The organism is Streptomyces sp. NPDC046887 (genome assembly GCF_040644755.1).
Classification (GTDB): domain Bacteria; phylum Actinomycetota; class Actinomycetes; order Streptomycetales; family Streptomycetaceae; genus Streptomyces; species Streptomyces lichenis.
The window spans coordinates 1-107,993 of record NZ_JBEYXH010000023.1 but is presented as its reverse complement, the minus strand read 5'-3'; the positions used below and the strand labels follow the sequence as shown (position 1 = coordinate 107,993).

Annotated in this window: 93 protein-coding genes and 1 pseudogene; 37 read left to right on the top strand and 57 right to left on the bottom strand. The window is 74.7% G+C overall.

The window, feature by feature from the left end; genetic code table 11:
- Window positions 1-299 precede the first annotated feature (299 nt).
- The gene (locus ABZ945_RS21500; protein ID WP_361271781.1) at window positions 300-1,604 is read left to right on the top strand and encodes an aldolase/citrate lyase family protein; all 1,305 of its coding nucleotides are present in this window, start codon (window positions 300-302) and stop codon (window positions 1,602-1,604) included.
- Window positions 1,605-1,811: 207 nt separating this feature from the next.
- Here ABZ945_RS21500 and ABZ945_RS21495 read toward each other — a convergent pair whose 3' ends face one another.
- Window positions 1,812-2,846, bottom strand: a complete 1,035-nt coding sequence (locus ABZ945_RS21495) for a LacI family DNA-binding transcriptional regulator (RefSeq protein WP_361271779.1) — start codon at window positions 2,844-2,846, stop codon at window positions 1,812-1,814.
- Window positions 2,847-3,029: 183 nt separating this feature from the next.
- Here ABZ945_RS21495 and ABZ945_RS21490 point away from each other — a divergent pair, with 183 nt between their 5' ends.
- Window positions 3,030-4,007 carry an ROK family protein gene (locus ABZ945_RS21490; RefSeq protein WP_361271777.1) on the top strand — a complete coding sequence of 326 codons (978 nt, stop codon included), beginning with the start codon at window positions 3,030-3,032 and terminating at the stop codon, window positions 4,005-4,007.
- A gap of 134 nt (window positions 4,008-4,141) precedes the next feature.
- Here the strand turns inward: ABZ945_RS21490 and ABZ945_RS21485 are convergent, their stop codons facing one another.
- Entirely contained in the window at window positions 4,142-4,324 is a 183-nt protein-coding gene (locus tag ABZ945_RS21485; protein ID WP_248637327.1) for a hypothetical protein, read from the bottom strand.
- A 194-nt stretch (window positions 4,325-4,518) separates the two neighbouring features.
- Between ABZ945_RS21485 and ABZ945_RS21480 the strand changes: the two genes are divergently transcribed.
- Window positions 4,519-5,586 carry an NUDIX domain-containing protein gene (locus tag ABZ945_RS21480; RefSeq protein ID WP_361271774.1) on the top strand — a complete coding sequence of 356 codons (1,068 nt, stop codon included), beginning with the start codon at window positions 4,519-4,521 and terminating at the stop codon, window positions 5,584-5,586.
- Window positions 5,587-5,756: 170 nt separating this feature from the next.
- Here ABZ945_RS21480 and ABZ945_RS21475 read toward each other — a convergent pair whose 3' ends face one another.
- Together ABZ945_RS21475 and ABZ945_RS21470 are read right to left on the bottom strand one after the other, a co-directional pair.
- Entirely contained in the window at window positions 5,757-6,419 is a 663-nt protein-coding gene (locus tag ABZ945_RS21475; protein ID WP_361271800.1) for an MBL fold metallo-hydrolase, read from the bottom strand.
- 281 nt (window positions 6,420-6,700) lie between these two features.
- Window positions 6,701-8,068 carry a dipeptidase gene (locus ABZ945_RS21470; protein WP_361271772.1) on the bottom strand — a complete coding sequence of 456 codons (1,368 nt, stop codon included), beginning with the start codon at window positions 8,066-8,068 and terminating at the stop codon, window positions 6,701-6,703.
- 107 nt (window positions 8,069-8,175) lie between these two features.
- On the opposite strand from ABZ945_RS21470, the gene ABZ945_RS21465 reads away from it, so the two are divergent.
- On the top strand, window positions 8,176-9,477 hold the full coding sequence (locus ABZ945_RS21465; RefSeq protein WP_361271769.1) for a geranylgeranyl reductase family protein: 1,302 nt from the start codon (window positions 8,176-8,178) through the stop codon (window positions 9,475-9,477).
- 43 nt (window positions 9,478-9,520) lie between these two features.
- Here the strand turns inward: ABZ945_RS21465 and ABZ945_RS21460 are convergent, their stop codons facing one another.
- Window positions 9,521-9,790, bottom strand: a complete 270-nt coding sequence (locus ABZ945_RS21460) for a DUF6332 family protein (protein WP_361271766.1) — start codon at window positions 9,788-9,790, stop codon at window positions 9,521-9,523.
- 202 nt (window positions 9,791-9,992) lie between these two features.
- Window positions 9,993-11,630 (bottom strand): MFS transporter, encoded by a 1,638-nt coding sequence (locus ABZ945_RS21455; RefSeq protein ID WP_361271762.1) that lies wholly within the window; start codon window positions 11,628-11,630, stop codon window positions 9,993-9,995.
- A gap of 86 nt (window positions 11,631-11,716) precedes the next feature.
- Here ABZ945_RS21455 and ABZ945_RS21450 point away from each other — a divergent pair, with 86 nt between their 5' ends.
- The gene (locus ABZ945_RS21450; protein ID WP_361271759.1) at window positions 11,717-12,163 is read left to right on the top strand and encodes a MarR family transcriptional regulator; all 447 of its coding nucleotides are present in this window, start codon (window positions 11,717-11,719) and stop codon (window positions 12,161-12,163) included.
- A 161-nt stretch (window positions 12,164-12,324) separates the two neighbouring features.
- On the opposite strand, the gene ABZ945_RS21445 is transcribed toward ABZ945_RS21450, so the two are convergent.
- Window positions 12,325-13,569 (bottom strand): MFS transporter, encoded by a 1,245-nt coding sequence (locus tag ABZ945_RS21445; RefSeq protein WP_361271756.1) that lies wholly within the window; start codon window positions 13,567-13,569, stop codon window positions 12,325-12,327.
- 253 nt (window positions 13,570-13,822) lie between these two features.
- Here ABZ945_RS21445 and ABZ945_RS21440 point away from each other — a divergent pair, with 253 nt between their 5' ends.
- Window positions 13,823-14,506: a DsbA family oxidoreductase gene (locus ABZ945_RS21440; RefSeq protein ID WP_361271753.1), complete on the top strand. Its 684-nt coding sequence runs from the start codon at window positions 13,823-13,825 to the stop codon at window positions 14,504-14,506.
- Between the two features lie 126 nt (window positions 14,507-14,632).
- On the opposite strand, the gene ABZ945_RS21435 is transcribed toward ABZ945_RS21440, so the two are convergent.
- A complete protein-coding gene (locus ABZ945_RS21435) occupies window positions 14,633-14,833 on the bottom strand; it encodes a hypothetical protein (RefSeq protein ID WP_248636606.1) in 201 nt (66 codons plus the stop codon).
- Complete coding sequence (locus ABZ945_RS21430; protein ID WP_361271750.1) at window positions 14,830-15,513, bottom strand: endonuclease; 684 nt, start codon at window positions 15,511-15,513, stop codon at window positions 14,830-14,832. Before ABZ945_RS21430 ends, ABZ945_RS21435 begins: the two co-directional genes overlap by 4 nt.
- A 216-nt stretch (window positions 15,514-15,729) precedes the next feature.
- On the opposite strand from ABZ945_RS21430, the gene ABZ945_RS21425 reads away from it, so the two are divergent.
- Window positions 15,730-16,956, top strand: a complete 1,227-nt coding sequence (locus ABZ945_RS21425; protein ID WP_361271748.1) for an ROK family protein — start codon at window positions 15,730-15,732, stop codon at window positions 16,954-16,956.
- A gap of 67 nt (window positions 16,957-17,023) precedes the next feature.
- Here the strand turns inward: ABZ945_RS21425 and ABZ945_RS21420 are convergent, their stop codons facing one another.
- The 4 genes and pseudogenes from ABZ945_RS21420 to ABZ945_RS21405 all read right to left on the bottom strand — a co-directional run bounded on the left by ABZ945_RS21420 (window position 17,024) and on the right by ABZ945_RS21405 (window position 19,929).
- Window positions 17,024-17,605: a DUF4865 family protein gene (locus tag ABZ945_RS21420; protein ID WP_361271747.1), complete on the bottom strand. Its 582-nt coding sequence runs from the start codon at window positions 17,603-17,605 to the stop codon at window positions 17,024-17,026.
- Window positions 17,606-17,637: 32 nt separating this feature from the next.
- The gene (locus ABZ945_RS21415; protein ID WP_361271745.1) at window positions 17,638-18,243 is read right to left on the bottom strand and encodes a TetR/AcrR family transcriptional regulator; all 606 of its coding nucleotides are present in this window, start codon (window positions 18,241-18,243) and stop codon (window positions 17,638-17,640) included.
- A gap of 597 nt (window positions 18,244-18,840) precedes the next feature.
- Window positions 18,841-19,302 (bottom strand): annotated as a pseudogene (locus tag ABZ945_RS21410) (ATP-binding protein); the annotation flags it as partial.
- A gap of 297 nt (window positions 19,303-19,599) precedes the next feature.
- On the bottom strand, window positions 19,600-19,929 hold the full coding sequence (locus ABZ945_RS21405; RefSeq protein ID WP_361271742.1) for a hypothetical protein: 330 nt from the start codon (window positions 19,927-19,929) through the stop codon (window positions 19,600-19,602).
- A 392-nt stretch (window positions 19,930-20,321) separates the two neighbouring features.
- On the opposite strand from ABZ945_RS21405, the gene ABZ945_RS21400 reads away from it, so the two are divergent.
- Window positions 20,322-21,419: a PLP-dependent cysteine synthase family protein gene (locus ABZ945_RS21400; RefSeq protein WP_361271797.1), complete on the top strand. Its 1,098-nt coding sequence runs from the start codon at window positions 20,322-20,324 to the stop codon at window positions 21,417-21,419.
- Between the two features lie 12 nt (window positions 21,420-21,431).
- On the opposite strand, the gene ABZ945_RS21395 is transcribed toward ABZ945_RS21400, so the two are convergent.
- Both ABZ945_RS21395 and ABZ945_RS21390 read right to left on the bottom strand, forming a co-directional pair.
- The gene (locus ABZ945_RS21395; protein ID WP_361271739.1) at window positions 21,432-21,884 is read right to left on the bottom strand and encodes an SRPBCC family protein; all 453 of its coding nucleotides are present in this window, start codon (window positions 21,882-21,884) and stop codon (window positions 21,432-21,434) included.
- 111 nt (window positions 21,885-21,995) lie between these two features.
- Window positions 21,996-22,829 (bottom strand): DeoR/GlpR family DNA-binding transcription regulator, encoded by an 834-nt coding sequence (locus ABZ945_RS21390; RefSeq protein ID WP_361271736.1) that lies wholly within the window; start codon window positions 22,827-22,829, stop codon window positions 21,996-21,998.
- Window positions 22,830-23,089: 260 nt separating this feature from the next.
- On the opposite strand from ABZ945_RS21390, the gene ABZ945_RS21385 reads away from it, so the two are divergent.
- Entirely contained in the window at window positions 23,090-25,525 is a 2,436-nt protein-coding gene (locus ABZ945_RS21385) for a hypothetical protein (RefSeq protein WP_361271734.1), read from the top strand.
- Here the strand turns inward: ABZ945_RS21385 and ABZ945_RS21380 are convergent.
- The 4 genes from ABZ945_RS21380 to ABZ945_RS21365 form a co-directional block, all read right to left on the bottom strand.
- Window positions 25,477-27,924: a right-handed parallel beta-helix repeat-containing protein gene (locus ABZ945_RS21380; RefSeq protein WP_361271731.1), complete on the bottom strand. Its 2,448-nt coding sequence runs from the start codon at window positions 27,922-27,924 to the stop codon at window positions 25,477-25,479. The genes ABZ945_RS21385 and ABZ945_RS21380 overlap by 49 nt on opposite strands.
- A 157-nt stretch (window positions 27,925-28,081) precedes the next feature.
- Window positions 28,082-28,681 (bottom strand): hypothetical protein, encoded by a 600-nt coding sequence (locus ABZ945_RS21375; protein ID WP_361271794.1) that lies wholly within the window; start codon window positions 28,679-28,681, stop codon window positions 28,082-28,084.
- Between the two features lie 270 nt (window positions 28,682-28,951).
- Window positions 28,952-29,431, bottom strand: coding sequence for a DUF6643 family protein (locus ABZ945_RS21370; RefSeq protein ID WP_361271728.1), 480 nt, complete (start codon window positions 29,429-29,431; stop codon window positions 28,952-28,954).
- Window positions 29,432-30,035: 604 nt separating this feature from the next.
- A complete protein-coding gene (locus tag ABZ945_RS21365) occupies window positions 30,036-31,238 on the bottom strand; it encodes a glycosyltransferase (protein WP_361271725.1) in 1,203 nt (400 codons plus the stop codon).
- Between the two features lie 58 nt (window positions 31,239-31,296).
- On the opposite strand from ABZ945_RS21365, the gene ABZ945_RS21360 reads away from it, so the two are divergent.
- Window positions 31,297-32,094, top strand: coding sequence for an aspartate/glutamate racemase family protein (locus ABZ945_RS21360; RefSeq protein ID WP_361271723.1), 798 nt, complete (start codon window positions 31,297-31,299; stop codon window positions 32,092-32,094).
- A gap of 94 nt (window positions 32,095-32,188) precedes the next feature.
- Complete coding sequence (lnt, locus tag ABZ945_RS21355; RefSeq protein ID WP_361271721.1) at window positions 32,189-33,793, top strand: apolipoprotein N-acyltransferase; 1,605 nt, start codon at window positions 32,189-32,191, stop codon at window positions 33,791-33,793.
- Here lnt and ABZ945_RS21350 read toward each other — a convergent pair.
- The 4 genes from ABZ945_RS21350 to ABZ945_RS21335 form a co-directional block, all read right to left on the bottom strand.
- Window positions 33,762-34,793 (bottom strand): hypothetical protein, encoded by a 1,032-nt coding sequence (locus tag ABZ945_RS21350; protein WP_361271719.1) that lies wholly within the window; start codon window positions 34,791-34,793, stop codon window positions 33,762-33,764. The two genes, lnt and ABZ945_RS21350, sit on opposite strands and share 32 nt — an antisense overlap.
- Complete coding sequence (locus tag ABZ945_RS21345; RefSeq protein WP_361271717.1) at window positions 34,790-36,076, bottom strand: MFS transporter; 1,287 nt, start codon at window positions 36,074-36,076, stop codon at window positions 34,790-34,792. Before ABZ945_RS21345 ends, ABZ945_RS21350 begins: the two co-directional genes overlap by 4 nt.
- A 28-nt stretch (window positions 36,077-36,104) precedes the next feature.
- The gene (locus tag ABZ945_RS21340; RefSeq protein ID WP_361271715.1) at window positions 36,105-37,904 is read right to left on the bottom strand and encodes an RICIN domain-containing protein; all 1,800 of its coding nucleotides are present in this window, start codon (window positions 37,902-37,904) and stop codon (window positions 36,105-36,107) included.
- Between the two features lie 503 nt (window positions 37,905-38,407).
- Window positions 38,408-39,394 carry a hypothetical protein gene (locus tag ABZ945_RS21335; protein WP_361271713.1) on the bottom strand — a complete coding sequence of 329 codons (987 nt, stop codon included), beginning with the start codon at window positions 39,392-39,394 and terminating at the stop codon, window positions 38,408-38,410.
- 102 nt (window positions 39,395-39,496) lie between these two features.
- On the opposite strand from ABZ945_RS21335, the gene ABZ945_RS21330 reads away from it, so the two are divergent.
- The gene (locus tag ABZ945_RS21330) at window positions 39,497-39,970 is read left to right on the top strand and encodes an NUDIX domain-containing protein (protein ID WP_361271710.1); all 474 of its coding nucleotides are present in this window, start codon (window positions 39,497-39,499) and stop codon (window positions 39,968-39,970) included.
- A gap of 27 nt (window positions 39,971-39,997) precedes the next feature.
- On the opposite strand, the gene ABZ945_RS21325 is transcribed toward ABZ945_RS21330, so the two are convergent.
- Window positions 39,998-40,591 carry an XRE family transcriptional regulator gene (locus tag ABZ945_RS21325; protein WP_361271708.1) on the bottom strand — a complete coding sequence of 198 codons (594 nt, stop codon included), beginning with the start codon at window positions 40,589-40,591 and terminating at the stop codon, window positions 39,998-40,000.
- 78 nt (window positions 40,592-40,669) lie between these two features.
- Between ABZ945_RS21325 and ABZ945_RS21320 the strand changes: the two genes are divergently transcribed.
- Entirely contained in the window at window positions 40,670-41,647 is a 978-nt protein-coding gene (locus ABZ945_RS21320; protein ID WP_361271705.1) for an NAD(P)/FAD-dependent oxidoreductase, read from the top strand.
- A gap of 36 nt (window positions 41,648-41,683) precedes the next feature.
- On the opposite strand, the gene ABZ945_RS21315 is transcribed toward ABZ945_RS21320, so the two are convergent.
- On the bottom strand, window positions 41,684-42,082 hold the full coding sequence (locus ABZ945_RS21315) for an SRPBCC family protein (protein WP_361271702.1): 399 nt from the start codon (window positions 42,080-42,082) through the stop codon (window positions 41,684-41,686).
- A gap of 25 nt (window positions 42,083-42,107) precedes the next feature.
- The gene (locus tag ABZ945_RS21310; RefSeq protein ID WP_361271700.1) at window positions 42,108-42,365 is read right to left on the bottom strand and encodes a hypothetical protein; all 258 of its coding nucleotides are present in this window, start codon (window positions 42,363-42,365) and stop codon (window positions 42,108-42,110) included.
- Window positions 42,366-42,592: 227 nt separating this feature from the next.
- Here ABZ945_RS21310 and ABZ945_RS21305 point away from each other — a divergent pair, with 227 nt between their 5' ends.
- Window positions 42,593-43,420, top strand: a complete 828-nt coding sequence (locus tag ABZ945_RS21305) for an alpha/beta hydrolase (protein ID WP_361271697.1) — start codon at window positions 42,593-42,595, stop codon at window positions 43,418-43,420.
- 84 nt (window positions 43,421-43,504) lie between these two features.
- Here the strand turns inward: ABZ945_RS21305 and ABZ945_RS21300 are convergent, their stop codons facing one another.
- Window positions 43,505-44,434 (bottom strand): NAD(P)-binding domain-containing protein, encoded by a 930-nt coding sequence (locus tag ABZ945_RS21300; RefSeq protein WP_361271694.1) that lies wholly within the window; start codon window positions 44,432-44,434, stop codon window positions 43,505-43,507.
- 61 nt (window positions 44,435-44,495) lie between these two features.
- Between ABZ945_RS21300 and ABZ945_RS21295 the strand changes: the two genes are divergently transcribed.
- On the top strand, window positions 44,496-44,846 hold the full coding sequence (locus ABZ945_RS21295) for a helix-turn-helix domain-containing protein (protein ID WP_361271691.1): 351 nt from the start codon (window positions 44,496-44,498) through the stop codon (window positions 44,844-44,846).
- Between the two features lie 138 nt (window positions 44,847-44,984).
- On the opposite strand, the gene ABZ945_RS21290 is transcribed toward ABZ945_RS21295, so the two are convergent.
- From ABZ945_RS21290 to tsaD, 3 genes are all read right to left on the bottom strand, one after another.
- Window positions 44,985-45,323, bottom strand: a complete 339-nt coding sequence (locus tag ABZ945_RS21290; RefSeq protein WP_361271688.1) for an antibiotic biosynthesis monooxygenase family protein — start codon at window positions 45,321-45,323, stop codon at window positions 44,985-44,987.
- 171 nt (window positions 45,324-45,494) lie between these two features.
- Complete coding sequence (gene alaS / locus ABZ945_RS21285) at window positions 45,495-48,137, bottom strand: alanine--tRNA ligase (RefSeq protein ID WP_361271685.1); 2,643 nt, start codon at window positions 48,135-48,137, stop codon at window positions 45,495-45,497.
- A 108-nt stretch (window positions 48,138-48,245) separates the two neighbouring features.
- The gene (tsaD, locus tag ABZ945_RS21280; protein ID WP_361271683.1) at window positions 48,246-49,325 is read right to left on the bottom strand and encodes a tRNA (adenosine(37)-N6)-threonylcarbamoyltransferase complex transferase subunit TsaD; all 1,080 of its coding nucleotides are present in this window, start codon (window positions 49,323-49,325) and stop codon (window positions 48,246-48,248) included.
- Between the two features lie 127 nt (window positions 49,326-49,452).
- Here tsaD and ABZ945_RS21275 point away from each other — a divergent pair, with 127 nt between their 5' ends.
- On the top strand, window positions 49,453-49,734 hold the full coding sequence (locus ABZ945_RS21275; RefSeq protein WP_361271680.1) for a DUF3253 domain-containing protein: 282 nt from the start codon (window positions 49,453-49,455) through the stop codon (window positions 49,732-49,734).
- A gap of 7 nt (window positions 49,735-49,741) precedes the next feature.
- On the opposite strand, the gene ABZ945_RS21270 is transcribed toward ABZ945_RS21275, so the two are convergent.
- The 11 genes from ABZ945_RS21270 to ABZ945_RS21220 form a co-directional block, all read right to left on the bottom strand.
- A complete protein-coding gene (locus ABZ945_RS21270) occupies window positions 49,742-50,686 on the bottom strand; it encodes an endo alpha-1,4 polygalactosaminidase (protein WP_361271678.1) in 945 nt (314 codons plus the stop codon).
- Window positions 50,683-51,606: an NAD(P)-dependent oxidoreductase gene (locus ABZ945_RS21265; RefSeq protein ID WP_361271675.1), complete on the bottom strand. Its 924-nt coding sequence runs from the start codon at window positions 51,604-51,606 to the stop codon at window positions 50,683-50,685. Before ABZ945_RS21265 ends, ABZ945_RS21270 begins: the two co-directional genes overlap by 4 nt.
- A gap of 7 nt (window positions 51,607-51,613) precedes the next feature.
- Window positions 51,614-52,327 carry a sugar phosphate nucleotidyltransferase gene (locus ABZ945_RS21260; protein WP_361271672.1) on the bottom strand — a complete coding sequence of 238 codons (714 nt, stop codon included), beginning with the start codon at window positions 52,325-52,327 and terminating at the stop codon, window positions 51,614-51,616.
- Window positions 52,328-52,402: 75 nt separating this feature from the next.
- Window positions 52,403-53,404: an SDR family NAD(P)-dependent oxidoreductase gene (locus ABZ945_RS21255; RefSeq protein ID WP_361271669.1), complete on the bottom strand. Its 1,002-nt coding sequence runs from the start codon at window positions 53,402-53,404 to the stop codon at window positions 52,403-52,405.
- 58 nt (window positions 53,405-53,462) lie between these two features.
- The gene (locus ABZ945_RS21250; protein WP_361271667.1) at window positions 53,463-54,818 is read right to left on the bottom strand and encodes a hypothetical protein; all 1,356 of its coding nucleotides are present in this window, start codon (window positions 54,816-54,818) and stop codon (window positions 53,463-53,465) included.
- Window positions 54,815-56,416, bottom strand: coding sequence for a GT4 family glycosyltransferase PelF (pelF, locus tag ABZ945_RS21245; RefSeq protein ID WP_361271665.1), 1,602 nt, complete (start codon window positions 56,414-56,416; stop codon window positions 54,815-54,817). Before pelF ends, ABZ945_RS21250 begins: the two co-directional genes overlap by 4 nt.
- 93 nt (window positions 56,417-56,509) lie before the next feature.
- Window positions 56,510-58,657, bottom strand: a complete 2,148-nt coding sequence (locus tag ABZ945_RS21240) for a hypothetical protein (protein ID WP_361271662.1) — start codon at window positions 58,655-58,657, stop codon at window positions 56,510-56,512.
- A gap of 469 nt (window positions 58,658-59,126) precedes the next feature.
- Complete coding sequence (locus ABZ945_RS21235; RefSeq protein WP_361271659.1) at window positions 59,127-59,678, bottom strand: hypothetical protein; 552 nt, start codon at window positions 59,676-59,678, stop codon at window positions 59,127-59,129.
- A 226-nt stretch (window positions 59,679-59,904) separates the two neighbouring features.
- Entirely contained in the window at window positions 59,905-61,134 is a 1,230-nt protein-coding gene (locus ABZ945_RS21230; RefSeq protein WP_361271656.1) for an MFS transporter, read from the bottom strand.
- A gap of 436 nt (window positions 61,135-61,570) precedes the next feature.
- Complete coding sequence (locus tag ABZ945_RS21225) at window positions 61,571-62,011, bottom strand: hypothetical protein (protein WP_361271653.1); 441 nt, start codon at window positions 62,009-62,011, stop codon at window positions 61,571-61,573.
- A 102-nt stretch (window positions 62,012-62,113) separates the two neighbouring features.
- A complete protein-coding gene (locus tag ABZ945_RS21220) occupies window positions 62,114-63,376 on the bottom strand; it encodes a serine hydrolase domain-containing protein (RefSeq protein ID WP_361271650.1) in 1,263 nt (420 codons plus the stop codon).
- Between the two features lie 333 nt (window positions 63,377-63,709).
- Between ABZ945_RS21220 and ABZ945_RS21215 the strand changes: the two genes are divergently transcribed.
- Window positions 63,710-64,204: a cupin domain-containing protein gene (locus ABZ945_RS21215; RefSeq protein ID WP_361271648.1), complete on the top strand. Its 495-nt coding sequence runs from the start codon at window positions 63,710-63,712 to the stop codon at window positions 64,202-64,204.
- Between the two features lie 10 nt (window positions 64,205-64,214).
- On the opposite strand, the gene ABZ945_RS21210 is transcribed toward ABZ945_RS21215, so the two are convergent.
- Window positions 64,215-65,783, bottom strand: a complete 1,569-nt coding sequence (locus tag ABZ945_RS21210; RefSeq protein WP_361271645.1) for an MFS transporter — start codon at window positions 65,781-65,783, stop codon at window positions 64,215-64,217.
- 212 nt (window positions 65,784-65,995) lie between these two features.
- Here ABZ945_RS21210 and ABZ945_RS21205 point away from each other — a divergent pair, with 212 nt between their 5' ends.
- A complete protein-coding gene (locus ABZ945_RS21205) occupies window positions 65,996-66,937 on the top strand; it encodes a GNAT family N-acetyltransferase (RefSeq protein ID WP_361271642.1) in 942 nt (313 codons plus the stop codon).
- A 28-nt stretch (window positions 66,938-66,965) separates the two neighbouring features.
- Here the strand turns inward: ABZ945_RS21205 and ABZ945_RS21200 are convergent, their stop codons facing one another.
- From ABZ945_RS21200 to ABZ945_RS21190, 3 genes are all read right to left on the bottom strand, one after another.
- On the bottom strand, window positions 66,966-69,248 hold the full coding sequence (locus ABZ945_RS21200; RefSeq protein ID WP_361271640.1) for a glycosyltransferase family 4 protein: 2,283 nt from the start codon (window positions 69,246-69,248) through the stop codon (window positions 66,966-66,968).
- Complete coding sequence (locus ABZ945_RS21195; RefSeq protein ID WP_361271637.1) at window positions 69,245-73,294, bottom strand: NACHT domain-containing protein; 4,050 nt, start codon at window positions 73,292-73,294, stop codon at window positions 69,245-69,247. Before ABZ945_RS21195 ends, ABZ945_RS21200 begins: the two co-directional genes overlap by 4 nt.
- Before the next feature lie 221 nt (window positions 73,295-73,515).
- On the bottom strand, window positions 73,516-74,760 hold the full coding sequence (locus ABZ945_RS21190; RefSeq protein ID WP_361271634.1) for an AI-2E family transporter: 1,245 nt from the start codon (window positions 74,758-74,760) through the stop codon (window positions 73,516-73,518).
- A 295-nt stretch (window positions 74,761-75,055) separates the two neighbouring features.
- Here ABZ945_RS21190 and ABZ945_RS21185 point away from each other — a divergent pair, with 295 nt between their 5' ends.
- A complete protein-coding gene (locus ABZ945_RS21185; protein WP_361271632.1) occupies window positions 75,056-76,330 on the top strand; it encodes a family 16 glycosylhydrolase in 1,275 nt (424 codons plus the stop codon).
- A gap of 202 nt (window positions 76,331-76,532) precedes the next feature.
- Window positions 76,533-77,747 (top strand): cation:proton antiporter, encoded by a 1,215-nt coding sequence (locus tag ABZ945_RS21180; RefSeq protein ID WP_361271629.1) that lies wholly within the window; start codon window positions 76,533-76,535, stop codon window positions 77,745-77,747.
- Between the two features lie 16 nt (window positions 77,748-77,763).
- Here the strand turns inward: ABZ945_RS21180 and ABZ945_RS21175 are convergent, their stop codons facing one another.
- Window positions 77,764-77,937, bottom strand: a complete 174-nt coding sequence (locus ABZ945_RS21175; protein ID WP_361271627.1) for a hypothetical protein — start codon at window positions 77,935-77,937, stop codon at window positions 77,764-77,766.
- 367 nt (window positions 77,938-78,304) lie between these two features.
- Between ABZ945_RS21175 and ABZ945_RS21170 the strand changes: the two genes are divergently transcribed.
- The 4 genes from ABZ945_RS21170 to ABZ945_RS21155 all read left to right on the top strand — a co-directional run bounded on the left by ABZ945_RS21170 (window position 78,305) and on the right by ABZ945_RS21155 (window position 82,195).
- On the top strand, window positions 78,305-79,465 hold the full coding sequence (locus ABZ945_RS21170; RefSeq protein WP_361271624.1) for a sensor histidine kinase: 1,161 nt from the start codon (window positions 78,305-78,307) through the stop codon (window positions 79,463-79,465).
- Between the two features lie 7 nt (window positions 79,466-79,472).
- Complete coding sequence (locus ABZ945_RS21165) at window positions 79,473-80,138, top strand: response regulator transcription factor (protein ID WP_361271622.1); 666 nt, start codon at window positions 79,473-79,475, stop codon at window positions 80,136-80,138.
- Between the two features lie 432 nt (window positions 80,139-80,570).
- Window positions 80,571-81,821 (top strand): cation:proton antiporter, encoded by a 1,251-nt coding sequence (locus tag ABZ945_RS21160; protein WP_361271621.1) that lies wholly within the window; start codon window positions 80,571-80,573, stop codon window positions 81,819-81,821.
- Window positions 81,822-81,895: 74 nt separating this feature from the next.
- On the top strand, window positions 81,896-82,195 hold the full coding sequence (locus tag ABZ945_RS21155; RefSeq protein WP_361271619.1) for a hypothetical protein: 300 nt from the start codon (window positions 81,896-81,898) through the stop codon (window positions 82,193-82,195).
- Between the two features lie 72 nt (window positions 82,196-82,267).
- Here ABZ945_RS21155 and ABZ945_RS21150 read toward each other — a convergent pair whose 3' ends face one another.
- From ABZ945_RS21150 to ABZ945_RS21135, 4 genes are read right to left on the bottom strand one after another with little or no spacing between them, the layout of a single operon-like run.
- Window positions 82,268-83,635: a GH1 family beta-glucosidase gene (locus tag ABZ945_RS21150; protein WP_361271616.1), complete on the bottom strand. Its 1,368-nt coding sequence runs from the start codon at window positions 83,633-83,635 to the stop codon at window positions 82,268-82,270.
- Between the two features lie 33 nt (window positions 83,636-83,668).
- Entirely contained in the window at window positions 83,669-84,508 is an 840-nt protein-coding gene (locus tag ABZ945_RS21145) for a carbohydrate ABC transporter permease (RefSeq protein WP_361271792.1), read from the bottom strand.
- A gap of 52 nt (window positions 84,509-84,560) precedes the next feature.
- The gene (locus ABZ945_RS21140) at window positions 84,561-85,553 is read right to left on the bottom strand and encodes a sugar ABC transporter permease (protein ID WP_361271613.1); all 993 of its coding nucleotides are present in this window, start codon (window positions 85,551-85,553) and stop codon (window positions 84,561-84,563) included.
- Between the two features lie 10 nt (window positions 85,554-85,563).
- Entirely contained in the window at window positions 85,564-86,892 is a 1,329-nt protein-coding gene (locus ABZ945_RS21135) for a sugar ABC transporter substrate-binding protein (protein WP_361271611.1), read from the bottom strand.
- A 236-nt stretch (window positions 86,893-87,128) separates the two neighbouring features.
- Between ABZ945_RS21135 and ABZ945_RS21130 the strand changes: the two genes are divergently transcribed.
- Entirely contained in the window at window positions 87,129-88,430 is a 1,302-nt protein-coding gene (locus tag ABZ945_RS21130; RefSeq protein WP_361271608.1) for an ROK family transcriptional regulator, read from the top strand.
- 88 nt (window positions 88,431-88,518) lie between these two features.
- Here ABZ945_RS21130 and ABZ945_RS21125 read toward each other — a convergent pair whose 3' ends face one another.
- The 5 genes from ABZ945_RS21125 to ABZ945_RS21105 all read right to left on the bottom strand — a co-directional run bounded on the left by ABZ945_RS21125 (window position 88,519) and on the right by ABZ945_RS21105 (window position 95,284).
- A complete protein-coding gene (locus ABZ945_RS21125) occupies window positions 88,519-89,451 on the bottom strand; it encodes a carbohydrate ABC transporter permease (protein ID WP_361271605.1) in 933 nt (310 codons plus the stop codon).
- Complete coding sequence (locus ABZ945_RS21120; RefSeq protein ID WP_361271603.1) at window positions 89,448-90,782, bottom strand: ABC transporter permease subunit; 1,335 nt, start codon at window positions 90,780-90,782, stop codon at window positions 89,448-89,450. Before ABZ945_RS21120 ends, ABZ945_RS21125 begins: the two co-directional genes overlap by 4 nt.
- A 5-nt stretch (window positions 90,783-90,787) precedes the next feature.
- Window positions 90,788-92,107 (bottom strand): ABC transporter substrate-binding protein, encoded by a 1,320-nt coding sequence (locus tag ABZ945_RS21115; protein WP_361271790.1) that lies wholly within the window; start codon window positions 92,105-92,107, stop codon window positions 90,788-90,790.
- 2 nt (window positions 92,108-92,109) lie between these two features.
- Window positions 92,110-93,801, bottom strand: coding sequence for a glycoside hydrolase family 13 protein (locus tag ABZ945_RS21110; RefSeq protein ID WP_361271600.1), 1,692 nt, complete (start codon window positions 93,799-93,801; stop codon window positions 92,110-92,112).
- A gap of 208 nt (window positions 93,802-94,009) precedes the next feature.
- On the bottom strand, window positions 94,010-95,284 hold the full coding sequence (locus ABZ945_RS21105) for an ABC transporter substrate-binding protein (protein WP_361271597.1): 1,275 nt from the start codon (window positions 95,282-95,284) through the stop codon (window positions 94,010-94,012).
- 125 nt (window positions 95,285-95,409) lie between these two features.
- Here ABZ945_RS21105 and ABZ945_RS21100 point away from each other — a divergent pair, with 125 nt between their 5' ends.
- The 11 genes from ABZ945_RS21100 (at window position 95,410) to ABZ945_RS21050 (ending at window position 104,118) form a co-directional block, all read left to right on the top strand.
- Window positions 95,410-95,925 (top strand): PadR family transcriptional regulator, encoded by a 516-nt coding sequence (locus tag ABZ945_RS21100; protein ID WP_361271594.1) that lies wholly within the window; start codon window positions 95,410-95,412, stop codon window positions 95,923-95,925.
- Window positions 95,922-96,686 (top strand): ABC transporter ATP-binding protein, encoded by a 765-nt coding sequence (locus ABZ945_RS21095; protein ID WP_361271592.1) that lies wholly within the window; start codon window positions 95,922-95,924, stop codon window positions 96,684-96,686. The genes ABZ945_RS21100 and ABZ945_RS21095 overlap by 4 nt, the downstream gene beginning before the upstream one ends.
- Window positions 96,687-96,691: 5 nt before the next feature.
- Window positions 96,692-98,980: an FtsX-like permease family protein gene (locus ABZ945_RS21090; protein ID WP_361271590.1), complete on the top strand. Its 2,289-nt coding sequence runs from the start codon at window positions 96,692-96,694 to the stop codon at window positions 98,978-98,980.
- A 22-nt stretch (window positions 98,981-99,002) separates the two neighbouring features.
- Window positions 99,003-100,163, top strand: a complete 1,161-nt coding sequence (locus ABZ945_RS21085; protein ID WP_361271587.1) for an NAD(P)/FAD-dependent oxidoreductase — start codon at window positions 99,003-99,005, stop codon at window positions 100,161-100,163.
- 153 nt (window positions 100,164-100,316) lie between these two features.
- Window positions 100,317-100,742, top strand: coding sequence for an RICIN domain-containing protein (locus ABZ945_RS21080; RefSeq protein ID WP_361271584.1), 426 nt, complete (start codon window positions 100,317-100,319; stop codon window positions 100,740-100,742).
- A 191-nt stretch (window positions 100,743-100,933) separates the two neighbouring features.
- The gene (locus ABZ945_RS21075; RefSeq protein WP_361271581.1) at window positions 100,934-101,560 is read left to right on the top strand and encodes a class I SAM-dependent methyltransferase; all 627 of its coding nucleotides are present in this window, start codon (window positions 100,934-100,936) and stop codon (window positions 101,558-101,560) included.
- A gap of 96 nt (window positions 101,561-101,656) precedes the next feature.
- Window positions 101,657-102,166, top strand: coding sequence for a DUF664 domain-containing protein (locus tag ABZ945_RS21070; RefSeq protein WP_361271578.1), 510 nt, complete (start codon window positions 101,657-101,659; stop codon window positions 102,164-102,166).
- A 164-nt stretch (window positions 102,167-102,330) separates the two neighbouring features.
- Complete coding sequence (locus tag ABZ945_RS21065; RefSeq protein WP_361271575.1) at window positions 102,331-102,816, top strand: ATP-binding protein; 486 nt, start codon at window positions 102,331-102,333, stop codon at window positions 102,814-102,816.
- A gap of 198 nt (window positions 102,817-103,014) precedes the next feature.
- Complete coding sequence (locus tag ABZ945_RS21060; RefSeq protein ID WP_361271573.1) at window positions 103,015-103,242, top strand: DUF5133 domain-containing protein; 228 nt, start codon at window positions 103,015-103,017, stop codon at window positions 103,240-103,242.
- 125 nt (window positions 103,243-103,367) lie between these two features.
- Window positions 103,368-103,559 carry a DUF6381 family protein gene (locus tag ABZ945_RS21055; RefSeq protein ID WP_361271570.1) on the top strand — a complete coding sequence of 64 codons (192 nt, stop codon included), beginning with the start codon at window positions 103,368-103,370 and terminating at the stop codon, window positions 103,557-103,559.
- 187 nt (window positions 103,560-103,746) lie between these two features.
- The gene (locus tag ABZ945_RS21050) at window positions 103,747-104,118 is read left to right on the top strand and encodes a hypothetical protein (RefSeq protein WP_361271567.1); all 372 of its coding nucleotides are present in this window, start codon (window positions 103,747-103,749) and stop codon (window positions 104,116-104,118) included.
- A gap of 22 nt (window positions 104,119-104,140) precedes the next feature.
- Here the strand turns inward: ABZ945_RS21050 and ABZ945_RS21045 are convergent, their stop codons facing one another.
- Together ABZ945_RS21045 and ABZ945_RS21040 are read right to left on the bottom strand one after the other, a co-directional pair.
- Complete coding sequence (locus ABZ945_RS21045) at window positions 104,141-104,809, bottom strand: nitroreductase family protein (protein WP_361271786.1); 669 nt, start codon at window positions 104,807-104,809, stop codon at window positions 104,141-104,143.
- Between the two features lie 136 nt (window positions 104,810-104,945).
- Window positions 104,946-106,076: a BadF/BadG/BcrA/BcrD ATPase family protein gene (locus ABZ945_RS21040; RefSeq protein ID WP_361271564.1), complete on the bottom strand. Its 1,131-nt coding sequence runs from the start codon at window positions 106,074-106,076 to the stop codon at window positions 104,946-104,948.
- Between the two features lie 189 nt (window positions 106,077-106,265).
- Between ABZ945_RS21040 and ABZ945_RS21035 the strand changes: the two genes are divergently transcribed.
- Window positions 106,266-107,825: a molybdopterin-dependent oxidoreductase gene (locus ABZ945_RS21035; protein WP_361271783.1), complete on the top strand. Its 1,560-nt coding sequence runs from the start codon at window positions 106,266-106,268 to the stop codon at window positions 107,823-107,825.
- Window positions 107,826-107,993 lie beyond the last annotated feature (168 nt).

Sequence of the window (107,993 nt, the reverse complement as noted above, 5' to 3'; positions counted from 1 at the left end):
GCCCGCGTGACCGAGGATCACCCGCAGCCCCGGACGGGCTTCGACCAGCTCGGGCAGCAGGGTGACCTCCTCGCCCCAGGTGTGCAGCAGCAGCGCCACGCGGCCCCCGGCCGTTTCCCCCATTCCGCCGCCGTCTCCAGCGGTTACCCGAGACACCCATTGACGCAGCTCACGGCGAATACTAACTTCACCATACGGATGAGTGATTCCGCCCAGCGGAAAGCATGCAACCGACAGGTACAGCGAGCACGGCCCCCGCGAGGACAATGAGCAGCAGCGGCGGCGGCACGGAGAAGGGTGTGGGAATGGGTCAGCAGGAGAAGCCGGCGACGAGCCTGACCGGAGCGGTCAGCGAGGAGATCAGCGCCTCCCTCGCCCCGGTGGACGAGGAGCTCGCCCGCCGCTACCCCGGCGACCCCGGCACCCGCCAGCCGGTCCACACCGTCTACGTCCCCGGCGACGTCTTCGACGCGCACACCATCCGCTCCTGGGGCGACGCCGCCCTCGCCGCCCTGGACGAGCACGCCCCCGACGCCGGCACCCTCGCCGCCGTCCTCGGCCTGCCCGACGCACTCGCCGACGACATCCACACCCGGGTCCGCGCCAAACTGGAACGCGAACCCGTCGAAGACCTGCGCGTCGACTTCGAGGACGGCTACACCCCCGCATCCCCCGACGACGAGGACGGCCACGCCGCCCGCGCCGCCCACCTGATCGCCGAGGCCCACGCCGCCGGCACCGCCGCCCCGTACATGGGCATCCGCATGAAGTGCATGGAGGCCGCCGTACGCGACCGCGGCATCCGCACCCTGGACATCTTCCTCACCGGCCTGATGGAGGCCGGCGGCCTGCCCGAGGGACTGGTCCTCACCCTGCCCAAGGTCACCTACCCCCAGCAGGTCACCGCGATGGTCCGGCTGCTGGAGCAGTTCGAGAAGGCCCGCGGCCTCGCACCCGGCCGGATCGGCTTCGAGATCCAGATCGAGACCAGCCAGTCCATCCTGGCCGCCGACGGCACCGCCGCCGTCGCCCGCATGATCGACGCCGCCGAGGGCCGCGCCACCGGACTCCACTACGGCACCTTCGACTACAGCGCCTGCCTCGGCGTCTCCGCCGCGTACCAGGCCAGCGACCACCCCGCCGCCGACCACGCCAAGGCGATCATGCAGGTCGCCGCCGCCGGCACCGGCGTACGCGTCTCCGACGGCTCCACCAACGTGCTGCCCGTCGGCACCACCGAGAAGGTCCACGACGCCTGGCGGCTCCACTACGGCCTCACCCGCCGCGCCCTGGCCCGCGCCTACTACCAGGGCTGGGACATGCACCCGGGCCACCTGCCCACCCGGTACGCCGCCGTCTTCGCCTTCTACCGCGAGGGCTTCGAGCAGGCCGCCGCCCGCCTCGCCGCCTACGCCAACCGGGCCGGCGGCGACGTCATGGACGAGCCCGCCACCGCCAAGGCCCTCAGCTCCTACCTGCTGCGCGGCATCGACTGCGGCGCCCTCGACACCGCCGAGGTCGCCCGGCACACCGGCCTCACCCGCGCCGACCTCGACGGCTTCGCCGCCCCCCGCCGCGCCGAACTGACCACCCACACCCGCTGACCGCGCCGCCCAGGAGCCCCTCCCACCCGCCGGGGGAGGGGCACGCCGCCCGTCCGGCACCCACGGGCGCCGTCAGCCGGCGTCCGCCAGCCGCCGGCCGAAGGCTGTCAGACGGGGGAGCCGTCCACCGACGTCCGCAACAGCGCCAACCGACGTCCGCGACAACCGTCAGCCGCGGCCTCCGCAGCCCGGCATCCCCGGTGGCCGTCAGTCCTCCGCCGGCGGCACCTCGCCCGAGCCTCGCGCATACAGCACCGTGGGCAGCTCCGTACGCGACGGGGCGTCATCGAAGCCCTCCAGCCGCCGGAACAGCCGCTCCGCCGCCGTACGGCCCAGGGCCGCCGCGTCCTGCGCCACCACGGTGATCCCGAGCAGATCCGCCAGCTCGATGTCGTCGAACCCCACCAGGGCCACCGGGCGCTCCCACCCCGCCAGCAGCCGCACCACGGTCACCGTCACCCGGTTGTTCCCCGCGAACAGCGCCGTCACCGGCTCCGGACCGGAGAGCATCGCCGCGGCCGCCTCCCGCACCCGCTCCGGATCGGTCGGGCCCAGCGACACCCAGCCGTCCGCCACCGGCAGCTCCGCGTCCTCCATCGCCGCCCGGTAGCCGCGCAGCCGCTCCACCGCCGTATGGATCCGCGGCAGGTCGCCGATGAAACCGATCCGCCGGTGGCCGCCCGCGATCAGATGCGCCACCCCCTGCCGGGCGCCGCCGAAGCTGTCGCTGAGCACCGCGTCCGCCTCGATCCGCCCCGCCGGGCGGTCCACGAAGACCGTGGCCACCCCGGCCCGTATCTCCGGCTCCAGATAGCGGTGGTCCGACCCGGCCGGAATCACGATCAGCCCGTCCACCCGGCGCGCGCACAGGGCCAGCGCCAACTCCCGCTCCCGCTCCGGGTCCTCGGCGCTGGAACCGTTGATCAGCAGCGCCCCGTGCGCCCGGGCCACCTCCTCCACGGCCCGGCTGAGCGGCCCGTAGAACGGGTCGGCCAGGTCCTCCAGCACCAGCCCCACCGTGGCGGTGCGGCCCTTGCGCAGTACCCGGGCGCTGTCGTTGCGCCGGAAGCCCAGCGCCTCGATGGCCTCCTGCACCCGGCGCTCGGTGTCCTGGGTGACCCCCGCCTCGCCGTTGACCACCCGGGACACCGTCTTGAGCCCGACGCCCGCGCGCGCGGCCACGTCCTTCATGGTCGGTCGGCTGCCGTAGCGGGAGGTGGAGCGGCGGACGGTCTCGGCCACGGTGCGCTGTCCTGTCGTGTCGTCGGCGGTGTGGCTCGAAGCATAGGCCCTGGACAACGTTGTCAGGAGAAGCGAGACTGGCGGTACCGTTCTCCATTGATCACCGCAGGCTCCTCGGGGCGAACCGGACCACCGCCCTCCGGCGCCCTCGCACCGACTCCACCCATCGGGGGACCCGACATCATGCATTCCGAGCTCGTCGCCGCGCTGGACATCGGCGGCACCAAGATCGCCGGCGCGCTGGTGGACGGCGCCGGTGGGATCCTCGTCCGGGCGCAGCGGCCGACCCCGGCCCGGGAGAGCGGCGAGACGGTCGCCCGCGCGGTCGAGGCGGTGCTCGCCGAGCTCACCGCCTCCCCGCTCTGGCCGGACGTCCGGGCGGTCGGAATCGGCAGCGCGGGCCCGGTGGACGCCTCCGCCGGCACGGTCAGCCCGGTCAACGTGCCCGCCTGGCGGAACTTCCCCCTGGTGGAGCGGGTCCACCGGGCGGCCGGTGGCCGGCTGCCGGTGCGGCTGGTCGGCGACGGGGTGGCGATCGCCGCGGCCGAGCACTGGCTGGGCGCCGCACGCGGCCATGACAACGCGCTCTGCATGGTGGTGTCCACCGGCGTGGGCGGCGGACTGGTCCTGGACGGCCGCCTCCACCCCGGGCCCACGGGCAACGCCGGGCACATCGGCCACATCAGCGTCGACCTCGACGGCGACCCCTGCCCTTGCGGCGGCCGGGGCTGCGTCGAGCGGATCGCCAGCGGCCCGCACATCGCCCGCCGCGCCCTGGAGAACGGCTGGCGCCCCGGCCCGGACGGCGACACCACCGCCGCCGGGGTGGCCGCCGCCGCCCGCGCCGGCGACCCGGTGGCCGTGGCCTCCTTCGAACGCGCCGCGCAGGCCCTGGCCGCCGGTATCGCCGCGACGGCCACCCTGGTCGAGATCGACATCGCGGTGGTCGGCGGGGGAGTCGCGGGCGCCGGGGACGTGCTCTTCGCCCCGCTGCGGCGCTCCCTGCGCGAGTACGCCACTCTCTCCTTCGTCCGCGACCTGACCGTCGCCCCCGCCCGCACCGGCACCGACGCCGGCCTCCTCGGCGCCGCGGCCGCCGCCACCGCGCACAGAGACCCTCATCCCGGCCTCCCCGCCGGCGTAGGCGGCCTCACCGGCTGACCCTTGCCGCCCTGCCGCTTCCTTCTCTCTCGGGCAACGAATCGAGGGGCGCTCGGAGTGCCCGATCGACGAAGATGGCGAGAGGTCGCCAAAGCGGAAGGGCGGCCGCCGGGTGGGGCGCGGGTGACGTGGGGTCAGCCCACGGCCGCGGCCGGTACCGCTTCCCGTTCGACGACGACCAGGAAGGCGTCGTTCTCCAGGTCCATGACGACCTTGGCGGCCATTCCCTCGTCCCGGCAGGCCCGGGCCATCTCCTCCGCGGGCCAGCTGCCCCTCGGGCCTCCAGCCGGGAACTTCTCCATCACCGTACGCAGCATCCCGCACCCCCTGTGGTGCTCGATCCACTCCTTGGGCCGTGCCTAACGACGCTTGTTCCCCCGGCGTTACGGCTCACGCCGGCATCTCGTCATACCGTCGCAGTCTTTTGGCGGGCGACCGGCGCGTGACGGCGCGGGTTTCCGTGGCAGGGTGTTGCGGGCAAGCCTCTGGGGGCTACCGAAGAGGGGGAACCGTGATCATCTGGATCAACGGTGCGTTTGGTGCCGGGAAGACCAGTGCCGCTCGTGAGCTGGTCGAGTTGATCCCGGACAGCACCCTGTACGACCCCGAGGTCATCGGCGGAGCACTGCGCCGGCTGCTGCCGCCCAAGCGGCTCGCCGAGGTGATGGACTACCAGGACCTGCCGATGTGGCGGCGGATGGTGGTGGACGCGGCCGCGGCCATGCTCGCCGAAGTGGGCGGCGTGCTCGTGGTGCCCATGACCCTGCTGCGCCAGGAGTACCGCGACGAGGTCTTCGGCGGGCTCGCCGCCCGGCGGATCCCGGTGCACCATGTGCTGCTCACCCCGGATGAAACGATCCTTCGCGCCCGGATCGCCGACCGCGAGGTCCCACCCGGCGATTCCGAGGTCGAGGAGCGGGTGCGCCAGTGGTCGTCCGACCACATCGAGCCCTACCGGGCGGCTCGGGACGGCTGGCTCGCGAGGGACGCCTACCCGGTGGACAACGGGCGGCTCACTCCCGCCGAGACCGCGCGTACCATCGCCGACGCGGTGCGCGGGGGACAGGCGGGCGCGTGCAGCATCGTGCAGACACCCGAGCCGACCGGCGAGACCCTGGCGGCCGGGGTGCTTCTCTTCGACGAACGGGATCGGGTGCTGCTGGTCGACCCGACCTACAAGCCGGGCTGGGAGTTCCCCGGGGGAGTGGTCGAGGCGGGCGAGCCCCCGGCGCGCGCCGGCATGCGGGAGGTCACCGAGGAGATCGGGCTGCGCCTGGACACCGTACCCCGGCTGCTGGTGGTCGACTGGGAGCGGCCGCGCCCTCCCGGATACGGGGGGCTGCGGCTGCTCTTCGACGGCGGCAGGATCGCCGCCGACCGCGCCGCACGGCTGCTGCTGCCGGGCGCGGAGTTGCGTGGCTGGCGGTTCGCCACCGAGAGCGAGGCGGCCGGCATGCTGCCGCCGGTCCGCTTCGAGCGGCTCCGCTGGGCCCTGCGGGCCCGGGAGAGCGGCACGGTGCTCAACCTGGAGGCGGGCGTCCCGGTGGGCGTGGGGGAGCTGGTCCGCGATCCGGAGTGAGGCCCGGGGCGCGGATGGGAGCGATCCGGAGTGAGGCGTGCGGATTCCCCGGAGGTGCCTGCCCGGCGGGCAACGGGCAGGCGCCATGGCCGAGACCCATCGGTTCGGTGCGCGAGGGCGCGTACGGATCCGCCCGCCGGCCGGCGGCCGTGGCAGGCACCGTTGCGGTACTAGGCCGCGTCGCGCTCGGCGGCCTCGCGCAGGACGGCGGCGGCGTCCGTGGTGAGGGGGTCGCCGTGGCCGAAGCACACGGTGGTGGGGGCCAGTTGGGCGAAGTGCCGCATCGAGGCCTTGGCCCGCTCGCGGTCCACATGGAAGACACCGAGCCCCACCCGGCCCACCGAGGCCACCGTGTCACCGGTGAACAGCACGCCGTGGCGCGGCAGATGGACGGCGATCGACCCCTCGGTGTGGCCCGGGCCGTGCACCACCCGCGCCCCGTCGCCGAACCCGAGCTCCTCCCCGTCCACCACCTCGCGGTCGACCCGGGTCGGCGGCGCCTCGGGGACGGTGAGCCCGTGCGCGTACAGCGGCACCTCCCAGTCCAGCAGGACCGGTTCGGGTACGGGAGCCTCGCCCCGTACCACCGGGGCGTCCGCCGGGTGGGCCAGCACCTCGGCGCCGTACCGGGCGGCCAGCTCCCCGGCCGCCCCCACATGGTCGCGGTGGCAGTGGGTCAGCACGATCCGGCGCAGCGCCTCGGGGCGCAGTCCCCGGCCGCGTATCGCCGCCTCGATCGCCGGGGCCGCACCGGCCCAGCCGGCGTCGATCAGCGTGAGGTCGTCGTCGGAGTCCCGCCACAGATAGGCCTGTCCGATGGGGAAGCGGAGCATCAGGAGTCGGGGGAGGACCTCGACGCAGTCCGGGGCGGGGGAGGGGCCGGTTCCGGCGGTGGAGGGGGCCTCGGCGGTGGGGAGGGCGTCGTCAGGGGTCATGGGAGGGACGTTAGGAGCGGCGGGGGGCGGGGGGAACGCGGGTCAGCCGTCAGCGGATCCGCTGACGGCTGATCGTTTACGGGAACCGGGCCGGGGCCACCGGTGTCGGGGCCACCGGCCGGCCGGCCGGCCGCCGTCCATCCCACCGGTGCCGGTGCCGGTGGCCGGTCCGCCGGGGGCTACGCCTGGGCGGCGTACTCGGCGAGGAAGAGGGCCTCGGCCACGGACATCCGCTCCAGTTCCTCGGGCGACACGCTCTCGTTCACCGCGTGGATCTGCGCTTCCGGCTCGCTCAGCCCGATGAGCAGGATCTCCGCCTCCGGGTAGAGCGCGGCGAGGGTGTTGCAGAGCGGGATGGAGCCGCCCATGCCGGCCACCTGCATCTCCTGGCCGGGGTAGGCCTCGGCGAGGGCCGCGGCCATCGAGGTGTACGCGGGGCTGGTGGTGTCCGCCTGGAAGGGCTGGCCCTGCCCGACCGGCTCCACCGACACCCGCGCGCCCCAGGGGGTGTGCGCCTCCAGGTGCGCGGTCAGCAGCTTGGTCGCCTCGGCGGTGTCCTGGCCGGGCGGCACCCGCAGGCTGACCTGGGCCCGGGCCGAGGACTGCACCGAGGGGGTCGCTCCGACCACCGGCGGGCAGTCGATGCCGACCACCGTGACGGCCGGGCGGGCCCACAGCCGGTCGCCGACCACCCCGTCACCGATCAGCTCGACCCCGTCCAGTACCCGGGCGTCCTTGCGGAAGTCGTCCTCCGGGTAGCGCAGCCCGGCCCACTCACCGTCCGCCGCCAGCCCGTCCACCCGGGTCGAGCCGTCCTCGGCCCGCAGCGAGTCCAGGACGCGGATCAGTGCGGCCAGCGCGTCCGGCGCGGCCCCGCCGAACAGCCCGGAGTGCAGGTTGCCCTCCAGGGTGTCCACCCGCACCCGCACGGTGGTCATCCCGCGCAGGCAGGAGGTGACCGTGGGCAGGCCCACCCGGAAGTTCCCGGCGTCGCCGATCACGATGGTGTCCGCCGCCAGCAGCTCGGGGTGCGCCTCCGCGTACCGCTCCAGACCGCCGGTGCCCTGCTCCTCGGAGCCCTCCACGATCACCTTCACGCCCACCGGCACGCCGCCGTTGGCCTTGAGGGCGCGCAGTGCGAGCAGGTGCATGATGACCCCGCCCTTGCAGTCGGCGGCGCCCCGCCCGTACCAGCGGCCGTTCCGCTCGGTCAGCTCGAACGGCGGAGTGTGCCACCCGGCCGGGTCCAACGGCGGCTGCACGTCGTAGTGCGCGTACAGCAGCACCGTCGGCGCGCCCTCGGGGCCGGGCAGATAGCCGTACACCGACTGGCTGCCGTCGGGGGTGTCGAGCACGGCGACGTCGTGGAAGTCCTCCGCGCGCAGGGCGTCCGCCACCCAGGCCGCCGCCGCCTCGCAGGCGCTGGGCGGGTACTGCGCCGGATCGGCCACGGACGGGAACGCCACCAGCTCGGCCAGCTCCGCCTTGGCGCGGGGCATCAGGGAGGCGACGGTCTCGGCGATCGGCCGGGTGGCACGGGCGGTCATGGGCACGCTCCTGGTGGGTGCGACGTTGAGACGGGTGCCACCGTGATCGGTACGGCGAACACGAGTCCGATACTCCCACAGGGGGTGGAGCGGGCCCGCGCCGTAGGATGCGGTCCAGAGCAAGGGCCAAAGGTCGGGATCAGGAGCGGAAACAGATCGTGAGCAGCGAGAACGCAGACGCCGGTAACACCCACCCGGATGACGCCCCCTCCGGTGACGGTCCCTCCGCGCCGGTCTGGGACGTCGTGGTGGTGGGCGCCGGGCCCGCCGGAGCGTCCGCGGCCTATGCCGCGGCCGTCACCGGGCGCCGGGTGCTGCTGCTGGAGAAGGCGGAGCTGCCCCGGTACAAGACCTGCGGCGGCGGCATCATCGGCCCGTCCCGGGACGCCCTGCCGCCCGGTTTCGAACTGCCGCTCCAGGACCGGGTGCACGCCGTGACGTTCTCGCTGAACGGCCGCTTCGCCCGCACCCGCCGCGCCAAGCGCATGATGTTCGGCCTGGTCAACCGGCCCGAGTTCGACGCCGGCCTGGTGGAGCAGGCGCAGAAGGCGGGCGCCGAGCTGCGTACCGGGGTCACCGTGTCCCGGGTGGAGCAGCACGGGACGACGGTGCCGGACCGGCGCACCGCGGCGGTGGTGCTCGCCGACGGCGAGGTGGTGCTCGCCCGCGCGGTCGTCGGCGCCGACGGCAGCGCCGGGCGGATAGGGGCGCATGTCGGCGTCAAGCTCGACCAGGTCGATCTGGGCCTGGAGGCGGAGATCCCGGTGCCGGAGACGGTCGCCGAGGACTGGGCGGGCCGGGTGCTCATCGACTGGGGCCCGATGCCGGGCAGTTACGGCTGGGTCTTCCCCAAGGGCGACACCCTCACGGTGGGCGTGATCTCGGCGCGCGGCGAGGGCGCCGCGACCAAGCGCTATCTGGAGGACTTCATCGCCCGGCTGGGTCTGGCCGGCTTCGAACCCGCCGTCTCCTCCGGCCATCTGACCCGCTGCCGCACCGACGACTCCCCGCTGTCCCGGGGCCGGGTGCTGGTCTGCGGCGACGCGGCCGGACTGCTGGAGCCGTGGACCCGGGAGGGCATCTCCTTCGCGCTGCGCTCGGGTCGGCTGGCGGGGGAGTGGGCGGTGCGGATCGCCGAGGCGGGCGACGCGGTGGACGCCCGCCGCCAGGCGCTGAACTACGCCTTCGCCATCAAGGCGGGCCTCGGGGTGGAGATGGCGGTCGGCAAGCGCATGCTGGCGCTGTTCGCCAAGCGCCCCGGGCTGCTGCACGCCACCCTGACCGGCTTCCGTCCGGCGTGGCAGGCGTTTGTGGACATCACCCGCGGCAAGACCACCCTGGGCGGCCTGGTACGCGGCTCCTCCGTCGCCCGGCGCGCCCTGGACGCCCTGGACCGGCGCGGCCGGTAGGCCGACGGGGCGGGAGGGGCGGGCTGCCCGGTGGTGCGCTCGGTCAGTGCTCCGGGGCGCCGGGGTCCGGACGGCCCGGAGTGGCGGCGTTGAACCGCCACAGCACCCGGGCGGTGCGGAAGGCGAAGCCGAGGCCCGCGACCGCGCCGGCCGCGATGAGCGTCCCGCGCGCCGCCGAGCCCTCCAGGTCGAAGACCAGCACCGGGGCGGCGGCCAGGCAGAACAGCACCCCGGCGAGAAAGACGGCGGTGACCAGCGCGTAGCCGATCTCCACGGTGATCGCGTCCCGCTGCGCCTGGCTCCTGGTCCCCATGACGGACAGTCTGACCCGGCGCGCGGCCGGGAGACAAGGCGATCGCCTCCCGGCCGCGCACCGGGCCTACTCGGTCGTGGCGCGGCACCGTGGGCAGGGCGCCGCACCCCCGTGGCGGTGCCCTGCCCTCGGCCGGTGCCGGCCGCGACCTGTCTCGGCTGCGACGGATTCCAGCGGCGATCCGTATGAGCGGCGGCCCGGATCAGTCGCGGGCGGCGACCGGTGCCGCGGCACCCACCGGCTCGGCGGTCTCCGGCTGGGCGGTCACCGGCTCGGCGCCCACCGGCTGGGCGGTCACCGGCTCGGCGGTCTCCGGCTGGGCGGAGGCCGGGGACGCGGGGGACGGGGCGGGGACGGTGGACTTGGTGGTCAGCGGGATGCTCTCGGAGGAGGCCACCACCAGGGACGGGGCCGAGCGGCGGGCGCGGACCCCGGTGAGGGTGACCAGCAGGCCGACCACGGCTATCGCGGTCACCACCGCGAGACCCGGCCGGAAGCTGTCCAGCACCGCCTGCGGCGACTCGCCCTCGCCCCCGCCGGCGGTGATCACCGCGGTGACCACCGCGAGGAAGATCGCGCCGCCGACCTGCACCGAGGTGTTGAGCAGCCCGGAGACCATGCCCTGCTCGTCGTCGTCCACGCCGTTGGTGGCCTGGATGTTGAGCGAGGGGAAGGTCAGTGCGCAGGCCGCGCCCAGCAGCAGCATCGCCGGCAGGATCACGGCCGCGTACCGGGGCGTCAGATCGACCTGGAGGAAGATCGCGTACGAGGCGACCAGCAGGGTGAAGCCCAGGGCGATCACCCGTGGGGTGCCGAAGCGGTCGACCACATCGCCGATCTTGGTGGAGGAGATCGCCACCAGTGCGCCGGCCGGCAGGAAGGCGAGGGCGGTCTGCAGCGCGGACCAGCCCAGCAGGGACTGCATGTACTGGGTGGCGATGAACTGGAAGGCCACATAGGAACCGAAGAAGGCGGCCGCGCCGAGCTGGGCCCGGATCTGCGAACCGGAGCGGAGCACGCCCAGCCGGAGCAGCGGGCTGGCGCTGCGGCGCTCGATCGCCACGAAGAGGGCGAGCAGCGCGGCCGCCGCGGCGAAGGAGAGCAGCGTACGGGCGGAGGCCCAGCCGGCCTCGGGGGCCTGCACCACGGTGAACACCAGCAGCAGCATGGCGGCGGTGCCGGTGACGGCGCCGGGCACGTCGTAACCGCCGCGGGTGTTCTCACGGGCGCTGTGCGGGATCAGCCGGGCGCCGATCACCAGGGCGATCAGGGCGATGGGCGCGGGGAGCAGCATGGTCAGCCGCCAGCTCACCTCGGTGAGCAGCCCGGACAGCACCAGGCCCATGGAGAAACCGGTGGCCGCGCAGGTGGTGTAGATCGACAGGGCGCGGTTGCGCTGCGGGCCCTCCTTGAAGGTGGTGGTGATGATGGACAGTCCGGCGGGTGCGGTGAACGCGGCGCTGAGCCCCTTGATGAAGCGGCTGGCGATCAGCAGCGGTCCGGAGTCCACCAGCCCGCCGAGCAGCGAGGCGAGGGCGAAGACGGCGAGCGCCACCAGGAACACCCGGCGCCGGCCGAGCAGGTCGGCGGCCCGGCCGCCGAGCAGCAGCAGTCCGCCGTAACCGAGGATGTATCCGCTCACGATCCACTGGAGCGTGGCGGTGGACAGACCGAGGTCGCCGGCGATCGACGGGAGGGCGACACCGACCATCGACACGTCGAGCGCGTCGAGGAACATCGCGGCGCAGAGCACGAGCAGGGTGCCCCACAACCGGGGGCTCCAGCGGTCCTCCGCCGGTGAGGCCCCGGCAGGGGAGGGGACGTTGAGCGCAGAAGTCATGGTCAGCACAGTACATGCACGTACATCGAATGCAAGCGCATTTAATTCCGGTGCAACGAACGGCCGGAGTGGGGTAATGTGACTCCATGGCAGTGACGAAGATCGAACGTGCGCTCGTGGAGCGGTGGCGTGACGTCCTCTCGCTGCACGCGCGCACCACCTGCGAGCTCGACCGCGCCCTCCATCCGTACGGGATCGGCGCCAGCGACTTCGAGGTGCTGGACGTCCTCGTGGAGGCGGCCGGGCACGAGTCCTGCGACACCTACCGGGTGCAGGAGCTGGCCTCCCGGGTGCACCTCAGTCAGAGCGCGCTGTCCCGGCTGGTCGCCCGGCTGGAGAAGGACGGACTGGTCGCGCGCGGGATGTGCAGCGAGGACCGGCGCGGAGTGCGCGTGGTGCTCACCGAGAAGGGGCGCGCCCGGCATGCCGAGGCGCAGCCCGTCCAGCGCTCCGTGCTCAGCCGGATGCTCAGCGGGCAGGCGGCGCCGGAGCGGCCGACGACCGCCGGAGAGTCGGGCGCGGCACAGGGATAGGCGACGATCCGGGCGGGCGGTCGGCCGGTGCGAAGGGCAGGGTCCGGGCGGCCGGTGCGAAAGGCGGGGTCCGGGCGGCCGACGGTCAGTCGGTACGAGGGGCAGGGTCCGGGCGGCCCGAGGTCAGCCGGTGCGAGGGACAGGGCTTGGGCGGTCGGCGGTCAGCCGGTACGAGGGGTCGCGGAGGCGTTCCGTACCGCGTAGCCGGTGAGCGCCGCCGCACTCGCCAGCAGGGCCACCGTGGTCAGGGCCAGCGGCAGGGAGAACCACTCGGCCAGGAAGCCGATGGCGGGCGGTCCGAGCAGCATCCCGCCGTAGCCCAGGGTGGAGGCGGCGGCCACCCCGTCGGGTCCGGCCAGCGCCCCGGCCCGGTCGATGGCGACCGGGAAGAGGTTGGCCAGTCCCAGGCCGGTGATCGCGAAGCCCAGCAGGGCGAAGCCCACCGACGGCGCCAGTGCGCCGAGCAGCATCCCGGCCGCCGCCGTGGCGCCGCCGGCCACCAGGGTCCGGGTCTGGCCGAGCCGTTCGAGCAGGGCCGTTCCGCTGAGCCGCCCCACGGTCATCGCCAGCGCGAACGCCGAGTACCCGGCCGCCGCGATCCCCGGGTGGGCGTGCAGGTCCTGCTCCAGGTGGAGCGCTCCCCAGTCCGCCAGCGCCCCCTCGCCGTACGCGGTGCACAGGGCGATCAGCCCGAAGACGGTGACCAGCCGCCGGGACCGCCGGTCCATCCGCCCGGGCTTCCGGAACGGCGGGGACTCCGGGGCGGGGGAGGGGCTCGGCGGTACGGGGGCGGGGTGGCGCAGCAGGGTGGGCGCGGCCGCCGCGGTGAGCAGCAGGCCCACCCCGGTCAGCGCCGCCAGATGGGCCGCCGGGGAGAGCCCGCCCGCGACCAGTCCGCCGAGCCCGGCCCCGAGCATCCCGCCCAGGCTGAACGCGGCGTGGAAACCGGGCATCACGGGGCGGCGCAGGGCCGCGACCAGATCGACCGCGGCGCTGTTCATCGCCACGTTGATCCCGCCGTAGCCGACGCCGAAGACCAGCAGCACCAGACCGAGCGCCAGGGCGGAGTGGGTGAGCGCGGGCAGGGCGATGCTCAGACTGAGCAGCACGGCGGCGGCGACCGTCACCCGGTGGCTGCCGTACCGCCGGCACAGCCGGCCGGTCAGGGTCATGGTCACCACCGCCCCGGCCGAGACCCCGAGCAGGGCGAGCCCCAGGCTGCCGGCCGAGGCGCCGGTCTGCGCCTTGATGGCGGGGATGCGGACGACCCACCCGGCGAAGAGGAAGCCGTCCAGGGCGAAGAACACGGTCAGGGCGGTGCGGAGGCGGGACAGGGAGGAGGCGGCGGCGGGGTGCCGTCCGGTGCTCCCCCGTGTGGCGCTCCGGAGTTTGTTCAAGTTCGGCACAAAAGGAGGATAGGGGTGGTGGGGGAGAGTCTTCAAGCCCGGGAGGAGGTGGTGCGGCGGGTGCCGATGGACCGCCGGTGCGGAATGCGAGGGTGCCGCCGGGTGTTCGATCACGGCGGAGAGGTCTGGTGGGCCCCGCCCCTGCCATGGGCGGCGGTCGCCCGCTGAGGAGCGCCGCCGGACCCCCACCACCCGACCGACCCGGCAAGACCCTGGAGTGATCAGCGACATGCGTGTGGAGATCTAGAGCGATGTGGCCTGTCCCTGGTGCTACATCGGCAAGGCCCGCTTCGAGCAGGGCCTCGCCGCCTTCGCCCACGCGGACGAGGTGGAGGTCGTCCACCGCTCCTTCGAGCTCGACCCGGACCGGGCGCCCGGGGACACCATCCCCGTGCTCGACCTGCTGGCCCGGCGGTACGGCCGCACCCAGGACGAGGCCAGGGGGATGGAGGAGCACGTCGCGGCCAACGCCCGCGCCGAAGGGCTCGGCTACCGCACCGAGGGCCGCGACCACGGCAGCACCTTCGACATCCACCGGGTGCTGCACCTCGCCAGGGCGCGGGGCCGCCAGTCCGAACTGCTCGACCTCGCCTACCGGGCCAACTTCGCCGAGGAGCGCTCGGTGTTCGACGCGGAGGTGCTGGCCGCCCTCGGTGTCGAAGCCGGGCTGGACGAGGCGGAGGTGCGCGAGGTGATCGAGGACCGTACGCGCTACGCGGAGGAGGTCCGGGCCGACGAGGCGGAGGCCGCCGCGCTGGGCGCGACCGGGGTGCCCTTCTTCGTACTGGACCGGCGCTACGGGGTCTCGGGCGGCCAGCCCGCGGAGGTCTTCACCCAGGCCCTCGAACAGGCCTGGCAGGGCCGGGACACGGCCACCCCCACCTCCGGTGAGGCCGCCGCCTGCGGTCCGGAGGGCGCCTGCGAGGTCGGGGCGTAGGCCGGGTCCGGGTCCGAGGGGGCGCGGGCCACGACGGGCCCGTGCCCCCTCGGGAACCCGCGACCCCCAGGAGACCGGGGCGGCGCCTTCGCCGGCACGCGCTCCGGCCGGTGCGCGTGCCGGGTATCAGCCGCCCTCCTCGTCGATCTGGTGCTTCCGGGCGGCGAGGACCTGCACGACCATCGCGCGGTCCCCGTGGGTGTGCTCGTAGTGCAGCAGCTTCTCGACGTCGGCGGCGCCGAGCCCCCGGATACGGTGCTCCAACGTGCCGACGGTCAGCTCGTCGTAGTCGGGCAGCGGTAGCCCGGCACGGTCTGCGGTGGTCATCGGGAACCTCCTTGAGGCTCGTCGGCTGTCTCCTCGTGGTCGTGCACCGCCTCGGCGACATCGCGGTCGAGCGCCGCCCTGACCAGAGCGGCGGCGAGGGCCGGCAGCTCGTCCGCACGGACCAGGCCGGCCAGCTCGCCGGGGTCCGTGGGCAGCCCCAGCCGCTCGGCCCCGTCCAGCGCCTTGCGGTCCAGATAGGGGGCGAATTCCGGCCACACCCCCTGGGCCTCCCGCAGGAAGATGTCCGAACCGGCCGGCCCGACGCCCGGCACCTCCTGGAGCAGCGAGCGCGCCTGGTCGACGTCGCCGCCGGCCTTCTCGCGCAGTGTGCGCAGATCGCCGCCGTAGCGGTCCAGGACCAGTCCGGCGGCATCGCCCAGCTGGGTCGAGGTCCGCTCGTCATAGCGTCGGTAGCCGCCCTCGCCCAGCGCGTCCACCCGCTGCTGCCAGTCCGCGTCCCGCATCCGGCGGGCGTCCCGCAGTCCCGCGTCGAACAGGGCGCGCGCCGCCGCGACCGCCACCCCGGCCCTGATCCGGGCGCTCAGCAGCTGGGCCAGGACCAGCAGCTCGTACAGGGGCTGCGGGGTGTCCTTCAGCCGGATGCCCGCCTCCTCGGCGTAGGTGCGGCCCTGCTCGTCCAGCAGCGCCCGTACCGTCGCCCCATCTCCGTGGTGTGCCATGGAAACCGCACCTCCGGTTGGCTTGTGCGTCCGTCCCGCGCCGTCCCGCCTCCTCCCGCGGCCCGCACCGGGTCCGCGTACCGCCGTGCCGCCCGCAGTACCCGTCCACGGGCGGACGAAACGGCACCGGGCGGGTACCGCGGGTACCCGGAGGATGGCTGGGGTACTGCCGCCACGAGGAAAGGGCGAGGAGCGGATCATGGGAGACTCGCCGTCATGAACGGCAAGGCGACGACGACCCGATCACGGCTGGACCGAGGGCGCGGCGCGCTCGGGCCCGCGCTGGAGCTGGTGCACACCGGCCGCGCCCCGACCCGGGCCGTCCTCACCGCCGAGCTGGGCGTCACCCGGGCCACCGCGGGCGCGGTCGCCGCCGAACTGGAGGCGCTCGGCCTGATCCGGGTGGACTCGCGCCCCGCCGCCGCGGCCGGCTCCCAGGGCCGCCCCTCGCACCGCCTGCTCGTCGCCGAGGACGGCCCGGTCGCCCTCGCCGCCCAGGTGCACGCCGACGGGTTCCGGGCCGCCCTGGTCGGCCTCGGCGGGCGCATCGTGGCGACCGCGCCCGGCTGTGTGACGGTGGACGAGGACCCGGCCCAGGTGCTGGCCGCCGTCGTGGACGCCGGTGCGGCGCTGCTGGCGGCCGGCGGGCGGCGCTGCGTCGGCGCCGGACTCGCGGTGCCGTCCGCCGTCGCCGAACCCGAGGGCACCGCGCTCAACCCGCTGCATCTCGCCTGGCCCGCCGGGGCGCCGGTACGGGACATCTTCGCCGCCCTGGTCCGGCAGGCCGGCATCGACGGCCCCGCCTTCACCGGCAACGACGTCAATCTGGCCGCCCTCGCCGAGCACCGCCACGGCGCCGGACGGGGGGCGCGGGACCTGCTCTGCGTCGCCACCGGCCACCGCGGAGTGGGCGGGGCCCTGGTGCTCGACGGCCGTCTGCACACCGGCAGTTCGGGTCTGGCCCTGGAGGTCGGCCATCTCACCGTCAACCCGGCCGGCCGCCCCTGCTACTGCGGCAGCCGGGGTTGCCTGGACGTCGAGGCCGACCCGCTGGCCTTCCTCACCGCGGCCGGCCGCCAGCCCGGGCCCGAGGTCTCCCTGCTCCAGCAGTGCCGCGACCTGCTGCGCACCGAGGCCGACGACCCCGGGGTGCGGGCCGCGACCGCCGAGCTGATCGACCGGCTGGGGCTCGGGCTCGCCGGGCTGGTGAACATCCTCAACCCGGACCGGATCATCCTCGGCGGCCTCCACGGCGAACTCCTGGCCGCCGACCCCGAGCGGCTGCGCGCGGTGGTCGCCGACCGCAGCCTCTGGGGCCGCAGCGGCTCCCTGCCCATCGTCGGCTGCGCCCTTGACCACAACAGCCTCGCGGGCGCCGCCGAGTTGGCCTGGCAGCCGGTCCTGGACGACCCGCTGGCGGCGCTGGGCCACCTGGTCGGCTGACTGGAGCCGGGGTCGGTCCCGGGGCCCGTGCGGTGCGTGCGGTGCGCTGCCGGGGCCGCGCCGTCGCTCAGCGCAGCCGTCCCTGGGGCAGCCGGGACCGTTCGGGCTCCGACAGATGGAGCACCCGGTACACCTCGTCCTCGTCCCCGGGTACCTCGCCCGCCCAGAGCGCGAGGTGCAGCACCTCCCAGCGGCTCGCGTCCACGGCCGTGACGGCCGCGACCACGCCCTGCCGCCGGGCCTGCCGTTCGTGCTCCCCCTCCGCGGCCGCGACCGCCCGGGCGGGGGAGGCGCCCCGGTCGATCCGGAGCAGCCGCCGGGTGGCCCAGCGCGGAACGGCCGCGGTCGCCGGCCCCTCCCGGTAGGCCAGCCCCGGCCACTGCCGCACCCGCGGCCGGCCGAAGTCGTCCACGATGCCCTGGAACCCGGGGCCCCAGAGGAAGGCGTTCATCCCCTCGGGCGCCCGCCAGAGGTAGAACGGGGCGTACGCGTTGACCGGTGCGCCGTCGGCCCGGTCCCGGATCAGATACGCCTTGAAGCCGAGACCGGGGAAGGCGTCGAGCAGATGGCCCCGGGTGGCGACCCGGTGGCGGATGACGTCCATGTCGTAGTCGGCGGGCAGGCCGATCTCGTACTGCATGGCGAGCATGGGTGCTCAGCTCCTTCAGGGGGCGGGCTGCTTCAGTGCGCGGTCTCCGGGGCGGCGGGATCGTCCCGGTCGGGGCCGAGCAGGGCCAGGGCGCCCCGTACCGCGGTGTCGAAGGCCGCGGGCGAGCCTGAGGCGCGGGCCAGCACATAGCCGCCCTGCACCACCGCGACCAGTGCCGCCGCGGTGGCCTCCGGGTCCAGCGCCCGGTCGAACTCGCCGTCCGCCACGCCCTGCCCGACCACCGCGGCCAGCCGGTCGCGCAGCCAGCCGAGGGTCTCCTCGACCGGGGCGCGCAGGGCGTCGTCCGCGACGACCTCGGGGTCCATGGCCAGCCGCCCGACCGGGCAGCCGCGCAGCACGTCCCGCTCCCGCAGCAGATAGCCCCGCACCCGCTGGTACGCCGTGCCCGGCCCGCCCAGCACCGCCTCCGCGGCGGCCCGCAACTCCTCGGCGGAGCGCCCGACGGCCGCGAGGGCGAGCCCGTGCTTGCCCGCGAAGTGGTGGTACATGCTGCCCTGGCCTGCCCCGGCCCGGGCCTGGATGGCGCGCGGGCTGGTGCCCGTGTAGCCGCGTTCCCAGAGCAGTTCACGGGTGGCGGCGACCAGCCGCTCGGAGGTGTTCACGCATCGACTGTACATACTAGTAGGTACAGCGGCAATGGCCGCCCTCTTGAGGCCTGTTGGCCGCCCGCGCCCGGCCCCTTGTGCTACGCCACCGCCCCCGCCGCGCAGTGCGGCGGGGGCGGTGGCGAGGCCGTGCCGACCTCGGGGCTCTCAGGGCAGTCGTGGGGCCGTCGGCGTCAACGGTGACGCGGAGGGGACGGGCGCCACCGGGGCGGCCGGAGCCACCGGGGTGACCGGGAGCGGGGCCGGGGTGGCGGCGGGGCGGACAGGCCGGTCGGGCCGGTCGGGCCGACCGGTAGGCAGAGGCGGGATCGGCTCCCGCGACCCGGGCGGTACGAGGACGGGTTGGTCCGGCCCGGGCGGTACGGCGCCGGGCTGGCCCGACCTCACCGGCACCGGCACAGGCGAGTCCGACCCGGGCGGCACCGGAACGGTCGGTCCCGGCCCCACCGGCACCGGGACAGGCGAGTCCGAGCCCGACGGCACCGGCACAGACGGGCCTGACCCCACCGGCACCGACCCCGACGGGTCCGCGTGCGCGGCGACCACCGCCAGGGCGCCCGTTCGGTCGCCGGCCCGGGTGGCCAGGGCGGGGTCGCCGAACGGTACGGTCGCGGTGAACGGGCCGGTCGTGGCCGCCCCGTAGACCGGGAGCGGCGGGACCGGCGGCATGGTCGGTGCGGGCGCCGGGAGGGTGAACCACACCACCTTGCCCGACTCGCCGTCCGGTCGGGCGCCCCAGCTCTCGCTGAACGCCTCGATCAGGGCCAGTCCGCGCCCCGAAGTGGACAGCGGGTCGGAGGAGTTGGCCGACGGCAGGCGCGGATCGCGGTCATGGACCGAGACCGTCAGCCGGCCGAGCAGCAGCTCCATCTCGACGGTGCACACCTTGTCGGGCCCGGCATGCTGGTGGACGTTGGTCAGCAGCTCGGTGACACCGAGCGCCGCCTTCTCGATGAGGCAATCGAGGTTCCAGTAGCGCAACTGCGCAGAAACGATTCTGCGGACCTGTCCGATCCGCGACGGCAGGGCTTGGAGCTCTACCGTGCACTGCCTGCTTACCTGGCTGATCACGGCTGCGACTCCCCGAAATGAGGTCCGGAAGAAGACGAAGAAGGCGGAGATCGGGTCCAGTGGGTGGCTGGCTGCGGGTTCCCGGCGTTCACGGCGGTTCACGCCGCAGTGTGACCGTCAATGCACCCTGGGTAGTGATGTCCGTCCAGCGTGACGTAGCGGACCGCCCGGCGCAACTCGCGCGCCCCACGCCCCGCCGGGCGGCACCGGTGTCGGACACGGCACCACCAGACCCGCCCGCACCGGGCGCCGCGTACGGCGCCCCGCGCGGGTGTACCGGGTGGGATCCGGGCCGCTCTAGTCGCCTTCGCCGCCACCGCGGCGGACGACGTCCCGCAGCCGGCCGGTCAGCGCCCGGGCCGCGGCCGCCCCGCGCGCGGGGTCGCGCTGGCCCAGGGTGAGGCGGTAGCGGTTGCCGTTGAGCGTGGCCACCATGGCGTCGCCCCGGTCGGAGAACCAGGGTTTGCCCGTCCGTACCGCCCGTACCGGGGCGCTGTCGATCACCCGCCCGTAACTCGTCAGCAGCGCCAGCCGACCGTCCTTGACCAGCACCTCGCCGGCCCGGGTCAGCGACCGCGGCCACCGTTCGATCCGTACGCCTGTCGCGCTGAAATCAGCCTCGGCCATGCGTACCCAGCCCCCTTCGTCCAGGTTCTGGCGGTCAGTCTGCTCCAAGGAGCGGCCTCGGCACCAGGGTGCGGGGCGGAAGACTCCACGCGCCCCCCTGCGATCCCGTACGCCCGGTCCTCGCGCCCTTCACTCCTTCGCGCCCCACCGCCACGGCGCCCCCGCGGCGCCTTCCACAAGTGTTCCCTATGGAACGTCCAAGTCATCATGTGCGCAGGTGGGGAAGGTATGTTCAGGGCCGCGGGCGGCGGCCGGACGTCGGCCGAGTACGTATTCGAAGATGCGTAGACCAGCGCGAAGACAGGTACGAGGAGTGGCGCGTGAGCACCGTTGAGCAGCCCGAGGGGCACCAGGGACCCGGTATCGCGCCGACCGCCGCGGCCGGGGCGCCCATGGCGACCGTGGACGTGGACCGCAGCGACGCGTCCTACCGGACCTGGCTGAAGGAGGCCGTGCGCAAGGTGCAGGCGGACGCCAACCGGTCCGCCGACACCCATCTGCTGCGCTTTCCGCTGCCTGAGTCCTGGGGCATCGACCTCTATCTGAAGGACGAGTCGACCCACCCCACCGGCAGCCTCAAGCACCGGCTGGCCCGCTCGCTCTTCCTCTACGGCCTGTGCAACGGCTGGATCCGCCCCGGCCGGCCGGTCATCGAGGCGTCCAGCGGGTCGACCGCGGTCTCCGAGGCGTACTTCGCCGGCCTGATCGGCGTCCCCTTCGTGGCCGTGATGCCCCGCACCACCAGCCCGGAGAAGATCCGCCTGATCGAGTTCCAGGGCGGCCGCTGCCACTTCGTGGACGATCCGCGCACCATGTACGACGAGGCCGCCGCGCTCGCCCGGACCACCGGCGGGCACTATCTGGACCAGTTCACCTACGCCGAACGGGCCACCGACTGGCGGGGCAACAACAACATCGCCGAGTCGATCTACCAGCAGCTGAGGCTGGAGCGCTACCCCGAGCCGGCCTGGATCGTCGCCACCGCCGGCACCGGCGGTACCTCGGCCACCATCGCGCGCTATGTGCACTACATGCAGTACGACACCATGATCTGCGTCCCCGACCCGGAGAACTCCTGCTTCTTCGAGGGCTGGACCACCGGCGACCCGGGGGCCTCCAGCGACTGCGGTTCCCGGATCGAGGGCATCGGCCGCCCCCGGATGGAGCCGAGCTTCGTGCCCGGCGCCGTCGATCGGATGATGAAGGTGCCCGACGCGGCGAGCATCGCGGCGGTCCGCGCGCTGGAGGACGCCATCGGGCGCAAGGCGGGCGGCTCCACCGGCACGGGACTCTGGAGCGCGTGGAAGATCGTCGCCGAGATGGTGGCCGCCGGGCGGACCGGCAGCGTGGTCACCCTGCTCTGCGACCCGGGCGACCGCTATCTGGACCGCTACTACTCCGACGCCTGGCTGGCCGAACAGGGCCTGGACATCGCCCCGTACCGCGCGACCATCGACACCTTCCTCGGCGGGGGCGGCTGGCCGCACTGAGGTCCGGCCGGGTCACCGGGGGCGGTGCGCCAGCAGCTTGTCCAGGGCGCGCCCGAAGACCAGCTTCCCCGCCCCGCCGAGCAGCGGGTCGGCTGCCCGGGGCACTCCCCGTACACCGATCCGCTCGGTCCACCACACCCGGGTGGAGCCGTCCGGCTCGGCGCGGAGCTCGAACTCCGCCCAGCCGGTGACCAGGCGGCCGCGCTTCTCCAGCCGGCAGATCCCGGACGCCCCGGGCCCCTCGCCGGGCGGCTCCCAGCGCACCACCTCCATCGGGTCGTCGAAGCCCACCGGGCCGATACCGGTACGGGCGGTGAACCGGGTGCCCGGGCCGGACGGCCCCGGCGTCAGCACCCGGGTCCGGGTCAGCGGCACCTGCGCCCCGTGCGCGGGCCAGTCGGTCAGCCGCCGCCAGACCTCGGCGGGCGGCAGCGGTGTCGTACGGGAGATGCGGAAGAGGCTCACCCGGCGATCGTAGGCAGGGATCGTAGGCAGGGGACCGCACCACGGCCCATGGGAGCCACGGCCCACGGGACCGGACGGGCGGCCCCCGGACCCCGACCGCCCCCGGATCCGTCAGACCGGCTCCGGGCCGCCCGCCACCACCAGGCCCGGCAGATGCTCGGCCATCTGGGCGCGGGCCGCCGCCGAGAGCCCGGCGTCGGTCACCAGGGTGTCCACCTCGTCCAACCGGGCGAAGGAACTCAGGCCCACCGTGCCCCACTTGGTGTGGTCGGCGACCACCACCACCCGGCGGGCGGCGCTCACCAGCCGGCGGTTGGTCTCCGCCTCGGCCAGGTTCGGTGTGGACAGCCCCGCCTCCACCGAGACCCCGTGCACCCCGAGGAACAGCACATCGAAGTGGAGCGAGCGGATCGCCTGGTCGGCGACCGGGCCGACCAGCGAGTCCGACGGAGTGCGCACCCCGCCGGTCAGGACGACGGTCGCCGCGCCCGGGCGGGCCGGTCCACCACCGCCACCGGCGCGCTGGGCGGTGTGGAACACCTCCGCCACCCGCACCGAGTTGGTCACCACCGTCAGCTCCGGCACCTCCAGCAGCCGGTGGGCCAGCGCGAAGGTGGTGGTCCCACCGGACAGGGCGACCGCGCTGCCCGGCACCGCCAGCTCCGCGGCCGCCCGGGCGATGTCCTCCTTGGCGTCCCGCTCCAGCGAGGACTTGGCCTCGAACCCGGGCTCATGGCTGCTCGCCTCGGCGGCCGGCACCGCCCCGCCGTGCACCTTCTCCACCGCGCCCTGCCGAGCCAGCGCGTCCAGGTCGCGGCGGACCGTCATATCCGAGACGCCCAGCCGGCGGGTGAGCTCGTTCACCCGCACCCCGCCGCGCCGCCGCACCTCGTCCAGGATCAGGGCGCGCCGCTGCTCCGCCAGCAGGTTCTGGTTGTCGCTCACCGCCGGGGCCGGTCCTTCCACATCGTCCGCCTCGCCCACCACGGGTCCCACCCGCGCCCCGCCACCACGGTGGCGGGGCCCTCATCCTGCCACGAGCCCCGAGTACGGGCCCGGGTGAAATCGGGTAAGAACCCTGCGGGCGGGCCGGTGAACGGTGATGCTGGGGTCCCCGCCGCCCCCATCTCCCCGCCCCACCACCCGGGTTCCGACCACCGCCGCTTCCCGCGTCGGGCCCCGCACCCTCGAAAGCGAGGCCCGCAGTGCCCCCTGCCCCCTCGGAGCCCGCCCGCCGCGGCGCCGCCCTGGAACTGCTCGTCCACGGCGTCGGCGGCACCACCCCGGAAGCCATGCTGGACGACCCGCGCACCGTCCGGGTCACCGGGGACGAGACCGCCGCGATCTACCGCCGGGCCGCGGACCGCGACGCCGAGCGCGAGCCCGAGCGGTTCGCCGACGGCCCCGTCCCGGAGGCGTACTGCTGGTCCGGCCTCACCTCCGGCAACGGCTCGCGCGCCCTGTGGCTGCTGCTGCTCCCGTTCATGGTGGCCAACCTCGCCCACTGGATGCGCCCGCCCGCCCGGCGGCAGGCCACCGCCGTCCGGCTGTACGGCGTGCTGGTGCGGCTGGTGGCGCTCAGCCTCACCGTGCTGCTCACCGCCGCCGCCTGCGAGGTCGCCCTGGACCTGGTCGCCTGGCAGTGCGCCGGGTCGGCCGCCTGCGCCGGGAGCCGGGCCTGGCTGGGCTTCCTGGCGGCCGACGGCGGCGGCTGGTGGTCCCAGCCGGGGCGCCGACTGGCGCTCGCCGCCGTACTGCCCACCGCGCTGGTGGTACTGCTCTGGTACCTGTCGAACCGCACCTGGAGCGCCTACGAGGCCCAGCGCCCACCGCGCGGCGGCCCGGAGGCCCACGGCATCCGGCCGGACGGCACCGTGCCGGACGGCACCGTGCCGGACGGCACCGGCGCCGAGCCGGTGGAGATCCGGCCGCCGCTGGGCCGCCCCGGGTTCTGGTACGGGCGCCGGCTGGTCGCCCGGCTGCGCGCCGCGCACACCGCGGCCGGGCTGCTCACCGTGGCCGCCGCGCTCACCGGCGCCGCCGCCCGGGAGGACCGGGCCGAAGACGGCGGACTCCTCACCGTGCTCGGCTGGGTGCTGGAGGCGGGCATCGGGCTGGCCGGGGCGCTCGCCGTGTGGACGGTCTGCCGCCGGGGCCGCGGCGAACGCCGCCTGGACACCCGGCTCGACCACGCCCAGGTGACCTGGCTGCCGACCGCCGCCACCGCCCTGCTGCTGCTCTCCGCCGGCTACGCGGCCTGGTCCCGCCCCGGCTGGCGCTCCTGGGGCACCCTGCCCGGGGACGTCACCTTCAGTGTGCTCACCACCGCCCAGGGCGCCCTGGTGCTGGCGATGGCCGCGGTGGCGCTGCGGCTGCACCGCCGCAGCCCCGGGGGCCGCACGGTGCTGTACGGGCTGGGCGGCCCCGCCGTCGCCATGCTGGCCTGCGCCCTGGGCGGGGTGATGACCGGCGGGGTGTCCCAGCGGGTCGCCGACTGGCTGGACGGACCCGCCACCCCCGGCACCGGCCAGGGCCCCATCACCGGGCCGCCGGTGCTGCTCAGCTGGCAGGCCTCGGTCATCCCGGTGCTGCTGGTGCTGCTCCTGGTACCGATGCTGTGGCTGGCCGCCCGTACCGCCGTCCGGGCCCGCCGGCTCGGTCCGGTGGTGGAGGCCGAGTACGAGGGCGAACGGCCCGACCCGGTCCGTACCCGCCGGATCGCCGCCACCCGCGCCCGGGCCCGGCTCACCGACGCCGCGCCCGCCCTGGTCGGCACCGTCTCCGGCGCCACCCTGCTGCTGGGCACCGGGGCGGTCGCCGGGGCCTGGGCCGAAGGGGCCGTACCGGGGCAGGCGTTCGCCGGGGCGCACCCCTTCGTCCGGGCCGCCGCCGAGACCGCGCAGGCCCTCGGCTCCTGGCTGGTCGGCCTCGGCTTCGTCTTGCTGGTCACCTGGGGCCGCCGCGCCTACAAGGACGCCTCCGCCCGGCGCACCATCGGCATCCTCTGGGACGTCGGCACCTTCTGGCCGCGCGCCGCCCATCCGTTCGCCCCGCCCTGCTACGCCGAGCGGGCCGTCCCCGACCTGGCCTGGCGGATGTCCTCGTGGACCGGGCGCACCGGCGGCCGGCTGGTCATCTCCGGCCACTCCCAGGGCAGTGTGCTGGCCGCCGCCGCGGTCTGGCAGCTGCCGGCCGGCACCCGCCGCCGGGTCGCGCTGCTCACCTACGGCTCACCGCTGGAGCGGCTGTACGGGCGGTGGTTCCCCGCCTACTTCGGGCCGGAGCCGCTGGGCGCGCTCCACCGGGAGCTGCACTGCTGGCGCAATCTGTGGCGGCGCACCGACCCGATCGGCGGCCCGGTGAACCTGCCGGCCGAGGGCGGGAAGCCGGAGGTGGACCACCGGGCGCTGCGCGACCCCGTGGTCTACGGCCGCACCCCCGAGCATCCGCTGCCGGAGCCGATCCTGGGCCATGGCGACTACCAGGCCGACCCGGTCTTCGCCAAGGAGCGCACCGTACTGCTCGACCGGCTGCCGCCCGCCCTGCCGCTGCCCGCCCCGCGCACCCCGGACGGCTACGAGGGTCCCGGGGGCTATGCGGAGGAGGGGGAGGCAGGGAGCGCGGGCAGGTCCTCCGGGTAGAGCAGGGTCAGGTCGTCGGTGCTCATCTCGGTGAGCCCGGCGACCCGGCCCGCGTGCCGCTCCACCATGGACTCGAAGGTCTGGCGGGCGGTGCGGCCGTTGCCGAAGGCCGGGCCCTTGGGCAGCTCGGTGAAGTACTTGGCCAGCGCCTCGCCCGTGCCGTCGGCGAGCTCGTACTCGTGCTCCTCGGCCTGCTGCTGCACGATCCGCACCAGCTCCTCGGGGAGGTAGTCGGTGAAGGTGATGGTCCGGGAGAAGCGGGACGCCACCCCGGGGTTGACGGTGAGGAACCGCTCCATCTCGGCGGTGTACCCGGCGACGATCACCACCACCGCCTCCCGGTGGTCCTCCATCAGCTTCACCAGGGTGTCGATGGCCTCCCGGCCGAAGTCCCGGCCCGAGTCCTCCGGGGAGAGCGCGTAGGCCTCGTCGATGAACAGCACCCCGCCGCGCGCCCGGTCGAAGGCCTGCTGGGTGCGGATGGCGGTGGAGCCGATGTGCTCGCCGACCAGGTCGACCCGGGACACCTCCACCAGATGGCCCCGCTCCAGCACCCCGAGCGCGGCCAGGATCTCCCCGTACAGCCGGGCCACCGTGGTCTTGCCGGTGCCGGGGGAGCCGGTGAAGACCAGATGGCGGCGGACCGAGGCGGCCTTCAGCCCGGCTTCCTGCCGCAGCCGGCCCACCTCGATCATGTTGGTGAGGGTGCGCACCTCGCGCTTGACGCTGTCCAGGCCCACCAGGGCGTCCAGTTCGGCCAGCACGTCCTGGGCGGCGCGGACCTCGGCCGGCTCCGGCTCCGCGTCGGTGGTGATGCCCGGGGCGGGGGCGGCCGGCTGGGCGGGGACCCGGGCCGGGGCCACCTCGCCGAGGACTCCGCCCTGGGACGGTACGGCGGCGGGGACCGGCTGGGGGGTGCGGGCGGCGCGGGTGCCGCTCTCGTCCCCGGTGCACTCCTCGGCCATCGGCCCGTCCGCCCCCAGCTCGTAGCCGCCGCGTGCGCAGCGCTCGGTGCGGCAGCGGCGCAGTACCGTGCGGCAGCCGTCCATCACATGGAAGCCGTAGCCGCCACTGCCGGTGACCCGGCAGCCGGTGAAGGTGCCGCGCCCCTCGGCCGAGACGTAGAACCCCGCCTCGGCGGGGGAGCTGACGGTGCACCGCTCGATCGACGGGTCGGCGCCCTTGGTGACGATCACCCCGGTCTGCACCCCGTCGAAGGAGCAGCCGGCCAGGGTGCCGCCGCTGCCGTGGTCGCGGAACCAGGCCCCGGTGGAGGCCTCCCGCACCCTGCAGTCGTCCAGCTCGGCGGTGGCCCCGTCGCTGACCGACACGGCCGTGTTGCGCACCTGGAAGAGGTCGCTGTCCACCACGTCCACGCGGGAGCCGCGGTCCAGTACGAAGAGCGCGTCCGGTACGTCGTGCACCCGGCAGGACTCCAGCACCGCGGTCGCCCCGTCGCTCACCCAGACCGCCGGATAGTCGCCGGAACTGTCGTGGATCTCGCACCGGTTGGCGTCCACCCGGGTCCCCGGGTCCCAGACCGACAGCCCGTTGCGGCCGAACCGGCGGACCGTGGAGCGGGTCAGCGTCAGCACCGAGCGGGAGCGCAGGTCCACCGCGTTCTCCGGCACGTCGTGGATGTCGCAGTCGGAGAGGGTCAGCACCGCGTCGGTGTCCAGCACCACCCCGTCCCCGGTGGTGCGGTGCACCTGGCAGTCGGTCAGATGGGCGGTCGCCCGGGCCGCGATCCGCACCCCGCCGCCCTGGATCTCGTAGATCTCGCAGCCGACCGCCTCAAGGCCGCTGCCCTCGCCGGTCACCGCCAGCCCGGCGCCGGAGGCGTGGTGGATCCGGCAGCGCTCCAGCCGCGGATGCGCCCCGCCGCCCACCACCACCCCGGACTGCCCGGCCGCGACCACCTCGCACTCCTCGAACACCCCGCCCGCGCCGTCCAGTACGCCGATGCCTACGCCCGCCGGGTTGTCCACGGTGCACCGCCGCAGGGTGGGCCGGGCGGCGCCGCGCACCTCCACCCCGGCCGCCGAGCGGGTGGTGATCCGCAGGCCCGTCAGCTCCGGGGTGCCGTCCTCCACCAGCACCGCGGGCGCCGAGCTGTCCTGCCCCTCCACCTGGAGGTCCAGTACGGCGGCGGAGGCGCGGACGGTCAGCGGCACCCCGTCGGCCGGGGCGAGCCGCACCGAGCCGGCCGAGCCGTCGGCGCCCCGCACGGTGACCGCCCGGTCCAGGACCAGGTTCTCCCGGTAGGTGCCGGGGGAGAGGGTGAGCACATCGCCGTCGCCGGCCGCCTCCAGGGCCGCGGCCAGGGAGGCGTACTCGCCCGTGCGGCGCCGCCACCGCGATGCTCCGGTGTGCGTCACCTGGACCGTGCCCTGTGCCATGGTGCTGCTCTGCCCCCACCTCGTCGTGCGTGCGGCCGAAGGGCCGCCTGTGGAACGGTCGGCCCCACCGTAGCGTGCGGGGCGGTCCGGGCGGGCCCGGTCAGCCGTGCGGGCCCCCGCACCGGGGACGGGGGGCGCGATACGGGGACGGGCCCGGTCAACTGCCCGCGCCGGCCCGGCCCCAGTCCGGGCCGGTACCGGCCCACTCGCGGTCCAGCCAGGCGTACCGCCGCCGCACCATCCGCCAGACGACCAGCCGGCGCGCGCCCTCGACCAGTCCGGCCGCCACCAGGGCGGTGCCGATCCCGGCCAGCACGGCCTGCTCCCGTACCCCGTCGGCGTCCAGCGCCCTCGCCACCGGACGCCCCTCGCGGTCGGTCCACAGCGGGAAGGTGTCGCCCTCGTCGCGGGCGTCCGGGCGGGGGGCGGGCAGGGTGCCGGTGATCCTGTCCCCGTCCGGGGCCTTCCAGTACGCCTTCACCGACAGCCGCGGCTGCCGGGCGAGCGGTGCGTCGGGGTCCCCGGCCGAGGCCTCGCCGGGGCCGGAGCCCAGGACATGGGCGGTGGTGAGATGGTGGTGCTGGTGCTGGAGCCGCGCCGTCTCGGCGAGCGAGGCACCGGTGAGGGTCCCGGCCGCCCATCCGGCGGCGGGGGCGGCGAAGACGATCAGCAGCAGGGCGGCCAGCGCCACCCACGCCTCGGCGAGATCCGTCGGCCGGCGCAGGGGATTGTGCCGCCAGCGCCGTAGTCCGACCATCGCACGCACAGGCCCGCACCCCCTTCCCTGTACGCCGTACCCGCGGGCCGGGCCCGGGTTCCCGGGAGCGCCCGGACCATGCGGCGATCCCGGCGGCCGGGCCGCCCGAAGCGATGATCGTATCCCGGGGCGGTCGGGGCCGTGGGGCCGGGACGGTCAGGGGGAGGGGTGCGGCCGGGGGTTTGACTCGGGCCCGGGAGGTACGGCGGCGCGGTGCGGCCCCGCTGCCGGGCCGTACCGCGCCGCCGGTGCCTCGCGCTCCGTGTCCGATCAGTACCCGCCGGCCTGCTGCGGCCGCTGGTACGGGTCGTAGTAGCCGCCCTGCGCCGGTGCCGCCATCGGGCGGGCGGTCGCCGCCGGGCGCATCGCCTCGTAGCCGGTCGGCGCCGGCCGGGACTGCTGGGGCGCCTGCGGATAGCCGTAGCCGCGCGGGGCGGTCTGCTGCTGCGGGATGTACGGCGCCGGCATCTGGCTCAGCGGCGCGGGCTGCGGGGCGGACATCGGCTGGGGATAGCCGTACGAACCGCCGTAGGAGCCCTGCCCGGAGTAGCCGGCCGCCGAGGGGAGGGCGGGCAGCGCGGAGGGCAGTGCCGGCAGATGGGACGCCGCGGTGTCATAGGCGGCGGGCACTCGGATCGGGGCGATCTGAGGCGTGCCCCGCTCCGCGACCAGGGAGTCGTAGATCGGGGTGTCCGGGAACGGCGGCGCGCTGTAGTACGCGCCACCGTAGGAGGCACGGGGGGAGGTCATGGCTCATAAGGTAAGCCCACCGCGCGCCGGTTGGGGAGGCCGGTTTGCGGGTTCTTTTCGGCGGATCCGGTGAGGGCGGTCCGCCAATGCGAGCGAACACGGGAAAAACGGTCACCGTCCGTGTAAAGGCCAGGCGGCGCAGGGGTTACCGGTGGGTCCTCCGGTGGGATCGGGCCGGTACCGGATCCTTCGGCGGAGCACCGGAAACGGAAATGGCGGCCCGCCCGTACGCCTCGGTGAGCGGCGTAAGCGCACGATAAGGAACCGGCGGGGAACCGGGAAGATCGGAAACAGTGCCGATGATCTTCTCGGGTTCGGGCGGGGAAGTCATGGCGGGAATTGGCGTGGACTTAGCGCGCCGCCGTCCGCCCCGGTCGCGGCGGGCGCGCGGAATTGGCCGCGCGTTGGTGCCGACTTCCTTTTTCCGCCGCCGGTATGACCCTCCGTCAGGCCGGGAGCGGGCGTCCGGAACGGGTCCGTCCGCCTCTTATCGTACCGCCGCGGCGGTGTCCCCCTTCCGGCGGTGGTCGTCAGGCGGCGCGAGGGGGATCGAGGCGGGGGTGGTCGTCAGGCGGTGCGGGTGGGATCCGGTCGGCGGTGGTCGTCAGGCGGTGCGGGTGGGGTCGGGCCGGGGGTAGGTGCGGCCCTTCCACTGCGCGCCCCGGCCCCGATAGTGGCGCACCGCCGAGTCCACCGTCATGGCGAGATAGAGCGCCGCGGTGAACGGCAGCGCGGGCGCCTGCCAGAGCGACTGCCGGTAGTAGCGCAGCATCGGCACATACGAGCCGGCCATCGCCGCCCAGGCCGCCGCGCCCAACGCCCCGGCCGCCGCGTCCCCGGTGAGCAGCCCCGCGCAGACCGCGGCCGGCGGCGCCAGGAACACCACCCCCAGGCCCGCCACCGCCACGGCCAGCACCAGCGGGTTGTGCCACAGCTGGGCGTACGCGCAGCGCGCCACCATCAGCCACAGCTCCGTCAGCCCCGGGTACGGCCGGACGCTGTCCACCCGGTCCGCCAGCCCCAGCCAGAGCCGCCCTCCGCTCCGGCGCACCGCCCGGGCCAGTGACACATCGTCGATCACGGCCTGCCGGTAGGAGTCCGGCACCCCGGCCCGTACCGCCGCCTCGGTCCGCAGCAGTACGCAGCCGCCGGCCGCCGCGGCCGTCCGCGCCATGGGCCGGTTGACCCGGCGGAACGGGTAGAGCATCGCGAAGAAGTAGACGAACGCCGGCACGATGTGCCGCTCCCAGCCGTTCGCCGTCCGCAGCCGGGCCATCTGCGAGACCAGGTCCAGCCGGCCGCCGACCGCGGCCGCCACCAGGTGCCGCACCCCGTCCGGCTCATGGGCGATGTCGGCGTCGGTCAGCAGCAGGTACTCCGCCGCGTCCTCGCCGCCCTCGTGCCCGGCGCGGGCCAGGGCGATGCCGTGCCGTACCGCCCACAGCTTGCCGGTCCAGCCCGGCGCGGGCGGGCCGGGGGAGGAGACGGTGACCGGCCGACCGCCGTGCCGGGCGGCCAGCTCCCGGGCCAGCTCGCCGGTGCCGTCCGTACTGCCGTCGTCCACCAGGAACACCTCCAGCGGACCGGGGTAGTCCTGGGTCAGCAGCGAGGGCAGGCTGCGCGGCAGCACCAAAGCCTCGTCCCGGGCCGGCACCACCACCGCCACCGACGGCCAGCGGTCCGGCTCGACCGGCTTCTCCAAAGGGGCCGGCAGCCGCTGGTCGGTGCGCCAGAAGAAGCCGTGCCCCAGCAGCAGGTAGCCCCAGGCCGCCACCGAAGCCAGGGCGATCCACGCAATGGTGCTCATTCGCCGCAGTCTGCCCCACAACGGAGGGAACACCAGGCCCGTCGGCTAGGGTGACCGGGTGAAGATCGCGCTCATCGACTCCGGACTCGGCCTGCTCCCGGCGGCGGCCGCGGTGCGCCGACTGCGGCCGGACGCCGAGCTGGTCCTCTCCTCCGACCCCGACGGGGTGCCCTGGGGACCGCGTACGCCCGAGGACATCACCGCGCACGCCCTCGCCACCGCCCGGGCCGCCGCGGCCCACCGCCCCGACGCCCTGGTCATCGCCTGCAACACCGCCTCGGTGCACGCCCTGACCGCGCTCCGCGCCGAACTGGAACCCGCGATCCCGGTCATCGGCACCGTCCCGGCCGTCAAGCCGGCCGCCGCGGCGGGCGGCGCGGTCGCCATCTGGGCCACCCCGGCCACCACCGGCAGCCCCTACCAGCGCCGGCTGATCGCGGACTTCGCCGGCACCGCCCGGGTCACCGAGGTGCCCTGCCCGGGCCTCGCCGACGCCGTCCAGTGGGCCGACGAGGACGCCGTCAACCGGGCGATCGCCGCGGCCGCCGCGCTCACCCCGGACGACGTCTCCGCGGTCGTCCTCGGCTGCACCCACTACGAGCTGGTCGCCGAACGCATCCGGGCCGCGGTCCAGACCGCGGCCCGCCCCGCCGGGCTGCCGCCGGTCCGGCTGCACGGCTCCGCCGGGGCCGTCGCCGCCCAGACCCTGCGCCGCCTCGACACCGACCCGGCCCCCTCCGCCACACCGGCCAGCGCCCTCGCGGTACTGCTCAGTGGCCGCCCCGGCACGCTCCCCCCGGCCGCCCTGGCCTACGCCGAGGGCCGCCTGCTCGCCGCCACCGCGCCCGCGACCTGACCCCGGGCCGGGCGGGACCACGGTGGCCGGCGCCCTGTGCGCCCCGCCCACCTGGCACGACGGCCGTACAGGGCGCCGCCGTACACTCCGGACCGTGAGCGCCACCATGACCGTCCCCGACGCCCAGCCGCCCGCCCCCGCCTCCGGTGGTGAACGGCGGGCCCGGTGGCTGCGGCGGCTGGGCAGGCCCGCGGCGGCTGCCCTCGCCGGGGTCCTGCTCTTCCTCAGCTTCCCGCCGCGCCCCCTGTGGTGGCTCGCGATTCCCGCCTTCGCGCTGCTCGGCTGGGTGCTGCGCGGGCGCCGGCTGCGCGCCGGGTTCGGGCTCGGCTATCTCGCCGGGCTGGGGTTCCTGGCGCCGCTGCTGGTGTGGACCGGCGAGGAGGTCGGCCCGGGGCCCTGGCTGGCGCTGGTCGCCGCCGAGGCGCTGTTCGTCGGGGCCACCGGGCTGCTCACCGCCGCCGTCTCCCGGCTGCCCGCCTGGCCGGTGTTCGCCGCGGCGGTCTGGGTGGCGGGCGAGGCGGGCCGCGCCCGGGTGCCGTTCGGCGGCTTCCCCTGGGGCAAGATCGCCTTCGGTCAGGCCGACGGCTTCCTGCTGCCGCTCGCCGCGGTGGGGGGTACGCCGGTGCTCGGCTTCGCCGTCGCGCTGTGCGGCTACGGATTGTACGAGGCGGTGCGCCTGGGGCTGGCCGCCCGCCGCGCCGGCGCCCTGCCGCGCGGACCGCTCGCCGCCGCGGCCCTCGCCCTGCTCGCCCCCTTCGCCGGCGCGGCGGCCGCGCTGCCGCTGGTCTCGGACGCCCCCGAGGAGGGCACCGCCACCGTCGCCGCCATCCAGGGCAACGTGCCCCGGCTCGGCCTGGACTTCAACGCGCAGCGCCGCGCGGTGCTGGACAACCACGCCGACCGCACCCGGCAGCTCGCCGCCGACGTGGCCGCCGGCAAGGAGAAGAAGCCCGACTTCGTGCTGTGGCCGGAGAACTCCTCCGACCTCGACCCCTACCGCAACCCGGACGCCCGCGAGGTCATCGACGGCGCGGTCCGGGCCATCGGGGTGCCCACGGTGATCGGCGCCGTCCTCACCCCGGACACCGGCAAGCTGCGCAACACCCTCATCCAGTGGGACCCCGAGCGCGGCCCGGTCGCCACCTACGACAAGCGCCATGTGCAGCCGTTCGGCGAGTACATCCCGATGCGCTCCCTGGTGCGGGTCTTCAACAAGGACGTGGACCGGGTCAGCCGGGACTTCGGACCGGGCAGCGCGGTCGGCGTCTTCGACCTGGCCGGCACCCGGGTCGGGCTGGTCACCTGCTACGAGGCGGCCTTCGACTGGGCCGCCCGGGACACCGTCACCGACGGCGCCCGGCTGATCTCGGTGCCCAGCAACAACGCCACCTTCGGCCGCAGCGAGATGACCTACCAGCAGCTCGCCATGTCCCGGGTGCGGGCGGTCGAGCACAGCCGCGCCGTGGTGGTCCCGGTGACCAGCGGGGTCAGCGCGATCATCCGCCCGGACGGCACCGTGGTGGAGCAGACCCGGATGTTCACCCCCGACGCCCTGGTGGACGAGGTCCCGCTGCGCTCCTCGCTCACCCCGGCCACCCGCATGGGCGTGCTGCCGGAGTGCCTGCTGCTGGGCGTGGCCGCGGCCGGTCTGGTCTGGGCCGTCGCGCTCAGGGTCCGGCGGCGGGGTGCCGCGGCCTGATGCCCACCGCGGTGGTGAGGGTCGGCGAGGCCCCCTCGTACCGCGCCCGCGGGGTGCCCGAGCCGTCGGCGGGGACGGCGAACACCTCCGGGCCGTCCGGGCCGGGCTTCGCGTAGCCGACGGTCCGCTCGTCCAGCCAGGACGCCTGGTCGTCGATGTCCGCGGTCTCGGCCAGGGGGACGTCCGAGCCCCGGCGGAGATCCAGGACGTGCAGCCGCCAGCGGGCGCCGACCCGTTTCTTGTACGCGATCCGGGTGCCGTCCGGGGAGAGTGAGGGGCACTCGACGTTGCGGCGCAGCGCGGTGAGCCGGCGGGTGCGCAGATCGCCGCGCACCAGCCAGGTGGTGCCGTCGGCGGCCATGGTCGCGTAGAAGGTGCGGTCGTCTGCGGCGAAGGTCACCCCCCAGAAGTTGACGCTCTCCCGGTGGAACGGCCGGCCGTCCACGGTGACCGCGTAGTCCTCCAGCGAACCGTGGTGGTCCCCGGTCCGCAGGTCGTAGACGCCCGCCGTGGTGGAGAACTGCCCGGACTGCGCGTACGAGTCGCCGCTGCGGAAGACCGTCCAGGCGACCCACCGGCCCGAGGGGGACACCCGGGTGCGGCTCGGTTCGCCCCACACCGGCAGGGTGAGCACCGGACGGTCCTTCCCGGAGCGGTAGACGCGCAGTTCGGTGGCCATGGGCCCGGGCAGCGCGCGCAGACAGGTCAGCACACCGGCCGCGGTGGCGGCCCGCTGGCAGACCGGTCCGCTGCCCAGCACCCGGCCGGTACGGTCGAGCTGGCGTACCCGGTGGCCCGGGCCGGCCACCAGCAGGACCGTGCCGGGCCGTTCCAGCCGCAGCGGCCCGGCGCTCTCGGCGGCGGGTTGCCGCCGCCAGGCCACCGCCCCGACCGCGGCCGCCAGCAGGGCGGCGATCAGCACGGCCCCGGTGATCCGGCGCGACCGCTCGGTGGGGCGGCGGCCCTCCGCGCTCGCCACTACGGACTCCGTTTCGGTCATGGCGTGGTCCTCCTCGGTCCCAGGCGCGCCGACACCGCGATGGCGGTGGCGAGCAGCGCGGCGTAGAGCGTGAAGGCCGGTCCCAGGCCCACCACGGCGCACAGGCCCCCGAAGGCCACCGCGCCGCCCGCCCGGGCCAGGGCCTGCGCGGTCTGGACGGCGGCCAGTCCGGTCGCCCGCGCCCCGGCGGGGATCGACGGGGCGACATGGGCCATCAGCACCCCGTCGGTGGCGGCGTAGAACAGCCCGTGCAGAGCGAGAGCCAGCACCGGCAGGAGCCAGCCCACCGGTGCCGCCGGCATCAGCAGATACGCGGCCAGCAGCACCCCATGGCCGCCGAGGAAGAGCCGCCAGCGGCCGACCCGGTCCGCCAGCCGGCCGAGCGGGGCGGCGGCCGCCATGAAGACCAGGGCGGTGCCCAGCGGGAGCAGCGGCAGGGCCCGCACCGGGAGTTCGGCGCGCTGCTGCACGGCCAGGAAGAAGAACATGTCGCCCACGGTGACCAGGCCGAGCAGCCCGGCGGCCAGCACGCAGCGGCGGACCTCCGGTGACAGGGCCGCCGCGAGCAGTTTCACGCGAGGCGGGGTGGCCCCGGCGGGGGCGGCGGGGGCCGGGGTGCCGGGCCGCGGGTCCGGTCGTACGAAGCAGACCAGGACCACCACTCCGGAGGCGGCCAGGCAGAAGCTGACCAGGAAGGCGGTGTCGTAGCCGCCCGGCACCGCCAGCAGGACCGCGAACGCCAGCAGCGGACCGAGCAGCGCGCCGCAGGTGTCCATCGCCCGGTGCGCGCCGAAGGCCCGGCCCAGCGCGCCGTCCGGGACGGCGGCGGCGATCATGGCGTCCCGGGGGCCGGTCCTGATGCCCTTGCCGGTGCGGTCCGCCGCCACCAGGGCGCCGATGGCGCTCGCCGAGGTGCCCGCGGCGGGCAGCGCGAGCTTGGTCAGCGCCGACAGGCCGTAGCCGGTGACGGCCAGGGCCTTGGGCCGGCCGAGCCGGTCGGCGGCCCAGCCGCCCAGCAGCCGGAACAGCGCGGTGGCGCCGGTGTAGAGGCCGTCCAGGGCGCCGAGGCGCAGATAGCCGATGCCCAGCCCGTACATCAGGTACAGCGGCAGCATCGCCGTCACCAGTTCCGCCGAGGCGTCGGTGAGCAGGCTGACCGCTCCCAGGGCCAGCACCGTCCCGGGGATCCGGCGACCCGGTCCCGCCCCGCCGCCCCGGCCGCCGGAGCGGCCGGGACGGCGGGTGCGGTGGGTGTCGGCGGCCCGGGTGTGCGAGAGGTACATCACCACGACCCTCCTCGGGCGTCCGCGATCAGGAGGCGGCGGTCGGGACCCACCGCTGGCTGGCCCGCCCGTCGCAGCCGTTCTGCACGATCCGGGCCCCCCGGGTGGTGGAACTCCCGGCGACGTCCAAGCACTTGCCGCTGTGGACGGCGGTCAGCCGGAAGGCGGTGCCGTCCGCCGTGACCTGCCATCGCTGCCCTGGTTCCTCCGAGCAGGTCGTGTGCACGGCGGCGGCCCCGTCCGCGGTGGAGGCCTCGGCCACGGCCACGCAGCGCCCGCTGGACTTGATCTTCATCTGGTAGCCGCTCTTGGCGTCGCCGGTCAGGGTGAAGCGCTGGTTGGTGTAGTTGCCGCCGTCCCACTGGACCAGATGGTCCCCGCTGGTCGGCTTGTCCAGCGCCAGCCCGGAGTTGACGTTGTCGATCTTGTAGGTGCGGCCGGAGACGATCGGCCCCGGGGTGGGGGTCGGAGTCGGGGTCGGGGTGGGAGTCGGCGTGGGGGTGGGGCCGGGGCCGCCGTCGCCCTTGGCGTGGCAGGTGCCGGTGACCGAGTCGGTGAACGTCCGCCCGGCGACCGGCTTGAAGGCGAAGGAGTAGCCGGTGGAGGACAGGTCGAACCGGCCGATGCCGAAGGTCTTGTTGTCGAACTTCTCCGAAGTGGCCGAGGACTTGCCGGTGCTGGAGTAGAGGGCGCGCCCGCCGGTGCCGATGACGAACGGGCGGATGCCGTTGGCGGTGTCCTTGCGGCCGTCGGCCATCGACGGGGCGAAGCGCTCGTAGTGGTGGTCGTGGCCGGTGACGACCACATCGGCCTTGTAGTCGGTCAGGGCCTTGTAGAGCGGGGAGGTGCCGCTGCTGTCGCCGTGGTCGCCGGAGGAGAACCGGGCGTGGTGCCAGTACGCCAGGGTGCACGGCTTTCCGCTGGCCGCGAGGTCGGCCCGCAGCCACTTCTCCTGGGTGCTGCCGGCGCTCATCGAGATGTTGGAGTTCAGCGCCACCAGGTGCCAGTCGCCCACGTCGAAGCTGTAGTACCCCTTGCCCTTGCCGCCGGTCTCGACGTTCTTGCCGCCGTAGTAGTCGAAGTACCCGGAGGCGCCGCTGGTCTTGTACTCGTGGTTGCCGGGCGTGGGGCGGACCAGGGAGTTGAAGCGGCCCCAGTAGCGGTCGTAACTCCCGTTGAACTCCGACAGCTTGCCCGACTCGTAGGCGTTGTCACCGGCCGTGATCACGGCGGCGGGCGCCATGGCGGCCACCACCTCGGCCGTCTGGTTGCAGGCGGTCCCGCAGATGTCGCCGGCCGCCGCCAGGGTCACCGTGTCGGCGGCGAGCGGCCGTTCGCCCGCCTGGTACGCGTCGATGGCGAAGTGGCTGCCCGGTGCGGTGAGCGCGGGCTCGACGGTGACGCACTCGCCCTCGAAGGCGCGGGTGTGGAAGGCCCTTCCCGCCCCGGTCCCGGCCGTGAGGGTCTGCTCGCCGCCGCGGGACCCCCGGAGGGTGACGGTGTCCGTGCCGCGCAGGTCGAGCGCGTCGAACCGGACCCGCAGCCAGCGCGCACCGCCGTCGCAGATCCGGCGGGCGCCGAGGGCCTGCCGGTCACCGGTGCGGCCGGCCACCTCCGTACGGCTGAAGTGAGCCGCCTGTTGCTTCAGTTGGGGCACCTCGGCGGTCGCGGAGCCGGACAGCGCCGCCGGGGCGGGTGCGCCGGACGCGGTGTCGCGGGCGGTCAGGGAGTGGGCGGCGGTCAGTCCACCGCCGGTCAGGACGAGGGCCGTGGCCGCGGCGAGCAGATACCGCGCCGAGGACGGCGGACGTGATCGGGAAGTGCCCATGCTGAGACCTCCGTGGGGGGTGGGGGACGGGGACGCCGCCGCCACCCGCCGGGCGTGCACCTTCCGGGCCGGGGCGCGGCCATGGCGGGGAACGTACTGCTCCGGTCACCGCCCTGACAGTGCGGAGCGGCGGGGGAGCGGCAACTCTCCGGACAGCCGGTCCGCGCCGAACTCCCTGACCCTCCGCGGGAGTGGTCGGCCAGGGGCTCCGGGACGCCGGGTCCGCCCAGGTGGGAGGGGGGTCCGGGGGCCCGGCCTGGGACGCTCGCGCGCTCCGGCCGCCGAGAGGGGCGCGGCCGACCGGCCGTACGGCGCCGGACATCCAGAGAATTGCGGCGGGCGGTTCGGTGGAGGCACGACCGGTCCGCCGGGGAGCGGGAGGGGTGAGCGAAGGGCGCCGGCGTGGGGGCGTCGGTAGGTGACACCCCGGGGCGCCGACGAGGGTGGGCGAGGGCGGGCGTGCTGGTGGGGCCCGGCGGTGGGTACGGGGTGTGCGGGGCGGCTCAGCCCCACTGCCACCGGATGCCGTGGATGCCCGGGACCGGTGAGGCGGCGACATGCTGGACGACACCCGAGGAGCCGGGATACAGCTCGTACGTCTCCTCCCGCGAGGCCGACACCTTGGCGCGGTGGAAGTACAGCACCCGGGCCGGCAGCGCGGCCGGGTCGAAGACGACCTCCTGCACCAGCTCTGGTGGGCTGGTGCGGACCCGCAGATCCGCGACGGTGGACCGGACGCCCGGCGGGAAGCGGACCGTGTGAGCCACGCGGACGCACTGGCCCGCCCGCAACTCCCGGTCCAGCAGCAGTTCATAGGCCATGAACCCGCTGTCCGGGTCGAACCGCTGCCGACCGGGGCGGCACGCATGGGTGTCGGTCACCCGTGGACTGGAGCGCAGCTCCGGCTCGTGCAGGGCGACCACCACCCGCCGTACGCCGTCCCGGGTGGCGCGCAGGGTCCGGTGCCGGACGATCCCCGCGTGGCACCGCTCGGCGTCCACCAGGGCCGCGTGGTACGCGCTGAGCGGCACGAAGGCGTGCAGATCGAGCGGGGTGGCGTCGATCATGGCCAGCACCGCCACGAACGCGGCGGGGTGGTCCCAGACCTGCTTGGTGCTCAGGGAGCCCGGGCTCTGGCGCAGATGCGGGCCCCGGGGCCGCGGCGGTCCGATGAGCGCCAGCAGCGACCCGGTCGGCAGCCCGAGGATCTCCTCCAGCGCCACCACCGCCTGCAGCGACTCCGGCCGCTCCGGCTGGTTCTCGCCGCGCTGCCAGTAGCTGAGTGCCGTGGTGCTGACCCGCACCCCCCGCTGCTGGAGCCGGTAGCGGAGGCGCTCCAGGGTCAGTCCGCTGTTCCGGATCGCCAGGGACAGCGCCTGGCTGAACGGCCCGTCGCCGAAGGCCCGTAGCCACTCCTCGCCGCCCGGCGGGCGGATGACCGCGCCGCGTCCCGCCGGCCCGTCCGGACCCGGTCTCGTCGTGTCGCGCACGGCGCCTCCCGCTGACCCGAAGGACTGTGGTGGATCGCCCGGCCCCTGTCAATGGTGGCCCGCCCCGCCGGCTGTCGCGGCGAGGCCCCTAGGGTGGCCGGTATGGCGATTCCCGACTTCCTCCGCGAGATCCGGACCACCCTCGGGCACCAGCTGCTCTTCCTGCCCGGGGTCTCGGCCGTGGTGCTGGACGACGGGGGCCGGGTGCTGCTGGGGCGGCGGTCGGACACCGGCCGCTGGTCGATCATCGGCGGCATCCCGGAGCCGGGGGAGCAGCCCGCCGAGGCGATCGTGCGCGAGGTGTACGAGGAGACCGCCGTCGACTGCGTCGCCGAGCGGGTGGTCCTGGTGCAGACCCTGGACCCGGTCACCTATCCGGGCGGCGACCGGTGCCAGTACCTGGACATCTGCTTCCGCTGCCGGGCCACCGGCGGCGAGGCCCGGGTCAACGACGACGAGTCGCTGGAGGTCGGCTGGTTCCGGCCGGACGCCCTGCCGCCGATGCGGGAGTACGAGACCTTCCGGATCAAGCAGGCGCTCGCCGACGCCCCGACCTGGTTCGAGAGCCCTTCCTGAGTCCTGATCCAGAGCCCCGCTCGGCGCCTACTCGGCGGTGCCGGCCCGCGGGCGGGCCCGCAGGTGGGCACGCTCGCCCTGGCGGCCGAACAGGCTGAGGAACTCCACCGGTTTGGCGTCCGCCGAGCCGAACCAGTGCGGCACCCGGCAGTCGAACTCGGCGGCCTCCCCGGGGGTCAGCACCAGGTCGTGCTCGCCGAGGATCACCCGCAGCCGCCCGTCGAGCACATACATCCACTCGTAGCCGTCATGGGTCTTCGGCTCGCGCTCCTCCTCCGCGGTCCGGCCGGGCAGGATCAGCTTGTACGCCTGGATGCCGCCGGGGCGCCGGGTCAGCGGGACCATGGTGCGGCCGTGCTGGGTCACCGGGCGCATATGGATCCGCGGGTCCCCGGTCGGCGGGGCGCCGACCAGCTCGTCCAGCGTCACCCCGTGCGCGCGGGCCAGCGGCAGCAGCAGCTCCAGGGTGGGCCGGCGGTCCCCGGACTCCAGCCGGGACAGGGTGCTCACCGAGATGCCGGTCGCCTCCGACAGGGCGGCCAGGGTGCTCTCCCGGCGCTTGCGCAGCGCGCGGAGCCGGGGCCCCACCAACTCCAGGGTCTGGTCCGGTTCGATGTCCATGCCCACCAGCTTGCCACTTCGGCAACGCACTTTGCCAGGGGGTGGACGGACGGGGCACGGTCGGAGCCGGAGGTGGTCATGGTGACCGACGAGACGAACGGCATCAGCGGTGCGTACGACGTGGTGGTGGTCGGTGGCGGTGCCGCCGGACTGAGCGGGGCGCTTACTCTGGCCCGCGCCCGGCGCTCGGTCCTGGTGGTCGACGCGGGCGAGCCGCGCAACGCCCCGGCGACCGGGGTGCACGGGCTGCTGGCGCTGGACGGGGTACCCCCGGCCGAGCTGCTGGCGCGCGGCCGCGAGGAGGTGCGCGGCTACGGCGGCCGGGTGGTGCGCGCAGAGGTGAGCGGCGCGGTACGGGACGGGGACGGGTTCACCGTCTCGCTGGCCGGCGGCGGGAGCGTCCGGGCCCGCCGGCTGCTGGTGACCGCCGGGCTGGTGGACCGGCTGCCCCCGGTGCCGGGGCTGCGGGAGCGGTGGGGCCGGGATGTGCTGCACTGCCCGTACTGCCACGGCTGGGAGATCCGGGACCGGGCCGTCGGCGTGCTCGCCACCGGGCCGAACTCCCCGCACCAGGCGCTGCTGTTCCGGCAGTGGACCGCGGATGTGGTGTACCTCGCCCATGACACGGTGCCGCCCGCCGGTGAGGAGGCCGAGCGGCTGGCCGCGCGGGAGATCACCGTGGTCACCGGCGAGGTGGCGGCCGTGGAGAGCGCCGGGGACCGGCTGACCGGGGTACGGCTCGCCGACGGCACGGTGGTGGCCCGCCAGGCGCTCGCGGTGGCCACCCGGATGGAGGCCCGGGCCGGGTTCCTCGCCGGTCTCGGGCTGCGGACGGTGGAGCACCCGGCCGGGTTCGGCGAGCACCTGGTGACCGACCCGACCGGCCGCACCGAGGTGCCCGGGGTGTGGGCGGCCGGCAATGTCACGGACCTGTCCGCCCAGGTCGGCGCCGCCGCCTCGGCCGCCGCCTTCGCGGCCGCCCAGCTCAACTTCGACCTGGTGACCGAGGAGACGGACCGGGCCCTCGCCGCGCATCGCGCCGCGGCACCGGTGTGAGCCGTACGGCCGCTCCCGGTAACCCGGGCGGCCGGGTCAGGGCAGGCGGGTGCGGAGCAGGCGGTGGAGGGCCCAGCGGGCGGGGAGGGCGTAGGCGGCGAGGGCCGGGGCGGGGCCGGTCAGCCGCAGCACCGTCCGCGTACCGCCGCCCGGCCCCGGGCGGACCTCGTGGCGCAGGCGCAGGCGGACCGGGCCCAGCCGTACCCGCCAGCTCCAGGACCGGTCCGCCTCGTCCACCGACTCCACGGTGAAGGCGGCCCGGATCCCGAGCCAGGACACCACCTCGCCGCGCAGCCCGGGCCGGATCCGCTCCGCGTCCGTGCGCACCGCCCTGATCTGCGGCGACCAGCAGGACCACAGCCTCGGCGCGGTGTAGCGCCGCCACACCTCGCCGGGCGGGGCCGGGCCGGTCGCGTGGAGCGTCAGCGACGCCACCGGCCGGCTCCGCACCGCCGAGCGCTCATCCGGTGGTCCCCTGCAGGAACTCGACCAGCGCCTTGCCGGGGCGCAGGGCCACCGCGCCGTCCTCCGCGTGGAAGTCGCCGAACCCCAGCAGGGCCACCGTCCGGCCCGCCCGGATGGCCTCGGCGATCGACCCGGAGTGCTCCACGGTGCCGAACAGCGCGTCGATCACCCGCCCCACCTCCTCCGGCCCGAGGCCGCCACCGTCCTCCGCGGCCTTGCGGACCGTGGCCTCGATCAGCCCGGACCTGTCCATGGCTCACCCGTCCCTCACTGCGTCGTCCCGCCCGTCCCGTTCCCGGCCATCGTGGCACCGGCCGCCCGGGCCCGCCCGCAGCCCTACGCCGCCCGGTGGACGGCCGGCGCCCTTCGCCGGACGGTCGCCCGAGTTGCGGTGGCCGGGCGGCGCCTCAGGATGGGCGGCGGCGCGGTCGGGCCGGGTGAGGAAGGTCCGGGCGGCGCCCGACGGGAAGGACGGACGCTGTGCCGATCTGTACGACACGTGACGGGGTGGACCTCTTCTACCAGGACTGGGGGCGGGGGCGGCCGGTGGTCTTCATCCACGGCTGGCCGCTCAACGGCGACGCCTGGCAGGACCAGATGAAGGCGGTCGCGGACGCCGGCTACCGCGCGGTGGCCCACGACCGCCGGGGCCACGGCCGCTCCGCCCCGGTGTTCGACGGCTACGACTTCGACACCTTCGCCGACGACCTCAACGACCTGCTCACCGCGCTCGACCTGCGGGACGCCACCCTGGTGGGCCACTCGATGGGCGGCGGCGAACTGGCCCGCTACATCGGCCGGCACGGCACCGGACGGGTCCGCTCCGCCGTGCTGCTGTCGGCGATCCCCCCGCTGATGCTCCAGGGCCCGGACAACCCGGAGGGCGTACCGGAGGAGGTCTTCGACGGGCTGCGGAAGGGCATCCTGGACGAGCGCTCGCAGTTCTGGCGGGAGACCGCGGTCGGTTTCCTGAGCGCGAACCGCGAGGGCACCAGGGCGACCCAGGGCAACCAGGACGCGTTCTGGTACATGGCCATGGCGCAGCGGATCGAGGGCGGGGTGCGCTGTGTGGACGCCTTCGCCTACACCGACTTCCACGCCGACCTGGCGGCGTTCGACGTGCCCACCCTGGTGGTGCACGGCGACGACGACCAGATCGTGCCGATCGACGCCACCGGCCGCAAGGCCGCCGAACTGATCGCGGACGCCACCCTGAAGGTCTACGAGGGCGGCTCGCACGGCATCGCGATGGTGCCCGGCGACAAGGCGCGGTTCAACGCCGATCTGCTGGAGTTCCTCGGCCGGTGATCCCGCCGATCGGACGCCTGCCGGAGGCGGTCGCGGTGCGGTCCGGCGCGTCCCCCGCGCGGGTCGGACCGCACCGCGACCGGGTCAGCCGGCCGCCCCCGCCCCCACCGGGCCGTCGAGCGGGGCGGCGAGGACGTCGGTGATCCGGATGAACCCGTCCGCCCCGTGGCCGAGCCCGATGGCCCGGCGCGCCATCCCCTCCGCCGCGCGCATCACCCCGCTGTCGATGCCGCGCGCCTCGGCGGTGTGGACGATATGCGCCATGGAGGAGACCGCGGAGGTCAGCGGGTTGCCCTCGCCGGCGAACCGGCCCTCGTCCAGCTCGGCCGCGGTCTCCTCGAACAGCGGCGGCAGGATGGCGGCGATGCCCTGGGCGAAGGGCGCGAGTTCACGGGCGCCCACCCCCTCCGCCCGGGCCAGCGCCAGCGCGTGGGTCCACCCGGCCATCGCGGTCCAGAAGACGTCCAGCAGCGCCAGGTCGTACGCCGCCGCCCGGCCGATGTCCTCGCCGAGGTGGGTGTGGGCGCCGCCCAGCGCCGCCAGTACCGGCCGGTGCTCCTCGTAGAGGTCCTCGGGCCCGCTGTGCAGGAAGACGGCGTGCCCGGTGCCGATGGTGGTGGTCGGCGTCATGATGGCCCCGTCCAGGTAGCGGACGCCGTGCGCGGCCGCCCAGCCGGCGGTCTCCCGCGCCCGGTCCGGGGTGTCGGCGGTGAGGTTGACCACGGTGCGCCCCGTGAGCGCCGCCGCGACCTCCTCGGACCGCAGCACCGCGTCCGCCGCGTCGTAATTGACCACGCAGACCACGGTCAGCGGGCTCGCGGCGACCGCCTCGGCGGCGGTTGCCGCCCCGGTGGCGCCGCGCTCCAGCAGCTCCCGGTCCCGGCCGGGCGTACGGTTCCAGACCGTGGTGCGCACCCCGGCCGCCAGGAAGGCGCCGGCCAGCGCCCGGCCCATCGGGCCGAGCCCGAGCACGGTGACGGAGGGGGAGGAGTGGGGGGTGCCGGGCAGTGACATGCTGGGGAGCTCCTAGCTGAACGGGTACGAGTACGCGTGGGTACGACGAAGGGGGCGCGTGATGACACGGAGCCGTGCCGAGGATCCGGACGTCTGCGGAGTGACGGCGGCGATCGCCGTGATCGACGGCAAGTGGAAGACGGCCCTGCTGTGGCTGCTGGAATCCGGTCCGCGACGCCCGGGGCAACTGCGCCGGGAACTGCCCGGGCTCAGTGAGAAGGTGCTGACCGCCACACTCCGCGAGATGGCGGGGGACGGCCTGGTCGAGCGGGAGGTGCACGATGTGCTGCCGCCGAAGACGGTCTACTCGCTCACGCCGTTCGGCCGTGAGCTGAGCGAGGCGCTCGCCCCGCTCTCCGACTGGGGGCACCGCCGGCTGGAGGTCCTCGCCGAGGCCCGCCGGTCCTCCTGATCCCCATTCCCCGCCGCCCCCTCTTTCGGTGCTCGATCCCTTGCGGGTTCCAGTCTCATACGGGCGGCGCGGGCCGCCAAGTACCCACAAAAAGGTGGGTACCCGGGCGGCCCGCGCCGGGATCGGGGGCTGCGGGGCTCAGGGCGCGGGGGTGTGGCTGGAGACCACGCGGAACAGCCGGGGCTGCACATCGGTGGCGATCTTCGCCGCCTGGTCCATATGGACCCGCGCCTCGGGGTTCTCCAGCATGGCGCGGTAGTGCTCCTCGGTCTCCCACTGGGCGTAGTTGACGACCCGTTCGCCGTCCAGGCTGACGTGGAAGTTGGCGCGGAGGAAACCGGGCTGGTGCCGCATGGTCTCCTCGGTGGCCCGGCCGAGGAGGTCGAGCAGTTCCTGCCGTCGGTCGGGCGGCACGGTGAAGACGTTGATCAGCGTCGCCACCGGGCGGTCGCCGACGATGTTCGCGGTAACGGTCATGGGGAGTGGGTTCCCCTTACCGGGGGTGGGGGAGCGGTACGCGGCGGTAGTCCCCCGCGCGGCGCAACCCGGCGCGGGGGACTACCGGCGTACGAGGCGGTGTGCCCGCTCAGTGGCCGGCGGGACCGGTCCCGCCGGCCGGACTCCTCGGCGTACCACCGCTCTGCCCGCTCAGCCTCCCGCGACCAGCCCCGGCAGCCGGTCCAGCGCCGCGCGCAGCTCCCCGGCCGGCAGCCCGCCGCCCTGGGCCAGCACCGGCGAACCGCCGCCGCGCCCGTGCAGCAGCTCCTTGACCAGCGTCCCGGCGTTCAGCCCGGCCGCCCGCCCGGCCTCGTTCAACGCCACCACCACACTGCCGGAGGCGGCGCCCACCGCCGCCACCCCCGGGTGGGCGGCGGGCAGCCGGTCCCGTACCGCCTGGGCCAGAGCGCGCGGCTCCTCGCCGTCCTCGGCCACGGCGGTCACCACCCGCGTACCGCCGGCCTCCACCGCCTGGCCGGCGAGTGCGGCCGCGCGCTCCAGCACGGCCCGCTGCCGCAGCCGGGCGTTCTCCCGGTCGGCCGCCTTCAGCCGGTCCAGCAGCCCCGCGATCCGCTCCGGCAACTCCGCCCGGGGCGCGCCCAGTTGCTCGGCGATCCGGGAGACCAGATCCCGCTCCCGGGCCAGATAGCCGAACCCCTCCACCCCGACCGCCGCCTCGATCCGGCGCATCCCGGCGCCCACCGAGCCCTCCGAGGTCAGCGCCACCGTGCCGATCTGCGAGGCGTGGCCGACATGGGTGCCGCCGCACAGCTCCCGAGACCAGGCCCCGCCGATCTCGACCACCCGCACCTGCTCCCCGTAGGTCTCGTCGAACAGGGCCAGCGCGCCCAGCTCCTTGGCCTCCGGCAGCGTCATCCACCGCACGTCCACCGGCAGATCGCGGCGCAGCGCCCGGTTGGCCGCCTCCTCCACCTCACCGCGCACGTCCGCGGAGAGGCCGCCGCGCCAGGGGAAGTCCAGCCGCAGATAGCCGGGGCGGTTGTACGAACCGGCCTGCAGCGCCGTGGGGCCCAGCACCTCCCGCAGCGCGGCGTGCAGCACATGGGTGCCCGAGTGGGCCTGCCGGGCGCCCAGCCGCCACTCGGGGTCCACCGCCGCGTGCACGGTGTCGCCGGGCGCCAGCTCACCGCCGGTGACCCGCACCTGATGGGCGACCAGCCCGGGCAGCGGCCGCTGGACATCCAGCACCTCCGCCTCCCCGGAGGCCGAGGACAGCCGGCCGGCGTCGCTCTCCTGGCCGCCGGACTCCGCGTAGAACGGCGAGCGGTCCAGCACCACGGTGGCGATCTGCCCGGCCGCCGCCACCGGCAGCGGCCCCTCGGCGCCCAGCACCGCCAGCACCCGGGACTCGGTGGTCAGCGACTCCCAGGCCACCCAGTCGGTGGGGCCGTGCGCGTCCAGCACCGCACGCAGCGCCGACGTGTCCGCGGAGCCGCCGGACTTGCGGGCCCGGGCGTCCGCCCTGGCCCGCTCCCGCTGCTCGGCCATCAGCGCGGTGAACCCCTCCCGGTCCACCTCCACACCCTGCTCGGCCGCCATCTCCAGGGTCAGGTCTACCGGGAAGCCGTAGGTGTCGTGCAGCAGGAAGGCCTGCGCCCCGGGCAGTGAACGCCCGCCCTCCGCCTTGACCTTGGCCACCGCGGTGTCCAGTACGGCGGTGCCCTGGCGCAGGGTGGCCCGGAAGGCGTCCTCCTCGCCGTACGCCTGGTCGGCGATCCGCGCGAACTGCTCGGCCACCTCCGGGTAGCTCGGCGCCATGCAGTCCCGGGAGACCGGCAGCAGCTCGGGCAGCGCCGGGTCCTGGTAGCCGAGCTGGCGCATCGAGCGCACCGCCCGGCGCAGGATGCGGCGCAGGACGTAGCCGCGGCCCTCGTTGCCCGGGGCCGTCCCGTCGGCCAGCAGCATCAGCGCGGTGCGGACGTGGTCGGCCACCACCCGCAGCCGTACGTCGGCGGCCGGGTCCGCCCCGTACCGCACGCCCGCGAGCGCGGCGGCCCGGTCCAGCACCGGCCGGGTCTCGTCGGTCTCGTAGAGGTTGTCCACGCCCTGGAGCAGGGTCGCCATCCGCTCCAGCCCCATCCCGGTGTCGATGTTGCGGCGCGGCAGCTCGCCCAGGATCGGATAGCCGGACTTGCCGGTCCCCTCACCCCGCTCGAACTGCATGAAGACCAGGTTCCAGAACTCCATGAACCGGTCCTCGTCCACCGCCGGGCCGCCCTCCCGGCCGAACGCCGGGCCCCGGTCGTAGTACAGCTCGGAGCACGGACCGCACGGCCCGGGCACCCCCATCGACCAGAAGTTGTCCTCGTCGCCCCGGGCCACGATCCGGGCGTCCGGCAGCCCGGAGATCCGCCGCCACAGCGCCCGTGACTCCTCGTCCGAGTGGTGCACGGTCACCCAGATCCGCTCCGGGTCCAGCCCGTAGCCGCCGTCCGCCTGCGCGGCGGTCGACAGCTCCCAGGCGAAGGCGATCGCCTCCTCCTTGAAGTAGTCGCCGAGCGAGAAGTTCCCGTTCATCTGGAAGAAGGAGCCGTGCCGGGTGGTCTTGCCGACCTCCTCGATGTCCAGGGTGCGCACGCACTTCTGCACACTGGTCGCCCGCGGCCAGGGCGCGGCGCTCTCCCCGGTCAGATACGGCTTGAACGGCACCATTCCCGCGTTGACGAACAGCAGCGTCGGATCGGGGGTCGGCAGCGGCGCGCTGGGCACGATCGTGTGGCCACGGGCGGCGAAGAAGTCCAGGAAGCGGGTGCGGATCTCGGCGGTGCGCAAGAGGTGCTCCGAAGGGTGGTCGGAAGGTGGGGGAGGGGGGAGGCGCCCTCGGCAGCCATCAGGCGGCTCCGGCGCCCGTCATCAGGCGGCTCGGCTCGGCGCCGTCGTTCAGGCGGCTCCGGCCAGGGCGGCCGGGCTCCCGGCGGCCACCGGCCGCAGCGCGGCGTACTCCAGCGGCGCGGAGGGGTCGATCGACACCTCCAGCGGCGCGGGCTCGGCGCCCGCCCGGACCAGCAGGTCGCCGACGGCCGCGATCATGGCGCCGTTGTCGGTGCACAGCCCCATCCGCGGCACCCGCAGGGTGATCCCGGCCGCCGCGCAGCGCTCCTCGGCCAGCGCCCGCACCCGCGAGTTGGCGGCCACCCCGCCGACCACCACCAGGGTCGAGACGCCGTACGCCGCGCAGGCCGCCAGCGCCTTGCGGGTCAGCACATCGGCCACCGCCTCCTGGAGCGAGGCGGCGCCGTCGGCGACCGGCAGCGGGGTGTCCCCGTGCCGCTCGGCCCAGCGGGCGGCGGCCGTCTTCAGCCCGGAGAAGGAGAAGGCGTACGGGTCGTCCCGCGGCCCGGTCAGCGGGCGGGGGAACGCCACCGCCGCCGGGTCGCCGTCCCGGGCCGCCCGGTCGATGGCCGGCCCGCCCGGATAGGGCAGCCCGAAGACCCGTGCCACCTTGTCGAAGCACTCCCCGGCCGCGTCGTCCACGGTGTCCCCGAGGTGCAGGATCGGGTCCCGGACCAGGTCGCGCACCAGCAGCAGCGAGGTGTGGCCGCCGGAGACGATCAGCACCACGCAGGGGTCGGGCAGCGGGCCGTGCTCCAGGGTGTCCGCCGCCACATGCCCGGCCAGATGGTGCACCCCGTACAGCGGCGCCCCGATCGCGTACGCCAGGGTCTTCGCCCCGGCCAGCCCGACCTGGAGCGCCCCGGAGAGACCGGGCCCGGTGGTGACGGCGACCGCGTCGATGTCGGCCAGTCGCAGCCCGGCCTGGTCCAGCGCCTCGCGGACCACCGGGTTCAGCGCGTGCAGATGGGCCCGGGCGGCGATCTCCGGCACCACCCCGCCGTACCGGGCGTGCTCGTCCATGCTCGACGCCACCGCGTGGGCGAGCAGCCGCCCCTCGCTGACGATCCCGGCACCGGTCTCGTCGCACGATGACTCGATGCCCAGCACGATGCGTCCCGCCGCCACGCGCTCACCCTCTTCCGCTCGCTCTTCTGCCTCTCCATGGTAGTTGCAAGCCATGTGCAACAAGCGGCGCGGTGGTACGGCCGCTCCGGGGGTACCCGGCGCCCGTACCGGGAAGGGAGGCCCGCCCATGAGCCATCGGCCCGACGCGCCCGAGCGGCTGGAGGAGACCGTGCTCCACCTGCTCGACCAGCGCGCCGAGAACGCCACGATCTGCCCTTCCGACGCCGCCCGCGCCGCCCACTCCGGCTCCGGCGACGGCTGGCGGGCCCTGATGGACCCCGTCCGCGAAGCCGTCCGCCGCCTGGCCGCCGCCGGCCGGGTCGAGGTGGTCCAGCACGGCGAGGTGGTGGACATGGAGACCGCCCGCGGCCCCATCCGGGTGCGGAAGGCGTCCGGGAAGGGGGACTAGCGGGGGACTAGCAGGGCTTCCGCCAGGGGTCCAGGTCCAGGCGCTTGCGCATGGAGGACAGGCCCAGGGCGCGGGCCTCGCCGCAGAAGTCGTCGTTCTTCAGGGCGTACTCGACATGGAAGACGGCCTTCCCGGCCCGGATGAACGGGGTGAGCGCGGCGCACTCGTCGTACTGGGCGCACTCCTCGTTGACGGCGAAGTCGTAGAGCCCCACCAGTTGGGGGATCTGCGGCAGGTCGTTCTTCAGGCCGATGGCCAGTCCGCGGGCGTGCGCGGCACGGGCCAGCATGCGGTTGTAGGCGAGCTGGTGCCCGGCGGTCAGCGGAAAGCCGGTGTCATGGAGGTAGCCGTCCACCAGATCCGGCTCCACCGCGTCGAACCCCTTGTCGCGGCATAGGTCCAGACGCCGCTCCATCAGGGGCTTCAGCTCGTCCAGCCGGCGGATGTCCAGCCAGCGCTCCCCCGGCCAGCCGTTGCCCTCGCCGCGCAGCGACTCCGGGAAGTCCCCGGCGTCCGGGCGGAACTCCTCCCAGGCACCGGCATTGATGTAGCAGATGACCCGCCGTCCGTCCCGGTGCAACCGGGCCACGTCCTCGGCGGTGTTGGCGAAGGCGTCGATGTCGTACACCGGGACGTCCACACTCGGATCGACCCGCCCGTCCAGCTGCCACTGCCAGGGCGTCCCCGGCTTCGGCTGCCAGCGCGCCCGGGCCGGCTTCGAGGGGCTGGGGGTCCGAGAAGCGGATGGGGAGGAAGCCGAGGGGGTCCGGGAGGGGGTAGGGGCCGGTGGGGAGGCGGACGGGGAGGTGGAGGGAGAAGAGGTGGAGGGCGAAGAGAGGGAGGGAGAAGGGGTCGGGGCCGGGGCAGGGGAGGAGCAGCCGGGCAGGGCGAGCAGCGCCAGTGCGGTGAGCAGGGCGGCGAGCGGGGCCAGGGCCCCGGAGGTGCGGTTCACCGCACCCCGCTGGGGCCGGCGGCCAGGGGCTCGGCGGCGATCGAGGCCCAGAGGGCGGTCACCGAGTCGGCCAGGGTGTGGCGGGGCGCCCAGCCGAGGGCGGCGCGGGCGGCCGAGATGTCGGAGCACTGCCAGCCGACGGCGGCCGAGCGGGCCGAGCCGGAGGCGGTCTCCTCGACCCGGCCGGTGAAGCCGGAGGACCGGACCAGAGCGTGCACCAACTCCCGTACCTCCACGGCCTGTCCGGCGCTGATGTTGAGCAGGGGAGGGAGCGGCCCCGGGTGGGTGGCGGCCAGTGCCGCGGCCTCGGCCAGGTCGCGGACGTCCACGAAGTCCCGGTACGGGGAGAGGTCGCCGACCCGCAGCACCGCGTCCGGCCCGGGGCCCGAGCGCAGCAGGGCGCGGGCCACCGAGCCGGGCAGCCCGGCGGCCGGGGCGCCCGAGCCGACCGGGTTGCCGACCCGCAGCACCACCGCGTCAAGGCCGGAGGCGGCCACCGCCACGGTGCCGGCCAGCTTGGTGGCACCGTAGGGGGCGGCCGGGCGGGTGGGCGCGTCCTCGCGGACCCGTTCGCCCGGCCGCCCCGGCCCGTACTCCGCCGCCGAGCCGAGGTGGACCAGCCGGGCGGCCGGTGCCGCCTCCCGCAGGGCGGCGCAGAGCACCGCCGGGCCGCGGGCGTTGACCTCGGCCAGCACCACCGGGTCCCCGCCGACCGCGCCGGCGCAGTTGACCACCGCGTCCGGGGCGAGCGCGGCGAGCGCCTCGGCGAGCGGGCCGGGGCGGGCCGTGGCGAGGTCCACCGGCAGGTCGGCGCCGGGTGAGCGGCCGCCGTACAGCGGCCGGGCGCCCGGCAGGGCGCTCAGCCGCTCGGCGATATGACCGCCCAGATAGCCGGTGGCGCCCAGGACCAGGATGCGCATGACGTGCTCAGGCTCCCCTCAACAGCAGCGACTGGTGGGTGGTGAACTCCGCGTTGGCGCGGTCGTAGTCGTCGGGCCGCCCGATGTCGAGCCAGTAGCCGTCGAACTCGTAGGCCGCGGGCGGGTTTCCGACGCCCAGCAGATCGAGGATCAGTTCGTCGAAACCGAGCGGCAGGCCCGGTGTGTAGCGGTTCAGGGTGTCCCGCGACACCGCGTACACCCCCATGGACACCCGGCAGTCCATGCTCGGCTTCTCCCGGAAGCCGACGACCTTCCCGGCCTCGGTGGTGAGCACCCCGAAGTCGATGTGCACCTTGCGCTGGTAGGTGGCGATGGTCAGCGGCGCGGTCCCGGCGGCGTGCCGGCGCACCAGGTCGGCGTAGTCCAGGTCGGTGAGGATGTCGCCGTTCATCACCAGGAAGTTCTCCGGCAGCCGCTCCCTGATGGTGAGCAGCGGGCCGATGGTGCCGAGCGGGCTCTCCTCGGTGGAGTAGTCGATGTCCAGCCCCCAGCGGGCGCCGCTGCCGACATAGGCCCGGATGATCTGGCCGAGGTGGCCGATGGCCAGGGTGCAGCTGGTGAACCCGGCCGCCGCCAGCTGGCGCAGCACGATCTCCAGGATCGCGTGCTGGTCCCCGATGGGCACGAGGGGCTTGGGCAGCGCGGTGGTGTACGGACGCAGCCGGACGCCCTTGCCCCCGGCGAGTATCACTGCGTGCATGGGAAGCCTCCTTGGTCGCGAACGGGTCGTGCGGGGTGGGTGGTACGAGGGTGGTGAGGATTAACTGACGATGCGTCAGATGTTGTAGATGTCGGTCTTGTAGCGGGCCAGGTTGGCCGGATCGCGGAAGAACTCCACGGTCCGGGCCAGTCCGTCCTCCAGGTCGTGCGCCGGGGCCCAGCCGGTGGCCTCGCGCAGCCGGGTGGCGTCGGCGACCAGCCGCATCACCTCGGAGGCCGCCGGACGCAGCCGCTGCTCGTCCTCCCGGACGTCGAGGTCGGCGGACATCACCTTGCCGATCAGCCGGACCAGGTCGCCGACCGATATCTCGCCCCCGGTACCGGCGTTGAAGGTCCGGCCCACCACCTGCTCGGCGGGCGCGGTGCCCACCGCGAGGAAGGCGGCGGCGGTGTCGGCGACGAAGCAGAAGTCCCGGGTCGGCCGCAGGTCGCCCAGGGTGATGGTGCGCGAGCCGGCCGCCACCTGCCCGATCACGGTGGGGATCACCGCCCGCATGGACTGGCGGGGGCCGTAGGTGTTGAAGGGGCGCAGGGTCACCACGGGGGTGTCGAAGCTGGCGTGGTAGCTGTCCGCCAGCCGGTCCCCGCCGGCCTTGGAAGCGGCGTACGGGGACTGGGTGTTGATCGGGTGGTCCTCGGTGATCGGCACGGTCTGCGCGGTCCCGTAGGTCTCGCTGGTGGAGGTGTGCACCAGCCGCGGGGTGCCCAGCGCCCGGACCGCCTCCAGCACGTTGAGGGTGCCGGTGACATTGGTGTCCACATAACTGTGCGGCGCCTGGTAGGAGTACGGGATCGCGATCAGCGCGGCCAGATGGTAGACGGCGTCCGCGCCCTCGGCGAGCGCCCGCACCGAGCCGGGGTCGCGGACGTCGCCGAGCACGATCTCCACCTGGTCCAGCACCTCCTTGGGCAGCACCTCCAGCCAGCCGTAGGAGGAGAAGGAGTTGTACTGCGCCATGGCGCGCACCCGGTGGCCGGAGGCGACCAGGGCCTGGACGAGGTGGGAGCCGATGAAGCCGTCGGCGCCGGTGACCGCGGCGAGCGGGCTGGAGGTCATGAGCGGGATCCTCGATTCGGTAGGAGACGTCATCGCGAGAGCGGGCGGTCGGTGCGGCTCAGACGTGCGCGGAGGGGCGGCCCAGCAGGCGTACGGCGACGGCGGCCAGTAGCGCCGCCGCGCCGGTACACACCAGCCAGGCCCAGGGCCAGGGGGAGCCGCCCAGGGTGATGCCCTCGCCGCTGGACCAGGCCGGGCCCGCGGTGGCCGCGGCGATCGCCGCCGCGGCCGGCAGGCAGATCGCCGCGGTCGGCCAGGCGGTGCCGAACGCCTGGAGCAGCAGCGCGATCCACAGCACCGCGGCCAGCGCGACCAGCCCTACCGGATCCGCCCCGGTGAGCAGCGCGGCCGGGATCAGCGGCACCAGGTAGAGGCCCAGGCAGAGGGCGAGCGTCCGCACGGTACGGAGCACGAAGCCGCGCACGGTGGTGGAGGCCCGCAGCGCCGCCACCGACAGGCCCCGGAAGCGGTAGAGCAGCCACTCGGCCGGGCCCATGCTGACCGTCAGCGCCACCACGGCCAGCGGGTGCCCGGCGCCCGCGGTGAGCACCAGCACCCCGGCCGCCAGCCCGAACAGCCCGTACGGGAGGGAGGGCAGATACGGGACGCGGGGGCCGTCCCCGGCCGGGTCGGCCCGCAGGGCGCCGGCCACCACGAAGGCCGCCACCGCCGCGGCCGCCGCCACGGTGGCCAGCACCAGCGCGATCCGCAACAGCGGGCCCGGCTCCCACCAGGGCAGCGCCGCCGCCCCGCCGGCCAGCGGGGCCAGCACCGCCAGCAGCGAGCGCTCGCGGCCCAGCACCAGCAGCACCCCGGCGGCCGCCAGGTACACCGACTGGGCCAGCGCCGCCCAGAGCACCACCGGGTGCGCACCGGCCACCGCCAGCGCCGACCCGGTGGCCAGCGCCGCGCCGAGCGGCGCCCCGGTGAGCAGCACCAGCCCGGCCTCCCGGCGCCCCGCGTTCAGCCGGACGTAGGTGCGGTGGCCCAGCCCCTGCCCCCAGGCCCAGGACACCAGCCCGGCGACCACCAGGCCGGGCACCGCCCCGGTGCCCCGCAGCAGCGGCGCCACCAGCAGATACGCCAGCCCGGGCAGGGCGAACAGCACCCCGCGCAGCATGCAGCGCACATGGTCCGGCGCCCAGGCGTCGGCCCCCACCGGCGGGTCCGGGAAGGAGCGCGGCACCCGCCGGTAGAGGTCCTCGGCCAGCGAGAACAGGTCGGGGTGGCCGTAGCGCTCCCGTATCTGCTCGCCCGTCAGCCCCTCGGACTCCAGCAGCGCCGCCACCTCGTAGGGGTGCACCGCGCTGCCCGCCCGGTCGGCCATCTCCGCTGCCAGCTCGTCCACCGGTCCGGCGACCCGCAGCGTCACCGTGTCGCTGTCCAGGGTGTGCCCGGCGGCCCGGCGGCTCATCCGGCCACGCTCCTCGGCCCGGCGGCGCTCCCGGCACCGGCCCCCGCCGGGGCGTGCGGCCGGGCGGCCGGGCCGTACGGATTCCCGGGCGGCGCCGCGGCCCCGTACCCGGTCCCGGCGGCGGCGGTCCGCGCGGCGGTGACGAGCCCGGGCGGCGTCCCGGCGGCCAGCTCCCGGTAGATCGCGCGGAAGGTGTCCACGGTCTGCCGCAGGGTGAACTGCTCGATCACCCGCAGCCGGGCCGCCTCGCCCATCGCCGCCCGGCGCGGCGGGTCCGCCAGCAGGGTGAGGGCGGCCTCCGCCATCGCCCGCGGGTCGCGCGGCGGGACCACCAGACCGGTGTCCCCGACCGCCTCCCGCACCCCGCCCACATCGGTGGAGACGGTGGCCCGGCCGCAGGACATCGCCTCGATCAGGGTGAACGGGAAGCCCTCGCTGATGCTGGAGAGCATCACCACACTGCCCGCCGCGTAGGCGTCCCGGATGTCGTCCACCCGGCCCTCGAACGCCACCGCCTCGCCGAGCCCCAGCGAGCGGGCCAGCTCCTCGCAGCTCTCCCGGTAGGCCTCGCCGCCCCGAGGGGTGCCGCCGAACATCCGCAGCCGGGCCGCCGGTACCCGCTCGCGGACCACGGCGAACGCCCGGATCAGGGTCTGAAGGTCCTTGATCGGGTCCACCCGGCCCGCCCAGCTGAGCACCGGCCCGGCCGGCTCCGGCCCGGCGGCGGGGAAGGCGGCCGGGTCCACCCCGTTGTAGACGGTGCGGATCAGCGCCGGGTCGGCGCCGCCCTGCTCCTCCCACAGCCGGTTGTAGCGGTTGCCGGGGGTGATCAGCGCGGCCCGCCGGTAGGTCTCCCCGGCCAGCATCCGGTAGAAGCCCAGCAGCACCGCCTTCACCGGCCAGCGGTAGGGCGAGCTGCGGTAACTCAGGTACCGCTCCCGCAGATAGACCCCGTGCTCGGTCAGCAGCAGCGGCACCCCGTGCTCGTGCAGCCCTACCAGACCGGGCAGCACGGCTATCCCGCCGCTGACCGCGTGGGAGACCCCGGTGCGCGGCGGCTCGGCGGCCAGCGGGCGCAGCGCGTGCTCCAGCAGACTGGTCGCGGTCACCGCGTCGTGCAGGGTCGGCCGGGCCTCGCGTACCTCCAGGCCCGGGCGGTTCCACACCCCGGCCAGCACCCGCACCGCCTTGTCCGAGCGGAGCGCCGGGCTGAGCAGCCCGTCCCGGGCGGCCGCCGCCAGGACGTAGAGCGCGGGCCCGAAGCCCTCCTCCTCGGCCGGGTCGAGCAGCGCGGCGAGGAAGTGCTCGTAGGCGCTCATCAGGGTGCGCTCGCGGCGGCCGCGCGGCGGCGAACCGGGCGGCGCCGGGCCCCACATGGGCACCGAGACCACCTCGGCGACCTGCGGGGGCAGCTCCCAGGCGAGCGGTTCGCGGCCGTTGCCGGTGACCGCCATGACATGGAAGGCCAGATCGGGCATGCCCTGGACGAGCTGGTCGCACCAGACGCTGACCCCGCCGTGGCTGTGCGGGTAGGTACCTTCGGTGAGCAGGGTGACGTGCGCCGCGCCAGGGTGGGGCGCGCCGGACTGAACGTGCATGGTGGTGCTCCGCGGCAGCAGGGGCCGGCCTGTGGTTCCCCCACCGGTGTGCGGCCGGCGGGGGTGGGACGGGGCCGGGTAGGGGAGGTGGGGTCAGCGCTCGGCGCCGTACGGGACGGGGCGGGCGACCCCGGCCGGCACCGGGGTCCGCGGCGGCGGACCGTGGCGCTCGGCCACCCCCGGGGCATGGGCGGCGGGCGCGGCGGGCGGGGCCGGCAGGTCCAGGACCAGGGTGCCGTCCGCCCCGGCCGCGACCCGGCCGGAGACCGTCCCGGCGTACGGCTCGCCGAAGGCGCCGCCCTCGCCGTCCGTACCGATCCGGGTGCCCGCCGGCAGGGTGGCGGCCACCGGGACGCCCTGGGGCGCGCTCACCGTCACCGTGTCGCCGATCCGGTACGCGGTGACCCGGTCCGCGGCCAGCGCCGCGTCCCAGGCCGCGCGGTCGCGCAGCTCGGCGCCGATGGCGCTCATCGGCAGGTTGACCAGCGGGGTGTTGTCGGCGAACAGCCCCTGGTGGGCGTCCAGTACGCCGTCCAGGACCGGGTAGCCGATGCGGTCCTCGGCCAGGTTCGACTGGTGGATGAAGTGCGGCTTGGGGTCGCCGGAGAGCACATGGCCCAGCGCGGTCCGGGTCTCCAGCGGCACGATATGGCCGGTGTAGCCGGTGGCGGGGTCCAGCGGGGCGTCCAGACAGGTGGTGCCGGGCAGGTTCTCGCACAGTCCGCTGCCGCCCTGGGCGCGGCTGGTGTAGATCCAGTTGTACTCGTCGACCTGCTCGGACACCCGGCCCGCGTTGTAGAAGATGTTGATCGGGTGGCGGGCCACGGTGAGCGCCGAGCCGACCGGACGCTGGCCCGGGTCGCGGGAGTTGTCCGCGCCCAGCCAGGAGATCCCGTGGGCGGTGAGCGAGGGCGCCAGCTGCGGGTTGTCCTCCGGCTGCTGCGGCAGCAGCCTCAGCCCGGAGTGCTCGCCGGTCACCAACTCACCCGCCCGGACGGTCAGTCCGGCCTGCTCGGCCCAGCGCTGGTTGTCGGCGATCTGGTGGTCCAGCTCGGCCCGGCTCACCCACTTGGTCGTGCCGTCCGGGCCCACCGCGCACTTCCACGGCACGGTGGACACATCCTGCTCGCAGCCCAGATACGGGTGGTCGTAGGTGTGGTTGATCCAGCGGTACGCCTCGCGGTCGGCGATCAGCCGGTCGGCGGTGGGGTCGGCGCCGCCGTTCTCCTCGCGGTGCTCGACGCTGCCGCCGCCGTTGAACGCCAGGTCCAGGGTGAAGCCGCGCCGCCGCGACCAGTCGGTGGCGTGCGCCACGTCGGCCGGGGTCATCCGGATCGGGTTCGGCGTGCCGGTGCCCGGGGCGCAGTCCACATCCCCGGGGGTGCAGTTGAGCGTGCTGTCCCAGCGGTCGTCGGCGGCGAACACATCGTCCACATGGACCGCGAAGTGGTGCCGGGAGGTACCCAGGCGCACCGACTGGGTCATCCAGTCCACGATGCCCCGGGCCAGCAGCCGGAACTGCTGCTGGTGCTGGTTGTAGGCGAAGGTCACCACCAGCTCGCGCCGCCCGTCGTGGCGGTACTCGCCGACCAGCACCCCCCGGTCGGTGCGGCCCGGGATCGGCGCCTCCACATAGGGGGTGAAGTCCGCCCCGGCGGCCGGCTTGGAGAGGAAGGCGTAACTCTCGTTGACGGTCGGTGAATTGTCCTCGAAGGGTACGGCGCCGTCCAGATAGCCGAACGGACCGGAGCGGCCGGCCGCGGTGACCTCGGCGCGCACCCCGTCCACCGAGCCCAGATAGCCCCCGTACACCGGGTAGTTCAGCCCGTTCTGCGGCCGGGCGTAGGTGTAGGCGTCCACCTGCGGCACGCCGTACGTCTTCTCGTAGGCGACCAGCGCCGCCATCTCGGCCGAACCGGCCGGGAACGGCTCGTCGTTGGGCAGCACCACGGCCTGGTACCTGGCCCGTGGCCGTCCGTCCACCGTGTCCGCCAGGAACGCCGCGTCGATCACCGGCCGGTTCGGCCGGGTCAGGTCGACGAGCGTGTACGGCGTACCGGCACCGGCCAGTTCGGCGGCGATCGCCGCCGTGGCCGGTCCGCCGTCCGAGACGACCAGGACGCGCAGGTCGACCCGGGCGCCCTCGGCGGCGGCCGCCGAGGCGAGCGGCGCCGCCGGCACCCCCGATCCGAGCAGCAGCACACCGGCGGTCAGCACGGCCGTGCGCAGACTCCGCTTCATGCGGTGACATCCCTCCCCATGGAGCGGTCCCGGTTTCCCCCTCCGGGCACGCCCCCATCCCCCCGGCGTGACGGGCGCCCGCTTCCGGGGCCGTCGCGCCGCTCCGACGCGTCACATAGTGCGGCCTGTGTGGATGCTTCGTGTGCATGACGTGGAACATGGCGGAAAAACGCAGCCGTAACCCGGCCATCGCCGGGCAGAAGAAACGCCCCTCCGCCACCCTTCCGTGCTCCTCCCCGGATCACCGCCCGACCCGTGTCCTGGGCGTTCGGGACACGGGCCGAGCGGTGTCCGGCGCGGTGGCGGGGCATGGGCCCGGGGCATGTGCGCCGGGCTTCGGCGCCGCCACCGCCGAACCATCCGCCCCACCGATGGTTTTCAGCCACGCGCGGACAGTTCGGGGGAGCCTGTCCCGACGTGCCCGGACCACCGGTGGAAGCGGATGGGGCAGGTGGTGCGGGTGGTGCGGTCAGGAAGCGGCGGAGCCGGAGGAGGCCGGTGCGCAGACGATCCGGGTCTCCGGCGTGGAGACCACACCGTCCTTCGAGGACTGGCCGCCGTTGTACTCGTAGTAGAGGTACGAGTAGAAGCCGATGTATCCGTTGCAGCCGGAGTCCGGGGCGATCGTCAGGGCGATGTCCACGCTCCGCTGCGCGCCGGGCGGCACCGGGACCGCGTAGTTGACGCCCAGGCTGGTGCCGCCGGTCCCCGAACAGGTCACGCCCTGGGCGGTGCAGGAGGCGAAGCTGTACTTCAGGTCCGGGCGCTGGGTGGTCGGCCAGGTCGGCTGGATGGACTGGTAGACGAACCAGACGTCGGAGTCCTGGTTGTTGGTGAACGTCATGGTGACGTTCACGGTGGAACCGGGGGTCGCGGTGGCCTGGCTGGTGGTGAAGACCAGGTCCGGTCCGGCCGCCGCGGCCCGGGGCGCGGCCGCGGCCGGCAGGGCCGTCCCGAGCAGCAGGGCGGCGAGGGCGAGCAGCGCGGTGAGGGACGCTCTGGTGAGGTGTGTGATCCGCATGGCGCGGCACGCTAGGACACCCCGCGCCGCCCCGTCTGCCCCCGTCCCCGGCGCCCGGCGCACACCCGGCTCGAACCGCACCGGCCGGCCGCCTTCCCGCGCGCCGCGCGGAACGGGCCCGGGCCAGGGCGTGACCCTGTGTCAATCCACGCTCACAGCGAGGACAGGGCGCGAAAGGGGAATGGCGGATTTCGGGCGGCTGCCCGTGCCGCGGGGGTTGCCGGGATCACCGCCCGGCGGCCTGCCGCTGCTCCCCCGCCGGACGCAGCGCGGTGTACAGCCCGGCCCCGGCCGCCAGCAGGATGACGCAGCCCGCGAACACCAGCCCCGCGGTGCGCAGCCCCAGCCGTACGGCCAGCGCCCCCACCCCCACCACCGGCAGCGAGATGCCCAGATAGGCCACGGTGAAGAACGCCGAGATGGTGCCGCCGCGGTGCTCCGCCGGGGCCGCGCCGCTGACCAGGGTGAGCGCCGCCCGGAAGGCGAGCCCCTGGCCCACCCCGCCGAAGACCGCGCCGAGCACCAGCAGCGCCAGCGACTCGGCGAGCAGCGAGGAGCCCACCAGGGCGAGGCCCACCACCAGCACCCCGCACCCGGCGGGCAGCGCCCGGCTCGCCCCGAGCCGCTGGGTCAGCGACTGCCCGGCCGTCGAGGCGGCGAAGACGGAGAAGACCACCGCCCCGGCGACGGCGTGGTCGGTGACGCCCAGCGTCTGGGCCGCGAAGCTCGGCGCGACCGCGGTGAACAGCCCGAGCAGGGAGAAGCCGGCGAACGCGGCCAGCGCGGCGGTGCCGAAGACGCCCTTCACTTCCGGCGGCACCCTCAGCCCCTGGGGCCTCAACGGGGGCCAACGGCGCGGGTGTTCCACCGTCTCCGGCAGCGACCAGGTCACCGCGGCGGCCACCGCGACCAGCCCGAGGTGGATCCAGAACGGCCAGGCCAGCGGGTGGGAGGTGTACTGGGCGAGCACCCCGGAGAGCAGCGGACCGCAGCCGAGGCCGCCCATGTTGGCCGCGGTGGCCGCGAACCCCGCGCGCCCCTTCTGCTCCGGCCCGGCCAGCTCCAGCACGGCCGCGGTGGCCGCGCCGCTCAGCAGCCCGGCCGCCCCGCCCGAGAGCACCCGCCCCGCGAAGAGCAGCGGCAGCCCGGCCTCCAGCAGGAAGCACCCGGCACTCGCCGCCGACAGCCCCATCGCGACCAGCAGCACCGGCCGCCGCCCCACCGCGTCGGAGTAGTTGCCGGCCAGGACCAGGACAGCGATGACCGCGACCGCGTACACCGCGAAGACGACGGTCACCATCAGCTCGGAGAAGCCGATCTGCTCCTGGTACAGCCCGTACAGCGGGGTGGGCAGGGTCGTCCCCGCCATCCCGACGGCGAACACCAGCGCGGCGGCCAGATACCCGGGGTGCGCCCCCGTGCGGCGAGCCCCCGCCGCGTCCTTGCGAGCGATCATCCCCGCACCCTACGGGCGCGGGCCCGGTCGCCGGGAGTACGGCGCGGTGCGGCCGCGGGGCGGCCGGAGTGCGGGCCCGGGCAGCCCGCACCCGCGCCGACGGCACGGGTGCGGGCGGGCCCTGCGGGTATGGCCCGTGCCGCCTCTGGCGGGGTGCGGGTCACCCGGGTCCTGGTGCGGCACGGGCACGGGCCCATCGCCCCCTCGCAAGGGGGGTGGACCTCCAGGGTCCTGGGGCACGGGCCCTGCGGCGGCCCGAAACGGGCGACCGGGCCCGACGGGGGCCCGCTACGCGAGGCCGGGCCGGGCTCACCCGCCCGCTCGGCACACCGCGCACCGCGCGCCTGGCGCCCGGGGACGGGGGCCCGGCCGGGCACTAGGCGGGCGTACCAGGACGGCTGGCCCGTGTGCGTACCGCGGCTCTGGAGCCGCCCACTCAGCCCGGGAGGGGGTAGGTCACCCGGGTGGCCTGGGCGGGGCGGGTCTCGGGGTAGCTGAGGGTCAGCTCGGTGAAGCGCCGCAGGTCGGGTTGGGCCTTCCAGACCTCGGCGCGGTCCAGGCGGACGGTCACCGGGTACGAGCGGAAGGTGCCGACCGCGCAGTAGGGGCGGCAGTCGTTGACCACGTTGACGCCGGTGCCCACCGCGCCGTCCGGGCCCCAGGAGGTCCAACGCAGCTGCGTCAGGCGGTTGTTGCCGTCTCCGCAGGCGATGATGTAGTCACCCGGCCGGTCCTGCCCGCGCGCGGCGCAGTCCACGGCCACCACCTCGGAGGCGGGCGGGGCCTGCGGTGCGGCCGCGGAGGCGGGCATCACCGCGGCCGCCAGTCCCGCGGCGGCGCAGAGGGTGAGCGTCGTCCGGAGGGTGTGTCGTCGCATGTCGGCTCCCAGCGGCTCGTCCCCGAGCTCTTCCAGGATCCGACGGTAAGGCCGACCGCCCGGGCCCACCACTCGAACGGGCGAAAGCCCTGGTCGCGGCGGTCAGCGCAGCAGGGCGCAGACGTACTCCTCCTGCACTGCCCGCACCTTCCCCAGCAGCTCCGGCTTGAGGGTCTTGTTGGTCTGCGTGCTGATGGTGAAGGTGAGCGAGCGCCGGCCGTCCTTGGTCGCCGCCGCGAACTGGGTGTAGCCGGGGAAGTTGCCGGTGTGGCCGTACACCGTCCCGCACCGGGTGGTGTAGCGGAACAGGGCCAGCCCGGCCGCGTTGGTGCCCGGCCCGGCCGGCTCCGAGGCGCCGCCGGCCCGGAAGGTGTACTGGGCCTCGCGGACCGTGCCGGAGACCAGCCGCCCGCCCGCGTAGCCCCGGACGAACCGGTTGAAGTCCCGGGGGGTGGCGACGATGCCGCCGGATGCCCACACCCCGGACGCGCTCAGCGCCTCGCTGGCGTCCTCCGGCGCGGCCGGCGGATCGACGTCGTAGCCGTGGAGATAGGGCTCCGGCAGCCGGTAGCCGCCGGGCAGACTGGTCTCCCGCAGGTCGAGCGGCCGGTACACCAGCTCGGCCAGCAGCTTCTCGTACGGGCGGCCGGTCACCGCCTCGGCGATCAGCGCCACCGCGATGTTGTCCGAGTTGGAGTAGCGGTAGCGGGTGCCGGGCCGGAAGCCCAGCGGCTCGTCGGCGACGAAGTCCAGCAGCCGGCGCGGGTCGAACCGGCGGCGCGGGTCCTCCACCACCAGCCGCACGAACTCGGCGTCGGAAGTGTAGTCCGGAAGTCCGCTGGTGTGGTTGAGCAGTTGGCGCAGGGTCACCGCGGACCAAGCCTTCGGCAGCCGGGGGAGCAGCCTGCCCAGGGTGTCGTCCAGGCGCAGCCGGCCCTCCTCGACCAGCTGGAGCGACACCGCGCCGGTGTACATCTTCGAGGCGCTCGCCAGCCGGGTGTGGTCGCCGGGCCGGGGCGGCCGCCCGGTGCCCAGCTCGGCGGTGCCCGCGGTGAGGACCTGGCGCTCGCCGTCCCGCTGGAGCACCGCGATCACTCCGGGCGGCCCGCCGGGCGTCCGCACCAGCTGCTCCAGCTTCCCGCGCAGGCCCGCGTCCCGACCGGGGTCACCGGCCCGGTCCGCGGCCGCGGTGCCGGGGGCGGCGGCCAGCGCGGTGGCGACCGCCGCGGCGGCGGTCAGCAGCGCCAGCGGCCGGGCGGACCGGCCCCGTACGGCACCGCGCCGGCGGGAGCGGCCCGCCGGCACGGCATCGGACGGCGAGGGGAGGGACCCGGAGGAGGGACGGAAGCGGGCAGGTGGCAGCATGGCTGGTTCCTTACGGTGGGGAGTGGTGGGGGAGGGTGTGCATCGCCCGGGTGGGACGCTGTGCGCATCAGACTGACCGGGCCGCCCCTCGGCCGTCCTGGCGTGCTGCGCCAACCGGTCCAACCCCCGGCACCCCCGGGCGCCCTCCCGCCCCGCCGCCCGCGCGAAGCCGCCGCGGCGCCCGGCGCCGTGGTGGCCGGATCATGCGCCTCACCGGCCCCGGTGGCGACCGGATCGGGGCCGGAGTGTGTCCGGTGCCCGGCGCGAGCTGGGAGGATGGCGCCGCCTGGGCGATGGAGCCGGGCCCGCCGCACCGAGAGGGACACCCTGGCTGTGAGCACCACCGGCCTTGAGCAGACCGACGTCGAGGCGCTCGTCCGTGCCGGACGCGGCGGACGCAGCGGCGCGCTGTGGCGACTGGGCCGCCGCAACCGCCAGCTCGACGCCAACGTGGTGCGCGTGCCGCCCGGCGCCCCGGTCGGCGAGCATGTCGAGTCCCAGGTGGACGTGCTGCTGGTGGTGGTCTCCGGGACGGGCGCCCTGGTGGTCGACGGGGTGCGCCGGGAGGCGAGCCGGGGGGCCGTGGTCTATCTGCCGCGCGGCGCCCGGCGGGCCATGGAGCCCGGCCCCGAGGGCATCGTCTTCATCACCGCCCACCGGCGCCGCGCCGGACTGCGCATCGGCCGCACCCGGCCGGCCGGCACCGGCGAGGCGGCGCACTGCACGGTGCACCGGGTCTGCCGGGAGTGCCACCGGCACGCCATCGAGGTGGACGCCCGCTACTGCAGCCGCTGCGGCACCCCGCTCCCGGCCCGCCCGCCCAGCTGAGACCGGGAGGTCAGCGGCCCGCGCCCGCCGGGGGCTCGGTGGCCGCGGACGACACCGCGTCCGTGGTGCGCTTCTCGTCCTCGGCGGAGGCCGCCGCCCTGCCGCCGGGGTGGGTCAGCGCCCAGAGGTAGCCGATGCCCAGCGCGATGGCCATCCCGTAGAACACCCACTGGTTGGCCTCGGCGAAGTCCAGCCGGATCGCGTCCATCGCATCCCGCATGGCCGTCGCCACCGGCCCGTCGCCGGCCGGGACATGGCCGTCGGGATGGCCGCTGACCGCCTCGGCGACATCCTGGGCCACCGACCGCGAGGCGCCCGCGGACAGCCCCCGGGACTCCAGCGAGGCCACCACCCGCTCGGTCATCACATGGTTGAGCAAGGTGCCGAAGACGGCCATCCCCACCGCCGCCGCGAAGTTGCGGATGGTCTGGGTGATCCCGGTGACCTCGCCGTAGGAGGCGCCGATCGCCCGGTTCACCGCGTCCGTCGAGGCCGGTGACAGCACGAAGCCGATCCCCGCGCCGGCCATCGCCGCGTACGGCCACTGGTCGTGCATCGACAGATCGGTCAGCTTCCCCGCCCACAGGGCGAACCCGACCGCGCCGAGCGCACAGCCCAGCTTCAGCGCCGGCCGCGCCCCGCTCCGGTCCACGATCCGGCCGCCCCACTGGGAGGCGATGCCGAAGCCCGCGAAGAAGTACAGCAGGAACAGCGCCGCCTGGTTGGGCGAGGCGCTCAGCGACACCTGCGCGTACACCGAGGCGAAGAAGAACACCGGGACGAACGCCAGCATCGCGAAGAACAGCACCAGACAGTCCGCGCGGAACGCCCGGTCCCGGAACACCCCGAGCCGGATCAGCGGATCGGCCACCGTCAACTCGTACCGGCAGAAGAGGGCCAGCACCGCAAGGCCGCCCGCGACGCACAGCCAGGTCAGCGGGGAGGCCCAGCCCCAGGCCGAGGCCTGCTGGAGCCCGAGCACGCTCAGCCCCATGCCGGCCACCACCAGCCCGGCACCCACCGCGTCCAGCCGCTCGGGGCGGCGTACGTCCCTGATCCGGGCCAGCGCGGTGAGCACCAGCGCGACCACCGCCACCGGCACATTGACCCAGAAGATCGCCCGCCAGGTCCAGTCGGTGAGCCAGCCGCCCAGCAGCGGGCCGATCGCGGTCAGTGCGCCGGACAGCCCGAAGAACAGCGCCAGCGCCCGGCCCCGCCGCTCCACCGGGAACACCGCCACCACCACGGCGAGCGCGGCCGGGAACATCAGCGCCGCGCCCATGCCCTGGGTCACCCGGAAGACCACCAGCCACGGCTGGGCGAACGAACCGGACGGCACACAGCCGCACAGCACCGAGGAGAGGACGAACAGCAGCGTCCCGGCCACCGCCATCCGGCGCGGCCCCAGGATGTCCGCGAGCCGCCCGCCGAGCGCGAAGAACGCGGCCAGCGACAGCAGATAGGCGTTCACCACCCACTGCATGCCGGAGGAGGACAGCCCCAGCTCGTCCACGATCTCCGGCGCCGCGATACTGACGATCGTCTGGTCGATGAAGGTCATCGACACCGCGAACAGCATCGCCGCCAGTGCCAGCGGCTGCCGCCCGGCCCGCGCCCCGCCGCCCGTCGGAGAAGCGGATCCCCGTGAATCCGGTGGAACGGCCGCGGTCCTGCCCCGTGGGTGCTTCATACCCTCCGATGGTGCGCGCCCGGCGGGCGTCCCGCAGCTCAGGACGGCAGGCGGCGGGAATTCGGTTGCGGCTGGTCCGGTGATCACCGGACAGTGGCCCGATGCACACGGCACCCCTCATCGACATCCGTCCCGCGACCCTGGCGGACGCCTCCCTGGTCTGCGACCTGCTCAACGCCGTCGACACCATCGAGATCGGCCGCCCGGACACCGATCTGCACGCGGTCGAGACCGACCTCGGGCACCCGGAGGTCGACCTGGCCCGGGACTCCTGGCTCGCCTTCGAAGACGGCCGGCTGGTGGCGTACGCCATCGTCTGGGACGACTCCGGAGCCGAGCGCATCGACCTCGACCACTATGTGCTGCCCGACCACCAGGAGGCGGGTGAGCGGCTGCTGGCGCTGGCCGAGGAGCGGGCCGTCCAGCGCGCCGGGGGCAACGGGGCGGCCAGGGCGGTGCTCCACCTCCAGCTCAACTCCCGCCCCGCCACCGACCTCGCCGTCCTCAAGCGGCGCGGCTGGAGCCCGGTGCGCCGCTACCAGGCGCTGACCCGCGCCCTCGGCGGCATGGACCACCGCGTCCCCGAGCCGCCCGCCGGGCTCGTCCTGCGCGACTGCGCCGAGGAGGCCGACCGCCGGCTCGCCCACGCCCTGCTCCAGGAGACCTTCCGCGAGCACTTCGACCACCAGCCGCGTAGCTACGAGCAGTGGCTGGACGATATCGGGGCCCGGCACATCGACTGGTCCCTGGTGTGGATAGCCGCCCTGGACGGCGCCGACGCCGCGGTGATGCTCACCCGCGACGACCGCGCCGCCATGGGCTGGATCAGCAACCTCGGGGTGCGCCGGGACGCGCGCGGGCGGGGGATCGCCGGGCATCTGCTGCGCCACGCCTTCGCGGTGTACGCCGCCCGGGGCCGCGACACCCTCGGCCTCGGCGTGGACACCCTCAACGCGACCGGCGCGCTGCGGCTGTACGAGGCCCACGGCATGGCACCGGACTTCTCGGTGGACACCTGGGAGGCGGTGCTGCCGGTCACCTGACCGCCACGTACGGGACCCGGTGCCGCGCTCAGAGGCCCAGGGCGGTCAGCAGGCCGTCCACCGCGGCCGACCAGGGCCGGCGCCGGGCCAGCTCCACGCGGAGCGCCTCGGCGGCGGCGAACCGGTCCTCCCGTTCCCGCAGCATGCCGTCGATCGCCCGGGCCCAGGTCTGGATGTCCCGGTCGGTGTCCCCTGACATGGGCACCACCCAGGACGCGGCCCGCTCGTCGCCCAGGACCTCGCGCAGCAGCACGCCCAGCCCGCTGCGCTCGCTGACCAGGATCGGGGTGCCGTCCATCACGGCCTCCACCCCGACCAGGCCGAAGCCCTCGGCGCGGGACGGCATGATGAGCAGGCCGGCCCGCTGGAGGTCGTCGTCCAGATGCTCCGGATCCACCGTGTACGGGCGGGGCACGACGCTGAGCCGCGGCTCGGCCGCCCAGGTGTTCAGCTCGGCCAGCTGCCGCCTCGCCGCACCGCTCGGCACCCCCCGCACCACCAGCTCGATGCGGCGCAGCTTGGCGTCGTCCCGCCAGCCGGCGACCAGACCGCAGGCCGCGGCGGCCAGGTCCAGCCCCTTGAGATGGGCGTCCTCGGTACGGCCCATGAGCAGCACGGTCAGCGGCGTTCCGTCCGGCACCCGGCGCGGCCGGACGTCGGTCAGGTCGAACCCCGGATCGAACCGCAGCGGAGGGGTGTCGTCCCGCCGGGCGAAGTGGCCGAGGAACCGGCCGTGGAGCACGGGCCCGACCGCGACCAGATGGTCCGCCGTGCGCCCCAGGGCGACCTCCATCCGGGTCCGGTTGTCGGCGCTCTCCGCCTGGTCGTCGCCCCCGTCGGCCTTGTGCCACTCGATCTCGTCCGGGGCCATGTGCACGAAGTGCAGCTTTCTGGCGCCGGGGAAGTGCTCGGCCTGGATCAGTGCGGCGCGTCCGGTGACCCGGCCGTGCCCGATGACCAGGTCGGGGGCCAGGTCCCTCGGCAGGTCCAGCCGCCGGGCCAGATTCGCCTCCCCGGCCAGCGGCTCGCAGCGGCGCAGGGTCACCCCCTGCGCCTCGGCCCCGGCCACCTCGGCCTCGGTGGCGTCGAGTACCAGGCACACCACCCGTACCTGCTGCCGGGCGAGGGCCAGGCAGAGCTGCCGGCTGAAGGTGGACAGCCCGCCGTGCGCGGAGCCCCACTCGGTGGCCACCACCAGGGCGGTGCACCGCTCCAGGACCGCCGCGGGCGGTATCGGCGCGGCGGCGGTGGACGGTGCGCCGGTCGCCGGTGCCTCGTCCGCCGGGGTACGGAGGTAGTCCGCGTACACCGGGGAGAACAGCCGTACCGCCGTACCGTCCCGCACCGCCACCCCGGCCGCCCGGAGGTCCCGCAGATCCTCCCGGGGGAGCGAGGAGACGGGTGCCCCGTCGGCGATCTTCCGGAGCAGGTCGGTGCCGCGACCGGAGAGAGCCAGGTCGACCTCCTCCGTCAGCCGGCCGAAGTACGACCGGAACGCCGATTCCTCCTGTTCCAGGGCTGCCGCCAGATCCAACTGACTTGTTTGCAGAACGCCTTGCAGCAGCCGACGGCACAGCAGGGCCAGCAGATGCGGATGGCGGCCCGACCAGGCGAGGATCTCCGACTCCAGCGCCCGCAGGTCGGCACCGGCCGCCCGGCCCCGGTCAAGCAGCGCGGCGGTCTCCGACGGGGTGAGCAGACCGACCTCGCAGCGCTGGGTGATGACACCGTCCAGCCGTGATCCGCCCATCGCGTCGGCCTCGATGGCGAAGACCGAGCGGCGGGAGACGGTCACCAGCCCCACCGGGTAGTACGGCTCGCTGACCAGCGCGCGCAGCAGCAGATAGCCCGACAGGTCGACCAGCACCCAGGGGGCGCGGTCGAAGTCGTCCAGCACCAGCAGGACATGGACCCGGTGCTGCTTGGCCGCCTGGAAGAACGCCTTGACGGCGCTCTCCACGTCGTACCACCCCCGGGCCTCCTGGACCACCCGGTCCAGCGGGCCCAGCTCCCCGACCTCGGGGAAGCGGTCCCTGACCTCGCGGGTGAACGAGCGGAACAGGCCGAACACCGACTCCTGCGCACCGATGTCCAGCCGGACCACCGCCAGGTCGCTCCGGTCCATCCCGAGCAGGGCGTGGTCCACCAGGCTGGTCTTCCCGTACCGCAGCTGGCCCAGCACGCTCAGGTTCGCCGGGCGGCCCGGCTTCCGCCAGACGTCCCGGACCTGCTCCACCAGTGCGGGACGGTCGGTGAAGTCCTCGCCGCGCACCGGGAGTCCGGCGTGGCGGTAGGGGTTCTCGGCGCTCACAGGCTTCCTTCCGGGTGGACGTGGTACAGCCGCAGCCACGCCTCGTACAGGCCCACCACGAACTGGTACGTGTCACCGGCCCGGCGCACGACCTCGCGGGAGACGAGATGGTCGAGCAACTCCCGGGACAGCGGGCCCTCGTGGCGCTGCTGGATCGCCTCCCAGGTGGCGTGGCCGCCCCGGCAGGCACCGGCCGCCGCGACCAGGCAGGCCCGCAGGGCCGGCCCGGTCCACCGAGGGTCGCCGCCCTCGGGCGACTCCAGGCCGTCGAAGTCCGCCGCCCGCAGGTCGTCCAGCAGCTGACCGGTGACCCGGCGCACATCGGCGTCGGTCACCTGGGCGGCGTGCTCCTTGTTCATATGGTCGATCAGGGCGCAGCAGAACCGCTGCACGTAGTAGGGGTTGCCCCCGGTGAGCCGGACGATCTCGGCCAGCGCGCGGGGGTGGTAGCGGCTGACCTGCCCCTCGGCCGTGGCCAGCAGCACCGGGCGCTGCATCAGCGCGCGGGCGTCGGGCTCGGCGAGGCAGGTGACCCGCTCCAGGCCGAACACACCGAACGCGTTCGGATCGTCCTCCACCAGCCGCTCCACCTGCGACTGGCCCACCAGCACCAGATGGAACAGCCGGCGCTCGATGATGGCCTTGAACATCCGCATGAACGAGGGCGGTACGAGGCCGTCGCGCATCCACTGCTCCATGTACTGGAACTCGTCGATGAACACCACCAGCGGCGGGCGGCCCGGTCGTGCGGCACCCTGCCGGACGAACAGCTCGGTGCAGTCCGCCACCGGGTCCGGGCTGTCGATCAGCCGCTGCCGGTCGAAGCCCTCCGGGACCAGGCGGGCTCCGCTCCCCGGTGCCTTGTCCGCGCCGTCCAGGATGCGCCACAGCAGGGTGCCCAGCAGCCGCCGGCCGTCCTCGCGCCCCATCGGCGTCAGCTCGCCGAGGTTGCCGACGTCCACCACCGGGTGCCCGTCCTGCTCGTACAGCCGGCGTGCCAGCTCCAGCCGCACGGAGGACTTCCCGGTGCGCTTCTGCCCGAACAGCACGATGCCCGCGCCCGGGGTGGAGGCCGTCGTCAGCCGCGTGCGGACCCGGCGGATCAGCTCGTCGCGTCCGAACAGCATCTCGGAGTCGCCCACCGGGCGTCCGAGGGCCCCGGCGGCGAACGGGTTGGGGTCGACCGGCTCATGGCTCCGGTCCAGCTCGACGGTCAACCGCCGCCGCACCAGCGCGTCCTTATCCGTGCGGCGGGGCCGATGGCCCAGGCGCAGATGCACATGGAGGACGACGGCCTCCTGAGCGGCGGCCTCGGTGAGATCCAGCAGGACCTGCACGGTGACAGCCGTACCGCCCTCCACCGCCCGGGGCAGGGCGATCCGCTCCTCCCGCGGGGTGTAGACCCCCGTCACCGCCGCCGCCTCGATCCACGCCGACTCCAGGGGAGCGCTGCGCTCGTCCGGGTTGCCCACCTCCACGTCCACGGTGGCCGTCCGGCCCAGCAGCCGTGCCTTCGGCAGCGCGGCGTCGAGGCGGGGCCGGGGCGGGTGCCGGGCCGCCAGCTTCTCGCGCTCCGCGGCCGCCAGGAACTCGATCCGGGCCGCGGCGGGCTCGGAGAGCTCGGCGGAGAGCTCGGTGGGCGCGTCCCGCACCGAGGCCCGGACCAGGGCCGCGTGCCGCCCGGCCGCGCGCAACGCGGCGTCCCGCTCGTCGAACCGCCGCCGCTCCAGGAAGTCGGTCAGCTGACCGAGCGCGCGGGCGATGCCCTCCAGCTCCAGGGTCCTCGGCGCCCCTTCCGCCAGCCGGCTCGCGACCCGCTCGGTGCAGTCGACCAGGGAGTCCTTCTCCAGCCGCAGATCGGTCAGGGCTCCCAGTTGGTGGGCCAGCCGGCGGCGCGCGCGATGCCAGGCGTCGACCGCCGGGTCCCAGGCCGCGCCGCTGCGCAGCGCCACCGTGTCGGTGCCGAGCCGGTCGCGGACCTGGCGCAGCGCGTCGGCGTCCCGGCGCAGCGCCTCGCCGATCAGCCGGGCGGCCTTCCGCCCGGTGGCCACCAGCGGCACCAGCAGGTCGCAGGCGCCCGGCCCCTCCGTCCGGAAGTGCGCCCGCAGCGCGCCCGCGAACGCGGCCGCGTCCGACGGCACCGCCGGCCCGCCGAGGTAGACCAGAGCGGCCGAGCGTATCTCCGCATCGGTCGGCGCCGGATCCAGTTGGCGGAGTGCGGCCAGGCACAGGCTCCGGGAGGACTCCACACTCTGGGCCCGTACGGCGTACGCCAGGGCGAGCAGCCCGCTGAACCGGTGCCGGGTCGCCTCGGGCCGGCCGCCCGCCTCGGCGGCGAGAACCGCGGCGGACAGGAACGCGGACGCCTCGGCCATGGACCACTCGCCGGCCGGCCGGTCGTCCGCCCCCGCCAGCACGGCGGCGACATCGTCCCGGCTGACCGGCCGCTGCTCGTCCCGGGCCCTGCGCAGCAGTTCCGCCGCGGTGTCCGAATGCTCCTTCTCCACCAGGGCGGTGAGGGCGTTCCTCCGGGTACCGGCCGGACCGCCGCGGTCCGTGCGGGCCAGCGCCGAACGCAGCTCCGGGTCGACCCGCGGGCTGGTCTGCGCACAGGCCCCGGCCAGGGCCAGGGCCGTACTCGTGCCCAGCGCCAGGCACGCCTCGATGACCGGGCTGGCGTCCGCCTCGGAGGCCCAGGCGAGGATGATGCCGCGCCAGCGGGCGTCCTCCAGATGCTCCACCAGCAACCGCACGGTGCCCTGGGCGCGGATCTGCGTCGCGGTCAGGACATGCTGGAACGAGCGGTGGGCGAAGGCGTAGACATGCTCGGAGCGCTGGACGAGCAGGCCGTCCTGGACCATCAGGTGCAGGAACTGCTCCGACTGCGCGGAGCCGGAGGGGTCGGATCGGCTCAGCACTTGACCGATCGCCCGGCCGGCCTCGGCGGAGGTCGCCTCGTCCCGCTCCGCCTCCGTCATCTCCAGCGCCAGCACCTGGATGATGCGCTTCTTCTGCTCCGGCGTCAGCTTCAGCGGCCCGGGACCCTCGTGCACCCAGCGGCGCGACAGCAGGGCGTCGACCAGGGCGCCGGAGAGGGTGAGGGGGTTGTCGGGGAGCCGACGATCGCGTCCCAGGCCCCTGGCGACCAGGGCGAGCGCCGCCGGGTTGCGCACCAGCTCCAGCACGTCCGGCCGGCCGCGCAGTTCCTCCAGCAGTCCGTCGGCGATGACGCGGTGCCGGGTCACCGGATACCAGAGCAGGCCCTCGGCCGAGCGCGACCACTGCTCCAGGAACTCCGTGATCTGCTGGTCCGAGAGGCTCTGCACGGTGAGCACACCGGTGATGCCGGTGCCGATCAGCCGGTGCGCCGGGGGCCGCGAGGTGATGACGAAGTCGTTGCGGGGGTAGCGGCGCAGCTGCCCATCGATCCACCGGGACACGTACTGCTGCCGGACCGGGTCGGTGATCTCGTCCAGGCCGTCCAGGATGACCAGGCAGCGGCCTTGGCCGAGCATGCGCTCCAACCAGCCCTCGGCCCGTCCCGGCATACCGCCCGGCAGATGCGCGAGCTGCGCGGCGACCAGGCCCGGAAGCGTCACATGCGGGCCGTGCAGGAAGTCCTCGGCGTGGTCGCGCAGACCCAGGAGCACCGGTATCGACCGCCGTGATCCGAGTTCGCCCCGCGCCGCCTTGAGCGCCAGTCTGACGGCCAGTGAGGTCTTGCCCGCTCCGGGGCCTCCGACCAGCAGAAACGCCTTCGGCTTGTCGTCTCGGCCCAGGGCCTTGGTGATCGGCGTACGGATGGTGCTGTCGTCCACGACGACATCAGGAGCGACCGGCAGCCCGTCACCTGGCACGGCGTGCTTCCCGGACGCCTCGGGAACCAGCTTCAGAAGCCGCCGGCTGACGACTTCGACATGCGCCAGATACTGCTGCCGTAAGCCGCCCGCGGAGGAGCCCAGGCGGCGCATCACCACGCTCGCCACACCGCCGGCGGCCCCGGCGGCCGCGGTCAGCCAGGAGGTGGTCGCCTCGTTCGACAGCACCTCAAGGATCCCCGGGGACAGGGCCAGGGCCGCGCCCGTCCCCGCTCCCGCCGCCGCGAGCCATAACCTGGCCGCGGTCCGATTTCCCACTGCGCAGCGCCCCCGTGTCCCCGACCTCGTGCCGCCGGGCGGCACGGTGGCCGCCGGTCTCTTTCCGGGGGGAACGGTACCCGCTGCGGCCTCCCGTGGTTCCCCCGGTGACCGGATCCGCGGCGACCGGGTCAGCGCCCGCCGGGCGCCCGCCCGGCCGCCCCGCCCCCGGCGCGTCCGCGCAGCGCCTGGAGCACCGCCCAGACCACCGACACCAGCGGCACCGCCACGACCGCGCCCAGCACGCCCGCCGCGATGGCGCCGCCGATGACGGAGAACGCCACCACCACGGGGTGCAGCCGGACCGCCCAGCTCATCACCAGCGGGTGCAGCACATGCCCTTCGAGCTGGCCGATCAGCACGATCAGGGCCACCACGATCAGCGCCGCCACCACCCCCTTGGCGGCCAGCGCCACCACCGCCGCCACCGCGAGGGCGATGGGCGAGCCGATCAGCGGGACGAACGCGGCGAAGAACTCCAGCAGGGCGAGGGGCAGCGCGAGCGGCACCCCGAGCAGGAAGAGCGCCAGGCCGACCAGGATCGCGTTGGTCGCGGCGACCAGCACGATGCCATGGGTGTACCCGGTGAAGGTGCGCCAGGCGGTGCGGCCCGCCAGCGCCGTGCGGGGCCGTACCGACTCCGGCAACTGGCCGCAGAACCAGGCCCACTGGCGGTCACCCGAGTAGAGGAAGAACACCGAGCTGAACAGCGCGAGCGCGAAGACCGTCACCACCTCCACCAGGCGGCCCGCCCCGCTGATCGCCGTGGAGATCAGGGTGGAGCGGTGGCTGGCGAGGAACTGCCCGATCCGAGCCTGGAGATCGGTGAGCGCATGCGGGTCCAGCCGGAACGGCGGCCCCTCCAGCCAGCGTTCGATCCGGTCCACCCCCGTGACGAACTCCTGCACCAGCACCCGCCGTTCACCCGCCACCGCGTCACCGACCAGGGCCAGCACCCCCAGCACCAGCACGATCCCGGCGAGCAGCGAGACGGCGACGGCCAGAGCGCGCGGGAGCGGACGGGCGAGCAGGTCGACCAGTGGGCGCAGCAGCGCCGTCACCACCAGGCCGAGGAACACCGCGACGCCCAGCTCATGGAACCGGCCCAGCACCGCGAACACCCCGTACACCGCGGCGGCCACCACCAGCAGCCGCCAGGCGTGCGCGGCGGCGGTGCGCAGCGGCGGATAGACCCGCGTCCCGGCCTCCGGCCCCTCGGCCCCGGGCACCCCGGTCGGCTCCGGTACGCGGCCCCGGGTCATCGGGTGGGCCGCCGCCCGGGCGTAGGGGCGGACGGCGGGACGGGCGGGGCCACGGGACGGGCGCCGCCGGGAGGGGCCGCGGGGGTCCTCGGGGGGCTGTACGGGGGTGGGCATGCCTCCACCTGCTACCACCCGCGTACCGACTGGCCGGTGAGCGGCACGCCCCCGCGCCGCCAGGCACCCGTCCGCCGTACGGCCGGCGAGCGGTGAGCACGGTGGGCCCCGTACGGCCCGCGCCAGAGAGCGCTCTCCCACTCCCTTGACAGGGTCACGCCAGCAGCGCTTCACTTCCCGAAGGCTCACAGGTACGGACCAACGGCCGCCGCGGACGAGCCGCCCGCCGCGCGCCGCCGCCCCACGCAGCCAGGACGACCCCCCATCCCCCCGCCCCCACCCCCGAGGGACGCCCATGTCCACAGGTCTACGCCGTCTGACCCTCCGTTCGACTCTTGTGGTGGCCGCGCTGCTGGCCACCGCGCTCGCCACACCCTCCGCCGCCCCCGCCGCCGCGCCCGCTCCCGACCGCCCCGCGGCCCCGGCCGCCGTCCAGGCGGTGACCTTCGAGGACACCTTCGACGGGCCGGCCGGCTCGGCCGTGAACGGCTCCAAGTGGCAGATCGAGACCGGCGACAACGTTGCCAACCATGAGCGGCAGTACTACACCGCCGGCAACGCCAACGCCGCCCTCAACGGCCAGGGCCAGCTGGTGATCACCGCCCGCCGGGAGAACCCGGGCAACCACCAGTGCTGGTACGGCCGGTGCGAGTACACCTCCGCCCGCCTGAACACCGCGGGCCGCTTCACCACCACCTACGGCCGGGTCGAGGCCCGGATGAAGGTGCCGCGCGGCCAGGGCATGTGGCCCGCCTTCTGGATGCTGGGCAACGACCTCGGCCAGGTCGGCTGGCCCAGCAGTGGCGAGATCGACATCATGGAGAACGTCGGCTTCGAACCGCGCACCGTGCACGGCACCCTGCACGGCCCCGGCTACTCCGGCAGCGGCGGCATCGGCGCCGGCTACACCCTCCCGAACGGCCAGGCCTTCGCCGACGCCTTCCACACCTTCGCGGTGGACTGGTCGCCCGGGGCGATCACCTGGTCCGTGGACGGCACCGTCTACCAGCGCCGCACCCCCGCCGACCTGGGCGGACGGCAGTGGGTGTTCGACAAGCCCTTCTTCCTCATCCTCAACCTCGCCGTGGGCGGCTACTGGCCCGGCGACCCCGACGGCTCCACGGTCTTCCCCCAGCAGCTCCTGGTCGACCATGTCCGGGTCACCACCTCCGACGGCCCGGCGCCCGGCGGCGCCCTGCGCGGGCTGGCCGGCAAGTGCCTGGACGTCGCCGGGGCGAACACCGCCAACGGCACCCCGGTCCAGCTCCACGGCTGCAACGGCTCGGCCGCCCAGCGGTGGACCGTGGGCGGCGACGGCACCGTACGGGCGCTGGGCAAGTGCCTGGACGCGGCGGCGGCCGGCACCGCCGACGGCACCCGGGTCCAGCTGTGGGACTGCAACGGCACCGGCGCGCAGCGCTGGTCGTACAACGCCGCCACCCGCGACCTGGTGAACATCCCGGCCGACCGGTGCCTGGACGTCCGGGACAACAACCCGGCCGACGGCACCCCCACCCAGCTGTGGACCTGCACCGGAGCCGCCAACCAGAAGTGGGTCCTGGGCGGCTGACCCCCCGCCCGGCCCGGGCGGCCGCCGCGCTCTCCCGGCGGCGGCCGCCCCCGGCCCCGTACACACCACCCCAACGGCTGTATGGCGAGCCGCGGCCCCCGGCGCGGCGGCGCATATCGTCCCCTTCGCGGAGGCCGCCGGGCCCCGCACGCGGAAAGGGCGGCCCCCGGTCGCCGCGACCCGACGCCAGGCCAGGGGGCCCATGCTCGCCTACACCGTCATCGCCGGGATCCTGTTCACCTGGGCCCTGCTGTCCCACCGCCTCGCGCGCTGGAGCATCACCGCCCCGATCGCCCTGATGGCCGCCGGGATCGCCCTCACCTACGGCGACCACCCGCCGCTGACCTTCGAGTTCGACAACTCCGCCTTCGAGCACGCGGTGGAGGTCGTCCTCGCCCTGCTGCTGTTCGTGGACGCCACCGAGGTGCCCGGAGCGGTCATCCGCCGCGAACGAAACCTCACCGCCCGGCTGCTCGCGGTGGCGCTGCCGCTCACCCTGTGCGCCGCGTTCCTCGCCGGCTTCGCCTGCTTCCCCGACCAGCCGGCCTGGCTGCTGGCGGCGCTGGCCACCGTGGTCGTCCCGCTGGACCTCGCCCCGACCACCGCCGTGGTCCGCGACCGGCGCATCCCGGCCCGGCTCCGCGAGGTGCTCAACGTCGAGGGCGGCCTCAACGACGGTGTCATCTCACCGGTGTTCCTGCTCTGCATCGCCATCGGGGTGGAGTCGCACTCCGGCGGCTCCACCGACTACGCGGAAGCCCTGCTGGAGGCGGTCACCGCGGCCGGCTGGGCGCTCGCCGCCGGCGCCGCCACCGGGCTCACGGCCGGCTGGACCCTGCGCCGGTCCTGGGAGCGGGGCTGGACCCAGGCCTCGGCGACCAGACTCGCCGTACTCGCCGTCCCCATCGCCGCGTACACCCTGTCGGTGGCGCTCGGCGGCAACGGCTTCGTCGCCTCCTTCGTCGCCGGGGTCTGCTTCGCCCCCACCCTCGCCCGGGTGGGGCACTCCGCCGTGGAGATGACCGACGACGTGGTCACCCTGCTGACGCTCGCGCTCTGGTTCGTCTTCGGCCAGATCGTCAACAACGAGTTCTGGGACGGCTTCGAGGCGCCGGTCGTGCTCTTCGCGCTGCTCGCCGTCAGCCTGGTGCGGATGCTGCCCGTGCTGCTCGCGCTGATCGGCACCCCGCTCTCCCTCGGCGACCGGCTCTTCCTCGGCTGGATGGGCCCCCGCGGCGTCACCTCGATCGTCTTCGGACTGCTCGCGGTGGTCGAACTGCCCGACGAGCGTGGCGGGTTCATCGCCCAGGTGATGGTGATGACGGTGATGCTCAGCATCATTCTGCACGGGCTGAGCGCCGAGCCCCTCGGCCGCCACTACGCCCGCCGCACCGCCGCCCGCGACAGCGGCGGCTGACTACCTCCCGCCGACGTCACCCGCGCGGGGCCCGACCGCCCCGCAGACAGGCCCAGGCCAGCACCGCCAGGAAGGCGGCGGTGACCAGGGAGCCGACCGTGACCGGGCCCGAGCCCTCCAGCGCCCGGCCCAGACTGCCCACCGCCAGTGCGCCGAACAGCAGGGCGAGCAGTACGCGCATCCGTCGCATCGCCGGAGACCTCCCTCGTGGCCGGGACCACCACGGTAGCCCCGGCCGGCCCCCGGCGACGCGGTGGGACGGCAGTGGCGGAGCGCGGTGCGCCGTCCGCGCCGCGCTCCACCACCGCGTCCTTCGGCCGCCCCCGCCGCCCGGCTGGTGGCGCCCCGCCCCGCCCCCGTGTCCGCGGCGGGGCGCCACACCCGCCCCCTGAAGGTGCGGTCGCGGTGACGACGCTACGGGCGGGGGCGCCGGAGCGGCGTCCGGCCAGGGGTGGACTTCCGGCCACCCCCCGCGCGGCAGTACGGCGGTTCCTGCGCCTTCCGCGGTACCGCGGAAGGTGGACGTGCGCCCGCGCGCCCGGGGCTACGCTGCGCTGATGCGGAAAGGCCCGCTCCGCCCCCTCGCCGCCGACGCGCTGGTCGCCACGGCGCTGACGGGCGTCGCCGTACTCCTCGCCCAGGAGTCCACCGCCCAGCGCTGGCCGCCGCTCGACGCCACCGGCTATCTGCTGCTCGCCCTCGCCAATCTCCCGGCGGTGGCCCGCAACCGGGCCCCGGTCGCCGTCTGCGTCCTCGTCCACGCCGTCTGGGCCTGCTATGTCACCCTCGGCTACTGGCCGGTCGTCAACGCCTCCGCCTCGATGCTCATCGTCTACACGGTGGCAGCCCTGCGGCCGCTGCGCACCGCCGCGCTCTGCGCCGGCCTGATGAGCGCGGTGTGGATCTACGCCGGGGCCATCGACGGCCGGTCCGGGATGGCCGCCGTCCTCGCCCAGGCAGCCGGATTCCCGCTGGTCCTGGTCCATTTCGGCCATCTCACCCGGCGCTCCGCCGAACTGGCCCGCAAGCTGGCCGAGGAGCAGCGCGAACGGGCCCTGCGCGCGGTCGCCGAGGAACGCGGCCGGATCGCCCGGGAACTCCACGACGTGGTCGCCCACCATATGTCGGTGATCTCCGTCCAGGCCGGGCTGGCCCGCTTCGTCTTCGACTCCGACCCGGGCACCGCCCGGGGCGCGCTCGCCCATGTCGCCGGCACCAGCCAGGAGGCCCTGGAGGAGATGCGGCGGGTGCTGAAGGTGCTGCGCGCCGACGAGGAGAGCGCCCCGGCCGGCCCCATGCCCGGACTGCACCGCCTCGGCGACATGGTCGACCGGGTACGGGCCGGCGGGCAGCCCGTCACCCTGGAAGTCGCCGGTGAGGAGCGCCCGCTGCCGCCGGGCGTGGACCTGTGCGCCTACCGCGTGGTGCAGGAGGCCCTCACCAACGCCGTCAAGCACGCCCCCGGCGCGGCCACCCGCGTCCACGTCCACTACGGGCGGGACTATATCGCCGTGTCGGTCGTGGACGACGGGCGGAAGGTGCTTTCGGACAAGCCGGCCGACAGCGGCGGACACGGCTTGATAGGCATGCGCGAGCGCGCCAAGCTGTACGGCGGGACCATCAGCACCGGCCCGCGCGGCGAAGGGGGTTGGGCCGTCAGGCTCACCCTGCCGACCTCCGCGAGGACCGCACCGACGGGGGACGGCACAACGGAATGACCACCGAATGACCAGGGTGCTCGTGGTGGACGACCAGTTCCTCATCCGCGCGGGCCTGGTGGGCCTGCTCACCGCCGCCCCGGGCATCGAGGTGGTGGGGGAGGCCGCCGACGGCGAGGAGGCCGTCGCCCTCGCCTCCCGTACCCGCCCCGACGTGGTCCTGATGGACATCCGGATGCCCGGCATGGGCGGGATCGAGGCCACCGAGCGCATCCTCGCCGCGGCTTCCGCCCCGCCGCCCCGGATCCTCGTCCTCACCACCTTCGACCTGGACGAGTATGTGTACGGGGCCCTGCGCGCGGGGGCCTCCGGCTTCCTGCTGAAGGACTCCGGCCCCGAGCGGCTGCTCGCCGCGGTGGCCGCGGTCGGCGGCGGCGACGCGCTCTTCGCCCCCAGCGTCACCCGGCGCCTGGTGGAGGCCTACGCCCGCCAGAGCGCCGACGAGGCGACCCGCCGCCCGCCGGACCTGGACGCCCTGACCGATCGCGAGACCGAGGTGCTGAGGCTGACCGCCCGAGGCCTGAGCAACCTGGAGATCGCCGGCGAGCTGTTCATCAGCGAGGCCACCGTGAAGACCCACCTCAACCGGGCCATGGGCAAACTCAGCCTGGACAGCCGCGCCCAGGCCGTCGTCATCGCCTACGAGTCCGGCCTGGTCACCCCCGGCCGCTGAGGGGCCTGCCTCCGGTGGCGCCTACAGGGTGGCCCCCACCCGATATGGGTGTCAGCACCGATGGCCGGGAGACGAGGGGCGGGCGATCATGGAGGCACGCCGGTCCCGGCACCCGCGAAGCCGGGGTGTCGCCCGAAGACGCGGTGTCGCCCACGGGCGGCCCGCTCACCGCGGTGGCGGCTGAGCCGGACCGGCGCACGGTTCCCCCCTGGGCCCGGGAGCCTCGGGCGCGGGAGCCGCACACCGTACGCCCTGACCGTCCGTGTCCCGCGGGCCGGCCCACCCGGCCGCCGCGGGACGCGCCGACCCGCCCGGGAGGACGCATCCGCCCCCGCTCGACCGCACAGCCCGACCCCCGCTCATCCGCAGACGCCCCGGCGGCGCGGAGAACCCCGGCCGAGGCCCCGTCGGCCGCGACGAAGGCGGTGACCCGTGGGACACGCTGAGACCCTGCTCGCCATGGGCGGCGCCTTCCTGGCGGCCGCCTTCCTCGCCCGGCTCGGCAGCCGCATCGGGCTGCCCACCATTCCGCTCTTCATGCTGGCCGGCATCCTGCTCGGCCCGCACACCCCCGGCCTGGTCCTCGTTCAGGACCCGCACGACCTGGACATGCTCTCCGCGCTCGGGCTGGTCCTGCTGCTGTTCTATCTGGGCCTGGAGTTCCATCTCGACGACCTCAAGAGCGGCGGGCGGCGGCTGCTCGCCGCCGGCTCGGTCTATCTGGTGCTCAACGTGGGCGCCGGACTCGGCTTCGGCTTCGCCCTCGGCTGGGGCGCGCGGGAGGCCCTGGTGCTGGCCGGGGTCATCGGCATCTCCTCGTCCGCGATCGTGACCAAGATCCTCATCGACCTCGGGCGGCTCAAACGCCCCGAGACCCGGCTGATCCTCGGCGTCATCGTGGTCGAGGACATCTTCCTCGCCCTCTATCTGGCCGCGCTCCAGCCGGTGATCGGCGGCGCCCAGGGCCCGGCCGAGATGATCCTCCAGACCGCCAAGGCCTTCGGCTTCCTGCTGCTGCTGGCCGCCGTCGCCCGCTACGGCATCCGGCTGGTCGGCAGGCTGATCGCGGTCCGCGACAACGAGCTGCTGGTCATCAGCTTCCTGGGCGCCGCCGTGCTGGTCGCCGGGGTCTCCGAACTCCTCGGTGTCGCCGACGCGATCGGCGCCTTCATGGTCGGCCTGATCTTCGGCGCCACCTCCTCGGGGCCCCGTATCCGGGAGCTGGTCCATCCGCTGCGGGACGCCTTCGGCGCGATCTTCTTCTTCGGCTTCGGCCTCGCCATCGACCCCGGGGATGTGCTCTCCGTCGCCGGTCCGGTGCTGATCGCCGCCGCGCTGACCGTGGCCATGAACGTGGCGGCCGGCCTGTTCGCCGCCCGGCTGCACGGGTTCGGACCCGAACCGGCCGCCGGGATCGCCACCACCCTGCTGGCCCGCGGCGAGTTCGCGCTGATCCTGGCCGCGATGGCGGCCTCCGCCGGACTGGACGAGCGGCTCGCCCCGTTCATCGCCGGCTATGTGCTGGTGCTCGCCGTGCTCGGCCCCATCGCGGCCGGCCGCTCGCACTGGCTCGCCCGGGCGCTGCGCTCGACCGGCGGCCTGACCCGCGCGGAGGGCTGGGAGCGCGGGGAGGAGGAGGGCGGACGGCGGGAGGTGAAGGAGGACGCCACCGCCTGCGGCTGAGGATTCCCGAAGGGGCGGGGCCCCGTCAGGGGGACGGGGCGTGTCCGGAAGGGGGCGGGGGCGTTGACCGGGGTATGACCAAGACCCATCGTGTACTCGCCGCCCTCGCGGTCGCCGCCGGCGCCTCCGCGCTCTCCGCCCCCTCCGCCTCGGCCGTCGCCGGGGTGCCCCTCCCGGTGGGCCCGGGCGCCCCGTCCGTCGTCAGCCGGGTGGACGAGCTCTCCTCGCTGGGGCTGCCCGCCGAGCGGGCCGCGCAGGTGCCCCGGGTGACCCAGCAGCTCGGCGGCCTCGGCGGGCTCCAGCAGATCGGGCAGGCCCGCCAGCTGATCGAGCCGGTGGCACCGGTGATGGGGCTGCTGCCGGTCACCGCCTGACGGAGTGAGTGGCGCGGGCCCGGGGCTTCGGCACCCGGGCCCGCGCCCGTTCCGGTGGGGCGGCCGGACGGGTCAGGCGTCGCTGTCGGAGTGGGCGGCGCGATGGGCGCGGATGATGCCCGCGTACCGGTGGCCGCTGCCCTTGACGGTGCGCCGCTGGGTGGCGTAGTCCACATGCACCAGGCCGAACCGCTTGTCGTAGCCGTAGGCCCACTCGAAGTTGTCCAGCAGCGACCAGGCGAAGTAGCCGGCCAGCGGCACGCCCTTGCGCACCGCCCGCGCGCAGGCCGCCAGATGCCGCTCCAGATACGCGGTGCGCTCCGGGTCGTCGATGCTCCCGTCCGCCCGTACGGTGTCGGGGTACGCGGAGCCGTTCTCCGTGATGTACAGCCGTCGGGCCCCGTACTCCTCGGTGAGCCGCAGCAGCAGCGTCTCGATGCCGCCCGCGTCGACCTCCCAGCCCATCTGGGTCACCGGCACCCCGGGCCGTTCGACCTGGCGGGCGAAGGGCGCGGGGCCGTCCGGGTCGTCGGCGACCACGGCCGGGAAGTAGTAGTTCAGGCCCAGCCAGTCCAGCGGGGCCGCGATCACGGCCGCGTCGCCGGGGCGTTCGGGCAACTGGACCCCGTACACCTCCACCATGTCCGCCGGGAAGCCGCGGCCGTGCACCGGGTCCAGCCACCAGCGGTTGGTGTGGCCGTCCATCCGCCGGGCGGCGGCCAGGTCCTCGGGGCGGTCGCTGGCCGGGGCCACGGTGGAGAGGTTGTTGACGATGCCCACCCGGGCGTCCGGCGCGGCGGCGCGTACCGCCTGCGCGGCCAGGCCATGGCCCAGCAGCAGATGGTAGGAGGCGCGTACGGCGGCGGTGAGGTCCCGAGTACCGGGCGCCATCCGGCCCTCCAGATGCCCGATCCACGCCGAGCAGAGCGGCTCGTTGAGGGTGGCCCAGTGGTGCACCCGGTCGCCCAGCCGTTCGGCGACGGCGGAGGCGTAGCCGGCCAGGTGGGTGGCGGTGTCCCGGACCGTCCAGCCGCCGCGGTCCTGGAGCGCCTGCGGCAGGTCCCAGTGGTAGAGCGTGGCGGAGGGGGTGATGCCGGCCTCCAGCAGGCCGTCCACCAGCCGGTCGTAGAAGTCGAGCCCTCGCCCGTTGACCGGGCCGTCGCCGCCGGGCACGATCCGCGGCCAGGCGATCGAGAAGCGGTAGGCGCCGGTCCCCAGCCGCCGCATCAGCGCGATGTCCTCGGGCCAGCGGTGGTAGTGGTCGCAGGCGGTGTCGCCGTGGTCGCCGCCGTCGATCGTGCCCGGGGTGTGGGAGAAGGTGTCCCAGATGGAGGGCGCCCGCCCGTCCTCGGCGACGGCCCCCTCGATCTGGTAGGCCGACGTGGCCGTGCCCCAGGCGAAGTCGGGCGGCAGGGCGGCGTAGTCGGTGAACTCGGTCACGGATGTCCTTTCACGATCCTTGCGAAGGGGGCGTCACTTGACGGCGCCGGCGGTCAGCCCGGCCACCAGATAGCGCTGGAGCAGCAGGAAGCCGGCCACCACCGGCACGCTGACCACCAGCGAGGCGGCCATGATCTGGTTCCAGTAGACGTCGTTCTGGGTGGAGTAGCCCTGGAGCCCGACGGCCAGCGTCCGGGTGGTCTCGTTGGTCATCACCGAGGCGAACAGCACCTCGCCCCAGGCGGTCATGAAGGCGTACACCGCCACCGCCACGATCCCCGGCACCGCCGCCGGCACCACCACCCGCAGCAGCGCCTTCAGTGGTCCGCAGCCGTCCACCAGCGCGGCCTCGTCCAGTTCCCGGGGCACCGACTCGAAGTAGCCGATCAGCATCCAGACCGAGAACGGCAGCGAGAAGGTGAGATAGGTGAGGATCAGCCCGCCGCGCGAGCCGAACAGCGCCACCCCGGTCGCGTTGCCGATGTTGACGAAGAGCAGGAACAGCGGCAGCAGGAAGAGGATCCCGGGGAACATCTGGGTGGACAGCACCGTCACCGTGAACAGCCGCTTGCCGCGGAACCGGTAGCGGCTCACCGCGTACGCGGCGAAGACGGCGATCACCACCGAGCAGACGGTGGCCGCGCCCGCCACGATCAGCGAGTTGACGAAGTAGCGCGCCAGCGGCACGGTCTCCCAGATGTCGAGATACGGGCGGACGGTGAGCCCGCTCGGCAGCCAGCGGAACTTCCCCGAGACGTCCTGAAGCGGCTTCAGTGAGCTGGAGACCATCACATACACCGGCAGCAGGACGAAGGCGGAGAGCAGGGTGAGGAAGATCCGCTGCGACCAGAGGAAGGAGCGCGGCGGCGCCATCGGCGAGCGGACCGAGCGGACCGCTCGGGACGGGGGCGGATACCGGGAGGGGTCAGCCACGGGAGACTCTCCGCTCGCGCGAGGTGAGGAACAGGTACACGCCCGTCACCAGCAGCAGGAACAGCAGCAGCAGGACCGACATCGCGGAGCCGGCGCCGAAGTTCCAGGTGGCGAAGGACGACTGGTAGATATGGATGGAGACCAGGTTCGCCGCCTCCGGCGCCGCCTTGCCGAACAGCACGAACGGCGTGTTGAAGTCGTTGAACGTCCACAGGAACAGCACCAGGACCAGCACCTGGTTGACCGGCCGCAGCGAGGGCAGGGTGATCCGGCGCAGCTGCTGCCACCGCCCCGCCCCGTCCAGGGCGGCCGCCTCGTACATCTCCCGAGGCACGTTCTGCAGCCCGGCCATGATCACCAGGAAGGCGAACGGCCAGCCCTTCCACACCGAGACGGTCAGCAGGGCGATGAAGCTGTTGTCGCCGATCAGCCAGAACGACGGGGAGTCCAGCAGCCCCAGCTGGTCGTGGAGCACATAGTTCACCAGCCCGTTGTCCCGCTGGAACATGAACGACCAGGTGATCACCGCCGTGTACACCGGCAGCGCGTACGGGACGAGGAACAGCGCCCGCAGCAGGCCCCGGCCGCGGAAGGTGTCCTGGAGGTAGACGGCGGCGGCCGTGCCCAGCAGCCAGCAGAGCCCTACCGAGGCCACCGTGAACAGGCAGGTGGTGAGGAACGATTGGAGGAGCGCCTGCCCGGCGGGGGCGTCCAGGTCCACCACCAGCCGGAAGTTGTCCAACCCGCGCCAGGGGGCCGCGCCCCAGTCCCGCAGAGAGAACTGGGTCAGCTCGCGGAAGCTCATCGCCACACCGATGACGATCGGCAGCAGATGGACCAGGATTTCCAGCAGCAGGGCCGGCAGGAGCAGCAGGTAGGGCAGGGCCCGTCCCGGACGGCGCCCCTTCCGCGGGGAAGGTGGCTTGGCGGGGGCCGGCTCCCGGTCGCTGCGGGGGCCGGCGCTCGCGGTGGTGGTGGCGGTCATCGCGGTCGGCTCAGCCCTGCGCCATCTGCGCCTGCGCCTTGGTGAGTTCGGCCCGCACCGACTCCTCGGTCACCGGGCGCCCACCGGCGGCAGCGGCGAAGAGGTTCTTCACCGCGGTGCCCACCACCGTCTCGAACTGCGACTCGTTGGGCACCTGCGGCAGCGCCTGCGCGCTGGTGGCCAGGGTGCTGCGCAGCACCTTCAACTCCGGCCGGTCGAACGCCGGATCGGTCTGCGCGGCCTTCACCGGAGGGATCGAGCCGTAGGTGGAGCACAGCAGGCGCTGCTCCTCGTCGCTGGTCATGAACTTCACGAACTTCAGCGCCCCGTCGACGTTCCTGGTGTTCTTGAAGACCGCCAGATTGATCCCGGCCACCATGGAGTTGGTGCTGGTGCCCTGGCCGGGCGCGCCGGAGGCGACCGGCACCGGGGCGACCCCCCACGCGTCGTCCGCCATGCCCTGGGAGGCGAAGGTGGAGGCGGCCGCCTGCCAGAGCACCATGGCCGTCCGGCCCTTGGCGAAGTCGCTCAGCGACTGGTTCTGCGCGTACTCGGCGTTGCCGGGCGCGATGATCTTGTCCTTGGCCATGAAGTCGACATACTGCTTCACGGCCTTCACCGCCCCGTCGGAGGTGAAGTCGGGCTTGCCCTGGGCGTCGAAGAAGTCCGCCCCGTGCTGCTTGCCGAGCACGAACACCTGGTGGATGTTGTTGGAGAGGTTGGCGCCCTCCGCGCCCAGCGCCCATGTGCCGTCCCTGGACAGCTTCTTCCCGGTGGCGACCAGCTCGTCCCAGGTCGCCGGGGGACCCGCTATCCCCGCCTCGGCGAACATCTTCTTGTTGTAGTAGAGCGCGTAGGACATGGAGTACAGCGGCACCGCGGCCGGGTCCTGGCCCTGGGCACCGGTGGAGCCGAGCGCCGACTCCACGAACCGGTCCCGCCCGCCGATCTTCTTCAGACTGGTCTCGTCCCAGGGCCGCAGCGCCCCGGTGGCCTGGAGCGAGGCCGACCAGGTGTTGCCGATGTTCAGCACGTCCGGGCCCTGACCGGAGGTGGCGGCGGTCATGATCCGGTTGAGCAGGTCGGACCAGGGCACCACCTCCAGCTTCACCTTGATACCGGTCCGCTTCTCGAACTTCCTCAGCTCCGGTTCCAGGATCTTCTTGTCGGCCTCGATGTTCGGGCCCTGGTTGGACGCCCAGTAGGTGAGGGTCTTCGGCGACTCGTTGGAGCCGCCCGAGGAGGTGCCGCCCCCGCACGCCGTGGCGGCGGCGAGCAGGGAGAGGACGGCGGCACTGCCGGCCGCGGCTCGGACGGCTCGTGCACGGATTCTGCTCATGGCTCCGGGGGTCCCTTCCGGTGGAGCGAGCGGGGCCGAAGGACGGCGGACCGACGGCATCGGGGGAGAGGGCCAGGCTGCACCCTCCGAACGCCCTCACGGCTTAATTTAGGACGTGAGTTAAGCTCTCGTCAGCGGTACCGTCAAGGGGCCCGGCGGAAGGAAGTTCCGCGCCCCACACGGCCGATGGGCGGTATACAAGGCCGGTGGGCACGGACAGGGCCGAAGGGGGCCGGATGGCAGCGAGAACCGGGCGGACGGTCAACGACCTGCGGCGCAGCAACCGCGCCGCCGTACTGCGGAGGTTGTATTTCGGCGGCCCGCTGAGCCGCCAAGAGCTCGGCCCCGCCACCGGACTGAGCTCCGGGACCATCAGCAATGTGGTCGGCGACCTGGTTGGCGACGGGCTGCTCGAAGAGGCCGGGACGGTGGACTCCGACGGCGGCCGCCCCCGCACCCTGCTGCGGATCGCCCCCACCGCCGGACGGCTTATCGGCGTGGACGTCGGTGAGACCCGGGTGCGGGTCGAGCTGTTCGACCTCGCCCTCACCGAACTCGCCCGCGTGGAGCGGCCGATGAGCGGCGCCGCCGCCTATGACGTGGACGCGGTGGTGGCCCACATTCGCGACGGCGTCGCCGAGGTGCTGCGGGCGGGGGAGCCCGGCGGTGACGGCCGGCTGGTGGGGATCGGCGTCGGGGTGCCCGGGATCGTGGCCGCCACCGGGGAGCAGGGCGCCGTGGTGCACGGCCAGACCAACGGCTGGGACGCCGTCCCGCTGGAGCGGCTGCTGCGTACCGCCTGCCGGCTGCCCGCCGGGCTGCCGGTGCTGATCGAGAACGGCGCCCGCACCCTCGGCCAGGCCGAGATGTGGTTCGGCGCCGGGCGGGGCGCCCAGAGCGCCGCGGTGGTCCTGTTCGGCTCCGGGGTGGGCGCCTGCCTGGTCACCGACCGGGCCGAGCAGGGGCGCGCGCTGGAGTGGGGGCATGTCACCGTACGGGTCGGCGGCCGGCGCTGCCGCTGCGGCGCCCCCGGCTGCCTGGAGGCCTACGCGGGCGCCGCGGCCCTGCTGGAGCGGTGGCGCGAGGCGGGCGGGCGGCCCCCCGGCGGCGCCGACGAGGAGGCCGCGCTCGCCGCACTGGTGGCCGCCGCCCACCCGGCGGAGGGCGGCACGGCCGACCCGGTGGCCTCGGCGGTGCTGGCGGAGACCGCCGAGTATCTGGGGGCCGGGCTCTCCGGGCTGATCAACCTGTTCCAGCCGGAGCGCGTGCTGGTCGGCGGCTGGGCCGGGCTGCTGCTCGGTCCGCGCTTCCTGGACGCGGTGCGCACCCATGCGGCCGCCTACGCGCTGGCCTACCCGGCGGGCCGGGCCACCATCGCCCTCGGCGCGCTCGGCCCGGACGCCGTCACCGTGGGGGCGGCCACCCTGCCGCTCGCGGTCTTCCTGGACGCGGGCGGGCGCCGGGAGGAGAGACAGCCGGAGCGGGAGGTGGTCCTCCCGGCCTGGCAGACCGCGATCCAGGGGCGGGTACGGGGCTGACCCCCGCCGGTCGTACGGGCACGGGCGGGGTGCCACCCCCGTGAGAGGCGCCCCGCCCGCGTTCAGGGGGCAGGTGGTCAAGGGCGGCTCACTTCACCGAGCCGGCCATCACGCCCTGGACGAAGTGCCGCTGGAAGGCGAAGAACACGACCACCGGCACGATCAGGGAGAGGAACGCGCCCGGCGCCAGGACATCGATATTGCTGCCGAACTGCCGCACCTGCGACTGGAGTTCCACCGTCAGCGGCTGCGCGGAGCTGTCGGCGAAGAGCAGCGCCACCAGCATGTCGTTCCACACCCAGAGGAACTGGAAGATCGCCAGGCTGGCGAGGGCCGGACGGCCCACCGGCAGCACCAGCCGGGTGAAGATCATCCACTCACCGCCGCCGTCCATCCGCGCCGCCTCCAGCATCTCGCGCGGGATGTCGGCGAAGTAGTTGCGCAGCAGGAAGACGGCGAACGGCAGCCCGTAGGCGACATGGAACAGCACCACACCCGGGATGGTGCCGAACAGCCCCAGCTGCCCGAACAGCTTCGCCACCGGCAACAGTCCCACCTGGACCGGGACCACCAGCAGCGCCACCACCAGCAGGAAGATCCAGTCCCGGCCCGGGAACTCCAGCCAGGCGAAGGCGTATCCGGCCAGCGCCGCGAGCACCACCACCAGCACGGTGGTGGGCACCGAGATCAGCACGGTGTTCCAGAACGCCCGGGTGATCCCCGCATTGCCCAACAGGGTCGTGTAGTTGTCGAGCGAGAGCTGACCGGGGCTGGTGAGCGCCGTCCACCAGCCGCTCGCCGCGTTGTCGTCCGTCGAGCGCAGCGAGGAGAGCAGCAGCCCGGCGACCGGGGTGATCCACACCAGGCCGACCACCGCCAGGAACGCCTGCACCAGACCGCTGCCCAGCAGGCGGCGCAGCCGACCGCCACCCGGTGGCCGGGGAGGCGCGGGCCGGGGCCCCGGCGGCGGGGCGGACGGCGACGACGGAGCCGGGGGAGGGGCGGTGGAGGTCGCGCTCATGACTGACTCCTGCGGAAGCGGCGGACGTTGAAGACCATGGCGGGGATCACCAGCAGCAGGAGCAGCACCCCGAGCGCACTGCCGAGCCCCTGGTCGTTGCCGCCGCCGAAGGAGACCAGCCACATCTGGGTGGCCAGCACCGTGGCGTCCTCCTGCACCGGGCCGGGGGCGATGATGTAGATCAGGTCGAAGACCTTCATCACATTGATCACCAGGGTGACGAAGACGACCGTCAGCACCGGCGCCAGCAGCGGCACGGTGATCCGCCGGAACACCTGCCATTCGTTCGCCCCGTCCATCCGGGCCGCCTCCAGCGCGTCACGCGGCAGCGAGGAGAGCCCGGCGCCGATCAGCACCATGGCGAACCCGGTCCAGATCCAGAGATAGGCGCCGATGATCGCCGGGGTGACCAGGGCCGGGCCCAGCCAGGAGACGCCCTCGAAGGGCGGGGCGAAGTTCGCCGCGGGCAGCCGTACCGTGTACGAGCCGTCCGCCAGGCCCTGGAAGCGGTACGAGCCGTCCGGCGCGGTGGTCGTCGTGGCGGCGGACACCCCGCCGTCCCGTACGGCCTCCACCGTCAGCCCGGGCAACCCGCGTTCGGCCGGGTCCACCGCCCCGGGGCGGCCCCCGCCGCCGGGGGTGAAGTCCAGATAGACGGCCCCGCGCAGCTCGCCGGGGCCCGCCTTCACCGCGGCCGGCGCGGGCTCCGCCTCGGCCGGCATCTCCTTGGGCGGTACGCCGACCAGCCCGAGGTTCACCGTGTGGCCCGGCGCCACGGCCTCGGCCGTACCGTAGGAGCCGTCCGGGGCCTCGGTGATCCCCTGGTCCTCCCGGGGCCGGGCGGTCGGGTAGGAGGACGTCCCGGCGAAGGCGTCGTGCACCCCGACCACCGCCGCGTTGAGCACGCCCTTGTCGGGGTCCTCCTCGTAGGCGAGCCGGAAGATGATCCCCGCCGCCAGGAAGGACACCGCCATCGGCATGAACAGCAGCAGCTTGAAGGCGGTCGCCCAGCGGACCTTCTCCACCAGCACGGCGAGGATCAGCCCGAGCCCGGTGAGCAGGGTCGGGGCGACGACCACCCAGATCGCGCTGTTGCGGAGGGCGGTCAGGGTGGCCGGGTCGCGGAACATCTCCGTGTAGTTGTCCCCGCCGACGAAGGCGGTCCCGGCCGCGTCGAAGAAGCTGCGGCCGACGGAGAACAGCACGGGGTAGACGACCAGGGCGCCGAGCAGCAGCAGCGCGGGGAGGACGAAGGCGACGGCGACGGTCCGCCGTCGGCGCTGGGCGCGCCGCCGGGGACCCGCGGCCCCCGCGGTGAGGGTCGTGGTCATCGCCGTCAGCCCTGGTACGCCTTGGCCGCGGCGGCCTCCAGCGCGGCCGCGGTCGCCGCCGGGTCCGAGGGGTCGCGCAGGAAGTCCTGGAGCAGCTTCCACTCGCCGACGCCCTTGGTGCCGCCGAAGGCGGCCGGTGCCTGGTCCGACATGTCGAAGCGCACCGCGTCACCGGCGGCTATCAGCGACTCGGCGGTGGCCCGCAGGGTGTCGTCACCGTACGAGGCCACATCCAGCTTCTTGTTGGGGGAGAGGAACCCGCCCGCCTCCGCCCACACGGCGGCCGCCTCCGGGGTGGCCAGGTACTCCGTGAAGGCCTCGGCGGCCTTCCGGTTCTTGCCGTCCTTCAGCATGACCGCCGCGTCACCGCCGCTGACGACGGGGGCCTTGCCGCCGGCGACCGCGGGGAACGGGAAGAAGGCGGCGTCCTGGCCGATCTTCTTGCCGAACTGGTCCTTGGCGATGCCCGCGACGAAGTCGCCCTCGTAGACCATGCCGGCCTCCGGGTCGGGGCCGAAGACCTTCTCCACCGAGCCGGGGAAGTCGGTGCCGAGCGCGCCCTTCTGCCCGCCCGCGATCAGCTTCTTGTCGGAGAACAGCTCGCCGAGGGTGGTCAGGGCCTTCACCACGCTGGGGTCGGTCCAGGGGATCTCGTGCCGGGCGAGCCGGTCGTACTTCTCGGGCCCGGCCTGGGAGAGGTAGATGTTCTCGAACCAGTCGGTGAGCGTCCAGCCGTCCTCGCCGGCCACCGCGAAGGCCGGCAGACCGGAGTCGGAGACGGCCTGACCGCTCTTCAGCATCTCCTCGTAGCTGGTCGGCGGCTTCACTCCGGCCTGCTCGAAGGCCTCGGGGCTGTACCAGACGGTCGACTTGTGGGCGGCCTTGAAGTACAGCCCGTAGAGCGTGCCGTCGACCGAGCCGTACTCCTTCCAGACCGGGGCGTAGCCGGCGTCGACGGCCTTGCCGGTGGCCGGGGTCAGCGGCTTGAGCCAGCCCTTCTTGGCGAACTGCTGCAACACGCCGACCTGCGGGACCATCACCACATCGGGGGCGTTGCCGCCCTCGATCTTGCTGCCGACGACCGTGGAGACATTGTCCCCGGTGGAGGTGAACTGCGTCTTCGCGCCGGTCTTCTCGGTGAAGGCGTCCAGCACCTTCTGGAAGTTCTTCTGCTCGGCGCCGGACCACACCCCGGCCACGCTGAGGGTCTGGCCGCTGAGCTCCTTGCTCCCGCCGCCCGCGCTCACCGGGCCGCCGCCGCAGGCGGTCGCCCCCAGCGCCAGGGTGAGGGCCGAGCAGCACGCCGTCGCCATCCGTCGCCGCATGGTCATCGTGATACCTCCGAGGTGGTGTGGTCCCCGGTCCACCAGGCGGCGGTGGATCCGGGCAGGACGCCGGCCGGGCAGGGGCCGCTGGACAGCAGGGGGGCGCCGGGGGCCGGTGCGGGCACCGGGTCGGCGGTGAAGTTGACGGCGCAGACCAGGCCCTCGCCGCGCTCGAAGACCAGGACACCGGGCGGGGAGGGCAGCCAGCGCAGCGTGCCCTCGCCCAACTGCGGCAGCCCGCGCCGCAGTTGCAGACCGTCCCGGTACAGGTGCCAGAACGAGTGGGTGTCGGCGAGCGCCCGGTCGGTGGCGTGCTCGGCGAACCAGCCGGGCTGCGGCAGCCACGGCTTGGCGCTCTCCGCGCCGGCGCTGAAGCCGAACGGGGAGGCGTGGCCCGACCAGGGGAGCGGCACCCGGCAGCCGTCGCGGATCCGGGCCCGGCTGCCGGTGCGCCGGAAGATCGGGTCGGTGAGCACCTCGTCCGGCAGGTCCACCACCTCCGGCAGGCCCAGCTCCTCGCCCTGGTAGATATACGCCGCGCCCGGCAGCGCCAGCATCAGCAGCGCCGCCGCCCGCGCCCGCGCGGCGCCCAGTCCGCTGCCCTCGGTGCCGCACTCGCCGTACCGGGTGACCGTGCGCACCTGGTCGTGGTTGTTGAGCACCCAGGTGATGGTGGAGCCGGTCCCGGCGATGTCCCGGACCGCCTCGTCGATCACCGTGCGGAAGGCCCCGGCGTCCCAGGGGGCGCTCAGCAGGTCGAAGAAGAACGCCTGGTGCAGCTCGTCGGGGCGCACATACCTGGCGTGCTCGCGGGCACTGGGTACGGAGACCTCGCCGACCAGCAGCCGTTCGCGGCCGTCCCGGGCCGTGTACTCCTCGCACACGGCCCGCCACTGGCGCCACACCTCGTGCACCTCGGGCTGGTTCCAGGCGAGCGGGTTGACCGAGTCGCGGGTACGGGCGTCGGCCTCGGGATCGGGGGAGTCCGGCAGCCCGGGGTGCTTGAAGAGCCCGGCGGCCACATCGATCCGGAAGCCGTCCACCCCCCGGTCCAGCCAGAACCGCAGCACCTCGTCGAAGTGGGCGGGCACCTCGGGGTTGCGCCAGTTCAGGTCCGGCTGCTCGGGCGTGAACATATGCAGGTACCACTGGCCGGGGCTGCCGTCCGGCTCGGTCACCCGGCTCCAGGCCGGACCGCCGAACATGGCGTGCCAGTTGTTGGGCGGGACGTCCCCGCCCGGGCCGCGGCCCTCGGCGAAGTGGAAGCGGGCGCGGGCCTCGCTGTCCGGGCCGGAGGCGAGCGCCTCGCGGAACCAGGCGTGCTCGGCCGAGCAGTGGTTGGGGACGATGTCCAGCAGCACCCGGATGCCGAGCCGGTGGGCGTCGGCCACCAGCCGGCCGAACTCGTCCAGGTCGCCGAAGACGGGGTCCACTGCGCGGTAGTCGGCGACGTCATAGCCGTGGTCGGCCTGCGGGGAGGGGTAGAACGGGCTCAGCCAGACGCCGTCCACGCCGAGCTTCTTCAGATACGGCAGACCGGCGCGGACGCCGGCCAGGTCGCCGATGCCGTCACCGGTGCTGTCCAGGAAGCTGCGGACGTACACCTGGTAGATCACCGCGTCCCGCCACCAGGGCGGGGCGGACCGGGGTGTGAGGTGCTGCGAGAGGCCGTCGTGGGCCGGAGCGGTGAGCATCACCCGTTGACCTGATTTCTCGAAGGGGTGCGCGCCATCCGGAGCGGGTAGCGGTTATGCATGCATGTTAGGTAGGTATGTCGAGAGGGTGTCAACGATGGTGCGGAAATCCGCCGAAGACTGCGGCTTATGTCCGACTATGGCGGACGGGATGGTCGCCTGCGGCTACCTAACAGGTAACTAGGACCGGAGAGAAAGGGGAACGCGTTCAGCGGCGGCGGGCGATGGCCGCGAGCTCGCCGGCCAGTCGCCGCACGGCGGCCGCGGGCGTCTGGTGCTGCGCCATCGCGTCCTGCGCCACGGCCTGCACGGCCAGGCTGACCTGTTCGTAGTGCGGGCTCTTGGGGCGCGGGGCCGCCGTCAGCAGGCTCTCCCGCAGCGCCGGCAGATAGGGGAACCGCCGCACCAGCGCCGGGTCCTCGTAGAGCGCCGCCCGCACCGGCGGCAGGGCGCCCTCGCTCAGCACCCGGCGCTGCACCGGCTCGCTGGTGAGGTACGCCAGGAGGTCGCGCGCCGACTCGGGATGGCGCGCGTGGCTGCTCACCGCCAGGTTGGAGCCGCCCAGCACGCTGGTGCCCGGGCCCGTGGTCCCGGGCAGCGGCACCGCGCCGAACTTCCCGGCCACCGCCGAGTCCTCGCCGGACGCCCCGGCGTAGGCGTAGGGCCAGTTGCGCAGGAACAGCAGCCTGCCCTCCTGGAACGCCCGGCGCGACTCCTCCTCGGTGTACGCCAGCGCTTCCCGGGGGATCCAGCCGTCCCGTACGCCCCGGGCCAGGAAGCCGATCCCGGTGCGGGCCGCCGCCGAGTCCACGGTCACCCGCTCGCCCTCGTCGCCGAGGATGGAGCCGCCCGCCGAGTACACCGCCTCCGCGGCGTTCACCGTCAGCCCCTCGTACGGCAGGAACTGGCCCGCGTACCCGTCGAGTCCGTACTCCGGCGCGAGGGTCCGTGCCTGGCGCTCCAGCTCCGCCCAGGTGCGCGGCGGCCGTTCGCCCGCCCGCGCCAGGACGTCCTTGCGGTAGTAGAGCATTCCGGCGTTGGTGACATACGGGACCGCGTAGAGCCGGTCGTCGTAGGTGGCGGTGCCCACCACCGGCGGCAGGAAGCTCTTCAACGGGAAGCGGGCGCGGTTCAGCGGGGCGATCCAGCCCGCGGCGGCGAACTCCGAGGTCCAGGCGACATCGATGTTGAGCACGTCGAACCGGCCCGCGCCCGCGCGCAGATCGGTGACCATCTGGGACCGGGTCTCGTCCGCCGAGTCCGGCAGCTCGACCAGGGTGACCTTCTCGCTCGGGTGCGCGCGGTTCCAGCCGTCCAGCACCCGGCCCAGATATCCGGTGAGATCGCCGGCCGTGGCCAGCGTCATCGGGCCGCGCCCGCCGTCCGGCGCCCGGCCTCCGGCCGCCGTACCGGAGGCCGCGTACCCGGTCAGGATGACCATGGCGACCAGGAGACCCCTACCCGCGGCATGGATCCACCGCATAGGTTCCTCCCCGAGCATCCGGCGCAGGACCTCGTCGTCCCCCGTCCCGGGCATGTATACCCGTTAGGTATGGGCGATACTAGAGCCCACATCACCTCGGGAGCAGGCCAAGGAGGACAGCACGGGTGCGCCTTCCCCTCCTCGCCCTGCTGGCAAGGGGCCCCGCCCACGGCTACGAGCTCAAGCAGGACCTTGAGCAACTGCTGGGCGCCGCGTACCCTCCCACCAACGTCGGCCAGATCTATGTCACCCTCGGCCGGCTGGAGAAGTCCGGGCTCATCGAGGGCGAGGAGATCGCCCAGGAGAGCCGGCCCAACAAGAAGATCTACCGCCTCACCGAGGCCGGGCAGGAGGCACTCCGCGCCTGGTTCGAGGAGACGGCCGACGAACCCCGGGTCCGGGACGAGTTCTTCATGAAACTCGCCCTCGCCCCGCGCACCGGGCTCGCCGACCAGATCGCCCTCATCAACAAGCAGCGACGCGAGTACCTCACCACCATGCGCAACCTCTCCAAGCTGGCCGCGGCCGAAGACCGGGACAACCGCATCGCGCATCTGCTCATCGAGGGCGCCATGCTCCACCTCCAGGCCGATCTCGACTGGCTGGAGCGCTGCCAGGAGGAACTGGAGGAGCTGCGGTGACCACGGACGCCTCCACCCCGCCCCTGCTGCGGGCCGAAGGGCTGGTCAAGACCCACCACGGCGAGGGGGCGCCCGCCCACGCGGTGCGCGGTGTGGACCTCGACGTCCGCCACGGGGAGTTCGTCGCGATCACCGGCCCCTCCGGCGCCGGCAAGTCCACCCTGCTGCATCTGCTCGGCGGGCTCCAGCGCCCCGACGGCGGCTCGCTCTGGCTCGACGGCGAGCGCACCGACGGCTACAGCGAGGCGCGCTGGGCGGTCGAACGGCGCCGCCGCATCGGCATCGTCTTCCAGTTCTTCAACCTGGTCTCCAACCTCACCGTCGCCGACAACGTCGAACTCCCCGCCCTGCTCGCCGGCACCCCCGCCCGCCAGGCCCGCGCCGAACGCGTCAAGCTCCTCGCCGAACTGGGCCTGGAGGGCAAGGAGCGCGGTATGCCCGGCGAACTGTCCGGCGGTGAACAGCAGCGCGTCGCCCTCGCCCGCGCCCTGGTCAACCAGCCCCGGCTGCTGCTCGCCGACGAACCGGCCGGCAGCCTCGACAGCAAGGGCACCCGCGAGGTCATGCGGCTGCTGACCCGCTTCCACCAGCGCGGCCAGACCATCGTCCTGGTCACCCATGACGCCCGGCTCGCCAGCGCCGCCGACCGGGTCATCAGCTTCTACGACGGCCGGATAGCCGACGACGCCGCACTCGGCGCCGTGCCCACCCGCCGCACCGGTCCGGCCGCCGTCATCGACCTGAACGACCCGAAGGACTGACCGGCGTGCGGGCCATGCTGCGCTGGGCGCACGCCGATCTGCGCACCCACCGGGGCGAGGCGCTGTTCCTGGTCGCCGCCACCGCCGGGATCGTCGCCTCACTACTCCTGGCCACCGCCCTGTTCGGCTACGCCACCAACCCCTGGCAGCGGGTCTTCACCCAGTCCTCGGGCGCCCATGTCTGGCTCCGCACCGGCCCCGCCGCCGACACCGGCCGGCTCGCCAAGCTCGACGGCGTCACCGCCGTCTCCGGCCCCTACCGCACCGCCACCACCACCGCCGCCTCCCGGGGCGCCCGGGCGAACGTCGAACTGCGCGCCACCGGCCCCGCCCCGCCCGCCACGGCTCGCCCGCTGATGGTCTCCGGCCGCTGGCTCGACCCGGCCGCCCCGGATGGCGTCGTCCTCGAAGCGGGCCTGGCCCGCGCCCTGTGGGCCGAACCCGGCGACCGGCTCACCGTCGCCGGCCGCACGCTCACCGTCCTCGGCACCGCCGAGACCGCCGAGCGCCGCTACCGCCCCGGCGAACGGCCCGGCACGATCTGGGCCCTGCCGTCCGCCGTGCCCTCGGGCAGCGGCGCGGGCCAGGTGGTCGGACTGCGGCTCGCCGACCCCGAGGACACCGACTACACCGTCCAGCGCGCCGTCACCGCGCTCGGCGCCGGGGCCGTCGGCGATGTCTCCACCTGGCAGCAGGCCCGCTCCGACGCCCAGGGCGACACCCGGCTGCTCGGCCAGGTCCTCGGGCTCTTCGGCCTCGGCGCCCTGCTCGCCGCCGCGCTCGCCGTGTTCGGCGCCATCAGCACCCGGGTGCGCGGCCACCTCCGCGACATCTCCGTCCTCAAGGCCGTCGGCTTCACCCCTGGCCAGGTGGTCCGGATCTTCCTGGTCCAGCATCTGGCGTTCGCCGTGCTCGGCGCGGCCCTCGCCGTCCTGCTCGTCCGGGCCGCGGGCGGCCGGCTGCCCGGCCGGCTCGGCGACGCGGTCCAGATGTGGCAGGGCCTGCCCGGACACCTGGCCGCCCTCCTCCTCGTCCCGGCCGCCGCCGTGCTGTTCATCGGGGCGGCCACCAGCCTGGCCGCCTGGCGGGCGGGCCGCGTCCCGCCCGTACCCGTACTGCCCGCGACCGCCGCCCCCGGCGGGGGAGGGCTCTCCGGTGCGGCCCGCACGGCCCTCGGGCTGCGGGTGCCGCCCGCCCTGGTCCTCGGCTGGCACCGGGCCTTCGGGCGCGGCCGCCGCGCACCGTCCACCATCGCGCGCCTCGCCCTTCCCCTGCTGCTGATCACGGTGGCGCTCGGCGGCTGGACGACCATCGAACGCTTCGACAGCCGCCCCGAGCAGGTCGGCCTGGCCGCCGCGCTCACCGCCCGCCCCGACGCCACCCTCACCGACCGGGAGGCGGCCGCGCTGCTGCGGGCCCACCCGGACGTCACCGCGGCCCACCCCGGCCTGGAGGTCGCCGCCCTCGTCCCCGGCCAGACCGGTACCGTCGCCCTGCGCGGCCTCGGCACCCGCGCCCACCCCTACCCGTACGCCATCGCCGAAGGCCGGGCCGCGCACGGCCCCGACGAGGCCGTCGCCGGACAGGGGCTGCTCGACCTGCTCGACGCCCGGGTCGGCGACTGGATACGGCTGACCGTCGGCGGCCACCCCCAGGTGCTGCACCTGGTCGGCCGCAGTATCGAACCGGAGAACGGCGGCCGGGTGGTGTCCACCTCCCTCGACACCCTGCGCGAGAACCACCCCGGTCTGCGCCCCACCCTCTACCAGCTCCGACTGCGCCCGGGCGCCGACCCGCGCGCGGTGGCCGCCGACCTCGCCGAGGCCTCCTCCTCCCGGTTGGACATCCAGTCGGCCACCGGCCCCGCCGACCGCCTCACCGCCCTGCGCGGAGTCGTCGCCGGACTGATCGCCGTCCTCGCCCTGATCGGCCTCACCGAACTGTCCACCGCCATCGGCGGCACCATCCGGGACGGCGGACGGGACCTGCTCGCCCTCAAGGCCATCGGCCTGACCCCGCGCCAGATCACCGCCGTCACCATCACCGCGACCGGCTGCACCGCCCTGGCCGCCGCCCTCCTCGGCACCGCCCTGGGCGTCCCGCTGGCCCACTGGCTGATCGACCACGAGGCCCGGGCCACCGGCATCGGCGCGGGCATCGCCCACGCCCCGCCCCTGCCGCACCTCCTGGCGCTCACCGCCGCCGCCGTCGCCGGGGCGGTCGCCCTCGCCGTCCTCCCCGCCGCCCGCGCCACCCGCCACCGCCTCGCCGACACCCTCAGCGCGGTGGTCTGAGGCTCGCACTAGAGTTCCCGCCATGGCGATCGACACGGACGTCGTGGTGGTGGGGGCCGGGCCGGTAGGACTGAGCGCCGCCCTTCTCCTCGCCCGGGCGGGGCTCGGCGTGGTGGTGCTGGAACGGCGGCCCGGACCGGTCACCGAGTCCCGGGCCACCGATCTGCACGCCCGCACCCTGGAGGCCCTGGCGCCCAGCGGACTGGCCGACGCGCTGCGCCCGTTGGGGAGGGCGGTGGACGCGGTGGACTTCCGGAGCGGGACGCGCAGGCTCGGCGGCTTCACTCTGGGGCGGCTGCGCTCCCCGTACCCGTACATCCTGACCGTCCCCCAGTGCGCCACCGAGGGACTGCTCGCCGAGGAGGCGATACGGAACGGTGTACGGGTGCACCGCTCGGTTCCGGTGCGCTCGGTGGAAGAGGACGCCGACGCCGTCACCGTACGGTCCGACGCCCTCGAACCGCTGCGCGCCCGCTGGGCGGTGGCGGCCGACGGGGCGTCCAGCACCCTGCGCACCCTGGCCGGTACGGCGTTCCGCGGCCGGACCTACCCCGGCACCTGGCAACTGGCCGACCTGCGGGTCGAGGACCCCTCGCTGGACCCGGCGCGAATCCATATGGTCGGCGGGGAGCGCGGGCTCCTCGTGGTGCTGCCGATGCATCTCGACGGCTGGGCCCGGGTGGTGCTCCAACGACCCCACACCCCCGCGCCGTTCGAAGACGGCCCCGAGGCGCTGGCCGCCGAGGCGTCGGCCCGGGGATGGACGGCGACGGTACGCGAATGCCGCTGGACCAGCACCTTCCGCACCCAGCGGCGCCTCGCCGCACGGCACCCCGGCTCCCGGGTGCTGCTGATCGGCGACGCCGCCCATGTGTGCAGCCCCATCGGCGGCCAAGGCCTCAACCTCGGCCTGCGGGACGCCGTCTCCCTCGCCGCCGTGCTGCCCGCCGCCACCGCGCGCGGCGGTCCGGCGGCCGACGGGCTCACCGCCTGGCGCCGCGCCCGCCGCGCCGACGCCCTCGCGGTGCTCGCCCGCACCGACCTCGCCACCCGCGCCTGGACCCTGCGCGCGGCCCCCGCCCGCGCGGCACGGGACACCGCCCTGCGCGGGGTGCTCACCACCCCGGCCGGCCGCCGCCTGCTCGCCGAGTCGATCGCCGGCCCGCGCCCGCGCCGCCGCTGAACGGCCGCCACGAGGAGGAGAATTGCCCTATCCGGTGGTTTGAAGCGGTTTCCCGGTTGCGGGGAGGGCTCGGCGGCCAGGGTGTCCGGTGGCCCGGTCCGTTCGGGTCCGCCGCCGGGGACGGCGGTGTCCCGCGTTAAGGAAGCGAGTCCCATGACCGCCGTGTTCACCGCCGCGCTGATCGCCCGGCACAGCGACAAGGCCGTATCCGTCCACGGGGAGAAAAGGGACGACGGCACGGCCGTGGTCCAGTGGCCGTACCAGGGCGGCGACCACCAGAAATGGAACCTGGAGGCCACCAGCGGCGGCTACTACGTGGTGCGCGCCGTGCACAGCGGCAAGGCGCTCTCGGTGGACGGGGAGAGCACCGCGGACGGAGCGAAGACCGTCCAGTGGGGCGAGGTGACCGGGCCGCACCAGGAGTGGCGCCTGGTGCAGAAGGACAACGGCTACTTCGCCCTCCAGAACCGCCACAGCGGCCAGTACCTCTCCGTCCACGGTGAGAGCCCGGACAATGGCACCGCGCTGGTGCAGTGGCCCGGCGGGGACGCCCCGCACCAGCAGTTCCGTCTCGGATAGCCCCTCCCTCCGCCCGGTCGGCGGCTTCGGTGGCCCAGGCGGTCGCCGGAGCCGCCGGGGCCACCGACCGGCTGCGGCGCCCTTTTGCCGGAACGGCAAGGTCCCGTGCCGGGGGGCCGGGGGCCCGGAAGACTCGGACGCGTACCCCGGCGGCAGGCCGTTCCCGGCCCCTCACCCCTTACGGAGACCCGATGAGCACCACCCCACCGGTCCGCTACTGGGACGGCGTCCACGCGGCCCGGCGGCCGGCCGCCGATCCACGGCCGAACGCACGGCTCACCGAGGCGGTGAGCACTCTGCCGCCCGGGGACGCCCTGGACCTCGGCTGCGGCGAGGGCGGTGACGCGCTGTGGCTCGCCCGCAGGGGGTGGCAGGTCACCGCCGTGGACGTCTCGGCAGTGGCGGTCGAGCGGCTCACCGGACTCGCCCGCTCACACGGCCTGGGCGACGCCGTCGCCGCCGAACGCCACGACCTGGGCGAGTCCTTCCCGTACGGCGCGTTCGACCTGGTCTGCGCCCACTATCTGCACACCCCGCTCGACCTGGACCGGACGACCGTGCTGCGGACCGCCGCGTACGCCCTGCGCCCGGGCGGGCGGCTGCTCGTCGTGGACCACGGCTCGACCGCCCCGTGGTCCTGGAACCAGGACCCCGAGGTCCGGTACCCGAGCCCGCGGGAGGTCGCCGCGGACCTCGACCTGGACCCGGCGGTGTGGACGGTCGAGCGGGCCGAGGCGCTCCGCCGGACCGCGACCGGGCCGGACGGGCGCACCGCCGAGGTCACCGACCATGTCCTGCTCATCCGCCGCACCCGCTGACCGACGCGTCCCATGAACCCGCCACCGCCGGACCGGCGACCGATGACCGATGACCGGCGATCGGCGATCGGCGACCGGCGACCGCAAGGAGGCACCATGTCCGCCGCCCCGCACCGCGCCCGCCGCGACACCCCGCCGCCCCGTACCGGGAACAGCGAGGCCGAGGTACTGCGCGGCTTCCTCGGCTATCTGCGGACCTCCGTCGCCGCGAAGGTCGAGGGTGCCCCCGAACCGGCGGTCCGCACCTCGCCGGTGGCGTCCGGCACCCATCTGCTCGGCCTGCTGGGCCACCTCACCCGGGTCGAGCGGGCGACGTTCCTCGGGGAGCGGGTCGGCGACTGGCAGGCGACCTTCCACGCCGCGCCCGAGGACAGCGTGGCCGAGGTCGTGGCCCGCTACCGGAAGGCGGTCGCCGAGGCCGACGCGGTACTCGACGACGTACTCGACGGAGGCGGCGACCTCGGCGCACCGCTGCCGCGCCCCCGGCCCAACAGCCCCGCACCCAGCGTCCGCTGGGCCCTCACCCACCTGATCGAGGAGACCGGCCGCCATGCCGGCCACGCGGACATCATCCGTGAGCTGATCGACGGCTCGACCGGCCGCTGACCGTCCCGCCGGGAGGCCCCCAGGCTGTGTGATCGGCGTCACCACCCTCCCGGCGTGAAATCGCGTTTCGCCGAGGCGTGAGGGTGCGGAAGCGGGGTAACCGCGCCGTCGTGACCGCAACCGCGGCACCGTGCCGGACCCTGTGGCTGCGGAAGGCGATGCACATGCCCCTGACGACGGATGGGACCACGGAGCGGCTTTCGCCGCTGGATGTGGTCTCGGCCAGCGTCGCCTACGACGGTGACCCGGCCTGTATCGCCGAGGCCCGCGACTTCGCCGCCGGGTTCCTGGACCGGCTGAGCGCGGATCACGGCCAGGAGGTCTCCGGCCGGGCGTTCGCGGTGACCCAGCTGGTGGTCAGCGAACTGGTCACCAACGTCTGCAAGTACGCCCCCGGCCCCTGTGTGCTGGACCTGCGGCTGGCGGACCGGATGGTCGAGGTCGCCGTCTGGGACTCCGACCCGGTGCTCCCGCTGCCGCGCACCCCGGAGGCCGGCCGGGTGGGGCAGCACGGCCTGGAGATCGTGCTCGCCGTGAGCCAGGGGTACGAGGTGCGCCGGGAGCCGGTCGGCAAGCGCACCCGCGCCCTGATCGCCCTCCAGGACGACCCGGGCGGCGCCCCCTCCGGAATGGCGCCGGGCGTCGCCTGACCCGCCACCCGCCCACCGGCCCCGCAGCCTCCCGGTGCCCGTCGGAGAACCCTCCGGCGGGCACCGCCTCGTTGTCCGGCCACGGGCGGGCGGATACCGGACGTGCATGGGGCCATTGGGCTGTACGAGGTATGGGATGCCGCCGTCCGGGTATCCGAGCGGAGCCCGTTCGGGGGCATCGACGTGAAGGAGACCGCCGTGCTGATGGCACACCCCGCGATTCTGAGCGACCTCGTCAAGGAGTACGAGACCCTGCGCACCCTCGACGCGCAGAAGGCCGTCAGCACGGAGGTGCGCCGCCGCATGGAGGACGTGACCTACACCCTCTGCGTCTCCACCGGCACCCGGGACGCCGAGAGCGCCCTCGCGGTGGCCCGCCGGCAGCTCGCCGCACACCGCCAGGACGACGCGGTGCTGAAGGCCTGAGCCGGCCGGGTCCCGGACCGTGCCGCCGCCCCTCCCGGGGCCTGAGGTGCGGTCCGGCGGCGGCCCTGCTTCCCTGGTGGGTGCCGGTTCATCCGATTCCGAGCCCGTTCTTCGAGGAGGCCGTGATGAGTACCGCAGACGAGGCCCGTGGCCGGGTCCGCCAGATGCGCGACAAGGCGCAGCAGCTGGACCGGGCGGCCGAGGGCGTCGACGACCAGCAGGAGCGGCAGCGGCTCCAGGACAAGGCCCGCCGCCTGAGGGACCAGAGCGATCAGGAAGCCGCCATGGCGAGCGGCGACATCGATCCGATCATCTGACGCGACGCGGGGGCTCCTCGGCCCCGGCGCCTGCCGATACGGCGGTCGGGCCGTCCGGACGGACGGCCCGACCGCCGTACGCCGTCCCGGCCGTTGATCCGGTGCCGTGCGTGCGGGACGCCCCAGGGGGTACGCGGAGGCGGACTGTTGCCCCTGGCATCACCACCGTTGAGTGAGAGGCGGTCCCATGTCCGCGACCCTGACCCGGGTGCTCGGAGCGGCCACGGCCGCGTACGGCCTGGCCCTCGTCGCCCGGCCCGAGGTGCTCGCCCGGCCCACCGGGCTGGTGGACGAGGAGGGCCGGGTGCCGCGGCCGACGGCCCTGCTGATCCGCTCGCTGGGCGCCCGGGACGCGGCGATCGGCGCCGCCATGGTCCTGGCCGGCGACCGCGCCTCGCGCCGGCTGGCCACCGCCTGCCGGATCGCCGCGGACGCCTCCGACGCGGTGGTCTTCGGCACGCTCCTGGAAGAGCCGGACAAGCGGCGCAAGGCCGTGGGGGTGGCGGCGGCCTGGGGTGTGCTGTGCGCCGCCGCCCTCTACGCCTCCGAACGCGACTGATTCCCCGTCGTGGGGACGGTCGTCACCAGCGGTCGCGGTGGACGACCTCGGCCACCGGACGGCGCCGCACCGGGCCGAAGTTGCCGAGCGGCCAGCCCACCGGGACGGCGGCGAAGGTGTTCATGTCGGCGGGGATGCCGAGCACCTTCTTCCACTCGTCCTCCAGCATCAGGTGCCAGATGGTGATGTTGGCGGCCAGGCCCAGAGCGCGCGCCGCCAGCAGCAGGTTCTGCACGCCCGGGTAGACGCAGGAGCCCTCCGCCAGCGCCTGGAAGCGGGTCTGGCCGGTGACCATCCGCTCCGCGGCCTGGGGTCCCAGCGCCTCGGCGGAGGCCCGCAGCCCCTCCTCCTCGATACGCGGCGGCGGGAACTGGTAGCAGGGCACGATCAGCGCCGGGGTGCCCGCGAAGTGGTCGCGCTGGTACTCGATGGCGGCGACCATCCGCCGGTAGGCGGCCTCGTCCATGCCCGAGGGCGCGTACTTGCCGGTGGTCGCGAGATAGGCGTCCACACACCGCCGCCACAGCGGTGCCAGCTCCGCCATGACCGCGCGGTCGGTCACCACCACGTACTCGAACCGCTGCATGTTGCCGCCGCTGGGGCCCCAGACGGCCGCCTGGACGAGCCGGTCGAGCAGCTCGTCCGGGACCGGGTCGGCCTTGAGGCGCCGCATGGCCCGCATGGTGGACATGGTGGCGAAGAGCTCGGGGGCCGCTGCCGGGCCGCCGGTGTCCGCCGGTGCCGGGTGCGCTGCGGAAGCTTCGGAAGTCATGATCGCGAAGTGTAGGCCGAACGGCCGAGGTGGGGGAGGGGTCGGCCGGCAGGACTCACGACCGCCCGCCGCCCCGGCGGGTGCCGTAGGTCCGGACCCGGAGGTACGGGGCGGCGTCCGGCAACCGGTCCGGCTCGGCCGCGCCGATCCTCGCCAGCGCGAGGGCGCCGTCCAGCGAGGAGCCCGCGGGCGGCACCACCCGGACGTCCGGACGGGCGGCGGCCACCGCCTCCCGGAACGGCGCCCCGAGCAGGTCGCCGGCGGCGAACAGGCTGCCGCACCAGGACACCACCGGCCCCCGGCTCCCCGACCTCTCCCTGGTCTTCGGCCCCTCGGGCAGGGCGGACACCACGGTGGCGGCCAGCTGCTCCGCGGCCCGCCGCCAGATGCCGAGGGCGACCGGGTCGCCGCCCCGGGCCGCGGCGGCCGTGTCGGGGGCGAAGGCGGCCATCCGCCCGGCGACGTCCCCGTACGGGTACAGCAGGGCCGGCCAGCCCTCCGGCGGGCCGAAGCGCTCGACGGCCGCCGCCAGCAGGGCCGCCGAGCCGCCCGGCCGTCCGTCGTGGGCGCGGGCCGCGGCCCGCAGCCCCCGCTGCCCGATCCAGGCGCCGGCGCCCTCGTCACCCAGCAGATGCCCCCAGCCGTCCCGGTGGATCCACCGTCCGGCGAGGTCCGTGCCGAGGGCCACCGCACCCGTGCCGGCGGCCACCACGGCCCCGGGGCGGAAGCCGAGGGCACCGACGTAGGAGGTCACCACATCGGCGGCGAGCACCACCCGCTCGGCACCGAAGAGCCCCGCCAGGCCCCGGCAGACCTCCTCCGGTTCGGCGGTGAGATGGAGCAACCCGCTCAGCCCCACCCCGACCGCCGCCACCGGGGGCAGCGGGCGCGGCAGGGCGGCCCCCGCCTCCTCCAGGGCCCCGGCCAGACCGTCCAGCAGGGCACCGGTGTCGATGCCCGCCGCCCCGACGGTCCGCCCCGGTGCGCGGAGCTCCACGGTCCGGGGGCCCGCCCCCTCACCCGGCTCCCAGAGCAGACGGATCCGGCTACCGGTGCCGCCCACGTCCACCGCGGCCAGACAGGTCCCGGTCGGCGGCCGTACCCGTGCCCGCCGGCCCGGCGCCGCCGGCTCCTCCGGGCCCGCAACCGCCGGGCCCACGGTCCGCGCTCCCGCTGTCCGCTCCATGCGCCGGAACCTACCGGTGCCCGGGGCAGGCTTCAACGGAGTGTCCTCGGGGCCCTCTTCGCGCGTCCCGCGGGCTCTCGGGCCCATCCGGGAGCCCCCGCGCTCCGAACGCAGGGTGTGACCACCTCGACCGCACCTCCGTCCCACCCGCCCCGACCGCCCCGCCCGCCGCGCTTCGGGGGCGCCCGGGTGGTGCGCCCGCTGCTCGCCGGAGTGAGCGGGCTGCTGGCCGGGTACGCCGCGCTGGCCGTCGCCGAACTGGTGGCCGGGCTCGTCCGGCCCGGCGCGGGCCCGGTGACCGCGGTGGGCGGCGCCGCCATCGACCGTACTCCGGCGCCCGTCAAGGACTGGGCGATCCGCAGCTTCGGCGAGAACGACAAGGCGGTCCTGCTCTGGGGCATGCTCGCCGTCATCGCGCTGCTCGCGGCCGGCCTGGGGCTGCTCGCCGGGCGGCATCGGCGGGCCGGAGCGGCCGGCATCCTGCTGTTCGGGGTGGTCGGCGCGCTCGCGGCGATCGGCCGCCCGGACTCCGACTCGTACGCCGACGCCCTGCCGTCGCTCACCGGGGCGGTGGCGGGCGCGGCCCTGCTGTATCTGCTGAGCGGCCGGCTTCCGGCCCCGTCCCGGGAGGCCGCTTCCGACGGTGAGGCGGAGACGGGCTGGGACCGCCGCCGGTTCCTGGTCGCGGCGAGCGCCGCGGCCGCCGCGTCCACCGGCGCGGGGGTGGCCGGGCGGCTGCTCGGCGGGGCGAGGGCCGAGAACGCGGCCGCCTCCCGGGCGGCCGTGGTGCTGCCCGCGCCCCGGGAGCCCGCCGCCCCGCTGCCCCGGGGCGCCCAGCTCCGTATCCCCGGCATCTCCGCCTTCACCACGCCCAACCGCGACTTCTACCGGGTGGACACGGCCCTGGTGGTGCCCAAGGTGGACGCCGGGGCGTGGCGGTTGCGCATCCATGGGCAGGGCGTGCGCCGGCCGCTCAGCCTCTCCTTCCAGGACCTGCTGGGACGGGAGCTGATCGAACGGGACATCACCCTGACCTGTGTGTCCAACGAGGTCGGCGGGCCGTACGCCGGCCACGCCCGCTGGATCGGGGTACGGCTGAGGGAACTGCTGGCGGAGGCCGGGGTGCGCCCGCCGTCCCGGGGCGGCCCGGCCGACCAGCTGGTCTCCCGTTCGGTGGACGGGATGACCATCGGCACGCCCGTGGAGGACGTCATGGACGGGCGGGACGCGCTGCTGGCCGTCGGGATGAACGGCGAACCGCTCCCGTTCGACCACGGCTTCCCGGTCCGTATGGTGGTGCCCGGGCTGTACGGCTACGTCTCGGCCTGCAAGTGGATCCAGGACATCGAGCTGACCACCTTCGACGCCTATGACGCCTACTGGGTCAAGCGGGACTGGGCCGTGCGGGCGCCCATCAAGACCCAGGCCCGGATCGACACCCCCAAGCCGTTCGCCCGCCCGGGCGCCGGCACCGTGATGGTCGGCGGTGTGGCCTGGGCCCAGCACCGGGGGATCGAGAAGGTGGAGGTACGGGTGGACGACGGGCCCTGGGAGCGCGCCGACCTGGCCCCCGTGCCCTCCACCGACACCTGGCGCCAGTGGTCCTACCCCTGGCGGGCCGCGCCCGGTTCGCACACCCTGACCGTGCGCGCCACCGACGGGACCGGCACCACGCAGACCGAGAAGCGCACCCGCACCATCCCGGACGGGGCCAGCGGCTGGCACTCGGTGGTCGTCTCGGTGGAGTGAGCCCCCGCTATGCCAGGTGCCCGGCCCCGAGTACACAGGGGCCGGGCACCGATCCGTTCCGGCGGGCGGTGGGGTGGCGGGCCTTCCCGCCACCAGATCGGAAGAACGTGGGGGGGGGAGGGAAGGGTTGGGTTGTGGTGTAGTTGTAGGTGGTGGGGGGTTGATTTA

Bases quoted from the DNA above. Each gene is read 5' to 3' on its own strand.
- ABZ945_RS21490 (WP_361271777.1), top strand. From the start codon at position 3,030: ATGCATTCCGAGCTCGTCGCCGCGCTGGACATCGGCGGCACCAAGATC.
- ABZ945_RS21485 (WP_248637327.1), bottom strand. From the start codon at position 4,324: ATGCTGCGTACGGTGATGGAGAAGTTCCCGGCTGGAGGCCCGAGGGGC.
- ABZ945_RS21475 (WP_361271800.1), bottom strand. From the start codon at position 6,419: ATGCTCCGCTTCCCCATCGGACAGGCCTATCTGTGGCGGGACTCCGAC.
- ABZ945_RS21470 (WP_361271772.1), bottom strand. From the start codon at position 8,068: ATGACCGCCCGTGCCACCCGGCCGATCGCCGAGACCGTCGCCTCCCTG.
- ABZ945_RS21465 (WP_361271769.1), top strand. From the start codon at position 8,176: ATGCGGTCCAGAGCAAGGGCCAAAGGTCGGGATCAGGAGCGGAAACAG.
- ABZ945_RS21460 (WP_361271766.1), bottom strand. From the start codon at position 9,790: ATGGGGACCAGGAGCCAGGCGCAGCGGGACGCGATCACCGTGGAGATC.
- ABZ945_RS21455 (WP_361271762.1), bottom strand. From the start codon at position 11,630: ATGACTTCTGCGCTCAACGTCCCCTCCCCTGCCGGGGCCTCACCGGCG.
- ABZ945_RS21450 (WP_361271759.1), top strand. From the start codon at position 11,717: ATGGCAGTGACGAAGATCGAACGTGCGCTCGTGGAGCGGTGGCGTGAC.
- ABZ945_RS21435 (WP_248636606.1), bottom strand. From the start codon at position 14,833: ATGACCACCGCAGACCGTGCCGGGCTACCGCTGCCCGACTACGACGAG.
- ABZ945_RS21430 (WP_361271750.1), bottom strand. From the start codon at position 15,513: ATGGCACACCACGGAGATGGGGCGACGGTACGGGCGCTGCTGGACGAG.
- ABZ945_RS21425 (WP_361271748.1), top strand. From the start codon at position 15,730: ATGAACGGCAAGGCGACGACGACCCGATCACGGCTGGACCGAGGGCGC.
- ABZ945_RS21420 (WP_361271747.1), bottom strand. From the start codon at position 17,605: ATGCTCGCCATGCAGTACGAGATCGGCCTGCCCGCCGACTACGACATG.
- ABZ945_RS21415 (WP_361271745.1), bottom strand. From the start codon at position 18,243: ATGTACAGTCGATGCGTGAACACCTCCGAGCGGCTGGTCGCCGCCACC.
- ABZ945_RS21405 (WP_361271742.1), bottom strand. From the start codon at position 19,929: ATGGCCGAGGCTGATTTCAGCGCGACAGGCGTACGGATCGAACGGTGG.
- ABZ945_RS21400 (WP_361271797.1), top strand. From the start codon at position 20,322: ATGGCGACCGTGGACGTGGACCGCAGCGACGCGTCCTACCGGACCTGG.
- ABZ945_RS21380 (WP_361271731.1), bottom strand. From the start codon at position 27,924: ATGGCACAGGGCACGGTCCAGGTGACGCACACCGGAGCATCGCGGTGG.
- ABZ945_RS21375 (WP_361271794.1), bottom strand. From the start codon at position 28,681: ATGGTCGGACTACGGCGCTGGCGGCACAATCCCCTGCGCCGGCCGACG.
- ABZ945_RS21370 (WP_361271728.1), bottom strand. From the start codon at position 29,431: ATGACCTCCCCCCGTGCCTCCTACGGTGGCGCGTACTACAGCGCGCCG.
- ABZ945_RS21365 (WP_361271725.1), bottom strand. From the start codon at position 31,238: ATGAGCACCATTGCGTGGATCGCCCTGGCTTCGGTGGCGGCCTGGGGC.
- ABZ945_RS21350 (WP_361271719.1), bottom strand. From the start codon at position 34,793: ATGACCGAAACGGAGTCCGTAGTGGCGAGCGCGGAGGGCCGCCGCCCC.
- ABZ945_RS21345 (WP_361271717.1), bottom strand. From the start codon at position 36,076: ATGTACCTCTCGCACACCCGGGCCGCCGACACCCACCGCACCCGCCGT.
- ABZ945_RS21340 (WP_361271715.1), bottom strand. From the start codon at position 37,904: ATGGGCACTTCCCGATCACGTCCGCCGTCCTCGGCGCGGTATCTGCTC.
- ABZ945_RS21330 (WP_361271710.1), top strand. From the start codon at position 39,497: ATGGCGATTCCCGACTTCCTCCGCGAGATCCGGACCACCCTCGGGCAC.
- ABZ945_RS21325 (WP_361271708.1), bottom strand. From the start codon at position 40,591: ATGGACATCGAACCGGACCAGACCCTGGAGTTGGTGGGGCCCCGGCTC.
- ABZ945_RS21320 (WP_361271705.1), top strand. From the start codon at position 40,670: ATGGTGACCGACGAGACGAACGGCATCAGCGGTGCGTACGACGTGGTG.
- ABZ945_RS21310 (WP_361271700.1), bottom strand. From the start codon at position 42,365: ATGGACAGGTCCGGGCTGATCGAGGCCACGGTCCGCAAGGCCGCGGAG.
- ABZ945_RS21300 (WP_361271694.1), bottom strand. From the start codon at position 44,434: ATGTCACTGCCCGGCACCCCCCACTCCTCCCCCTCCGTCACCGTGCTC.
- ABZ945_RS21295 (WP_361271691.1), top strand. From the start codon at position 44,496: ATGACACGGAGCCGTGCCGAGGATCCGGACGTCTGCGGAGTGACGGCG.
- ABZ945_RS21290 (WP_361271688.1), bottom strand. From the start codon at position 45,323: ATGACCGTTACCGCGAACATCGTCGGCGACCGCCCGGTGGCGACGCTG.
- ABZ945_RS21275 (WP_361271680.1), top strand. From the start codon at position 49,453: ATGAGCCATCGGCCCGACGCGCCCGAGCGGCTGGAGGAGACCGTGCTC.
- ABZ945_RS21265 (WP_361271675.1), bottom strand. From the start codon at position 51,606: ATGCGCATCCTGGTCCTGGGCGCCACCGGCTATCTGGGCGGTCATATC.
- ABZ945_RS21260 (WP_361271672.1), bottom strand. From the start codon at position 52,327: ATGCACGCAGTGATACTCGCCGGGGGCAAGGGCGTCCGGCTGCGTCCG.
- ABZ945_RS21255 (WP_361271669.1), bottom strand. From the start codon at position 53,404: ATGACCTCCAGCCCGCTCGCCGCGGTCACCGGCGCCGACGGCTTCATC.
- ABZ945_RS21250 (WP_361271667.1), bottom strand. From the start codon at position 54,818: ATGAGCCGCCGGGCCGCCGGGCACACCCTGGACAGCGACACGGTGACG.
- pelF (WP_361271665.1), bottom strand. From the start codon at position 56,416: ATGCACGTTCAGTCCGGCGCGCCCCACCCTGGCGCGGCGCACGTCACC.
- ABZ945_RS21240 (WP_361271662.1), bottom strand. From the start codon at position 58,657: ATGAAGCGGAGTCTGCGCACGGCCGTGCTGACCGCCGGTGTGCTGCTG.
- ABZ945_RS21235 (WP_361271659.1), bottom strand. From the start codon at position 59,678: ATGCGGATCACACACCTCACCAGAGCGTCCCTCACCGCGCTGCTCGCC.
- ABZ945_RS21230 (WP_361271656.1), bottom strand. From the start codon at position 61,134: ATGATCGCTCGCAAGGACGCGGCGGGGGCTCGCCGCACGGGGGCGCAC.
- ABZ945_RS21225 (WP_361271653.1), bottom strand. From the start codon at position 62,011: ATGCGACGACACACCCTCCGGACGACGCTCACCCTCTGCGCCGCCGCG.
- ABZ945_RS21220 (WP_361271650.1), bottom strand. From the start codon at position 63,376: ATGCTGCCACCTGCCCGCTTCCGTCCCTCCTCCGGGTCCCTCCCCTCG.
- ABZ945_RS21210 (WP_361271645.1), bottom strand. From the start codon at position 65,783: ATGCTGTTCGCGGTGTCGATGACCTTCATCGACCAGACGATCGTCAGT.
- ABZ945_RS21205 (WP_361271642.1), top strand. From the start codon at position 65,996: ATGCACACGGCACCCCTCATCGACATCCGTCCCGCGACCCTGGCGGAC.
- ABZ945_RS21190 (WP_361271634.1), bottom strand. From the start codon at position 74,760: ATGCCCACCCCCGTACAGCCCCCCGAGGACCCCCGCGGCCCCTCCCGG.
- ABZ945_RS21185 (WP_361271632.1), top strand. From the start codon at position 75,056: ATGTCCACAGGTCTACGCCGTCTGACCCTCCGTTCGACTCTTGTGGTG.
- ABZ945_RS21180 (WP_361271629.1), top strand. From the start codon at position 76,533: ATGCTCGCCTACACCGTCATCGCCGGGATCCTGTTCACCTGGGCCCTG.
- ABZ945_RS21175 (WP_361271627.1), bottom strand. From the start codon at position 77,937: ATGCGACGGATGCGCGTACTGCTCGCCCTGCTGTTCGGCGCACTGGCG.
- ABZ945_RS21170 (WP_361271624.1), top strand. From the start codon at position 78,305: ATGCGGAAAGGCCCGCTCCGCCCCCTCGCCGCCGACGCGCTGGTCGCC.
- ABZ945_RS21165 (WP_361271622.1), top strand. From the start codon at position 79,473: ATGACCAGGGTGCTCGTGGTGGACGACCAGTTCCTCATCCGCGCGGGC.
- ABZ945_RS21155 (WP_361271619.1), top strand. From the start codon at position 81,896: ATGACCAAGACCCATCGTGTACTCGCCGCCCTCGCGGTCGCCGCCGGC.
- ABZ945_RS21145 (WP_361271792.1), bottom strand. From the start codon at position 84,508: ATGGCGCCGCCGCGCTCCTTCCTCTGGTCGCAGCGGATCTTCCTCACC.
- ABZ945_RS21140 (WP_361271613.1), bottom strand. From the start codon at position 85,553: ATGACCGCCACCACCACCGCGAGCGCCGGCCCCCGCAGCGACCGGGAG.
- ABZ945_RS21135 (WP_361271611.1), bottom strand. From the start codon at position 86,892: ATGAGCAGAATCCGTGCACGAGCCGTCCGAGCCGCGGCCGGCAGTGCC.
- ABZ945_RS21130 (WP_361271608.1), top strand. From the start codon at position 87,129: ATGGCAGCGAGAACCGGGCGGACGGTCAACGACCTGCGGCGCAGCAAC.
- ABZ945_RS21125 (WP_361271605.1), bottom strand. From the start codon at position 89,451: ATGAGCGCGACCTCCACCGCCCCTCCCCCGGCTCCGTCGTCGCCGTCC.
- ABZ945_RS21120 (WP_361271603.1), bottom strand. From the start codon at position 90,782: ATGACCACGACCCTCACCGCGGGGGCCGCGGGTCCCCGGCGGCGCGCC.
- ABZ945_RS21115 (WP_361271790.1), bottom strand. From the start codon at position 92,107: ATGCGGCGACGGATGGCGACGGCGTGCTGCTCGGCCCTCACCCTGGCG.
- ABZ945_RS21110 (WP_361271600.1), bottom strand. From the start codon at position 93,801: ATGCTCACCGCTCCGGCCCACGACGGCCTCTCGCAGCACCTCACACCC.
- ABZ945_RS21105 (WP_361271597.1), bottom strand. From the start codon at position 95,284: ATGCGGTGGATCCATGCCGCGGGTAGGGGTCTCCTGGTCGCCATGGTC.
- ABZ945_RS21085 (WP_361271587.1), top strand. From the start codon at position 99,003: ATGGCGATCGACACGGACGTCGTGGTGGTGGGGGCCGGGCCGGTAGGA.
- ABZ945_RS21080 (WP_361271584.1), top strand. From the start codon at position 100,317: ATGACCGCCGTGTTCACCGCCGCGCTGATCGCCCGGCACAGCGACAAG.
- ABZ945_RS21075 (WP_361271581.1), top strand. From the start codon at position 100,934: ATGAGCACCACCCCACCGGTCCGCTACTGGGACGGCGTCCACGCGGCC.
- ABZ945_RS21070 (WP_361271578.1), top strand. From the start codon at position 101,657: ATGTCCGCCGCCCCGCACCGCGCCCGCCGCGACACCCCGCCGCCCCGT.
- ABZ945_RS21065 (WP_361271575.1), top strand. From the start codon at position 102,331: ATGCCCCTGACGACGGATGGGACCACGGAGCGGCTTTCGCCGCTGGAT.
- ABZ945_RS21055 (WP_361271570.1), top strand. From the start codon at position 103,368: ATGAGTACCGCAGACGAGGCCCGTGGCCGGGTCCGCCAGATGCGCGAC.
- ABZ945_RS21050 (WP_361271567.1), top strand. From the start codon at position 103,747: ATGTCCGCGACCCTGACCCGGGTGCTCGGAGCGGCCACGGCCGCGTAC.
- ABZ945_RS21045 (WP_361271786.1), bottom strand. From the start codon at position 104,809: ATGTCCACCATGCGGGCCATGCGGCGCCTCAAGGCCGACCCGGTCCCG.
- ABZ945_RS21040 (WP_361271564.1), bottom strand. From the start codon at position 106,076: ATGGAGCGGACAGCGGGAGCGCGGACCGTGGGCCCGGCGGTTGCGGGC.